Source organism: Pseudomonas sp. TH37, from assembly GCF_016650735.1.
Lineage (GTDB): Bacteria > Pseudomonadota > Gammaproteobacteria > Pseudomonadales > Pseudomonadaceae > Aquipseudomonas > Aquipseudomonas farris.
Genome location: NZ_JAEKFD010000009.1, coordinates 112,354 through 225,536 on the forward strand (window position 1 = coordinate 112,354; position 113,183 = coordinate 225,536).

The 113,183-nt window shown below is 59.5% G+C and carries 103 protein-coding genes and 1 pseudogene (2 of these 104 only partly in view); 51 read left to right on the forward strand and 53 right to left on the reverse strand.

The window, feature by feature from the left end:
* Positions 1-4,489 carry the 5' portion of a hypothetical protein gene (locus JFU11_RS21630; RefSeq protein ID WP_201062059.1) on the reverse strand. 3,029 nt of this gene lie to the left of the window's left edge, so only the first 4,489 of its 7,518 coding nucleotides appear in the window; the start codon lies at positions 4,487-4,489; its stop codon lies off the left edge, out of view.
* A gap of 395 nt (positions 4,490-4,884) precedes the next feature.
* Between JFU11_RS21630 and JFU11_RS28175 the strand changes: the two are divergent.
* A pseudogene (locus JFU11_RS28175) lies at positions 4,885-5,033 on the forward strand (addiction module antidote protein); the annotation flags it as partial.
* Positions 5,034-5,118: 85 nt separating this feature from the next.
* On the opposite strand, the gene JFU11_RS21635 reads toward JFU11_RS28175, so the two are convergent.
* The 10 genes from JFU11_RS21635 to JFU11_RS21680 all read right to left on the reverse strand — a co-directional run bounded on the left by JFU11_RS21635 (position 5,119) and on the right by JFU11_RS21680 (position 16,499).
* A complete protein-coding gene (locus JFU11_RS21635; protein WP_201062060.1) occupies positions 5,119-6,324 on the reverse strand; it encodes a site-specific integrase in 1,206 nt (401 codons plus the stop codon).
* Between the two features lie 557 nt (positions 6,325-6,881).
* The gene (locus JFU11_RS21640) at positions 6,882-7,628 is read right to left on the reverse strand and encodes a helix-turn-helix transcriptional regulator (RefSeq protein ID WP_201062061.1); all 747 of its coding nucleotides are present in this window, start codon (positions 7,626-7,628) and stop codon (positions 6,882-6,884) included.
* 237 nt (positions 7,629-7,865) lie between these two features.
* Entirely contained in the window at positions 7,866-8,393 is a 528-nt protein-coding gene (ppa, locus tag JFU11_RS21645; RefSeq protein ID WP_008052339.1) for an inorganic diphosphatase, read from the reverse strand.
* Between the two features lie 113 nt (positions 8,394-8,506).
* Positions 8,507-9,319, reverse strand: coding sequence for a zinc-dependent peptidase (locus JFU11_RS21650; protein WP_201062062.1), 813 nt, complete (start codon positions 9,317-9,319; stop codon positions 8,507-8,509).
* 4 nt (positions 9,320-9,323) lie between these two features.
* Positions 9,324-9,980, reverse strand: coding sequence for a DedA family protein (locus JFU11_RS21655; RefSeq protein ID WP_201062063.1), 657 nt, complete (start codon positions 9,978-9,980; stop codon positions 9,324-9,326).
* 368 nt (positions 9,981-10,348) lie between these two features.
* Positions 10,349-10,810: a GNAT family N-acetyltransferase gene (locus JFU11_RS21660; protein WP_052967090.1), complete on the reverse strand. Its 462-nt coding sequence runs from the start codon at positions 10,808-10,810 to the stop codon at positions 10,349-10,351.
* 112 nt (positions 10,811-10,922) lie between these two features.
* Entirely contained in the window at positions 10,923-11,747 is an 825-nt protein-coding gene (gene eutC, locus JFU11_RS21665; RefSeq protein ID WP_187326413.1) for an ethanolamine ammonia-lyase subunit EutC, read from the reverse strand.
* Between the two features lie 8 nt (positions 11,748-11,755).
* Positions 11,756-13,150: an ethanolamine ammonia-lyase subunit EutB gene (locus JFU11_RS21670; protein ID WP_201062064.1), complete on the reverse strand. Its 1,395-nt coding sequence runs from the start codon at positions 13,148-13,150 to the stop codon at positions 11,756-11,758.
* Positions 13,151-13,342: 192 nt separating this feature from the next.
* A complete protein-coding gene (eat, locus tag JFU11_RS21675) occupies positions 13,343-14,713 on the reverse strand; it encodes an ethanolamine permease (RefSeq protein ID WP_201062065.1) in 1,371 nt (456 codons plus the stop codon).
* A gap of 265 nt (positions 14,714-14,978) precedes the next feature.
* Positions 14,979-16,499 carry an aldehyde dehydrogenase family protein gene (locus JFU11_RS21680; protein WP_038981365.1) on the reverse strand — a complete coding sequence of 507 codons (1,521 nt, stop codon included), beginning with the start codon at positions 16,497-16,499 and terminating at the stop codon, positions 14,979-14,981.
* 463 nt (positions 16,500-16,962) lie between these two features.
* Between JFU11_RS21680 and JFU11_RS21685 the strand changes: the two genes are divergently transcribed.
* From JFU11_RS21685 to JFU11_RS21700, 4 genes are all read left to right on the forward strand, one after another.
* Positions 16,963-18,876, forward strand: a complete 1,914-nt coding sequence (locus tag JFU11_RS21685) for a sigma-54-dependent Fis family transcriptional regulator (RefSeq protein ID WP_123720539.1) — start codon at positions 16,963-16,965, stop codon at positions 18,874-18,876.
* Positions 18,877-19,034: 158 nt separating this feature from the next.
* Positions 19,035-20,384, forward strand: a complete 1,350-nt coding sequence (gene mpl / locus JFU11_RS21690; RefSeq protein WP_008009026.1) for a UDP-N-acetylmuramate:L-alanyl-gamma-D-glutamyl-meso-diaminopimelate ligase — start codon at positions 19,035-19,037, stop codon at positions 20,382-20,384.
* Positions 20,381-21,013, forward strand: coding sequence for a flavin prenyltransferase UbiX (ubiX, locus tag JFU11_RS21695; RefSeq protein ID WP_007894343.1), 633 nt, complete (start codon positions 20,381-20,383; stop codon positions 21,011-21,013). The genes mpl and ubiX overlap by 4 nt, the downstream gene beginning before the upstream one ends.
* Complete coding sequence (locus tag JFU11_RS21700; protein ID WP_008009029.1) at positions 21,006-21,290, forward strand: YceK/YidQ family lipoprotein; 285 nt, start codon at positions 21,006-21,008, stop codon at positions 21,288-21,290. The genes ubiX and JFU11_RS21700 overlap by 8 nt, the downstream gene beginning before the upstream one ends.
* A 151-nt stretch (positions 21,291-21,441) precedes the next feature.
* Here JFU11_RS21700 and JFU11_RS21705 read toward each other — a convergent pair whose 3' ends face one another.
* The 3 genes from JFU11_RS21705 to JFU11_RS21715 form a co-directional block, all read right to left on the reverse strand.
* Complete coding sequence (locus JFU11_RS21705; RefSeq protein WP_030129552.1) at positions 21,442-22,083, reverse strand: oxidoreductase; 642 nt, start codon at positions 22,081-22,083, stop codon at positions 21,442-21,444.
* 27 nt (positions 22,084-22,110) lie between these two features.
* On the reverse strand, positions 22,111-23,826 hold the full coding sequence (locus JFU11_RS21710) for a C13 family peptidase (RefSeq protein WP_123720537.1): 1,716 nt from the start codon (positions 23,824-23,826) through the stop codon (positions 22,111-22,113).
* A gap of 113 nt (positions 23,827-23,939) precedes the next feature.
* Positions 23,940-24,395, reverse strand: a complete 456-nt coding sequence (locus tag JFU11_RS21715) for a MaoC family dehydratase (RefSeq protein ID WP_052967098.1) — start codon at positions 24,393-24,395, stop codon at positions 23,940-23,942.
* Positions 24,396-24,590: 195 nt separating this feature from the next.
* On the opposite strand from JFU11_RS21715, the gene JFU11_RS21720 reads away from it, so the two are divergent.
* Genes JFU11_RS21720 through JFU11_RS21730 form a run of 3 tightly spaced genes read left to right on the forward strand, consistent with a single transcriptional unit; the run spans position 24,591 to position 26,267 of the window.
* Positions 24,591-24,953, forward strand: coding sequence for a CidA/LrgA family protein (locus JFU11_RS21720; RefSeq protein WP_038981371.1), 363 nt, complete (start codon positions 24,591-24,593; stop codon positions 24,951-24,953).
* Complete coding sequence (locus JFU11_RS21725; RefSeq protein WP_008009037.1) at positions 24,950-25,666, forward strand: LrgB family protein; 717 nt, start codon at positions 24,950-24,952, stop codon at positions 25,664-25,666. Before JFU11_RS21720 ends, JFU11_RS21725 begins: the two co-directional genes overlap by 4 nt.
* A 10-nt stretch (positions 25,667-25,676) precedes the next feature.
* Positions 25,677-26,267: an LON peptidase substrate-binding domain-containing protein gene (locus JFU11_RS21730; protein ID WP_201062066.1), complete on the forward strand. Its 591-nt coding sequence runs from the start codon at positions 25,677-25,679 to the stop codon at positions 26,265-26,267.
* A 179-nt stretch (positions 26,268-26,446) separates the two neighbouring features.
* Here JFU11_RS21730 and JFU11_RS21735 read toward each other — a convergent pair whose 3' ends face one another.
* Both JFU11_RS21735 and JFU11_RS21740 read right to left on the reverse strand, forming a co-directional pair.
* The gene (locus JFU11_RS21735) at positions 26,447-27,763 is read right to left on the reverse strand and encodes a bifunctional DedA family/phosphatase PAP2 family protein (protein ID WP_201062067.1); all 1,317 of its coding nucleotides are present in this window, start codon (positions 27,761-27,763) and stop codon (positions 26,447-26,449) included.
* 191 nt (positions 27,764-27,954) lie between these two features.
* Positions 27,955-28,653 carry a DNA-3-methyladenine glycosylase gene (locus JFU11_RS21740; protein WP_123359087.1) on the reverse strand — a complete coding sequence of 233 codons (699 nt, stop codon included), beginning with the start codon at positions 28,651-28,653 and terminating at the stop codon, positions 27,955-27,957.
* A gap of 189 nt (positions 28,654-28,842) precedes the next feature.
* Between JFU11_RS21740 and JFU11_RS21745 the strand changes: the two genes are divergently transcribed.
* The 13 genes from JFU11_RS21745 (at position 28,843) to JFU11_RS21805 (ending at position 41,423) form a co-directional block, all read left to right on the forward strand.
* A complete protein-coding gene (locus JFU11_RS21745; RefSeq protein ID WP_201087468.1) occupies positions 28,843-30,114 on the forward strand; it encodes a glutamate-5-semialdehyde dehydrogenase in 1,272 nt (423 codons plus the stop codon).
* Between the two features lies 1 nt (position 30,115).
* A complete protein-coding gene (nadD, locus tag JFU11_RS21750; protein ID WP_008009047.1) occupies positions 30,116-30,805 on the forward strand; it encodes a nicotinate-nucleotide adenylyltransferase in 690 nt (229 codons plus the stop codon).
* 72 nt (positions 30,806-30,877) lie between these two features.
* Positions 30,878-31,372, forward strand: coding sequence for a ribosome silencing factor (gene rsfS / locus JFU11_RS21755; RefSeq protein WP_038981377.1), 495 nt, complete (start codon positions 30,878-30,880; stop codon positions 31,370-31,372).
* A 9-nt stretch (positions 31,373-31,381) separates the two neighbouring features.
* Positions 31,382-31,849 (forward strand): 23S rRNA (pseudouridine(1915)-N(3))-methyltransferase RlmH, encoded by a 468-nt coding sequence (rlmH, locus tag JFU11_RS21760; protein ID WP_007937439.1) that lies wholly within the window; start codon positions 31,382-31,384, stop codon positions 31,847-31,849.
* Positions 31,850-31,859: 10 nt separating this feature from the next.
* Complete coding sequence (gene mrdA / locus JFU11_RS21765) at positions 31,860-33,755, forward strand: penicillin-binding protein 2 (RefSeq protein WP_052967105.1); 1,896 nt, start codon at positions 31,860-31,862, stop codon at positions 33,753-33,755.
* 31 nt (positions 33,756-33,786) lie between these two features.
* Positions 33,787-34,890: a rod shape-determining protein RodA gene (gene rodA / locus JFU11_RS21770; protein ID WP_201121367.1), complete on the forward strand. Its 1,104-nt coding sequence runs from the start codon at positions 33,787-33,789 to the stop codon at positions 34,888-34,890.
* 17 nt (positions 34,891-34,907) lie between these two features.
* Positions 34,908-35,918: a lytic murein transglycosylase B gene (gene mltB / locus JFU11_RS21775; RefSeq protein ID WP_201062069.1), complete on the forward strand. Its 1,011-nt coding sequence runs from the start codon at positions 34,908-34,910 to the stop codon at positions 35,916-35,918.
* Positions 35,918-36,928, forward strand: coding sequence for a septal ring lytic transglycosylase RlpA family protein (locus JFU11_RS21780; RefSeq protein WP_201121364.1), 1,011 nt, complete (start codon positions 35,918-35,920; stop codon positions 36,926-36,928). The genes mltB and JFU11_RS21780 overlap by 1 nt, the downstream gene beginning before the upstream one ends.
* Positions 36,929-37,111: 183 nt before the next feature.
* Complete coding sequence (locus JFU11_RS21785; RefSeq protein WP_123720530.1) at positions 37,112-38,269, forward strand: D-alanyl-D-alanine carboxypeptidase family protein; 1,158 nt, start codon at positions 37,112-37,114, stop codon at positions 38,267-38,269.
* A gap of 80 nt (positions 38,270-38,349) precedes the next feature.
* Positions 38,350-38,625 carry a DUF493 domain-containing protein gene (locus JFU11_RS21790; RefSeq protein ID WP_052967109.1) on the forward strand — a complete coding sequence of 92 codons (276 nt, stop codon included), beginning with the start codon at positions 38,350-38,352 and terminating at the stop codon, positions 38,623-38,625.
* Positions 38,625-39,272, forward strand: coding sequence for a lipoyl(octanoyl) transferase LipB (lipB, locus tag JFU11_RS21795; RefSeq protein WP_201062071.1), 648 nt, complete (start codon positions 38,625-38,627; stop codon positions 39,270-39,272). Before JFU11_RS21790 ends, lipB begins: the two co-directional genes overlap by 1 nt.
* A gap of 25 nt (positions 39,273-39,297) precedes the next feature.
* Complete coding sequence (gene lipA / locus JFU11_RS21800) at positions 39,298-40,296, forward strand: lipoyl synthase (protein WP_161794746.1); 999 nt, start codon at positions 39,298-39,300, stop codon at positions 40,294-40,296.
* 176 nt (positions 40,297-40,472) lie between these two features.
* Positions 40,473-41,423 carry an LD-carboxypeptidase gene (locus tag JFU11_RS21805; protein WP_201062072.1) on the forward strand — a complete coding sequence of 317 codons (951 nt, stop codon included), beginning with the start codon at positions 40,473-40,475 and terminating at the stop codon, positions 41,421-41,423.
* Positions 41,424-41,538: 115 nt separating this feature from the next.
* Here JFU11_RS21805 and JFU11_RS21810 read toward each other — a convergent pair whose 3' ends face one another.
* The 5 genes from JFU11_RS21810 to leuS form a co-directional block, all read right to left on the reverse strand.
* Positions 41,539-42,861: a lytic murein transglycosylase gene (locus JFU11_RS21810; protein WP_201062073.1), complete on the reverse strand. Its 1,323-nt coding sequence runs from the start codon at positions 42,859-42,861 to the stop codon at positions 41,539-41,541.
* Positions 42,862-42,923: 62 nt separating this feature from the next.
* Complete coding sequence (gene arfA, locus JFU11_RS21815; RefSeq protein ID WP_003176285.1) at positions 42,924-43,088, reverse strand: alternative ribosome rescue factor ArfA; 165 nt, start codon at positions 43,086-43,088, stop codon at positions 42,924-42,926.
* 189 nt (positions 43,089-43,277) lie between these two features.
* Complete coding sequence (gene holA, locus JFU11_RS21820) at positions 43,278-44,315, reverse strand: DNA polymerase III subunit delta (protein WP_201062074.1); 1,038 nt, start codon at positions 44,313-44,315, stop codon at positions 43,278-43,280.
* Between the two features lie 39 nt (positions 44,316-44,354).
* Complete coding sequence (gene lptE / locus JFU11_RS21825) at positions 44,355-44,960, reverse strand: LPS assembly lipoprotein LptE (protein ID WP_123720526.1); 606 nt, start codon at positions 44,958-44,960, stop codon at positions 44,355-44,357.
* A gap of 89 nt (positions 44,961-45,049) precedes the next feature.
* Entirely contained in the window at positions 45,050-47,656 is a 2,607-nt protein-coding gene (gene leuS / locus JFU11_RS21830) for a leucine--tRNA ligase (protein ID WP_201062075.1), read from the reverse strand.
* A gap of 280 nt (positions 47,657-47,936) precedes the next feature.
* Between leuS and JFU11_RS21835 the strand changes: the two genes are divergently transcribed.
* Together JFU11_RS21835 and JFU11_RS21840 are read left to right on the forward strand one after the other, a co-directional pair.
* On the forward strand, positions 47,937-48,257 hold the full coding sequence (locus tag JFU11_RS21835) for a hypothetical protein (RefSeq protein WP_123720524.1): 321 nt from the start codon (positions 47,937-47,939) through the stop codon (positions 48,255-48,257).
* A 106-nt stretch (positions 48,258-48,363) separates the two neighbouring features.
* Positions 48,364-49,125 (forward strand): YdcF family protein, encoded by a 762-nt coding sequence (locus tag JFU11_RS21840; protein ID WP_123720523.1) that lies wholly within the window; start codon positions 48,364-48,366, stop codon positions 49,123-49,125.
* Between the two features lie 37 nt (positions 49,126-49,162).
* On the opposite strand, the gene lnt is transcribed toward JFU11_RS21840, so the two are convergent.
* From lnt to miaB, 5 genes are all read right to left on the reverse strand, one after another.
* Positions 49,163-50,686 carry an apolipoprotein N-acyltransferase gene (lnt, locus tag JFU11_RS21845; RefSeq protein ID WP_201062076.1) on the reverse strand — a complete coding sequence of 508 codons (1,524 nt, stop codon included), beginning with the start codon at positions 50,684-50,686 and terminating at the stop codon, positions 49,163-49,165.
* A 14-nt stretch (positions 50,687-50,700) separates the two neighbouring features.
* A complete protein-coding gene (locus JFU11_RS21850) occupies positions 50,701-51,540 on the reverse strand; it encodes an HlyC/CorC family transporter (RefSeq protein ID WP_007894419.1) in 840 nt (279 codons plus the stop codon).
* 5 nt (positions 51,541-51,545) lie between these two features.
* The gene (gene ybeY, locus JFU11_RS21855; RefSeq protein WP_201062077.1) at positions 51,546-52,040 is read right to left on the reverse strand and encodes an rRNA maturation RNase YbeY; all 495 of its coding nucleotides are present in this window, start codon (positions 52,038-52,040) and stop codon (positions 51,546-51,548) included.
* Positions 52,033-53,049 (reverse strand): PhoH family protein, encoded by a 1,017-nt coding sequence (locus JFU11_RS21860; protein WP_201087469.1) that lies wholly within the window; start codon positions 53,047-53,049, stop codon positions 52,033-52,035. Before JFU11_RS21860 ends, ybeY begins: the two co-directional genes overlap by 8 nt.
* 225 nt (positions 53,050-53,274) lie before the next feature.
* Positions 53,275-54,603 (reverse strand): tRNA (N6-isopentenyl adenosine(37)-C2)-methylthiotransferase MiaB, encoded by a 1,329-nt coding sequence (miaB, locus tag JFU11_RS21865; protein WP_038983596.1) that lies wholly within the window; start codon positions 54,601-54,603, stop codon positions 53,275-53,277.
* Positions 54,604-54,737: 134 nt separating this feature from the next.
* Here miaB and JFU11_RS21870 point away from each other — a divergent pair, with 134 nt between their 5' ends.
* On the forward strand, positions 54,738-55,067 hold the full coding sequence (locus JFU11_RS21870) for a DUF1820 family protein (RefSeq protein ID WP_007894425.1): 330 nt from the start codon (positions 54,738-54,740) through the stop codon (positions 55,065-55,067).
* A gap of 193 nt (positions 55,068-55,260) precedes the next feature.
* Here the strand turns inward: JFU11_RS21870 and JFU11_RS21875 are convergent, their stop codons facing one another.
* From JFU11_RS21875 to JFU11_RS21890, 4 genes are all read right to left on the reverse strand, one after another.
* Entirely contained in the window at positions 55,261-55,815 is a 555-nt protein-coding gene (locus JFU11_RS21875; RefSeq protein WP_008070087.1) for a tetratricopeptide repeat protein, read from the reverse strand.
* Between the two features lie 224 nt (positions 55,816-56,039).
* Positions 56,040-57,323, reverse strand: coding sequence for a glutamate-1-semialdehyde 2,1-aminomutase (hemL, locus tag JFU11_RS21880; protein WP_052967419.1), 1,284 nt, complete (start codon positions 57,321-57,323; stop codon positions 56,040-56,042).
* A gap of 18 nt (positions 57,324-57,341) precedes the next feature.
* Entirely contained in the window at positions 57,342-57,965 is a 624-nt protein-coding gene (gene thiE / locus JFU11_RS21885; RefSeq protein ID WP_201062078.1) for a thiamine phosphate synthase, read from the reverse strand.
* 32 nt (positions 57,966-57,997) lie between these two features.
* A complete protein-coding gene (locus tag JFU11_RS21890) occupies positions 57,998-58,795 on the reverse strand; it encodes a hydroxymethylpyrimidine/phosphomethylpyrimidine kinase (protein ID WP_019581334.1) in 798 nt (265 codons plus the stop codon).
* 426 nt (positions 58,796-59,221) lie between these two features.
* Here JFU11_RS21890 and JFU11_RS21895 point away from each other — a divergent pair, with 426 nt between their 5' ends.
* The 4 genes from JFU11_RS21895 to JFU11_RS21910 all read left to right on the forward strand — a co-directional run bounded on the left by JFU11_RS21895 (position 59,222) and on the right by JFU11_RS21910 (position 65,657).
* Entirely contained in the window at positions 59,222-61,597 is a 2,376-nt protein-coding gene (locus tag JFU11_RS21895; RefSeq protein WP_201062079.1) for a hybrid sensor histidine kinase/response regulator, read from the forward strand.
* A 74-nt stretch (positions 61,598-61,671) separates the two neighbouring features.
* On the forward strand, positions 61,672-63,321 hold the full coding sequence (locus tag JFU11_RS21900; protein WP_123720517.1) for an acyl-CoA dehydrogenase family protein: 1,650 nt from the start codon (positions 61,672-61,674) through the stop codon (positions 63,319-63,321).
* A 129-nt stretch (positions 63,322-63,450) separates the two neighbouring features.
* Positions 63,451-64,950 carry an AMP nucleosidase gene (amn, locus tag JFU11_RS21905; protein WP_161794734.1) on the forward strand — a complete coding sequence of 500 codons (1,500 nt, stop codon included), beginning with the start codon at positions 63,451-63,453 and terminating at the stop codon, positions 64,948-64,950.
* Between the two features lie 71 nt (positions 64,951-65,021).
* Complete coding sequence (locus JFU11_RS21910; protein ID WP_123720516.1) at positions 65,022-65,657, forward strand: pseudouridine synthase; 636 nt, start codon at positions 65,022-65,024, stop codon at positions 65,655-65,657.
* Here the strand turns inward: JFU11_RS21910 and JFU11_RS21915 are convergent.
* On the reverse strand, positions 65,652-65,861 hold the full coding sequence (locus JFU11_RS21915) for a DUF2788 domain-containing protein (protein ID WP_052967423.1): 210 nt from the start codon (positions 65,859-65,861) through the stop codon (positions 65,652-65,654). The genes JFU11_RS21910 and JFU11_RS21915 overlap by 6 nt on opposite strands.
* Before the next feature lie 225 nt (positions 65,862-66,086).
* Complete coding sequence (locus JFU11_RS21920; protein WP_007894448.1) at positions 66,087-66,566, reverse strand: Lrp/AsnC family transcriptional regulator; 480 nt, start codon at positions 66,564-66,566, stop codon at positions 66,087-66,089.
* A 437-nt stretch (positions 66,567-67,003) separates the two neighbouring features.
* Between JFU11_RS21920 and JFU11_RS21925 the strand changes: the two genes are divergently transcribed.
* Positions 67,004-68,047 (forward strand): DUF6515 family protein, encoded by a 1,044-nt coding sequence (locus JFU11_RS21925; protein ID WP_201062080.1) that lies wholly within the window; start codon positions 67,004-67,006, stop codon positions 68,045-68,047.
* Here JFU11_RS21925 and JFU11_RS21930 read toward each other — a convergent pair.
* Both JFU11_RS21930 and JFU11_RS21935 read right to left on the reverse strand, forming a co-directional pair.
* Complete coding sequence (locus JFU11_RS21930; protein ID WP_123720514.1) at positions 68,041-68,937, reverse strand: cation diffusion facilitator family transporter; 897 nt, start codon at positions 68,935-68,937, stop codon at positions 68,041-68,043. The two genes, JFU11_RS21925 and JFU11_RS21930, sit on opposite strands and share 7 nt — an antisense overlap.
* A gap of 41 nt (positions 68,938-68,978) precedes the next feature.
* The gene (locus JFU11_RS21935; protein WP_123720513.1) at positions 68,979-69,398 is read right to left on the reverse strand and encodes a polyribonucleotide nucleotidyltransferase; all 420 of its coding nucleotides are present in this window, start codon (positions 69,396-69,398) and stop codon (positions 68,979-68,981) included.
* Between the two features lie 361 nt (positions 69,399-69,759).
* On the opposite strand from JFU11_RS21935, the gene hrpB reads away from it, so the two are divergent.
* On the forward strand, positions 69,760-72,279 hold the full coding sequence (hrpB, locus tag JFU11_RS21940) for an ATP-dependent helicase HrpB (protein WP_201062081.1): 2,520 nt from the start codon (positions 69,760-69,762) through the stop codon (positions 72,277-72,279).
* Positions 72,280-72,377: 98 nt separating this feature from the next.
* On the opposite strand, the gene JFU11_RS21945 is transcribed toward hrpB, so the two are convergent.
* On the reverse strand, positions 72,378-73,460 hold the full coding sequence (locus tag JFU11_RS21945; RefSeq protein ID WP_201062082.1) for an endonuclease/exonuclease/phosphatase family protein: 1,083 nt from the start codon (positions 73,458-73,460) through the stop codon (positions 72,378-72,380).
* Between the two features lie 74 nt (positions 73,461-73,534).
* Entirely contained in the window at positions 73,535-74,209 is a 675-nt protein-coding gene (locus JFU11_RS21950) for a YciC family protein (protein ID WP_201062083.1), read from the reverse strand.
* A gap of 177 nt (positions 74,210-74,386) precedes the next feature.
* Here JFU11_RS21950 and JFU11_RS21955 point away from each other — a divergent pair, with 177 nt between their 5' ends.
* The 3 genes from JFU11_RS21955 (at position 74,387) to JFU11_RS21965 (ending at position 76,520) form a co-directional block, all read left to right on the forward strand.
* Positions 74,387-75,139 carry a DUF2076 domain-containing protein gene (locus JFU11_RS21955; protein WP_201062084.1) on the forward strand — a complete coding sequence of 251 codons (753 nt, stop codon included), beginning with the start codon at positions 74,387-74,389 and terminating at the stop codon, positions 75,137-75,139.
* 267 nt (positions 75,140-75,406) lie between these two features.
* A complete protein-coding gene (locus JFU11_RS21960) occupies positions 75,407-75,886 on the forward strand; it encodes an NYN domain-containing protein (protein WP_030129509.1) in 480 nt (159 codons plus the stop codon).
* A gap of 22 nt (positions 75,887-75,908) precedes the next feature.
* On the forward strand, positions 75,909-76,520 hold the full coding sequence (locus tag JFU11_RS21965) for a 3'-5' exonuclease (protein ID WP_007895390.1): 612 nt from the start codon (positions 75,909-75,911) through the stop codon (positions 76,518-76,520).
* A gap of 211 nt (positions 76,521-76,731) precedes the next feature.
* On the opposite strand, the gene JFU11_RS21970 is transcribed toward JFU11_RS21965, so the two are convergent.
* Positions 76,732-77,187: an Lrp/AsnC family transcriptional regulator gene (locus JFU11_RS21970; protein WP_201062085.1), complete on the reverse strand. Its 456-nt coding sequence runs from the start codon at positions 77,185-77,187 to the stop codon at positions 76,732-76,734.
* Between the two features lie 163 nt (positions 77,188-77,350).
* Here JFU11_RS21970 and yedA point away from each other — a divergent pair, with 163 nt between their 5' ends.
* Positions 77,351-78,277 carry a drug/metabolite exporter YedA gene (gene yedA / locus JFU11_RS21975; RefSeq protein WP_201062086.1) on the forward strand — a complete coding sequence of 309 codons (927 nt, stop codon included), beginning with the start codon at positions 77,351-77,353 and terminating at the stop codon, positions 78,275-78,277.
* Between the two features lie 76 nt (positions 78,278-78,353).
* Positions 78,354-79,688, forward strand: coding sequence for a DEAD/DEAH box helicase (locus tag JFU11_RS21980; protein ID WP_038981420.1), 1,335 nt, complete (start codon positions 78,354-78,356; stop codon positions 79,686-79,688).
* A gap of 152 nt (positions 79,689-79,840) precedes the next feature.
* Here the strand turns inward: JFU11_RS21980 and JFU11_RS21985 are convergent, their stop codons facing one another.
* Together JFU11_RS21985 and JFU11_RS21990 are read right to left on the reverse strand one after the other, a co-directional pair.
* Positions 79,841-81,082: a TIGR03862 family flavoprotein gene (locus JFU11_RS21985; protein ID WP_201062087.1), complete on the reverse strand. Its 1,242-nt coding sequence runs from the start codon at positions 81,080-81,082 to the stop codon at positions 79,841-79,843.
* 279 nt (positions 81,083-81,361) lie between these two features.
* Positions 81,362-82,282, reverse strand: coding sequence for a histone deacetylase (locus JFU11_RS21990; RefSeq protein WP_123720505.1), 921 nt, complete (start codon positions 82,280-82,282; stop codon positions 81,362-81,364).
* Between the two features lie 229 nt (positions 82,283-82,511).
* Between JFU11_RS21990 and JFU11_RS21995 the strand changes: the two genes are divergently transcribed.
* The 3 genes from JFU11_RS21995 (at position 82,512) to JFU11_RS22005 (ending at position 84,647) form a co-directional block, all read left to right on the forward strand.
* Positions 82,512-83,081, forward strand: coding sequence for a GNAT family N-acetyltransferase (locus tag JFU11_RS21995; protein WP_123498613.1), 570 nt, complete (start codon positions 82,512-82,514; stop codon positions 83,079-83,081).
* 106 nt (positions 83,082-83,187) lie between these two features.
* On the forward strand, positions 83,188-84,057 hold the full coding sequence (gene tesB, locus JFU11_RS22000; RefSeq protein WP_007895344.1) for an acyl-CoA thioesterase II: 870 nt from the start codon (positions 83,188-83,190) through the stop codon (positions 84,055-84,057).
* Positions 84,054-84,647, forward strand: a complete 594-nt coding sequence (locus tag JFU11_RS22005; RefSeq protein WP_201062088.1) for an HAD family hydrolase — start codon at positions 84,054-84,056, stop codon at positions 84,645-84,647. Before tesB ends, JFU11_RS22005 begins: the two co-directional genes overlap by 4 nt.
* A 126-nt stretch (positions 84,648-84,773) precedes the next feature.
* Here JFU11_RS22005 and JFU11_RS22010 read toward each other — a convergent pair whose 3' ends face one another.
* The 3 genes from JFU11_RS22010 to JFU11_RS22020 form a co-directional block, all read right to left on the reverse strand.
* Positions 84,774-85,733, reverse strand: coding sequence for an alpha/beta hydrolase (locus JFU11_RS22010; protein WP_123720502.1), 960 nt, complete (start codon positions 85,731-85,733; stop codon positions 84,774-84,776).
* A complete protein-coding gene (locus JFU11_RS22015) occupies positions 85,733-86,626 on the reverse strand; it encodes a neutral zinc metallopeptidase (RefSeq protein WP_123720501.1) in 894 nt (297 codons plus the stop codon). The genes JFU11_RS22010 and JFU11_RS22015 overlap by 1 nt, the downstream gene beginning before the upstream one ends.
* A gap of 136 nt (positions 86,627-86,762) precedes the next feature.
* Positions 86,763-87,620, reverse strand: coding sequence for a neutral zinc metallopeptidase (locus tag JFU11_RS22020; RefSeq protein ID WP_201062089.1), 858 nt, complete (start codon positions 87,618-87,620; stop codon positions 86,763-86,765).
* Between the two features lie 205 nt (positions 87,621-87,825).
* On the opposite strand from JFU11_RS22020, the gene JFU11_RS22025 reads away from it, so the two are divergent.
* Both JFU11_RS22025 and JFU11_RS22030 read left to right on the forward strand, forming a co-directional pair.
* The gene (locus JFU11_RS22025; RefSeq protein WP_201062090.1) at positions 87,826-88,602 is read left to right on the forward strand and encodes an IclR family transcriptional regulator; all 777 of its coding nucleotides are present in this window, start codon (positions 87,826-87,828) and stop codon (positions 88,600-88,602) included.
* Between the two features lie 317 nt (positions 88,603-88,919).
* A complete protein-coding gene (locus JFU11_RS22030) occupies positions 88,920-89,855 on the forward strand; it encodes a DMT family transporter (protein ID WP_123721363.1) in 936 nt (311 codons plus the stop codon).
* Here JFU11_RS22030 and JFU11_RS22035 read toward each other — a convergent pair.
* Entirely contained in the window at positions 89,845-91,146 is a 1,302-nt protein-coding gene (locus tag JFU11_RS22035) for an MFS transporter (RefSeq protein WP_242483630.1), read from the reverse strand. The two genes, JFU11_RS22030 and JFU11_RS22035, sit on opposite strands and share 11 nt — an antisense overlap.
* A gap of 649 nt (positions 91,147-91,795) precedes the next feature.
* Between JFU11_RS22035 and quiC the strand changes: the two genes are divergently transcribed.
* Positions 91,796-93,697 (forward strand): 3-dehydroshikimate dehydratase QuiC, encoded by a 1,902-nt coding sequence (gene quiC, locus JFU11_RS22040; RefSeq protein WP_201062091.1) that lies wholly within the window; start codon positions 91,796-91,798, stop codon positions 93,695-93,697.
* 103 nt (positions 93,698-93,800) lie between these two features.
* The gene (locus JFU11_RS22045; protein WP_123721366.1) at positions 93,801-94,478 is read left to right on the forward strand and encodes a TetR family transcriptional regulator; all 678 of its coding nucleotides are present in this window, start codon (positions 93,801-93,803) and stop codon (positions 94,476-94,478) included.
* Positions 94,479-94,581: 103 nt separating this feature from the next.
* Here JFU11_RS22045 and JFU11_RS22050 read toward each other — a convergent pair whose 3' ends face one another.
* The 5 genes from JFU11_RS22050 to JFU11_RS22070 form a co-directional block, all read right to left on the reverse strand.
* Entirely contained in the window at positions 94,582-95,436 is an 855-nt protein-coding gene (locus tag JFU11_RS22050; protein ID WP_201062092.1) for a shikimate dehydrogenase, read from the reverse strand.
* A gap of 5 nt (positions 95,437-95,441) precedes the next feature.
* A complete protein-coding gene (gene aroQ, locus JFU11_RS22055) occupies positions 95,442-95,882 on the reverse strand; it encodes a type II 3-dehydroquinate dehydratase (protein ID WP_030129491.1) in 441 nt (146 codons plus the stop codon).
* Positions 95,883-96,058: 176 nt separating this feature from the next.
* Complete coding sequence (locus JFU11_RS22060; protein WP_201062093.1) at positions 96,059-96,970, reverse strand: LysR family transcriptional regulator; 912 nt, start codon at positions 96,968-96,970, stop codon at positions 96,059-96,061.
* 134 nt (positions 96,971-97,104) lie between these two features.
* Positions 97,105-98,184, reverse strand: coding sequence for a tRNA (uridine(54)-C5)-methyltransferase TrmA (gene trmA, locus JFU11_RS22065; RefSeq protein WP_201062094.1), 1,080 nt, complete (start codon positions 98,182-98,184; stop codon positions 97,105-97,107).
* Complete coding sequence (locus JFU11_RS22070) at positions 98,181-99,476, reverse strand: NCS2 family permease (RefSeq protein ID WP_038981444.1); 1,296 nt, start codon at positions 99,474-99,476, stop codon at positions 98,181-98,183. Before JFU11_RS22070 ends, trmA begins: the two co-directional genes overlap by 4 nt.
* 226 nt (positions 99,477-99,702) lie before the next feature.
* Here JFU11_RS22070 and JFU11_RS22075 point away from each other — a divergent pair, with 226 nt between their 5' ends.
* Together JFU11_RS22075 and JFU11_RS22080 are read left to right on the forward strand one after the other, a co-directional pair.
* Complete coding sequence (locus JFU11_RS22075; protein WP_123721370.1) at positions 99,703-100,158, forward strand: DUF4879 domain-containing protein; 456 nt, start codon at positions 99,703-99,705, stop codon at positions 100,156-100,158.
* 67 nt (positions 100,159-100,225) lie between these two features.
* The gene (locus JFU11_RS22080) at positions 100,226-100,777 is read left to right on the forward strand and encodes a DJ-1 family glyoxalase III (RefSeq protein WP_123721371.1); all 552 of its coding nucleotides are present in this window, start codon (positions 100,226-100,228) and stop codon (positions 100,775-100,777) included.
* 20 nt (positions 100,778-100,797) lie between these two features.
* Here the strand turns inward: JFU11_RS22080 and JFU11_RS22085 are convergent, their stop codons facing one another.
* The gene (locus JFU11_RS22085; RefSeq protein ID WP_201062095.1) at positions 100,798-102,036 is read right to left on the reverse strand and encodes an MFS transporter; all 1,239 of its coding nucleotides are present in this window, start codon (positions 102,034-102,036) and stop codon (positions 100,798-100,800) included.
* A 526-nt stretch (positions 102,037-102,562) separates the two neighbouring features.
* On the opposite strand from JFU11_RS22085, the gene JFU11_RS22090 reads away from it, so the two are divergent.
* Genes JFU11_RS22090 through JFU11_RS22100 form a run of 3 tightly spaced genes read left to right on the forward strand, consistent with a single transcriptional unit; the run spans position 102,563 to position 105,241 of the window.
* Complete coding sequence (locus tag JFU11_RS22090; RefSeq protein WP_123721373.1) at positions 102,563-104,005, forward strand: cytochrome ubiquinol oxidase subunit I; 1,443 nt, start codon at positions 102,563-102,565, stop codon at positions 104,003-104,005.
* A 3-nt stretch (positions 104,006-104,008) separates the two neighbouring features.
* Positions 104,009-105,016 carry a cytochrome d ubiquinol oxidase subunit II gene (gene cydB / locus JFU11_RS22095; protein WP_123359142.1) on the forward strand — a complete coding sequence of 336 codons (1,008 nt, stop codon included), beginning with the start codon at positions 104,009-104,011 and terminating at the stop codon, positions 105,014-105,016.
* Between the two features lie 57 nt (positions 105,017-105,073).
* On the forward strand, positions 105,074-105,241 hold the full coding sequence (locus JFU11_RS22100) for a DUF2474 domain-containing protein (RefSeq protein WP_082239562.1): 168 nt from the start codon (positions 105,074-105,076) through the stop codon (positions 105,239-105,241).
* A 66-nt stretch (positions 105,242-105,307) separates the two neighbouring features.
* Here JFU11_RS22100 and JFU11_RS22105 read toward each other — a convergent pair whose 3' ends face one another.
* Together JFU11_RS22105 and JFU11_RS22110 are read right to left on the reverse strand one after the other, a co-directional pair.
* Entirely contained in the window at positions 105,308-106,432 is a 1,125-nt protein-coding gene (locus JFU11_RS22105; protein WP_201062096.1) for a class I SAM-dependent methyltransferase, read from the reverse strand.
* 190 nt (positions 106,433-106,622) lie between these two features.
* Positions 106,623-107,330 carry an autoinducer binding domain-containing protein gene (locus tag JFU11_RS22110; protein ID WP_123721375.1) on the reverse strand — a complete coding sequence of 236 codons (708 nt, stop codon included), beginning with the start codon at positions 107,328-107,330 and terminating at the stop codon, positions 106,623-106,625.
* A gap of 272 nt (positions 107,331-107,602) precedes the next feature.
* Here JFU11_RS22110 and JFU11_RS22115 point away from each other — a divergent pair, with 272 nt between their 5' ends.
* Positions 107,603-108,379 carry a ferredoxin--NADP reductase gene (locus JFU11_RS22115; RefSeq protein ID WP_201062097.1) on the forward strand — a complete coding sequence of 259 codons (777 nt, stop codon included), beginning with the start codon at positions 107,603-107,605 and terminating at the stop codon, positions 108,377-108,379.
* 42 nt (positions 108,380-108,421) lie between these two features.
* On the opposite strand, the gene mscL is transcribed toward JFU11_RS22115, so the two are convergent.
* Positions 108,422-108,835 (reverse strand): large-conductance mechanosensitive channel protein MscL, encoded by a 414-nt coding sequence (mscL, locus tag JFU11_RS22120; protein WP_123721377.1) that lies wholly within the window; start codon positions 108,833-108,835, stop codon positions 108,422-108,424.
* Between the two features lie 285 nt (positions 108,836-109,120).
* On the opposite strand from mscL, the gene katB reads away from it, so the two are divergent.
* From katB to radA, 3 genes are read left to right on the forward strand one after another with little or no spacing between them, the layout of a single operon-like run.
* Complete coding sequence (gene katB / locus JFU11_RS22125) at positions 109,121-110,662, forward strand: catalase KatB (RefSeq protein WP_201062098.1); 1,542 nt, start codon at positions 109,121-109,123, stop codon at positions 110,660-110,662.
* Positions 110,663-110,719: 57 nt separating this feature from the next.
* Positions 110,720-111,274 carry an ankyrin repeat domain-containing protein gene (locus JFU11_RS22130; protein WP_201062099.1) on the forward strand — a complete coding sequence of 185 codons (555 nt, stop codon included), beginning with the start codon at positions 110,720-110,722 and terminating at the stop codon, positions 111,272-111,274.
* Positions 111,275-111,319: 45 nt separating this feature from the next.
* A complete protein-coding gene (radA, locus tag JFU11_RS22135; RefSeq protein WP_007937264.1) occupies positions 111,320-112,687 on the forward strand; it encodes a DNA repair protein RadA in 1,368 nt (455 codons plus the stop codon).
* Between the two features lie 129 nt (positions 112,688-112,816).
* Here radA and JFU11_RS22140 read toward each other — a convergent pair whose 3' ends face one another.
* Positions 112,817-113,183, reverse strand: partial view of a PilZ domain-containing protein gene (locus JFU11_RS22140; protein WP_201062100.1) — the 3' portion only. The gene runs 2 nt beyond the window's last position; 367 of the gene's 369 nt are visible here — the last part of the coding sequence; the start codon is cut by the window's right edge — 1 of its three bases falls inside, at position 113,183; it ends in the stop codon at positions 112,817-112,819.

Here is a 113,183-nt window from a genome sequence, read left to right on the forward strand (position 1 = left end):
TCAGCCTGTGTGCGGCACCAATTTCGAGTTGGTCGGTGCGATCCAACTCCTGCCATAGCGAACCAAGATTTGGTAGGCGTTGATTATATAGATCGGCATAGAGGCTCTCTATCGTTCCGCGAAGGAGGACCTCGAGCTCCTGAGGCGTATGGCGAGCTGGATTAATGCGTCGGAGGGGAATCTCGACGCGGAAGCCCCCGCGCCAATTCAGGGCGCCGGCCAGCAGATTGAGCGGCTGCGTGTTCAACGGTACGCGGCGAGGCTCACCCAGCAGGTTGGACACCTCGAGTTGAGTCTCTTCGACCACCCGAACCGCTACTTCAATGAGCTCCAGTGCCTCGGCAAATGATCGGCTCCCCATCCACTCCAGACGGCCCGTATCGTCGTACCCCGGATCCTGCCAGGGCAGTTGTTTCAGCAACCAACCGAAGCTATGGGGATGCAACCAAGACTCCGCCAATTCGCGTGTGCTCCGCCCAAATAGAGCCACCAACATGCCAATCATGAGTTCTGGTACAAGGCCACCGCCCCATAGGCGGAAATAGCTCTCCAACAAACCTGGAGTCGCTTTTCTCGCCAAGTTGAACTTGGCGCTGACGCCTCCGGGACAGTCGGACTCGGAGGTAGGACGGTTCGCAGAATGCACGATGGCGATGAGAATTTGTGCTTGTTGCATGTCCAACAGATATGCCGCGTCCACCCCGTGAGCTCCGGCACACAGTTCGCTCGTCGGGCGCCACTCCATACGCTGGTTAGCCAGATGCAACTCCCCAAGGCGGCTGCGGACTATGTCAGGGGTGGTGGTGTACTGACGCAGGTATTGGTCGTACGTGGCCTTGCGCGTGCCCCAATGATCGGTATGGGTTGTGAGCCAATCCAACACCATAAATAGCCGCTCAGAGGTCAAAGGACGGGCTATGCCACGCTGTAATTTCCGCCAAGCAATTTCCTCATTTAATGGTTGCTGGGCAGCCTGGTGCAACAACCTCCAGCCCGGGAGCAGCTCGCAACTGTCGAACAATGCGACCACGTCCTTTCGCAACTCCCCAGACCATGAGCCGATGTGATACTCAGGCAAATCATCAAGTAGTAGGGCCAGTTTCCCGAGTCCGTCTTCTTCATTGGCGATGTCGCGCTTCATCAATAGTTCGAAACCGGGGTGTTTGAGCAGCTCTGGCGGGAGATCGGCTTCTGCCGCGAAACACTGCCCATAAACAGCTCGATGCGCGGCCACTAGCCGCTGTACCTCTTCTTGGATATGGGGGATATCAATCACGTCCTCCGGCTTGACCGGAGCTCCCTGCCGGGTTGGTAACCAAGCCACACAGTAAAGATTGTCAGAAACAGAGCTACCTCCGACCTGCACTAGGGCATCCAAAATGGTTCGCCAGTGCCTGGAAGGCTCAGGGACCGCAAGGGCGATCTTGATCCTGGCGCGGTCGTTGAAAGGTTCGAGCCATTTCTTCTGCTGGGCTGCCACCAGAGGATGACCGCTTGGTGCAATGAGCGTCACCTCACAGCTCAATGCATCGTCGGGGTATCCGTTCTTAGGAGCACAATAGGTACGCTCCCCGTTGAGCGACACCAGTTTTCCGTCGCGTGTCCTGTGCAGCGGCAGGTGTTTCCAGAGGTTCTCATCCTCGATTCTGGAGAGGATTTCGTCCCGTTCGTCGCTACTAAAATCGCTAGGGTCGCCGATATTCATACCGGCTCGTTGGAGCTCTCCAATTAGGTTTCCCGCGTCGACTTCCTTGATGCCCGCCAGACTCCAGCGGCTGCGCGGCATGGTATCGGCCAGACTTCCATCGAGTAGGCCCCACTGCGGGTCCTCGCCCTGAACCTTTTTCCACAGTTTGGCCCACGCAGAATGCTGCTCGTGACCAGGAATCCACAGTGTCGCCTCGTCGTCGGCCCGATGGGCCGGCGAGCCATGCAACAGATAACGCAGCCCTCGCCTCGCATCAGTGTCGGCACCTGGGTTGTTCGCCTTCTCCAGGAGCGCTTGGCGGTCGGCAAGGAGTCCGAGTCGGTCAGTGGCATCCTTACCCACGGAGATAAGACAGGCGAGTCCATCGTCAGCCCGGGGCAGCTCCGGTTGGCCCGGAAACAGATCCCGGTAGGTCTCGGTGCGCACCAAGTAAACTTCTGCATCCGGCAGCGCCAGGGCCAGCAAAGGCGTAAGTCCGAGACGGTTCACTTCACTTGCGCCAGAGGCGAAACCGAACAGAGTTCCCGCGTTTCGCACCCGCTCGATATCCTCTCCTGAAACCGCCAGGTCGCTGCGGGTGCGAACATTACGCACTGCGAGTACTCGTAAATTGCGATGGGTCCGCAAAAATTTCCCACGCGCTTCATTGTCGAAGGATTTGAGCAGCCCTTGAGCAAAGTCGAGGATGGCGGGCATCTCGTTGGAGACAAGAGACGCGTCCAACGCTTGATCGACGATACCTAACCACCTGGCCAGGGTTTCCCCGTCAGGTACTGCATTGCCCGGAGAATCCTCGGAGTCCAACTCTTTGGGTACCAGGAGAATTGGTGACGCGATAGACCAAAGGCGGGTGACGAGATCAGCCGGGAGTTTTGCCGTGAAGGAACTACGAGAAAGGCAGGGTATGAACTCCACTAACCGTCGAATGTCAGCGCCGTGCCGCGTCAGGTTCTGTAGGCCAACGTCCCGGAAGCCCTCCCGTATGAGCGTAATAATTCGATTTCGCAGTTTTTCGGTGCCTTTGTATGGACCAGCGCAGGCGCTCAGAAATTTGGCGAGGTACTGGATCCGCGGCGCTTCGCTGAAGGCATTAGGAACAGCGGACAGCAAGTCGTGGATCTCTTCCTCCTGCCATCCGGGCTTCCCCGCTATCAACGGAGTGGCCTCCTGATCAAAAGGCAAGATCTGCATCCGTTCGAGGTGTGGGAAAACGTACCATGGGCGTTGGGTGTCAGACATAGGCGGAGTCGGTAGGGGGCGCAGTTGACTTACTCGATCAGTTTCGATGCGTCGCCACGCTGGCTTAGTCCTGCGCTCCAGCATTCGCACCCAGGCACCACTGCCGCAGATTAAGCTGCGGAAGCGGATGAACCAGTGCGTGTTGGCGAGAGCGTTCGTCAGGTCCTCGCACTGCTTATCGGCAAGCAGGGATGAGACAACGTAATGTTCCAAGGCCGGGAGAACCAGCGGCAGCAGCACACTCTGGGTGAGATATTGGTTCCATGTCGTGCGTAGGATGGCATCGTCCATGGTCTCTTCAGCGAGTAGCTTCGGCTTCTCGTGGAGATGCTCGAAACCATGAATGCCCTTGCGCCCAGCGTCGATGAAGAACTGTCCATGCAGCACCAGGCGATGATGTCGCGTCCCTGGCTTGTGGTGATGTGTTTCTCGATCATGCTCCAGCGGCAGAAACACTGCCCATTCGATGTCCAATCCTCCGCTGGAATCATTGTCATCGCAAAACATGGCCGCTGCCTCGGCGCGAGCTTTATCTAGGGTCACGCATTCGCGCCCTAGGTCGTTACGGTACCTTGCCCGCGGCCACTCGGAACGGCTCTTGAGCCTTGAGAAGATGTCGTCGCTGTCTTGACTCTCGCGTCGAACACCCGCGAACCCATGTACACCATCGCCCCCTCCTAGGTCCACGAATCCAGCGGCCTTGCTGTTGGTTTCGCAAATGGGGGGCAATGAGTTTTGGGGGGACAGCAATCGCCGATCGGCTTTGAGTTGCACGATAAAGGGGCAAGTATCGGTACGGTGCTCGATCCGCTCCAGATGATGCAGCAGAGGCAGGATCTGCGCCAATTCTACCTTTAGGTTGGACCCATCGAGAAAGGCGAGATCTCGGCTGGGATTATCCCCGGGAAAGTGAGCGATAATCGGGTCGGTTTCTCCTCCCTGGGAATTGAACAAGTGACGCGTCTGCCGCAGCGGGATCCACAATAGGAAACATCCCGAAGCACTGTCCGCGTCTATACTTGGCCGCATTTCCTGTACAACTGCCTCCAATCTCCTCCTGTCGGCGGCGTCCAACTTGTCCCACTCCGGATGAGGAGTACGCCCATCGCTCTTCCAAGGCGTTAATCCCTCCAAGTGGATGTGCTGGCCGTCCCAGGCTACGTAGAAAAGTGCCTCACAAAGATGAAAGACACTCTTCATGCCCAGACCGAACTTGCCTATGCTCGCGCTGTCGCCTGCCTTAGTGTTGATGCCGAATGAGCGCAATGCCTCTGAATCGCTCTCCTTGAAATTCCCGTCGTTGTAGAACCACAGCGCGGGCCCTTGCAAGAGAGGGTGTATTGCTTCCGGGAAACCAGGATGGCTCCCGAAGACGAATTCCCTCGCCTCGGCATCGTCGGCGTTTTGGATTAGCTCTTTCAGGATAGGGAAACCGCTGTCGTAGCGATCACGCAAGTTGTCTGCAATCAGGTTGACGAAGTTTGTAGTGAACCCCTTCATATCGTCCTTCCCTAGCTCTGCATAGCCGGAGCGAAGCGGCATGTACCTTCTATTTATTTTCACGCTAGCTTCCGCCGCCTTCGCTCCTCCGGCGGTGATACCCATAGCAACGGGGGGCACGAGAATATCTAAAGCCCCAGCAAATGATGGCCCCATGGATGCTTGGTTTGCTCTGCCAGTATCAGACGCCAATGTGCGGAGTGTAGTGTCGATTCCGAGAATAGGCGCCCAACCTTGGTCTAACACCGTTGACTGACGCACTTGAAGACGATGCTCTACCTGAGCGACTCATTGGCCCGGGGTTATCGGATTTGCTTCTAGCCGCGAGGAAATGAACTCGTCATTTTTTTGTGCGGTGGTGATAAAAGCAGCCAGAGTTGTGAATCGAACCCCTATTTGGTTATGGCCCCGTGTAGGCACTCAGCGACCCAGAGGTTATCGATGTCTTCCTAGAGGGGGCTTTTGAGACTGGGGAAGCGGCCTATATTGCCAAGGCAATGGGCGCTGTTGCCCGTGTCAAAGGCATGACTGAGCTGGCCCGTGAGTCGGGACTTTCTTGAGAACAGCATTATTCTCATTCAGCGAATAGGGAAACCCGACCTTGAAGACCATGTGGGCAGTGCTGCATGCCATAAGCGTGACCGATCAAGCGCATTTAGGGGCGCGACGGCCTAGGCAGGTACGGACGTAGCATACTGCGCCCACAGCGCCATCAGCTCTCGACGTTTATCGAAGAAATCGGAGCGGGAATACGCACTCTCTGTTTCACCTCGCTCATCATGAGCCAGCGCAAGCTCACAGATTTCTCGAGGAATATTGGTCTGCTCGCCCGCCCAGTCGCGGAAGGTTGAGCGAAACCCGTGGCGAGTGATGCTTTTATAGCCGAGACCGTGCAACAGGTTACGAATACCGTTGGCATGCATGACACCGCTTCGGCCGCGACCTGGAAACACGTATGGGCTCTCGCGGCCGAGCCTCGGGAGATTCTTTAACAGTGAGACGACCTCGGGGGCGAGTGGGATCGCGAAGGCCTGACGGGTTTTCATTCGTTCGTCGGGTAAAGACCAGCGGCCTGCCTCAAGGTCGAATTCATCCCAACGTGCGAATCGGACCATGTGTGAGCGGGCGCCGGTTAGGATCAATAACTGAGCCGCGACAGAAACGTGGCAGGTGTCCTTACGCAAGGTTTCCATGAGCTTTGGAAGGTCCTGCCATTTCAGTGCCGGGTGATGTTGGCGTTTACGAGCTTTCTTCTTCTCATGGCGGCTGAGGAGATTTTCCAGATGACCGCGCCAGCGAGCTGGATTTTCGCCTGTCCTGAGCCCCCGTGCTCTTGCGGCATCGAGTATCTGTTCGATTTGCCCTCGAACCTCGTCTGCGGTCCGAGTTTTGTTTGACCAGAGTGGCTGCAACGCCTTGATCAGATGTTTGGTCTCGATCTGGTCGGCTGACAGCTTCCCTATGGTGGGAAAAGCATAGAGCTCAAGTTTTCTCAGCCAGCCCTTACGCCATTTCGCCGACCAGCTTGATCCATGGGCGTCTCGGTACTCAGAGGCCAGCTTCTCGAAGGTAATCAGCTGCGCCAGTTCTCGGCGTGCGGCTTCCCGCTGAGCGGCTTGTTCAGCCTGTCGTTTCGCGAGTGGATCAGTGCCATTGAGGATCTGGACTTTGTTTTCATAGGCGGCGGCGCGAGCTTTTTTCAGGTCGAGCTGAGGATAGCTCCCCAGCCCCATCTCCCTACGTTTGCCGTTCATTTGAAAGCGGAGTACCCAGGTTTTTCGTCCGGAGGGTTTCACCAAAAGACGAAGCCCTTCACCGTCTTCGTACGTCCCAGACTCAACCAAATTTTTGACTTGATTGGCGGTTAGTTTGCCCATTTTTTCGCCCTCTGTTCCCCCACTTGTTCCCCCACTTACGCGTGGAACGCCTCGGATCAAAACGGAAGTCACAGGAACGAAAATAGGCTGAAACCATTGATCTAGCAAGGCTGTCGCGGTTTTCAGTAGATGAGGCTGGCTTTCAAAAAGACATTAAAAAGCCGGCTTGTGGCCGGCTTCTCGGGGACTGGCTTGGTTTATTTTTGGTAAACCGCGCCAGCCTTCAAAACGTACACCCGGATCTTGCGTCCGGCTGTGGGACTTGGCGAGAAAGTCATCTGCCTTGTCGGTGCGATCTGAGCCTGAAGAAGGGGCGATGCGCAAATGTGGGGCGCAGCATACTGATTTTTTTGAGAAATTCCCAGCTTGGTATGCGAGGTAGAAGGATTGCGCTGTGTAGCAGCTGCCGAAGGCTGCGTTCGGCTGCGAAGCAGTCGTAAACCCGGTAACCATGGACTGTCTGCCACAGTGAATGGTTTGCGACTGCTGCGCAGTCGAACGGGGCGATGCGGCGTTCCGACAAGCCCCCTCGCCACAGTGGATCACAGGGTGCGTGCTTACAGGAAGGGCACGGAAGGTCTGCGTTTATTGAGCGTCGACCACCAGAATACCCATCCCAATACCCTGATGTTTTGCTTGTCGATCTGCTCGGCACTGAAGATCTCGTCTGGATACTCGGCTTTGTTATAGCTGCGCAACCGCAGCGCATTCCCCGGCATTCGATGCAGGTATTTGATCCGTAACATCCCGTCATGCTCGATCGCATAAATCTCCCCATCAATAACCTGAGTCAGCCCGCGGTCGATCGCGAGTGTCGAACCGTCTTCAATCTTTTCGCCCATGCTGTTGCCGATCATGTGGGTACAAATGGCGTCGGCGTGGTTGATTTCCAGGGAGTCCAGATGGCTGCGGGGCAGGCGGATGGATTGGCTAGGGTCTTTGACGACGTGAGTTTTGTTGGAGCCCGGGGCGGTGGCTGTTTCTTTGTAGAAGGGCAGCTCGACGTCGATGGGCTCGATCACCGTGTAGATGCCGCGGATGGCCTGTGCGTCGAAGGTGTTGCCGGACTCGTCGAGTACGCGCAGGCGTGAGGATTCTTTCGGGCCTTCGCCGGTTTTCAGCCAGTCGCTGTTTACAGACAGTAGTCTGGCGACCTCTTCCATGCGGTAGGCGGGCACACCGCGGGTGTACCAGTTATGGATATTTTGCGCTTCCGTGTCGAAGAAAGCGGCAAATCCTGTGGTTGTGATTTTCGCTGCTTCAAGGAGCGCTTTAAACCGTGGGCCGCTAGTGTTCTTTTTCATAAACACGAGTTTACTGGCGCGGGATGGGGGTTTGAATAAACGACCTGTTCAAATTTCGAGGGAAATTTAAGACTGGATGTAAGGCGCTTTTAGTGGAATTTAAACAGGCAAAAACCAGAGCCAATAAGCGTTCCACGTACCGTTAAAGGTGAGTGTCTGAGCGGAGCGCCCACAAAAAACCCCGGATCAACCGGGGTTCTTCTTCAAACGTCGCAGCTAGAAGCTTACCGCGGCTTCTCAGCCTTTATAGGCAGCAACCGACTTGGTGATCGCGTCGCGGGCGGCATCTGCGCCGGCCCAGCCTTCGATCTTCACCCATTTGCCTTTTTCGAGATCTTTGTAGTTCGCGAAGAAGTGCTCGATCTGCTGAATCAGCAGCGGAGGCAGATCGGTGTATTCCTTCACATCGACGTACAGCTGGGACAGCTTGTCGTGTGGAACCGCGATCACTTTGGCATCGCCGCCGCCGTCGTCGGTCATGTTCAGGATGCCGACTGGACGCGCGCGGATTACCGAACCTGGAGCAACCGGGTAAGGGGTCACGACCAGCACGTCGAGGGGATCACCGTCGTCGGCCAGGGTGTTCGGGATGTAACCGTAGTTGGCCGGGTAGAACATCGGGGTGGCCATGAAACGATCAACGAACAGGCAATCGCTGTCTTTGTCGATTTCGTATTTGATCGGAGCGTGGTTGGCCGGGATCTCGATCGCGACGTAGATGTCGTTCGGCAGGTCTTTGCCAGCCGGAATCTTGCTGTAGCTCATTGGGCGGTGCCCCCGTTAGTTGACCAAAAACACTTGGCCGGATTGACCAAAAAGTGGCGGCGATTATAGGCATATTCCGCCACCGTTGCTATGTGCCAGAGGTCGTGTAGACCTTAGTCGTGTGCCTGATAGACAGGGTTCTCTGCCAGAAGTTGCCGCAGTCGGGCCAATGGATCCTGCCGATAAAACAGCTTCAGCTGCTCATAGACCTGTGGATAAGCCTCGTGCAGCAAATCCGGGGCGCTGAAGAAGTATTCGCTGGTGACCGCGAAGAACTCGGCGGGGTTTTCCGCTGCGTACGGGTCGATGGCGGTTTGCGCGTCAGGGTTGCGGTCCAGTTGCCGATCGAGGTCGTCATAGGCTTCTTGCATGACTTTGGCCCAGTCGCTGACGCGCATATCGGCATGCAGCGGAGGCAGGCCATTGGCGTCGCCGTTGAGCATGTCGAGTTTGTGCGCGAGTTCGTGGATGACCAGGTTGTAGCCTTCCCAGCCACCGCTGGCCATCACGCCGGGCCAGGCGAGGATGATCGGGCCTTGCTGCCAGGCTTCGCCGCTGTGTTCGCCGTCCCATTCGTGTTCAACGCCGCTGGCATCGCGATGGCGCTGGGGGCTGAGGAAATCGTCGGGGTAGAGGATGATTTCGTGAAAGCCCTGATACCAGTTCAGATCGCCCAGATGCAGCAGCGGCAATTGGGCCTGGGCGGCGAGTAGCAGGCGTTGCTCCTGGTGAAGCTCGACGCCGGGCAGGGCGGTCAGGTGCTTGGCTTGCAGGAACAGCACGCAGGCTTCTCGCAGCCACTGGTCTTCGGCTGCGCTGAGGCCATCGAGAAAGCTCAGGTGATGGCGCACCCGTTGCCACATGTCGTCGGCAATCGGATGCCTGGTCAGGGTGCGCTGGCGTCGCCAGGCGCTAAGGGACCACATCGTGTCAGCGGGGTTCGGCTTTGGATGCGGCATTAGCGAGGCGGCTGCGGATCACGCCGATGATCATCGGTAGCAGCGAAACCAGGATGATACCCACCACCAGCAGCGACAGGTTTTTCTTGATGAACGGTACGTTGCCGAAGAAGTAACCGAGGGTTACCAGCCCGCCCACCCAGAGGATGGTGCCGAGGACGCTGAAGGCAAAGAACCGTGGGTAAGGCATTTTGCCAACGCCGGCGACGAACGGGGCAAAGGTACGGATGATTGGCATGAAGCGCGCCAGGGTCACGGTTTTGCCGCCGTGTTTGTCGTAGAAGTCATGGGTTTGTTGCAGGTAGTCGCGGCGGAAAATTTTCGAGTTCGGGTTGCTGAACAGCCGTTCGCCGGCGGTGCGGCCGATCACGTAGTTGGTGCTGTCACCGAGAATCGCCGCCAGCATCAGCAAGCCGCCCAGCAGCACCGGGTCCATGCCGCCACCGGCCGCCACGGCGCCCGCGATGAACAGCAGAGAATCGCCCGGCAGGAATGGCATCACCACCAGACCGGTTTCGCAGAAGATCACCAGAAACAGAATGGCGTAAATCCATGCCCCGTAGTTGGTCACCAGCAGGTCGAGGTAAACATCGAGATGCAGGATAAGGTCGATCGGGTTGAAATCCATGGAAAGCACCTGTGGTGATGGCCCGACTCTGCAGGCCTGTGCGGATGGCTGGGCGTAAGACTACAGCTAAGTGTGATTTTTCTTACGAGCCGGAAGAATGGGCATTATACGGGGTGACAAGTGAAAAACGCGTCGAGTTTGTAGCGGGGGATGTCGATGGGTCGATCAGAGGTATTTTGCCCTTGCGCATTACCTCGTGGCGAGGGGGCTCGCCCCCGTTGGGTTGTGAAGCAACCCCAAAACCAGTCACCTCGATTTCCCGGATATACCGCGTACACAGGATTTACGACTGCTGCGCAGCCGAACGGGGCGATGCGGCGTTCCGACAAGCCCCCTCGCCACAGGAGTCTACCTCGCTGCCAAGGTGCTTATAGCTCCTCACTGATCGGCAACACGTAGTTCTTGAACTCAGTATCTTCCTTGAACCCAATGGATTCGTAGGTTTTCTGCGCGACATCGTTATTGCTGCTGGTGGAAACGCGCATGCGCACGGCATTGGTCTCCTTGGCCATTTTTTTCGCGGTGCGGATCAGGTTATCGGCCACCAACTGGCGGCGGGCGTCTTCGGCGACGTAGATGTCGTTGAGGATCCACACGCGTTTAAGCGAAAGAGACGAAAAGCTGGGGTACAACTGACAAAAACCCATCAGCTTTTTGTCGTCGTCATCGGCCAGGGCCAGGTAGATCACCGACTCCTTGCGCCGCAGGCGTTTCTCGAGGAACGCCCGGGACGAGTCCGGATACGGCAGGGAACCGTAAAACTCACGATATTTGACGAACAACGGGGTCAGCAGGTCGAGGTGTTCGAGGGTCGCTTGAATAATCCGCATGGTAGGTCTCGTCTTCAAGTGGCTGTCTTACGTGGTGACGGCGACGGGAAACCCTGGCGGCCGTGCATCGATCCTGCCTGAAACCTGAATAGAAACGCAATGCGGAAACGGTTCAGGTATCCGACGGGCTCAGTAGGAAATTACCTTTCATATCTGCACCAATGTCCGACTCCAGCGTCTGAACCTGGGCTTCGTCCTTCAGACTGACCCCTGATAACTGCCGCCGACAGGCTTCGCGCATCAAATACAGCAAGCGGTGTGCCGCCATGCCGTAACTCAAGCCTTCGAGCCGAACATTCGAGATGCAGTTGCGATAGGCATCTGTCAGTCCGACTTTGGGATTATAGGTGAAATACAACCCCAGGCTGTCTGGCGAGCTCAAGCCGGGGCGTTCGCCGATCAATATGACCACCATCTTCGCGCCCAGCAGCTCGCCGATCTCGTCGGCCACCGCGACTCGGCCCTGTTCCACCAGAATCACCGGCGACAGGGACCAACCCTCAGCGGCTGTCTGTTCTTCCATGCGCGCTAGAAACGGTAAGGTGTGGCGATGAACGGCCAATGCCGAGAGGCCGTCGGCCACCACAACGGCCAGATCCACCCCGCCAGGATGGCTCAGCGCGTAGTCGCGCAGGGTCTGCGCCGACTGATCACTCAGCTTGCGCCCCAAATCGGGGCGCTGCAGATAGCTGTTCCGGTCCGTGGCGGCGCTGTGCAGCAGCAAACTCTCACGTCCACGCTCGGCCAGTTGTGAGCTAAGCCCCAGGTGGTCGAACGGCAGGTGCACCGCATCCCGGGCCTGTGCATGGGCGTACTGAAAATCCAGCTGCGCGCTGGTCGGCATGCTGGTGCCTGTACGACCGAGGGCGATACGTGCCGGGGTCAGGCGACGCAGTTCCAGCAATGGGTTTTGCGGATCGACAGGTGGTTTATCCATCTCAATACTCATCCCAGTTGCGCCATGGCCTGACGGAAGGCCGGCGGCAGGTTGTCGCCGAAGTGAATTTTGCCGTCTGCCTGGGTGAAGATGCCCATGTTCGCCAGCCACTGTTCAAACTCCGGCGCCGGTTTCAGGCCCAAGGTTTTCCGGGTGTAGAGGGCATCGTGAAATGATGTGGTCTGGTAATTGAGCATGATGTCGTCGGAACCGGGAATGCCCATGATGAAGTTGATCCCGGCCACGCCCAGCAGGGTCAGCAGGGTGTCCATGTCGTCCTGATCGGCCTCGGCGTGATTGGTGTAACAGATGTCGCAACCCATGGGCACGCCCAGCAGCTTGCCGCAGAAGTGGTCTTCGAGACCGGCGCGGATGATCTGTTTGCCGTTGTAGAGGTATTCCGGGCCGATGAAGCCTACGACGGTGTTCACCAGAAACGGTTTGAAATGGCGTGCCACGGCGTAGGCGCGGGTTTCGCAGGTCTGTTGATCGATGCCGTGGTGGGCGTTGGCAGACAGGGCGCTGCCCTGGCCTGTCTCGAAATACATCAGATTCTGGCCCAACGTGCCGCGATTCAGGCTCAAACCCGCGTCATAGCCTTCCTGCAAGACGTTCAGGTTGATACCGAAACTGGCGTTGGCCGCTTCAGTGCCGGCGATCGACTGGAACACCAGGTCCAGCGGAACACCGCGATTCACCGCCTCGATGGAGGTGGTGACGTGGGTCAGCACGCAGGCCTGTGTAGGAATTTCGTAGCGCTGGATGATCGCATCAAGCATTTCCAGCATGGCGCAGATCGAAGCGATGCTGTCGGTGGCCGGGTTGATGCCGATCATTGCGTCCCCGTTGCCGTACAGCAGACCGTCGAGAATGCTCGCGGCGATCCCGGCCGGTTCGTCGGTGGGGTGATTGGGTTGCAGGCGCGTAGAGAGCCGGCCGCGCAGGCCCAGAGTGCCGCGGAATTTCGTGACCACGCGGATTTTCTGCGCCACCAGCACCAGGTCCTGCACGCGCATGATCTTTGACACGGCGGCGGCCATTTCCGGGATCAGGCCCGGAGCGAGAGCGCGCAGGCTCTGTTCGTCGGCGGCGTCGCTTAGCAGCCAATCGCGAAAGCCACCGACAGTGAGGTGGCTGACCGCTTTAAAAGCCTGTTTATCGTGAGTGTCGATGATTAGTCGGGTGACTTCATCGGTCTCGTAAGGAATCAGTACTTCCTGCAGGAAGTGAGTCAGCGGGATGTCAGCCAGGGCCATCTGCGCAGCCACTCGCTCGCCATCGTTGAGGGCGGCAACGCCGGCCAGAAAGTCCCCGGAGCGCGCCGGGCTGGCTTTGGCCATGACGTCTTTCAGACTGTCGAAGCGGTAAGTCTGGGCGCCGACGGTATGGGCAAATACGGCCATGGGACGGTGTCCTCCTGATGAATACAAGTCTTGATAACACTGAGCATCCAATGTGGGAGCGGGCTTGCCCGCGATGCAAACAACTCGGTTCAACAGTTGCACCGCGGTGATGCAATCGCGGGCAAGCCCGCTCCCACAGGGTTTGCGCTGTATCAGGGCAGGCGCCGGGAATCAGCCCGGCGCCGGTGCAACTCAGACGCCTTCGAGCATCGCATCCGCCGGCGCGTCGGAACGCTGCTTGGCGGTCATTTGGAAGTACAGGTAACCGGCCGCCATGAACCCGAGGAACACACACCCGATCAACGTGTTGAACCACGCCATCGCCACCAGGCACACCACGGCCAGAAACAGCGCGATCCCCGGTACGATCGGGTAGCCCGGTGCACGGAAGGTGCGTTCCAGGTTCGGCTCGGTTTTACGCAACTTGAACAGGCTCAGCATACTGATGATGTACATCACGATGGCGCCGAATACCGACATGGTGATCATCGCAGCCGTCAGCGTCATGCCCTGCAGATTGACCAGACCGTCGCTGTAGATCGCCGCGATGCCGATCACGCCGCCCGCCAGAATTGCCCGGTGCGGAGTCTGGAAGCGCGACAGTTTGGCCAGCCCTTTGGGCAGGTAGCCGGCGCGAGCCAGGGCGAAGAACTGTCGCGAATAGCCAAGAATGATCCCGTGGAAACTCGCCACCAGGCCGAACAGGCCGATCCACACCAGCATGTGCATCCAGGTCGAATTATTGCCGACCACGGCTTTCATCGCCTGAGGCAGCGGATCGTTGATATTCGACAATTGGCGCCAGTCGCCAACACCGCCAGCCATCACCATGACGCCGATGGCCAGGAACACCAGGGTCAGAATGCCACTGACGTAAGCCCTGGGAATCGTGCGTTTCGGGTCCTTGGCTTCCTCGGCGGCCATGGCGGCGCCTTCAATGGCGAGGAAGAACCAGATCGCGAAAGGGATTGCCGCAAAGATGCCGGGGATCGAGGCCATGGTGAATTCGTTGGAACCCGACCAGCCGTTGAGTACGAAATTGCTGAAGCTGAAGCCCGGTGCGACCACGCCCATGAACACCAGCAATTCGGCGACCGCCAGCACGGTGACCACCAATTCGAACGTGGCAGCGATGCTCACGCCGAGGATATTCAAGCCCATAAACACGAAATAGGCGCCAACAGCGGCGATCTTCGGGTTCAGTTCCGGGTATTGCACGTTGAGGTAGGCGCCGATGGCCATGGCAATTGCCGGTGGCGCAAAGACGAATTCGATCAGGGTCGCAATGCCGGCGATCAGTCCGCCTTTTTCACCGAAGGCCCGACGGCTGTAGGCAAACGGCCCGCCAGCGTGGGGAATAGCGGTGGTTAATTCGGTGAAACTGAAGATGAAACAGGTGTACATCGTCGCCACCATCAGGGCGGTGACGAGAAAACCCAGGGTGCCTGCGGTGCCCCAGCCGTAACTCCAGCCGAAATACTCGCCGGAAATCACCAGGCCGACGGCAATGCCCCATAGATGCAGGGTGCCGAGTGTGGGTTTGAGCTGTGTAATAGAAGTCATAAGTCCTCTCTGTCTTTTTTATTGTTTGATCTGTTGGACTTTCGGGTATGGCGTTTTCGAGTAATGCGGGCACGCAAAGCCCGTGCCAGACAAGCAGGGCGATGATTTACGGTGCGTTTAAGGACGCCATCGCGGGCAAGCCCGCTCCCACAGGGTTATGGGATAAATTCACCTATTGGGGTTGACCCAAAACACTGTGGGAGCGGGTTTGCCCGCGATGACCATCTGAAGGGCGATACAGAACTACCTGCATCGCCCCCGGTTTTTAGAAGAAGCCCAACGGATTGATGTCGTAGCTCACCAGCAGGTTTTTGGTCTGCTGATAGTGATCGAGCATCATTTTGTGGGTTTCACGACCGACGCCGGACTTTTTGTAGCCACCGAACGCGGCGTGCGCCGGGTACAGGTGGTAGCAGTTGGTCCACACGCGACCGGCCTTGATGGCGCGGCCCATGCGGTAGGCGCGGTTGATGTCGCGGGTCCAGAGGCCGGCACCCAGGCCGAACTCCGTGTCGTTGGCGATGGCCAGGGCTTCGGCTTCGTCCTTGAAGGTGGTGATGCTTACCACCGGGCCAAAGATTTCTTCCTGGAACACGCGCATTTTGTTGGTGCCCTTGAGCAGGGTCGGCTGGATGTAATACCCGGTCGCCAGGCTGCCCTCGAGTTTTTCCACCTTGCCGCCGGTCAGCAGCTCGGCGCCTTCGCCCTTGGCGATTTCCAGGTACGAGAGGATTTTGTCGAATTGCTGCTCGGACGCCTGGGCGCCGACCATGGTGTCAGTGTCCAGAGGGTCGCCACGTTTGATCGACAGCACTTTCTTCATCACGACTTTCATGAAGTCGTCGTAGATCGACTCTTGCACCAATGCACGGGATGGGCAGGTGCAGACTTCGCCCTGGTTGAAGAACGCCAGCACCAGGCCTTCGGCGGCTTTTTCGATGAAGGTTTCTTCGGCTTGCATGATGTCGGCGAAGAAGATGTTTGGCGACTTGCCACCCAGCTCCACGGTGGACGGGATGATGTTTTCAGCGGCGCATTTCATGATGTGCGAGCCGACCGGCGTCGAGCCGGTGAAGGCGATCTTGGCGATGCGCTTGCTGGTGGCCAGGGCTTCCCCGGCTTCTTTGCCGAAACCTTGCACCACGTTGAGCACGCCGGGTGGCAACAGGTCGCCGATCAGCTCCATCAGCACGGTGATGCCCAGCGGGGTCTGCTCGGCCGGTTTAAGGACCACGCAGTTACCGGCGGCGAGGGCCGGGGCGAGTTTCCAGGCGGCCATCAGAATCGGGAAGTTCCACGGAATGATCTGCCCGACCACGCCCAGCGGTTCATGGATGTGATAGGCCACGGTGTTGCCGTCGATCTCGGCGGCGCTGCCTTCCTGGGCGCGGATGCAACCGGCGAAGTAACGGAAATGGTCGGCGGCCAGCGGGATGTCGGCGTTGAGGGTTTCGCGAACGGCCTTGCCGTTGTCCCAGGATTCGGTGATCGCCAGCACTTCGAGGTTCTGTTCGATGCGATCGGCGATTTTCAGCAGGACCAGCGAGCGTGCCTGGGCGGACGTGGCGCCCCAGGCATCGGCGGCGGCATGGGCAGCGTCCAGGGCCTTTTCGATGTCTTCGGCTGTGGAACGCGGGAATTCGGCAATAGGTTGGCCGTTGACCGGCGATGTATTGGTGAAGTACTGACCTTTGACAGGCGCGACGAACTCGCCGCCGATGTAGTTACCGTATTTGCTCTTGAACGAAACGATAGCGCCTTCAGTACCGGGGTGAGCGTAACGCATGATGGGTTTCTCCTTGGCTTTTGTGCTTATAAGGGAGGACGCGCTAAAGCGCTGCATTAAGCGTAGAGCAAAGGTCGGGCCAGCGCCTTGCAGGTCAGGTAAATCAAGGCCTTGCGTGTTTTTTGTCGGACGGATGGGCGGCGTTTGTGACGCTTGCGGTACAGCCCCTGTGACACTTTGTACCGTTTGTGGCGCAGCCTGTGACGGGCAGGTCTTGCCAGCATTGCAATGCGTCGATGGCTGGAGGATGCTGGGCCTCAAATTGCCACGCAGGTAATCCTCTGTGGTGAGGGAGCTTGCCCCCGTTGGGCAGCGAAGCAGCCCCTAAACCATTCACCTCGATTACCTGGATACACCGCATACACAGGATTTACGACTGCTGCGCAGCCGAACGGGGGCAAGCCCCCTCGCCACAGGAAGTGGCTATAGGTAAGCACTCACCTATCGGGGAGAATAATAAGAAATGCACGACAACCATTTGAGTCGCCATGCCCAGCAAGTGCTGACCGTAACCCAAGGCAAATCCCACCTGCACGGTCCTGGCAGCGATCCATCCATTGCCCGTTCCTGGCTGCGTTGTCTTGAGGACTATCACCTCGACCCGGCCCTGACCATGGCGCCGACGGTGCTGGAACATGGTCGCGTGCTGGAAAGCCGTGAACGCTTGCAGCAAGTGCTGCAGATCGCCGGCAACGAAATGACCAGCCTCCACCAGCAACTTTCCGGCGCCGGTCACGCGGTGCTGCTGACCGACGCCCGCGGGGTGATCCTCAACTGCGTCACCGCGCCCGCAGAACGGAAAATTTTCGAGCGCGCCGGCCTTTGGCTCGGCGCCGACTGGAGCGAAGCCTGCGAAGGCACCAATGGCATCGGCACCTGCCTGGTGGAGCGCCAGTCCCTGACCATCCATCAAGACGAACATTTTCGTGGCCGTCACACCGGCCTGACTTGCTCGGCGAGCCCGGTGTTTGATCCTCACGGCGAGCTGCTGGCGGTGCTCGACGTGTCTTCGGCGCGTCATGAGGTTTCGCGTCAGAGCCAGTTCCACACCATGGCCCTGGTCAATCTGTCGGCGAAGATGATCGAGAGCTGCTATTTCCTGCGTTACTTCGACAATCAATGGTTGCTGCGTTTTCACTTGCAGGCCGAATCCGTCGGGCTGTTCAGCGAAGGGTTGCTGGCGTTCGACGGGGAAGGGCGGATTAGTGCGGTGAACCAGAGTGCGCTGAATTTGCTGGGGCATATTCGTGGTGGGCTGTTGGGTAAACCGGTGGAGGCGTTTTTCGACTGCTCGCTGGATGAATTGCTCGGCCGCGCGAGCCCTAGTGCCAGCGCCAGTTGGCCATTGCGCACCCGTGACGGGCGGCGGCTGTTTGCCGTGTTGCGCGGGCAGCCGCGCAGTATTCCGGTGCCGGTGGTGCAAAGCCCGATGGTTGCCGAGCGTCCGCGCTTGTCAGGCATTTGCCTGGGCGATGCCGCGTTGCAGGCCGATTTTCGCAAGGCCCTGCGGGTATTCGAGCGTGATGTGCCGTTGCTGATCAATGGCGAAACCGGCTCAGGCAAGGAGGCCTTCGCCAAAGCTGTGCATCAGGCCAGTCAACGGGCAGCAAAATCTTTCGTTGCACTCAATTGCGCGGCGATTCCCGAAAGCCTGATCGAAAGCGAACTGTTCGGCTATCGCGGCGGCAGCTTCACCGGTGCCCGCAAGGAAGGCATGCGCGGCAAGTTGCAGCAGGCCGATGGCGGGACGTTGTTCCTCGATGAAATCGGTGACATGCCGCTGAGCATGCAGACCCGGCTATTAAGGGTGCTGGAAGACCGTCAGGTGGTGCCGATTGGTGGCGAGCCGGAATCGGTCAATGTGCGGATCATCAGTGCCACTCACCGCAATCTGCTTGAAAGGGTGCAGGACGGCAGTTTCCGCGAGGATTTGTATTACCGGCTCAATGGGCTGGAGGTCGCATTGCCGGCGCTGCGTGAGCGCGCTGACAAATCACAGTTGCTCGACTTTTTGCTGGCCGAAGAGGCGGGTGGGGAGACGGTATTGATCGACGGGCCGGCGCGGCAGGCCTTGCTGGATTTTGCCTGGCCGGGGAATGTGCGGCAGTTGCGCAATGTGCTGCGAACCCTGGCGGCGCTGTGTGACGGCGGGCGGATCGGGCTGGGGGATTTGCCGGCGATGATTCGCCAGGCCCGGCAGGTACCGGCGTCGGCAGTTGAAGAACCGTCCGAGTATCCGCTGGACGATGCCGAGCGGCTGGCGTTGCTGACGGTGCTGGAGCAGCAGCGCTGGCACATGACGCACACGGCTGAGCAGCTGGGCGTCAGCCGCAATACCCTTTACAGAAAGCTGCGCAAACACGGTATCGCCCGGTAAACCGCGTCGCGGCCAATCGCGGGCAAGCCCGCTCCCACAGGGTCTGCGCTGCCCTTGTGGGAGCGGGCTTGCCAGCGATGGCGTCAGTGTGGGCGAAACACAAGGTGCGATTTTCCCCTCCCTACGCTAACCTGCGGCCATGTTTTACGAGGTCGACTATGCACATTCATATTCTTGGTATTTGCGGCACTTTCATGGGTTCGATGGCGGTTCTGGCCAAAGAGCTGGGCCATCACGTGACGGGCTCCGATGCCAACGTCTATCCGCCAATGAGCACGCAGCTGCAAGCCCAGGGCATTGAGTTGACCCAAGGTTACGACCCGGCGCAGCTCGATCCGGCCCCGGACCTGGTGGTGATAGGCAATGCCATGTCCCGTGGCAACCCGGCCGTCGAGTACGTGCTGAACAAAGGCCTGCCGTACGTCTCCGGTCCGCAATGGCTGGCGGATCACGTATTGCAAGGTCGCTGGGTGCTGGCGGTTGCCGGCACTCACGGCAAAACCACCACCAGCAGCATGCTCGCCTGGGTTCTGGAACACGCCGGGATGAGCCCGGGTTTCCTGATCGGCGGCGTGCCGCAGAATTTCTCGGTGTCGGCGCGTCTGGGTGATACGCCGTTCTTCGTGATCGAAGCCGACGAATACGACAGTGCATTCTTCGACAAGCGCTCGAAATTCGTTCACTACCGCCCGCGCACGGCGATCCTGAACAATCTTGAGTTCGATCATGCCGACATCTTCCCTGATCTTCCGGCGATCGAGCGTCAGTTCCACCACTTGGTGCGGACCATCCCGAGCGAAGGCCTGGTGATCCATCCGACCACCGAGCCGGCATTGCTGCGCGTGATCGAAATGGGCTGCTGGACCCCGGTGCAAACCACCGGTGCCGGCGGTCAGTGGCAAGTCAAACTGCTCAGTGAAGACGGCTCGAAATTCGAAGTGATGTTCGAAGGCGCCGTTCAAGGCGTGGTCGAGTGGGACATGACCGGTCAGCACAACGTCGCCAACGCCTTGGCCACCTTGGCTGCTGCGCGTCACGTCGGCGTAGTACCGTCGATGGGCATCGCTGCACTGAGCGCGTTCAAAAGCGTGAAGCGCCGGATGGAAAAAGTCGCGGAAGTCCGTGGTATCACCATTTACGACGACTTCGCTCACCACCCGACCGCCATCGCCACCACCCTCGACGGTCTGCGCAAACGCATTGGCGACGCGCCGTTGATCGCGATCATCGAGCCGCGCTCCAACTCCATGAAGCTCGGCGCTCACCGCGATGGCTTGCCGGAAAGTGTGGTCGATGCCGATCAGGTGATCTGGTATTCGCCAGCCAACCTCGGTTGGGATCTGGGTGCCACTGCAGCGTTGTGCACCGTGCCGTCGATTGTCAGCGACTCGCTGGAAGGCATCATCGAGCGTGTGAAGAGCCAGGCGCAGCCCGGCACTCACGTGGTGATCATGAGCAACGGCGGCTTCGGCGGCCTGCACGGCAAACTGGCCGAGGCGCTGCAATGAACAACGGCCCGGAACGCATCACGCTGGCGATGACCGGCGCTTCGGGCGCCCAATACGGCTTGCGCCTGCTCGACTGCCTGGTGCGTGAAGACCGCGAGGTGCACTTCCTGATCTCCAAGGCCGCGCAACTGGTGATGGCCACCGAGACCGATGTCTCGCTGCCGTCCAAACCGCAAATGATGCAGGCCTTCCTCACTGAATACACTGGCGCTGCCGCTGGGCAGATTCGGGTGTACGGCAAGGAAGACTGGATGTCGCCGGTGGCTTCGGGGTCTGGCTCGCCAGCGGCGATGGTGGTGGTGCCGTGTTCCACCGGAACCTTGTCGGCTATCGCGACCGGGGCCTGCAACAACTTGATCGAACGGGCTGCCGACGTGACGTTGAAGGAGCGCCGCCAGCTGATTCTGGTGCCGCGCGAGGCGCCATATTCGAGCATTCATCTGGAGAACATGCTCAAGCTGTCGAACATGGGCGTGACCATTCTGCCGGCGTCACCGGGCTTCTATCACCAGCCGCAGACCATCGATGACTTGATCGACTTCGTCGTGGCGCGAATTCTCAACTGTTTAAACATCCCGCAAGACATGCTGCCGCGCTGGGGCGAACACCATTTGAGCAGCGATGAATAAGCTGCTGATTATCCTGCTGGCTTTGCAATTGGCGGGCTGCGCCACGGCGCGCACGCTCGATGCCGCCAAGCCTGGAGCGCCGGTGGTGTATTCGGGGACTCGTCTGGATTTGTATGCGATGAATGGCGGGTGCTGCGCCATGGACCGATTCGGTGCAGAAGCGCCGAGTTATCCGGGTGTTGACCTGCCGGCCAGTGCGTTGCTCGACACGTTGCTGTTGCCGCTGTCGTTGTTGACGGTGATTGGCGTGAGTTTTCAAGCGACGGGTGGTTTGTAACCTGCGACCCCTGTGGCGAGGGGGGCTTGCCCCCGTTCGGCTGCGAAGCAGTCGTAAATCCAGGCGACGCGGTGACGCTGAAGAAACGGAGGGCCGCTACGCGATCCAACGGGGCAAGCCCCCTCGCCACAGGTCCGCGGTAGGCCTGAAATTATTTGCCTAACTTGCGCAACTCATCCGACTCGACAATCCGCACGCCATCCTGCTCTTCCAGCGCCAGGCGCCACATGGCGCGGGCCAGTTGGCAGGCTTCGATGCCGTGGTACTTGCCCGGAATCAATCGCGACAACGGACCGGCGACTTTCTCGCCCAGTCGTGGCTCGACGCGATCGCCCAGCAACAGCGAAGGCCGGCAAATGGTCAGCTGCGGCCAATTCTGCGCGCGCAATGCGTGCTCCATCTCGCCTTTAACCCGGTTGTAGAAAATCGAGGAGCGTCGATCGGCACCCAGAGCGCTGATCACGATCAAGTGCCGCGCACCCATTTCCCGTGCACGTTTGGCGAAAGCCACCACCATGTCCAGGTCCACCGCGCGAAACGCTTGCTCGGAGCCGGCCTGTTTGATCGTGGTGCCGAGGCAGCAGTAGGCAATGTCGACGCGACCGTTCAATTGCGGCAAAAACACCGCCGGGTCGCCGACCGGGTTTTCCAGGTGCGGATGCTCTGCCAGTGGCCGGCGTGAGGGGGCCAATACTCGTGTAATCGTTGGCTCGTTGAGCAGACGGTCAAGCAAATGTTCACCGGTTAACCCGGTAGCTCCGGCAAGCAATACATGCTGAGGCGTCAAGTACATAGTAATTCCCCCTTGATACTATTCAGCTTAGTTGCTCTTTTCATCCTTGCTGATAGAGACACTTTGCAGTGCTTTTCGTGCCTGTTGTTTACGCAACAGTTGCCAGTGGCTGAGAACGGTTTTCGGCGCCCAGATCTGTGGCTCGGAAGCTTCGAAGCTGTCGGCCAGTTCACGCTCGGCCACGGTGGCGCTGGCCAGTTTGAAGGCTTGCTCCAGATCGTCGGTCTGGTTCAGCGCCTGGGCGAACAACGCGTCGCCGAAATAAGTGAAGTTGGCTTCTTCCGAACACCCAAAGGACACTCGATCGGCGCGTGAGGCGGTCATGATCAGGGTGCGTTCGTCCTTGAGGGCGGGGATGAAGCCGCCGGAATAGCAAGACGAAATCACAATGATCTTGTCGCGCTTCTTCAGGGGCGCGAGGACGGCGGCGAGTTCGTCGGCCGGCAAGTCGGCCAGTTCCATGCGCGGCTGGTCGAGCACCAGTTCGTGTTCACTGGAGCCATGGCTGGTCAGATAAATGAACAGCAAGTCTTCCGGGCCGCTGCGCTCAGCCAGGGTCTGGGCGGCGCGGCGCAGGTTTTCCCGGGTGGCCATCGGCCTGTCGCCGAGGTGATCGCGATGGTTGACCAGGCGGATCTGGCCGAAGGCGCCGAAACGGCTGGCGAGCATGTTGGCGACGTAGTCGGACTCGCGCAGGAACACGCTCTGCTTGCCGTCGCCGCCCAGGGTCAAGGTGTACAGTTCGACCGCCGGGGTCGAGGCCGGCACGTTGGCCAGCGCATCGTCGAGTAAGCGACCTTGAGCCAGCAAGCCGAGTTCGAGAGGGTCGGGCAGCAGCTTGCCGTCGGCGTCGCGCACGCGCTGACTATTGACCCAGGTGCCGCTCTGTACCGTGCCATCGGTCAGCACCAAAGTACCTTTGCCCTGATAGTTGTCGCCGTCGAACTGGCCGATATAGAAGCTGCCATCGGCCAGGTTCAAGCGCCCCTGGCCGGTGAAACGCCAGTCGCTGAACTGACCGATGTAATGACTGCCGTCAGCGCCGATCAACTCGCCCTTGCCGCTTAGCACGCCTTCCTTGAAGTGACCCAGCCAGACATCGCCATCGGCGTTTTCGTAGCGGCCCTTGCCGTGCAGTTGATTGTTCTTGAAGCCGCCGACATAGATATCGCCATCGGCGCTGTTGAAGGTGCCATTGCCTTCCAGCTGGCCGTCGGCGAAATGCCCGGTGAACTGATTACCGCTGGCATCGCTGCGCTGGCCTTCGCCGTTGGGTTTGCCGTGGGCGAATTGACCTTGGTACTGGCTGCCGTCTTCGAGTTCCAGACGACCGAGCCCTGAATATTGATCGGCCTTGAATTCGCCGCGGTAGGTCATGGCATTTTCTTTGAGGGTGCCTTCACCCTCGCGTCGACCTGCCTTGAAACCGCCGGTATAGCTGCTGCCAGTGGTGGTCAGCGTGCCTTGGCCGTCGAATAGCCCTTGCTGGAATTGCCCGCGATAGACCTCGCCGTTGCTGCCATGCCATTCGCCTTGGCCATGCCATTGGCCTTTGTCGAACTGGCCGGCGTACCAGCTGCCGTTCGGGTAATCGATGCGGCCTTCACCCTGCAGCAAACCATTGACCAGATCACCGCGATAGCGTCCGCCGTCCGGCAGGCGGGCATCGGGAGGCAACACCGATTCGCCGTCGCCGCAAGCGGTGAGCAACAGGGTCAGAGCAAGGAGTGCAAGTGGGCGCATAGCGGGATCCGGGCAATTAGACGACCGAGTATGCCGCAGCTATGTGTCGCATTTATAGAGACACGGCAGAGACACGGCGCGAAACAGCGTGGCTGCTTCGCATCCGGGATGCTTTACACGAAGCAGAGGGACAGTGGCTCGGCGATATACGCCGGTTTGTCCGACCCTTCGATTTCAAGCGTGGCGGTGGCCTTGAGTAACCATTGGCCGGGTTTCTTCTCGATGACCTCGTTCATGTCGACCTTGAGTCGCACCCTGGAATTGACCTTCACAGGCTGGATGAAACGCACGCTGTCCAGACCGTAGTTGACCACCATCTTCGCGCCTTCGGGCAGGATGAGGATGTCTTCCATCAGTTTGGGGATCAGTGACAACGACAGGAAACCATGGGCAATGGTGCTGCCAAAAGGTGTTTGCGCAGCTTTGACCGGGTCGACATGGATGAACTGATAATCGCCTGTGGCTTCTGCGAACAGGTTGATGCGTTCCTGATCGATGGTGAGCCACTGGGAACGTCCGAGTTCCTTGCCGACATAATCTTTGAGCTCCGCAACTGGAACATAGGGCATTGAGACTCTCCTTGGGTTCATCGGTTTTTTAGTTTTTCGAGCGGGGGGATGACCTCCCTTGCGAACCACTTTAGATCAACATGACAAATTGTTCCGGTCAACTATCCATGCTTTTGGCGAATGCCGATTCATAGCGTTGGCGTGCTTATAATGTCGGGCCCCTTCTTTGTGGGGAGAGCGCGTGGGAGATGATGGATGTTGTTACGTGGCCTGACCTGGCTGGTGCTTTTTCAATTGCTCGGCACCGCCCTCAATCATCTGTTTTTGCCGGTACTGCCGGGGCCGATCATTGGCCTATTGTTGCTGCTGGGATATCTGATTATCCGCGGTCAAGTCGGTGAGCCCCTGAACCTCGCCGCCAGCAGCCTGCTGCGTTATCTGCCGTTGCTGCTGGTGCCGCCGGCCGTGGGCGTGATGGTTTACGCCGCCGACATTGCTGCGGATTTCTGGGCGATCACCGGAGCGCTGGTGCTGTCGCTGCTGTTGTCGATGGCCTTCGCCGGCGTGCTGATGCAGCGCATGGTCAAGCCTCACGCTCATCGCGAGGACGGCCAATGATTTTCGATTGGCACGGCGCCTGGGCGTCGGTGATTCATCATCCATTGTTCGGTATTGGTATTACGCTGGGGGCGTATCAGTTGGTGCTGGCAGCGTTCGAGAAAACCCGCTGGGTTTTTCTGCAGCCGGTACTGGTTTCCATGTTGCTGGTCATCGCTGTGCTGGTCGGTTGCGGCCTGAGTTACGCCGAGTACCGCAAGAGCACCGAGATCCTCAGCATCTTGCTCGGCCCGGCCACTGTTGCGCTGGCGGTACCGCTGTACCTCAACCTGCGGCGGATCCGGCAGTTATTCTGGCCGATATTTACTACGCTGGTGATAGGTGGTGTGGTCGCCACGGGCATGGGTGTGCTGCTGGGCTGGTGGTTCGGCGCCGAACACATGATCCTGATGACCATGGCACCCAAATCGGTGACCTCGCCGATTGCCATGCTGGTGGCGGAGCAGATTGGTGGCGTCGCGGCGCTGGCGGCGGTATTCGTATTGATTACCGGGGTGATCGGGGCGATCTTCGGACCGAGTCTTTTGACCCGTCTCGGTGTCCACAGCCCAGAGGCCCGCGGCATGGCCCTGGGCATGACCGCCCACGCGGTTGGCACTTCGGTGGCTTTGCAGGAAAGTGAAGAGTGCGGTGCCTTCGCGGCACTGGCGATGAGTCTGATGGGCGTGGCCACGGCGGTATTCCTGCCGTTGGCGGTGTCGATGGTGGTGTAAGGAAATGTCTATGAGTCTGCCGCTTTTTCCGCTGAACACGGTGCTGTTTCCGGGCTGCATCCTCGACTTGCAGATCTTCGAGGCGCGCTACCTGGACATGATCGGTCGCTGCATGAAACAGGGTGGCGGCTTCGGCGTGGTGTGCATCCTCGACGGTGAAGAAGTCGGCATCGCCCCTGAAGGCTACGCGCGGGTGGGGTGCGAGGCGCTGATCACCGACTTCCACCAGCAGGACAATGGCCTGCTGGGTATTCGGGTGAAGGGCGGGCGGCGTTTCCACGTTGTGCGCACCGAGGTGCAGCGCAACCAGTTGATCGTCGCCGAAGTCGAGTGGTTGGAAGACGAGCCCGAGCAACCGCTACAGGATGAGGACGCCGACCTGGTCGCGCTGCTCAAGGCTTTGGCGGAACACCCGATGGTCGAAGCACTGAGCATGGGTACCGAAGCGACAGGGCAACAGTCGCTGGCCAACCAGTTGGCGTATCTATTGCCGTTTGCCGAGGTGGACAAGATAGACCTGCTGCAACTTGATGATCCGCAGCAGCGGCTGGATGCGATTCAGGCGTTGCTGGATGAGTTGCAGGGTGAGTTGTTTGCCTGACGTCCGCTAGAAGATCGCAGCCCGTAGCAGCTGTCGAGCCTGCGAGGCGGCGTTCGGCGGCGAAGCCGCCGCAAAACCGACAATGCCGTCTTTCAGGCAAACCGCATAAGCAGGATTTGCGAGGACTTCGTCCTCGAACGCCGCCTCGCAGGCTCGGCAGCTGCTACAGGGTTACGGCATCAATACGCATACCTCAACATCGCATGCGGCATGTGCCTCAACACAAAGAAACCGAACAACGCTACCAATGAAGGCAGCACCAGCCACCAGATTTTCGGCGGCATGGCGTTGAGCGAGGTCTGGCGTTGAGTCAGCCAAAGGCTGGCCGCACACACGCATGCCGCCAGCATCGCGCCGGCCAGTACATCGGTCGGCCAGTGCGCGCCCAGGTACACCCGTGAAAAGGAAATCGTCAGCGCCGGCAAGCAGCCCACCAATAACCAGGTCAGGCGCATGCGCGGCGGTTGTCCGCGACCCGCCAGCACCGCGAGCGTCAAGAACAGCGCGAAAGAGCCCGAGGCATGACCGCTGGGCATGCTGTAGCTGGTCAGTGGATCACTCAGCACTTCCGGGCGCACGCGGGCGAAAAAGTGCTTGGTCGCGGTGTTGCCCAGCGCGGTGAACAGCAGGGTGCCGCCGGCGAAGATCGCGTGTCGCCATTGTCGTGTCAGTAACAGCAAGACTGTCAGCAGCGCGCTGAGCATAAACATGTTGCGGAATTCGCCAATCAACGTGAACACCACAGCCACTTCATCGAGCACCGGGCTGCGGTGTTCCTGTATCAGGGTCATCAATCCTTGGTCGAGGGCGGTCAGGTGCGGGTAGCCGATGAACAGGCCGATCAGGATCAACAGGCTCATGCTGCTGATCCAGATGGTCGCCCGGCGATGGCGGCGCAGGCTGCTGTTTGCGCTCAGACCGACCATCACCGCAATGCTGCCGGCGACAATCCCGGCTTCAAGCCAGAAACCTTCCGGCAATGGCAAGCGGATCGCCGCCCCGGTGGCCCAGCCCGGCAGGAGATAGGCGAGGCTCCAGCCCGCGGCAGCCAACAGGCTGACGACGGCGAAGCGCGGGAAGGGCATGTCGAACATCCCGGCGACCATTGGCAGCATTGGCCGCAGCGGGCCGATAAAGCGTCCGACCAACAGGCTGGCGATGCCATAACGCTGGAAATAAGCCTCGGCCCCGGCCATCCATTCCGGATGATGGCGCAACCCCGGCAAGCGACGGATGTTCTGGTGGAAATGTCGCCCTAAAAAGTACGAAACGATGTCGCCCAGCACGCCGCCGAGGAAACCCAGCAGCAGCGTTTCACCCAATGACAACGCGCCACTGCCGGCCAGCACCGTCACGGCAAACAGCAACACCGTGCCAGGCACGATCAGTCCGACAATCGCCAGGCATTCCATACAAGCCACTACGAACACTGCCGCGGCCAGCCATTGCGGATTGACTGTCAACCAACCGGTCACGCTATCGAGCCATGGGCCCATAAAAACAACTCCATCTGATTCAATTGGCCCTTGGTGGGCGAGCACAATTTAAACAACACCATAAAACCCTGTGGGAGCGGGCTTGCCCGCGATGGCGCCGTGACAGTCAGCCTTAATGTCGACCGGTATGGCCCTATCGCGGGCAAGCCCGCTCCCACAGGGATCTCCTTTGCATCAAGATTCAGCAGGTATCAGGACAACAAAAAATAATCGCGACCTTCGACTTGCCCCCGGCGCAGCGGGTTGCGCGTGCAGTAAAGTGCGTAAGCCGCATCAACAAAACGGTACATCAAATGTTCGTCGCGCCCGTGGGGAATGCCCAGGCGTGTGGTCTGGATGATGTGCCCGGGCGCCGGCCCGACATCTTCCACCAGCAGCACTTCATGGTCGAAGCGCTTGGCATCCCAGACCGGCACCTTCAGCCCCAGCGCCTTGCAGAGCAGCGTCTGCCCGGCACACAGTTTTTGCGAGGGGCGAGGGCGGCCTTGGGCATCGGGATTGTTCAATAGCATCTGCGCCAGGCTCGCCGGCCCGCTCAGTTCGTCGACCCATGGATAGGCGGATTTGATCAGCACTGCATTGCCTGGCCCCTGAGCGCTGAAGTTCAGGGAATCGCCGCCGCGGGCGTAATACATATAGATGTGGCCGCCATCCAGAAACAAAGCCTTACGCTTTTCTGTGTAGCCAAGGGAGGCGTGGCTGCCTTTTTCTTCGCAGTAATAGGCTTCGGTCTCGATAATCCGGGCACTGAGCCACAGGTCGCCGACCCGATGACGGATGATTTTGCCCAGTAAATCCCGGGCCAGCGTTTGGGCATCGCGATCGAAAAATGCATCCGGCAGCCCCTTGGGCTGGCGCGTAGTGGATGCAGAAACAGGCAGGTTGGTCATGATGAACAGCGTTTATCAGGGCTGATTGAGTCGTGATGATAACAATATGCAGCTTAATCCCGGCTGAACATCGGCAAATTGCGCTCCATTTCGACCATCCGCCTGTCACCGCTGTTAGTCCCGGGACGCGACAGCTATAATCTGCCGCTTTACTCTTTACCAAGACCTTAGCAAAGACCATTGCAGACCATGACTGAGTCCGTTCTTGACTACATGACCCGTTTGGGTCGCGCCGCCCGCGAAGCTTCCCGCGTGATCGGCCGTGCCAGCACCGCGCAGAAAAACCGCGCCTTGCAGGCGGCTGCCAATGCGCTGGACGCGGCACGCGCCGAGCTGACGGCAGCCAATGAGCTGGATTTGGCCGCCGGCCGCGCCAACGGTCTCGAGCCTGCTCTGCTTGAACGCCTGGCACTGACCCCTGCGCGCATCGACGGCATGATCGTCGGTTTACGCCAGGTCGCGGCATTGCCGGACCCGGTTGGGGCAATCCGCGACATGAGTTATCGCCCGTCTGGCATCCAGGTCGGCAAGATGCGCGTGCCATTGGGCGTGATCGGGATCATCTACGAATCACGGCCGAACGTGACCATCGATGCCGCCAGCCTGTGCCTGAAGTCCGGCAACGCGACCATCCTGCGTGGCGGCTCCGAGGCGATTCATTCCAACCGTGCGATTGCCGCCTGCATCCAGCGGGGCCTGGCCGAGGCCGGTCTGCCGGCCGCGGTGGTGCAAGTAGTCGAAACCACCGACCGTGCCGCCGTCGGCGCACTGATCACCATGCCGGAATACGTCGACGTTATCGTGCCCCGTGGTGGCCGTGGCTTGATCGAACGGGTCAGTCGCGATGCCCGCGTGCCCGTCATCAAGCACCTGGACGGCATCTGTCACGTCTACGTCAGTGCCCATGCCGATCTGCCGAAAGCCCAGCGCATTGCGTTCAACGCCAAGACTTATCGTTATGGCATCTGTGGCGCCATGGAAACCTTGCTGGTGGATGAATCGGTTGCCAAGGAGTTCCTGCCATCGATGGCTGCCCAGTTCCGCGAAAAAGGCGTCGAACTGCGCGGTTGCGAGCGCACTCGGGCGATCATTGAGGCCGTAGCGGCCACTGAAGAAGACTGGCACACCGAATACCTGGCGCCGATCCTCTCGATCCGTGTGGTCGACGGTCTGGATCAGGCCATCGAGCACATTAATAAGTACGGCTCCCATCACACCGATTCGATCGTCAGCGAAAACCTGGCCGACACCCGGCGTTTCGTGGCCGAAGTCGATTCGTCTTCGGTCATGATCAACACCCCGACGTGCTTCGCCGATGGCTTCGAATACGGATTGGGTGCCGAGATTGGCATTTCTACTGATAAGCTGCACGCCCGCGGCCCGGTGGGCCTCGAAGGGCTGACCTGCGAGAAGTACATCGTGGTCGGTGACGGTCAGTTGCGCGGCCAGGAGTCGGTCTGACTTGGGCGACTTCGACCCGTCAGCCCAAGTGACCGCCAGCGAGCCCCAGCCTCGACGCATTGGCGTACTGGGCGGGACCTTCGATCCGGTGCACATCGGCCATTTGCGTGGTGCGCTGGAAGTCGCCGAATCGCTGGCGCTTGATGAGTTGCGTCTGACACCCAGTGCCAGGCCGCCTCATCGCGGTACGCCGCAAGTGTCGGCGAAGGACCGTCTGGCGATGGTCAAGTGCGCGGTGGCCGGTGTGCCACCGTTGGTGGTGGACGCTCGCGAATTGCAGCGGGACAAACCGTCCTACACTATCGATACCCTGGAACTGATGCGTGCCGAATTGGCCGCCCCAGACCAGGTTTTTCTACTTTTGGGCTGGGACGCATTTTGCGGCCTGCCCACTTGGCACCGCTGGGAAGAGTTGCTCCAGCATTGCCACATCCTGGTGCTGCAACGCCCGGATGCCGACAGCGAACCGCCGGATGCCTTGCGCAACCTGCTGGCAGCGCGCTCGGTGAGCGACCCGCTGGCCCTCAAAGGGCCGAGCGGACAGATTGCATTCGTCTGGCAGACGCCGCTCGCGGTATCCGCCACCCAGATCCGTCAACTGCTGGCCAGCGGTAAGTCGGTACGTTTCCTGGTGCCCGACGCGGTCCTGGCCTACATCGATGCGCACGGGCTTTACCGTGCGTCGAACTGAAAAAGGGCGCGCTTCAAGGCACGTGAATGCGTGTATCGAAGCGCCCGAACATACGAGCAAAACGAGTTTTATATGACTGACAAAGACGTAAACAAAGTAAAGCGCAAGGGCACATTCAAGAGCGCTCCGCTGCCAGTAGTGGCTAATACCGGGCCGGAGCTGCGCGGCGAAGAGCTGGTCAAGGTCGCCGTAGCGGCCCTGGAAGACGTCAAAGCCCAGGATGTTCTGGTGATCGACGTTCGTGAAAAGCAGAGCATCACTGATTTCATGATCATCGCTACCGGTACTTCCAACCGTCAGATCGGCGCGATGCTGGATAAGGTCCGCGAGGCGGTCAAGGCCCAGGGCGTCAAGCCGTTGGGTGAAGAAGGCAAGGGCGACAGCGACTGGGTGTTGCTGGATATGGACGATGTCATCGTGCACATGATGACTGCCAGCGCTCGCCAGTTCTATGACCTGGAGCGTTTGTGGCAGGGTGCCGAGCAGAGCCGTGCCGGCAGCGCCGCGCACCACAGCCCGGAAAACACCCATGAGCATTTCATCAAGCTCAACAAAGACCAGCAATAAGGGACCGCTGTGCGACTGCGACTGATCGCCGTCGGTTCACGCATGCCCAAATGGGTGGAAGAAGGCTGGCATGAATATGCCAAGCGTCTTCCGTCCGAGTTGGCGCTGGAACTGGTGGAAATTCCGCTCAACACCCGCGGCAAGAACGCCGACGTGGCGCGCTTTATCCGTCAGGAAGGCGAAGCCATGCTGGCCAAGGTCGGGCCGAACGAGCGCGTTGTCACCCTCGAAGTCCACGGCAAGCCCTGGAGCACCGAGCAACTGGCGGTCGAACTCGATCGCTGGCGGCTGGACTCGCGCACGGTGAATTTCATGGTCGGCGGCCCCGAGGGGCTGGCGCCGGAAGTCTGTGCCCGGGCGGATCAACGCTGGTCGTTGTCGCCGTTGACGTTGCCGCACCCATTGGTGCGGATTCTGATCGGCGAACAGCTGTATCGTGCCTGGACAGTCCTGTCCGGCCACCCTTATCACAAGTAGTTCTGCCCTCATGCCCCAGCCGATCCGCATCAAGGACCACGAAAAAGACGCCCGTCTAGTGCGTGGCCGCGTCGTGTTCGGGGCCATTGCAGTGGTGGCGCTGATTGGCGTGCTGATCGCGCGGCTGTATTTCCTTCAGGTGATCCAGTACGAGTACCACTCGACCCTGTCGGAAAACAACCGCGTCCATGTGCAGCCGATTCCGCCGACTCGCGGGTTGATTTTCGACCGCAATGGCGTCGTAGTGGCCGACAACCGGCCGAGCTTCAGCCTGAGCATGACCCGCGAACGCTCCGGCAACTGGCAGCAAGTGCTCGACGTGATCGTCGAGGTGCTGGAGCTGACGCCCGAGGACCGGGTGATCTTCGAGAAGCGCATGCGTCAGGGGCGCCGGCCGTTTGAGCCGGTGCCTATCCTGTTCGAACTGACCGAAGAGCAGATCGCCCGCATCGCGGTGAACCAGTTCCGCCTGCCTGGTGTGGAAGTGGTCGCGCAGCTGGTGCGGCATTACCCGCAGGGCGCGCACTTTGCGCACTCGGTGGGTTACATGGGGCGGATCAACGAGAAAGAGCTGAAGTCGCTCGATCCGGTCAACTACAGCGGCACCCACCACATTGGCAAGACCGGCATCGAGCGTTTTTATGAGCCCGAATTGCACGGCCAGGTGGGTTACGAGGAAGTCGAAACCAACGCACGAGGCCGTGTATTGCGCGTGCTCAAGCGTACTGATCCGATTCCCGGCAAGGACATAGTCCTGAGCCTGGACATCAAATTGCAGGAAGCCGCCGAAGCCGCACTGGGCGGTCGCCGTGGCGCGGTGGTGGCGCTGGACCCGAAAACCGGCGAAGTGCTGGCGATGGTCAGTCAGCCGAGTTTCGACCCGAACCTGTTCGTCACCGGCATCAGCTTCAAAGCCTATTCCGAGTTGCGCGATTCCATCGACCGGCCACTGTTCAACCGCGTGTTGCGCGGTCTGTACCCGCCGGGCTCGACGATTAAACCGGCGGTGGCGATTGCCGGTCTGGATGCGGGCGTGGTTACGGCGTCGAGCCGGGTCTACGATCCCGGTTACTACCAATTGCCCAACTACGATCACAAATACCGTAACTGGAACCGTACCGGCGACGGGTACGTGGATCTGGACACGGCGATCATGCGTTCCAACGACACCTACTTCTATGACCTGGCCCACAAGCTGGGGATCGATCGGTTGTCGGCGTACATGAGCAAATTCGGCATTGGCCAGAAGGTCTCCCTGGACATGTTCGAAGAGTCGCCGGGGTTGATGCCGACCCGGGAATGGAAGCGCGCGACCCGTCGTCAGGCCTGGTTCCCGGGCGAGACGCTGATTCTGGGGATCGGTCAAGGCTATATGCAATCGACTCCGTTGCAACTGGCGCAGGCCACAGCGCTGGTGGCCAACAAAGGCGTCTGGAACCGTCCGCACCTGGCGAAGACTGTCGAAGGCGAGCGGCCGAAGGACGAAAACCCCATGCCGGACATCGTCCTGCGTGACCCGTCGGACTGGACCAAGGTCAACCACGGCATGCAGCAGGTGATGCACGGTGCCCGCGGTACGGCGCGCAAGGCCTCCATCGGTGCTCAATACCGGATTGCCGGCAAGAGTGGTACGGCTCAGGTGGTCGCGATCAAGCAGGGTGAAAAGTACGACCGCTCCAAGGTTCAGGAGCGTCACCGCGACCACGCCTTGTTCGTCGGCTTCGCGCCGGCCGACAACCCGCAAATCGTAGTGTCGGTGATGGTCGAGAACGGCGAGTCCGGTTCCGGCGTCGCCGCACCAGTGGTGCGTCAAATCATGGACGCCTGGCTCCTGGACCAGGACGGCCGACTGAAAGCCGAATACGCCAGCCCTATCAGTGCGGAGGCTACGGCCCGTGAAGAGTAATTTCGATCGCATCCTCTCCAGCGAGGATGTGATGCGTCGCCGTGCGACGCTGCTGCAACGCATGCACATCGACGGCCCGTTGCTGATTCTGCTGCTGACCCTGGCTGCCGGCAGCCTGTTCGTGCTGTATTCGGCCAGTGGCAAAAGCTGGGATCTGCTGGCCAAGCAAGCCACTTCCTTCGGCATCGGTCTGGTATCGATGATCGTCATCGCCCAGTTCGAGCCGCGCTTCATGGCCCGTTGGGTGCCGGTCGGTTATGTGATTGGCGTGCTGTTGCTGGTGGTGGTGGATGTCATGGGCCACAACGCCATGGGCGCCACGCGCTGGATCAACATTCCGGGGGTGATCCGCTTCCAGCCCTCGGAATTCATGAAGATCCTGATGCCGGCAACCATCGCCTGGTACCTGGCCAAGCGCTCCTTGCCGCCACAACTCAAGCATGTGGGCATCAGCCTGTTTCTGATCGGATTGCCGTTCATTCTGATCGTGCGTCAGCCCGACCTTGGCACTTCGTTGTTGATCCTGGCGGGTGGCGCGTTCGTATTGTTTATGGGCGGCCTGCGCTGGCGCTGGATTCTCAGCGTGATTGCTGCCGCCGTGCCGGTGTCTGTAGCCATGTGGTACTTCGTGATGCACGACTACCAGAAGCAACGCGTCCTGACGTTCCTCGACCCGGAGAGCGATCCGCTGGGTACCGGCTGGAACATCATTCAGTCGAAAGCCGCCATCGGTTCCGGCGGAGTGTTTGGTAAAGGCTGGTTGCTCGGCACCCAGTCGCACCTGGACTTCCTGCCGGAAAGCCACACCGACTTTATTATTGCGGTGATGGGCGAAGAGTTCGGCCTGGTGGGCATCTGCGCATTGTTGCTGATTTACCTGCTGTTGATCGGTCGCGGGTTGGTGATTACCGCCCAGGCTCAGACATTGTTCGGCAAATTGCTCGCGGGCAGCCTGACCATGACGTTTTTTGTTTACGTTTTCGTCAACATCGGTATGGTCAGTGGCCTGTTGCCGGTTGTGGGGGTGCCGTTGCCGTTCATTAGCTACGGAGGAACTTCGCTGGTGACGCTACTGTCAGCGTTTGGGGTTTTGATGTCGATCCATACCCATCGTAAGTGGATCGCACAGGTTTGAATAAGGTGAAGATTTCAATGCAAGTAATGCGTGGCTGGGCGGCTCGGTACGCGCCATGGGTCGGCCTGGTAAGCATCCTTGGCACAGCGCAGCAAGCGTTGGCCGGCGATTACGAAGGCTCACCCCAGGTGGCCGAGTTCGTCGGTGAAATGACCCGCGACTATGGCTTTGCCGGTGAACAGCTGATGGGCGTGTTCCGCGAAGCCGAGCGCAAACAGTCGATTCTGGACGCGATCTCCAAACCCGCCGAACGGGTTAAACAGTGGAAAGAATATCGCCCGATGTTCATCACCGATGCGCGCATCGCCCGTGGTGTGGACTTCTGGCGTCAGCACGAAGCGGTCCTGGCTCGTGCCGAGCAGGAATACGGCGTGCCGGCGCAGGTGATCGTCTCGATTATCGGCGTCGAGACCTTTTTTGGTCGAAATACCGGTAATTTCCGGGTAATCGATGCCTTGTCGACCCTGGGTTTCGACTATCCTCCCCGTGCCGAATTCTTCCGCAAGGAATTGCGTGAGTTCCTGCTGCTGGCCCGCGAAGAGCAGGTGGACCCGTTGACCCTCAAAGGCTCCTACGCCGGGGCCATGGGCTTGCCGCAGTTCATGCCGAGCAGTTTTCGCGCCTATGCTGTGGATTTCGACGGTGACGGCCACATTAATATCTGGAACAACCCGGACGATGCCATCGGCAGCGTCGCCAGTTATTTCAAGCGTCACGGCTGGGTCGCCGGCGAACCTGTGGTCAGCCGCGCCGATGTGCGTGGCGATCAGGTAGACGAGGGTTTGACCGCAGGCATTGAACCGACGAAAACCGTCGGGGAGTTGCGGGCGCTGGGCTGGTCGAGTCATGATGCGCTGCGCGATGATATGCCGGTCACGGCTTTCCGCCTGGAAGGTGACAATGGCCCCGAATACTGGATGGGCCTGACGAATTTTTACGCGATCACGCGTTATAACCGCAGCGTGATGTACGCCATGGCCGTACATCAACTGTCTGAACAGCTGGTCCAAGCACGGGGCGTCAAGTAATGCGGGCATTGCCTATGAGTAAACCCCTGAAGCTCATGGCATTCGCCGCGTTGACGGTTCTGGTCGCCAGTTGTTCGACCAGCCGTGCGCCGGCTCAGAAGTCTCCGACCGCCGCTCGTTCGGCACCTGGCCTGGATATCAACCGGGCTCACAAGGATGGCGCACCCTGGTGGGACGTCGACGTATCGCGCATCCCGGATGCCACGCCGACCCTGCACAGCGGCCCTTATAAAGCCAACCCGTACACCGTGCTGGGCAAGACTTATTTCCCGTTGCAAGAATCCAAGACCTACGTGGCCTCGGGTACTGCGTCCTGGTACGGCACCAAGTTCCATGGTCAGAACACCGCCAACGGCGAGGTGTATGACTTGTATGGCATGAGCGCCGCGCACAAGACCTTGCCACTGCCAAGTTACGTTCGGGTGACCAACCTGGACAACAACAAGAGCGTGATTCTGCGGGTCAACGATCGTGGGCCGTTCTACTCGGACCGGATCATCGACTTGTCCTATGCAGCGGCCAAGAAGCTCGGCTATGCCGAAACCGGTACCGCGCGGGTCAAGGTCGAAGGCATCGACCCGCAGCAATGGTGGGCACAGAAGGGCCGTCCGGCGCCGTTGATGCTTAATGAGCCGCAAGTGGCGCAAAGTGCCGCGCCGACTGTGACGGCCTCCACCGGCACCGTCGAGCAGTGGACGCCACCGCCGCAGCAGCACGCCGCGGCCGTTGTGCCTGTGCAGATCGATGCAAAAAAAAACGCTTCTGTACCAGCCTCTGGCCAGTATCTGCAGGTGGGCGCGTTCGCCAACCCGGACGCTGCAGAACTCCTGAGATCGAAGCTCAGCGGGATGGTGAGCGCTCCGGTGTTCATCAGTTCGATCGTGCGTAACCAGCAGACCCTGCATCGGGTGCGCCTGGGGCCGATCGGCTCGCCGGGTGAAATCCAGCAGGTGCAGAACAGCGTGCGGCTGGCCAACCTCGGTTCGCCGAGCCTGGTCAGCGCCGAGTAGTACCTGGTACTTGATTGACGGTTCGCCTGCGGTTTGGGGGGGCGAACCGGGTTGTTGGCTCGTTGAAGAATAAAAGCCCGGCAAGGGTTGCAGAGTGAGCAACTGAACACGCGACAACTTTTTAGAGAGTTGTCTGATTAGTTTTGCCCTAGGGCAGTTTCCATTAGCGATTTCGAGAGACGGATGAATATCACCACCTTTGCCAAACGCCTGTGCCTGCTAGTCCCGCTGCTCCTCTCGCCTGCCGCTTTTGCGGTCGAGATGATGCCGTCGCCACCGCAACTGGCCGCCAAAGCCTACGTACTCATGGACGCCAGCAGCGGCAACGTGCTGGTAGAGAACAACGGTGACCAGCGTCTGCCGCCGGCCAGCCTGACCAAGCTGATGACCGCTTACATCGCGACCCTGGAAATCCGTCGCGGCCAGATCGGCGAGAACGACCCGGTGACCGTCAGCGAGAACGCCTGGCGTACCGGCGGTTCGCGGATGTTCATCAAGGTGGGTTCGCAAGTCACCGTCAGTGATCTGCTGCACGGCATCATCATTCAGTCGGGTAACGACGCCAGTGTTGCGCTCGCCGAGCATATCGCCGGCAGCGAGGATGCCTTCGCCGATCTGATGAACAAAACCGGCGCCGAACTGGGCCTGACCAACACCCACTTCATGAACCCGACCGGCTTGCCAAACCCTGAGCACTACTCGTCGGCTCACGACATGGCAGTGCTGGCTCGCGCGATCATCCACGAAGACCCGGCTCACTACGCGATCTACTCGCAGAAAGAGTTCTTCTGGAACGGCATCAAGCAGCCTAACCGCAACCTGCTGCTGTGGCGCGACAAGACCGTCGACGGTCTGAAAACCGGTCACACCGACGAAGCCGGCTACTGCATGGTGTCTTCGGCCGTACGTGATGGCATGCGCCTGATCGCCGTGGTGTTCGGCACCAACAGCGATGTAGCCCGCGCTGCTGAAACCCAGAAGCTGCTGACTTACGGTTTCCGCTTCTTCGAAACCCAGACCTTCTATCAGAAAGGCGCCGAGCTGGCTCAGGCACCTGTCTGGAAAGGCACTACCAATCAAGTCAAGGCCGGCCTGGCTCAAGACCTGACCATGACCCTGCCAAAAGGCCAGCTGAAAAAGCTCGCCGCCAGCATGACCATGACCCCGCAACTGGTCGCGCCAATCGCCAAGGGCGATGTGATCGGTAAAGTTGAAGTGAAACTGGATGACAAGGTGGTGCACAGCGCCGACCTGATCGCTCTGGACGCAGTCGACGAGGGTGGTATCTTCCGCCGCATGTGGGATAGCATCCGTCTATTCTTCTACGGCTTGTTCAACTGAATTAGTGTGGACCTGCATGGCCCCGTTCCAATCCGGAGCGGGGCCATGTCCGTTGCCACGGCTTACGAGGCCGTTACGCCATGACAGACACTGAAGTAAAGGCGCCAAAAATCGAATTCCCCTGCGCGGATTACCCGATCAAGGTAATCGGCGACACCGGCGTGGGTTTCAGGGACAAGATCATCGCGATCCTTGAGAAACACGCCACCGTTGACCACAACACCTTTGCCGAACGGCAGAGTACCAACGGCAAATACACGACCATCCAGTTGCACATCATCGCCACCGGCCAGGAACAGCTGTACGACATCAACAGCGAGTTGCGGGCTACCGGTTTCGTGCACATGGTGCTGTGATGTCTGGCACGCTGGGCTTTCGCGAACTTGGTCAGATGGCTTACGAGCCGGTCTGGCATGCCATGCAGCGCTTCACCAACGAACGCGGCAGCGATGCCGCCGACGAAATCTGGCTGGTGGAACATCCGCCGGTATTCACCCAGGGCCAGGCCGGCAAGGCTGAGCATCTGTTGCTGCCGGGGGATATTCCGGTGGTGAAGGTCGATCGTGGTGGTCAGGTGACTTACCACGGTCCCGGCCAATTGGTGGCCTACCTGTTGCTGGACGTGCGCAAGCTGGGGTTCGGCGTGCGTGACCTGGTCAGCCGCATGGAGCGATGCCTGATCGAGCTGCTGGCCAGCTACGGCGTCACCGCAGTGGCCAAGCCGGATGCGCCGGGTGTCTATGTCGATGGCGCGAAAATCGCTTCTCTGGGTCTGCGGATCCGCCACGGTTGCTCCTTTCATGGCCTGGCCTTGAATGTGGATATGAACCTGGAACCGTTTCGACGGATTAATCCCTGCGGCTATGCCGGGCTGGCAATGACCCAGCTGCGCGATCACGCAGGATCGATTGAATTTGCCGAGGTAAGTGCCCGGCTGCGCGCGCAGCTCGTCAGACACCTCGACTATGCTGAGCAGACGACCCTAACGGGCGGAATCGACTGATATGACTACTGATGCAGTGCAAACCATGATCCCGACGCTCGATGTCACCGAGCGTCCGGCCCCGCGTGCCAAGGTTGAAGCCGGCGTCAAGCTGCGCGGCGCCGAGAAGGTTGCACGCATCCCGGTGAAGATCATCCCGACCACCGAACTGCCGAAGAAACCCGACTGGATTCGCGTGCGCATCCCGGTTTCCCCGGAAGTCGACCGCATCAAGGCCCTGCTGCGTAAACACAAGCTGCACAGCGTTTGCGAAGAGGCGTCCTGCCCGAACCTGGGCGAGTGCTTCTCCGGCGGCACCGCGACCTTCATGATCATGGGTGACATCTGCACCCGTCGCTGCCCATTCTGCGACGTCGGCCACGGTCGTCCGAAACCACTGGACGTCAACGAGCCGGAAAGCCTGGCCATTGCCATCGCCGACCTGAAACTCAAGTACGTCGTAATCACTTCGGTAGACCGCGACGACCTGCGTGACGGCGGTGCCCAGCACTTTGCCGACTGCATCCGCGAAATCCGCAAGCTGTCGCCGAACGTGCAGCTCGAGACCCTGGTCCCGGACTACCGTGGCCGCATGGACGTCGCACTGGAAATCACCGCCGCCGAGCCACCGGATGTGTTCAACCACAACCTGGAAACCGTGCCGCGCCTGTACAAGGCTGCGCGTCCGGGTTCGGATTACCAGTGGTCGCTGACCCTGCTGCAACGCTTCAAGCAGATGATGCCGCACATTCCGACCAAGTCCGGCCTGATGCTGGGTCTGGGCGAGACCGACGAAGAAGTCATCGAAGTCATGAAGCGCATGCGCGAACACGACATCGACATGCTGACCCTGGGCCAATACCTGCAACCGTCCCGCAGCCACTTGCCGGTCCAGCGCTTCGTGCACCCGGATACCTTCGCCTGGTTTGCCGAGGAAGGTTACAAGATGGGCTTCAAGAACGTCGCTTCCGGCCCGTTGGTACGTTCCTCGTACCACGCTGACGAGCAGGCGAAACTGGTCAAGGCCGAGCTGATGTCGTCCTGATCCCGTTTTGAGAGCAAAAAAAGGCCCGCAAGGCTTCTCAGGCCTTGCGGGCCTTTTTTTAGCAGTGCCCACGGCGATTACAGTCTTTTCCTGCAAACCGTGGTGCGATTGACCCTCTTCTGTTTATTCCCGTTCCTGACTACTGTGTGCTGAAGCGTTCACAGGGAGAATCATGGATGACTGCTCGACCGACCCACACCCTTTGTCCTCATGCTCCCGTTTCGGCCTTGCCACCTGCAGGGCTGATCGGCGTGATTGCGCCCGCCGGCCCCGCGGCGCTGGACACCGATAAAGCCATTGCCTGGATGCGCACTCGCGGCTATTCGCTGCGCGTGTTTCCCGGCGTTTATGAGCAAGAGGGTTATCTGGCCGGCAGCGATGATGTGCGGCTCAATGACTTGCATGGCGCATTCGCCGACAGCGAGGTCGATGCCATCATCTGTCTGCGTGGTGGTTACGGTACGCCGCGTTTGCTCGATCGCATCGATTTCGAATTACTACGCAACAACGCCAAGCCGTTTATCGGCTACAGCGACGTCACTGCACTGCACTCGGCCATCAGTCGCTATGCAGGGTTCGTGACCTTCCATGGCCCCATGCTCAACGCTGACCTGCTGGGTGACAAGCAGCAACCCACCGAGTTTTCGTTTTTCAACATGCTGCGCGGGCAGGTGAAGGCGGGCAGTGTGCTTTCTCACCCGGTGGCCTGGCCGTTGACCACCATCGAGCCCGGTATCGCTCACGGGCGTTTGCTGGGGGGCAATCTGTCGATGATTGCCGCGACCATGGGCACGCCTTACGAGATTGATGCCGAGGGTGTCATTCTGTTCATCGAGGACATTAACGAGCGGCTGTATCGCATCGACCGGCTGCTGACTCATTTGCGTCTGGCTGGCACGCTGCACAAGCTGCGTGGGGTTCTGGTGGGGGATGTGGCGGGGGTTGATGCGATTGCGCTGGAGAGATTGCTCAAACAGACCTTTGCTCCTTTGCGGATACCGGTGCTATCCGGATGGCGCAGCGGGCACTGTGATCCGAATTTGACGCTGCCGATGGGCGCGCTGGTCAGGCTGGATGCGGGGGACAAGACGTTGGTGTTGGAGCAGGATGTAGTCATCAGGCGGTAGAGTTCGTCGCCTGTTAGTCAGTCATCGCGGGCAAGCCCGCTCCCACAGGGTTTAAGGTGTACGCAATGTTGTGATCACCTATGAACCTGTGGGAGCGGGCTTACCCGCGATGCTTTTAGCGGCTACGCAACCCTTCCAGCAACTTGTGCGTCGGATAGCCATCCGCCGGCCAGCCGAAGAACTGCTGGGCGGCGCGGATCGCTTTGCGGGTATTGGCGCCGATAATCCCGTCGGCGGTCCCTGCGTCGTAGTTCTGGGCGCTCAGCAGGTTTTGCAGTTCGATTCGCTCGGTACGGCTCAGCGGCAAGTCATCTTTTGGCCATAGACCGCTGATCAAGCCGCCGCCATTGAAACGCTCGGACAACAGACTCACGGCCAAGGCGTAGGACGAAGAGTTGTTGTACTTGAGAATCGCGCGGAAGTTATCGAGGACCAGGAACGCCGGGCCGCGATAGCCTGCAGGCAGCAACAGGGCGGCCGACAGGTGTTCGGAACCTGCTGGAACCTGGCCGCCATTGGGCAGGGTCACCCCCAGTTGTCGCCATTCGGCAACGCTCTTGCGAAGCGTGCCATCGGCCAGGGCGTAATTGAAGCCGCTCGGCAATTGCGCTTCGAAACCCCAGGGCTGGCCTTTCTGCCAGCCGGAGCTTTGCAGGTAGTGCGCGGTCGAGGCCAATGCATCTGCGGAGCTGTTCCAGATATCGCGGCGGCCATCGCCGTCGAAGTCCACAGCGTGGGTATTGTAGGTGGTCGGAATGAACTGGGTCTGGCCCATGGCGCCGGCCCAGGAGCCGAGCATTTTCTCAGGTTCGATATCGCCCTGTTGCAGGATTTGCAGGGCAGCGATCAATTGCGCATGGGCAAAGCCTGGACGTCGACCTTCATAAGCCAGGGTCGCCAGGGAATTGATCACCGACTTGGTGCCCTGGAACTGACCGAAGTTACTTTCCATGCCCCACACCGCGACCAATGCCTGACGGTCGACGCCGTAGCGCTGCTCAATGCTTTGCAGGATGTCGGCGTACTGGCTGACCAGTGCCTGACCTTTGCGCACCCGCAGCGGCGACAGCGCGCCATCGAGGTATTCCCACACCGGGCGAGTAAATTCCGGTTGGCTGCGATCGGCACGGATCACGCTGTCGTCCATGCTGACATTGGCAAAAGCACGATCGAACAGGTCGGCGCGAATACCGGCGGCGAGGGCGTCTTTTCGGAAACCCGCCTGCCATTCGGCAAAGGTCTGGGTAGGCTGGATGTCGAGATTTTCACCGGTTGGAACCACCGGCGGAATGATCGCAGGGGCCGTCGCAACGGTGCGGGTCTGAAGCGGTTGGGCGTCGGCGGCGGTGGGTTTTTCCGCGCAGGCGACAAGCAGAACGAGGCTGGAGGCAGCTATCAGTTGGCGAAGGTGCCAACGACGGGAAAGACAAAGGGGCATGCACAGGTCCAGAGGATACGAATCAGGTGCAGACCTTAACATGTTGAGCGATGGCTTGCCTTTCAGGCCGCCAGAAAGTAAGAAGCCTCCCAGCTATTAGACTGGAAGGCTTCGCGGCGGTAGCTGCCTTTGCCTTTGCCGGCTCGTTCCTGACGGCTGCGGAACAGTGGCTGGGCGATGATGGATTTGGCCTTGTTGGGGCCATGCTTCGATGGCTTTTTGCTCATGATGATTTCTCGCAACTGAGTGGGTTTTGCGGGGGGAATAATCTGCCGAAGTAGGGGTTCTGTCTATAGGGCAAATGCAGGTGTGATTTGTAGGAAACGAGATCAAAAGATCGCAGCCTTCGGCAGCTCCTACATGGGTCGCGTTCATCTGTAGGAGCTGCCGAAGGCTGCGATCTTTTGATTTTGCTTTTACTCGGCAGGCAACGACAATCTCTGACCGGCCATCAACAGCGTCAACCGACTAAGGCTCATCCACGGCGAACCCGCCGCCTGACCTTTGATTTGCGCATCGATGCGCTGTGCTTCGAGCAGCAACTGCGCCCAGCGTTGCGCAGAGTAACGTTGCAGCGCCTTGCTCATCAGCGGTTTGCGTTTGTCCCAGATCGGCGGTCGGGCCTGGCTGAAAGCTTTGTCCAGCGGCACGCCCTGGCTGTATTGCAGCGACAGGTTGGCCAGCAGACGCAGCTCTCGGGCCAGCGCCCAGAGAATCACCGGCGGTTCGACGCCTTCGCCGCGCAACCCTTCGAGCATGCGCAGGGCGTGAGCAGCCTCGCCATTAAGAATCGCATCGGTCAGGCCGAAGACATCGAAACGCGCGCTGTCGGCCACCGCCGCTTGCACGGTTTCGACGGTGATCTGGCCACCCTCGGCCATCAGTTTGAGCTTTTCGATTTCCTGGGCGGCAGCCAGCAGGTTGCCTTCGACTCGAGCGGCGATCAGTTCGACGGCGTCCTGGCTGGCGGAAAGCCCAGCCTGGGACAGGCGTTGACGGATCCAGCTCGGCAACTGGTTGGTGTCCACGGGCCAGATCTGCACGAACTGAGTCTGCGGACCTTCGATCAGTGCCTTGCCCCACTTGGTCTTTTGCGCGCTGCCGTCAAGCTTGGGCAGGCTGATCAATAGCACCGTGTCTTCAGCCGGGCGCGAGCAATACTCGATGAATGCCGCAGCGCCTTTGTCTCCGGGTTTGCCGGAGGGCAGACGCAGTTCCAGAAGACGTTTTTCGGCGAACAGCGACATGCTGGCACCGGCCTGCAGCAGCGTACCCCAGTCGAAACTGGCGTCGGCGGCGAAGACCTGGCGTTCATCGAAACCTTGTTGGCGGGCAGCCGCGCGAATGGCGTCGGCGGCTTCCTGACACAGCAGCGGGTCATCGCCACTGATGACGTAGACCGGCGCGAGGGCGCCTTGCAGGTGTTTACCGAGTTGGGCGGGGACGAGTTTCATAAGAAGAGGCGTACGGGGCGCCTGAGCGCCCCGTAAGGCTTATTGCTGCGGCAGTTCGACAGGCGACTGACGCGGCGTCTGCGCTTCAGCCTTCTGCGCCGCTTCCAGTGCGTCGGCTTCAGCCTTGGCCCTGGCGTCAGCGGTCTGTTGCATCTGTTCCAACTGAGTCGGGGTCAGCTGTTGCAGGCGCAGCATCATGCGTTGAACCAGTTCACGACGCATTTCCTTGCGGGCATCGTTGGCTTCCTGGTCAGAACCCACCAGGTTGTTGCCGTCATGGATGAAGACTTTCTGTACTTCGAGCTTGTCGCTCAGCAGTGGCAGGTTGCCCTGACCCCGGATGTCGTAGCTCAGCACCGTGCTCATCTGGTACTCGCCAGTACGGCCGGCGCCCGCGTAACTGAGGATGCGCTGGCTTTCCTGCTCATCGGCCAGAAACAGCTTGTAAGGCGCGCCGCTGTAGACCTTGACGCCACTGCTTTCCAGCACCTGACGCAGTTGCGTCACGGTTTCGCCGTAGGCATTGCGGGCACTCAGATCGAGTTCCTTGATTGCCAGTTCAGTGGTGCCGGTGCCGCGCAGCTGGAAACCGCAGGCGCTCAGCAGGACTGCAAGGCCCATCACCAGCAAATTGCGTTTGATCATCTTGTTGCTCCCCTTGAAACCATGTGGGCCGGTCAAGCGGCCCGAAAGGTTTTACTCGGCGCCAGGCATGACCTGGCGCCCGATCCAATTTAGCTGGCGACGATATTGACCAGTTTCCCGGGCACTACGATCACTTTGCGAATAGTCAGGCCATCGACGAAGCGCAGGACATTTTCGTTGGCCCGTGCGGCAGCTTCGACTTCTTCACGGCTGGCGCTGGCCGGCATTTCGATGTGGCCGCGTAATTTGCCATTCACTTGAATGACAAGCTGCAGGCTGTCTTGCACCAGGGCGTTTTCGTCCAGTACCGGCCAACCGGCGTCGATTACCGGGTCAGCATGGCCCAGTCGATGCCACAGTTCGTGGCTGATGTGCGGGGTGATCGGTGCCAGCAGCAGGACTACGGTTTCCAGACCTTCGTGAATCAGTGCGCGATCCTGTTCGGTGCCTTGCGCGGCTTTCTCCAGCACGTTCATCAGCGTCATCACCTGGGCGATGGCGGTGTTGAATTTGTGGTTCTGGCCGACGTCGTGGCTGGCCTGCTTGATGGCCTGGTGGATCGAACGGCGAATGGCTTTCTGCTCGTCGTTCAGGCTGGCGATGTCCAGTTTGCCCGGCAGGCCCTGAATGACGTGCGCTTGAGCCAGGCGCCAGACGCGTTTGAGGAAGCGGTGCGAGCCCTCTACGCCGGAGTCGGACCATTCCGCGCTCATGTCGGGCGGGGAGGCAAACATCATGAACAGGCGGCAGGTGTCTGCGCCGAACTGGTCAATCATCGACTGTGGGTCAACGCCGTTGTTCTTTGACTTGGCCATCTTCTCGGTGCCACCGATTTCCACCGGCAGGCCGTCTGCGATCAGCTTGGCGCTAATAACCTTAGCCTTGCTGTCGCGCTCGAGTTCCACGTCCGCCGGGTTGAACCAGGTGTAAGCACCATTGGCTTCGCGACGATAGTAAGTCTCGGCGATTACCATGCCTTGGGTCAGCAGGTTCTTGAACGGCTCGTTGGAGCTCACCAGGCCTTCGTCGCGCATCAACTTGTGGAAGAAGCGCGCGTAGAGCAGGTGAAGAATCGCGTGTTCGATGCCGCCGATGTACTGATCCACCGGCAACCAATGGTCGGCCGCCGCTTTTTCCACCAGACCACCTTCATAGTGTGGCGAGGCGTAGCGGGCGTAGTACCACGAGGACTCGACAAAGGTGTCCATGGTGTCGGTTTCACGCTTGGCCGGTGCCCCGCATTTCGGGCAGCTGCACTCGTAAAACTCAGGCATGCGTGCCAGTGGCGAGCCGGCGCCATCGGGCACGACGTCTTCTGGCAGCACAACCGGCAGTTGATCTTCCGGGACCGGCACATCACCGCAGGTGTCGCAGTGGATGATCGGGATCGGGCAGCCCCAGTAGCGCTGACGGCTGATGCCCCAGTCGCGCAGGCGGAACTGGGTGCGCGAGGCACCGAGGTTTTTCTTGATCAGCGCCACTTCAATGGCGTCGAAGGCGCCGGCGAAGTCGAGGCCGTCGAATTCGCCGGAGTTGATCAGCGTGCCGTGCTCGCCGTACGCATCCTGCCAAGGGGCCGGGTTGGTCTCACCGGAACTTGTGCGCACCACGGATTTGATCGGCAGGTTGTACTTGGTGGCGAACTCGAAATCACGTTCATCGTGAGCCGGAACAGCCATCACCGCGCCATCGCCGTAATGCATCAGCACGTAGTTGGCGACCCATACCGGGAGCTTCTCACCGGTCAGTGGGTGTTCGACGAACAGCGAGGTCGGCAGACCTTTCTTCTCTTGAGTGGCGACATCGGCTTCGGCGACGCTGCCGCCCTTGCATTCAGCGATGAACGCTTGCAGCTCAGGGTTGTTCTGCGCGGCCAGGGTAGCCAAATGGTGTTCGGCGGCCACGGCAACGTAGGTCGCGCCCATCAGGGTGTCTGGACGGGTGGTGAATACTTTCAATGCGCCGGTTTCGCCGATGGAGGCGACGTCGAACGGGAACTGCACTTCCATGCCGCGGGATTTGCCAATCCAGTTGCGCTGCATGGTCTTGACCTGCTCAGGCCAGCCCGTCAGTTCGTCGAGGCTTTCCAGCAGCTCATCCGCGTAGGCGGTGATCTTGAAGTAGTACATCGGGATTTCGCGCTTTTCGATCAGCGCGCCGGAACGCCAGCCGCGACCGTCGATCACCTGTTCGTTGGCCAGAACGGTCTGGTCGACCGGGTCCCAGTTCACGGTGCCGCTTTTTTTGTAAATCACGCCTTTTTCGAACAGGCGAGTGAACAGCCATTGTTCCCAGCGGTAGTAATCGGGCTTGCAGGTGGTCACTTCGCGCGACCAGTCCACCGCCAGACCCAGGCTGCGCAGCTGGCTTTTCATGTAGGCGATGTTTTCGTAGGTCCACTTGGCGGGCGCTACGTTGTTCTTCATCGCGGCGTTTTCTGCCGGCATGCCGAAGGCGTCCCAACCCATGGGTTGCAGGACGTTCTTGCCTTGCATGCGCTGATAGCGGGAGATCACGTCGCCGATGGTGTAGTTGCGCACGTGCCCCATGTGTAGCTTGCCGCTGGGGTAAGGGAACATCGACAGGCAGTAGAACGTCTCCTTGCCTGGCTGTTCACTGACTTCAAAGGACTTTTGCTCGTCCCAGAACGACTGGGCGGCGGCTTCGATTTCACGGGGCTGATATTGTTCGTGCATGGCTACTTTTGAACTGAATAGGGGTGGCCTAATCCTCTTCAATGCAACGCTGGACGGTGAGAACGTCAAATCGACGTTTCGGTGCCCAGGCGAGCTGGAAGTGGAGTTACAGGAAGCGCCGTAGCATACATGACCGCACTCTACCGAGGGAAACCCTGATTACACGCAAGGACGCGGCCAATGACCGCTCCGAGGGCCGTTGGTCGCGGCACTCAGCCGGTTTTTTCAGCGAGGCTAAGCTCTAAAAGGGGAGTGAGTCTTATCTTCAATGAGGTGATGGATGGTTGAGTCACAGCAAAAAGCTACAAAACCGGAGCTGTACGAAAGACTGATAGACCGTCTCGCAATGGCCCTGGATGTGGCCAAAACCGCCGGTCGGCTTCGCGATGAGCGTCCCCTGGAGCTGGAGCTGCGTGGTTTGAGCCCCGCAGAGTTTGAACTGGTCAAGGCCTATCTGGACCGTAGTGAGCGTGAGTCGCACGGATGCTTGTCAGCAGCAATGAAGCAACTCGAGGCACCACGTTCGGCCAAGATCATCTGGCTCAAGGATAAGGCACCCGGCAAAGGCGCGGTAAAGGTCCGGTCTTTGCAATTCAAGTAAGGGCACTTGAATCCGTGGGATATGCTTTTTTGAAGCAAAGTCCTTACACATTTGTTGTCGCGTTGCGTCAATCCACTTAGGCTTCGGGCATCTATGGAGATGCCCGATGCCTTTTCGTTATTTCATTAAACAACTTCTACTGCCGCCCGGCATTTTATTGCTGCTGCTGATACTTGCCTGGTGGTGGCGCCGCTCAAGGCCGAGGCTGGCGGGGTTGTGTTTCATCTTGGGCGTGGGCGGCTTCTGGTTGATGAGCCTGCCGGTGGTGGTGGAGTGGAGTGCCAAGGCCCTGGAGCGCGAGCCGCCGCTGGCGCGCGAAGAATGGGCAACCCTGGGCCAGCGCGCTGATGCGATCGTGTTGCTGGGTTCAGGGCGTGAGCGTGGCGACCCGGCCTGGGGTGTTGACCAACCGACGGGTGTAGGCCTGGAGCGCGAACGCTATGCCGCGCGCCTGGCCAAGGCGTCCGGCTTGCCGATTCTGACCAGTGGCGGCCTGCACTACGGCACACCACCGACCGAAGCGAAGCTGATGGCGGACTCATTGCTCGATGATTTTGGCGTGACAGTGCGCTGGCAGGAAGGGGACAGCCGCACGACCTGGGAAAATGCGCAATTCAGTGCCCAGGTGTTGTTGCCGGAGGGGATCAAACGGGTGGTGGTCGTGACTCAAGCCTGGCACATGCCGCGAGCGGTCTGGAGTTTCCAGCAGTCCGGATTTGAGGTGGTTCCCGCGCCAGTGGGGTTTTTAGGCGTGGACAATGCCCGGCCGCTGGGCGGCTGGATGCCGGAATTCAAATCGATCTGGCAGAGTGGGCAGTTGATGAATGAGGCGGTGGGGCAGATAGGGTATTCGTTGTTTTATCGCTGATCTGTGGCGAGGGGGTAAGCCCCCTCGCCACAGAAGGTCAGACGGTCTTCGCCATCCGGTTGGCCACCAGCGCCCAACCAAATAACAACACGCAAACGATGATCAACGGCCACGAACGCCATTGCAGGTACGGCGTCAGGTTGTGCATCGGCACCACTTCGCCATACAGAATGCCTTGTTCGAACTGCGGGATCTGCGCAGTGATCTGGCCAAACGGGTTGATCAGGCCGGTCACGCCGTTGTTGGTAGCGCGGATCATCCAGCGGCCGGCTTCAAGTGCGCGCATCTGCGCCATCTGCAAATGCTGCAGAGGGCCGATCGAGGTGCCGAACCAGGTGTCATTGCTGATAGTCAGCAGCAAATCGCTGCGGGCGGCGAGGCCTGCGGCGAATTCCGGGTAGACCACTTCGTAGCAGATGAACGGCGCAATCTGATAACCCTTGGCTTGCAGCAGTGCTTGATCGGCCGGCCCACGGGCAAAGTCGGACATCGGTAGGTCGAAGAAGGCGATCAGGCCGCGCAAGACTTCCTGCAATGGAACGTATTCGCCGAATGGCACCAGTTTCTGCTTCAGGTAAGTGCCATCGCCTTCACCGACAACGGTAATGCCGTTGAAGAAGCGCTTCTCGTGATGGACTTCCTGGCGAATCGGCACGCCGGTAATCAGCGCCGATTTACGCTCGGCGGCGAAACTTCCCATCATGTTCAGGTAGCCCTCGGCGGACTCCTTGAGCACAGGGACCGCCGTTTCCGGCCAGATCAGCAGGTCGACGCGTTTGGAGCTGAAGCTCATGTCGCGGTACAGCGCCAGCTGCGCATTGAGCTGCGACGGGTCCCACTTCATGCTTTGTTCAATGTTGCCCTGAAGCGCCGCGACGCTCAGTGGTGCGCCCGCCGGGCTGGTCCAGGCATGTTCCTTGAGCGCCATGCCGGCCACCCATGGGCCAGCCAGCAGCAACACGCCGACAGCGATGAAGCCTTTGCGGCCAGTGCGCACCAGCCGCATAGCGTTGTAGATCAGTGCAGCCGTCAGGGCCAGGGTGAAGGAAATCAGCCACATTCCGCCGACCGGCGCGAGCCCGGCCAGTGGGCCATCGAGCTGGCTATAGCCGGAATAGAGCCACGGGAAGCCGGTAAGGAACCAGCCGCGAAAGGCTTCCTGTCCCACCCATAGCGCTGCAAACGCCAAGGCATCGGCCAGCGGCGCTTCGTTACGGCGCAACCAGCGCGCCCAAATCCAGGCGGGCAGGGCGAAGAACCAGGCAATTGCGGCGGTGAAGAGCAGCATCAAGAACCCGGCCAGCAGCACCGAAGCGCCGCCGAAGTTGTGAATGCTGTAGTAGATCCAGCTGGTGCCTGCGGCAAACAGGCCGAAACCGAAACACCAGCCACGGCCCAGAGCCTGGCGGGGGCTCAGTTCACGCAAACCGGCGTAAAAGAAACCGACCGCCAGCAATGCCAGCGGCCAGATATCGAACGGCGCCAGGGCCAGAGTGGTGAGTGCACCGGCCGCCACGGCCAGCAGGTTACCGGGCCAGCCGGGGCGGGTCATACGACGCATTTCAATCCTTAGAATTACCGGGCGATAGGTGTCAGACGCAGCAAGTGAATCCGACGGCTGTCGGCGTTCAGGATGCGGAAGCGATAGGCGCCGATTTCAGTGATTTCGTTGCGTTTTGGCAAGTGCCCGAATGCGCTCATCACCAAGCCACCGACGGTGTCGAATTCATCGTCGGAGAATTCGCTGTCGAAGAACTCGTTGAAGTTATCGATTGGCGTCAGGGCCTTGATCAGGAAGTCACCGCTGGGCAGTGGCTTGATGTAGCTGTCTTCTTCGACGTCGTGCTCGTCTTCGATGTCGCCGACGATCTGTTCCAGCACGTCTTCGATGGTCACCAGACCGGCCACGCCGCCGTATTCGTCAATGACGATGGCCATGTGGTTATGGTTGGCGCGAAACTCGCGCAGCAGCACATTCAGGCGCTTGGACTCGGGTACGAACGTGGCCGGGCGCAGCAGATCCTTGATGTTGAAGCTGTCGCCGTTTTCCTTGAGGATCAACGGCAGCAAGTCCTTGGCCAGCAACACGCCCATCACGTCATCGTGGCTTTCGCCGATCACCGGGTAGCGGGAGTGGGCCGAGTCGACCACGGCCGGCAGGAACTCGCGAGGTGTCTGGGTCGCCTTGATGCTGATCATCTGCGAGCGCGGGACCATGATGTCCCGCACCTGCAGGTCCGCAACCTGGATGGCGCCTTCGACGATGGCCAGCGCTTCGCTGTCCAGCAACTTGTTTTGATGTGCGTCGCGCAGCAGCTCCAGCAGCTCCTGGCGGTTCTTCGGCTCGTGGGCAAAAGCCTGGGTGAGCTTACCCAGCCATGACTTCTGCCCGTTGCTCGATCGATCTTCGCTCATAGCGATTACTCTGAATCCTTTGTTGTTACGATTGGGGATATGTCTGTTTCGTCGTCCGCATAAGGGTCCGGATGACCCAACTCTGCAAGCAACGTTCGTTCCAGTGCTTCCATTTCTTCGGCTTCGTCATCATCTATATGGTCGTAACCAAGCAGATGCAAGCAGCCGTGAATGACCAGATGCGCCCAGTGGGCCGTTAATTCCTTGCCTTGTTCCGCCGCTTCGCGCTCGACCACTGCTACGCAGATCACCAGATCGCCAAGCAAGGGAATGTCGAGAAACTCATCGGGGACATCGGCCGGAAACGACAAAACGTTGGTGGCGTAGTCTTTCTGACGCCAGGTGAAGTTCAGTTCACGGGCTTCCTCCTCGTCGACCAAACGGATGGTCATTTCGGAGTCGGCAGTACGCTGGCGCAGGGCCAGTTCGCACCATTGACGGAATTCGGCTTCGCTTGGGGCAGACGCTTCGGTAGCCAGTTGCAGATCAAGCTCAAGCATCGGGGCGAGTGTCCTTGGGAGAGAACTTCGCCGGTTCGTCGGCTGTGCGATTTTCGAAGCGCTCGTAGGCTTCGACAATTCGCTGCACCAGCGGATGGCGCACCACGTCCTTGGGCATGAAGTGGGTGAAGCTGATGCCCGGTACGTCTTTCAACACCTCGATCACATGATGCAGCCCGGACTTGGTGCCTTTCGGCAGGTCGACCTGGGTGATGTCACCAGTGATGACGGCGGTGGAGCCGAAGCCGATCCGGGTCAGGAACATTTTCATCTGCTCGACGGTGGTGTTCTGGCTTTCGTCGAGGATGATGAAGCTGTTGTTCAGCGTACGACCGCGCATGTAGGCCAGCGGCGCGACTTCGATCACTTGACGCTCGATCAGCTTGGCGACGTATTCGAAACCGAGCATTTCGTAGAGTGCGTCATAGAGCGGGCGCAGGTACGGGTCGATTTTCTGGGACAGGTCGCCGGGCAGGAAGCCGAGCTTTTCGCCCGCTTCAACCGCCGGACGGACCAGCAGAATGCGGCGAATTTGCTCGCGCTCCAGCGCGTCTACCGCGCAGGCAACGGCCAGATAAGTCTTGCCGGTACCGGCCGGGCCGATGCCGAAGTTGATGTCGTTACCGAGGATTTCCTTCACATAGCGCACCTGATTCAAGCCGCGAGGGCGAATCATGCCTTTCTTGGTGCGCAAGGCGACGGACGGTTCGGCGGGGGAGTGGTTGTCCAGTTCCTCGACAGCCGATTCCTGCAGGAACAGGTGAACCATGTCCGGCGACAGCTCGGTACCTTTGGTTTCCCGGTACAGGCGGCGCAGCAGGTTTTCCGCGGAGGTGGTGTGCTTGGGCTCGCCGATCAGTTCGAACTGGTTTCCGCGGTTGCGGATCTCGATAGCGAGGCGCTGTTCGATCAAGCGCAGATGCTCGTCGAATTGCCCGCACAGATTGGCGAAGCGGCGAGCCTCAAAAGGCTCGAGGATAAAACGATGTGGTTCTATGGGTGCGTTCAAGGTCGTATTTAGCCGCCCAGGGGCAATTATGATGAATCAAGGATAGCGCCAGTCGCCTGGGTGCGAAAGCTCTTAAATAAGATGCCGGTTGGCGCTTGATCTGTGGCGAGGGGGCTTGCCCCCGTTCGGCTGCGAAGCAGTCGCAAGATATTCGGGACCGCTTCGCGATCCAACGGGGGCAAGCCCCCTCGCCACAAAAGCCCGGCTCCCAAAGGTGACGAGGTGTTATTGGATCAGCGAGCCCCGCAGCGAGTGCGGTTGCGCGGCATCGATGTGCACGTCGGCGAACTGGCCGATCAGGGTCGGATTGTCGCAGCGGAAGTTGACGATACGGTTATTCTCGGTCCGGCCTTGCAATTCACCGGGGTCTTTTTTCGAATAATCGGTTACCAGAATCCGCTGAATGGAGCCCACCATTTGTCGGCTGATCTCGAAACCTTGCTGGTTCAGGCGATGTTGCAGGGCATTCAGGCGTTCTTTTTTCAGTTCTTCCGGTGTTTCGTCAGCCAGATCGGCGGCCGGCGTGCCTGGGCGCTGGCTATAAACGAACGAGTAGGAGAAGTCGAAACCGACGTCTTCGATCAGCTTCATGGTCTGTTCGAAGTCTTTCTCGGTCTCGCCCGGGAAGCCCACGATAAAGTCAGAGCTGATGCAGATCCCCGGCACGGCGGCCCGCAACTTGCGCAGTTTGGATTTGTACTCCAGCGCGGTGTGGTTGCGCTTCATCGCCGCGAGGATCCGGTCGGAACCCGATTGCACCGGCAAATGCAGGTGTTTCACCAGTTCCGGTACGTCGGCGTGGGCCTGGATCAGACTGTCGGAGAATTCCAGCGGGTGCGAAGTGGTGTAGCGAATCCGGTCGATGCCATCGACGGCTGCCACTACGCGGATCAGTTCCGCCAGATCAGCCAGGCGACCATCATGAGTGGTGCCGCGATAACCGTTGACGTTCTGCCCCAGCAAGGTCACTTCGCGCACGCCGTTTTCTGCCAGGTGAATGATCTCGGCAATCACGTCGTCGAATGGTCGGCTGACTTCTTCACCGCGCGTATAAGGCACTACGCAGAATGTGCAGTACTTGCTGCAGCCTTCCATGACCGACACGTAAGCGCTCGGCCCGTCGATGCGTGGCTCGGGCAAGTGGTCGAATTTTTCGATTTCCGGGAACGAGACGTCGACTTGCGGCAGTTTGGTCAGGCGCGCGGCGTCGATCATTTCCGGCAGGCGGTGCAGGGTCTGCGGGCCGAATACCACGTCCACGTACGGAGCGCGATCACGGATGGCCGCGCCTTCCTGGCTGGCCACGCAACCGCCGACGGCGATGACCATGTCCGGGTTAGCCAGCTTCAATTCGCGCCAGCGGCCCAGCTGGGAATACACCCGGTCCTGGGCGCGTTCGCGGATCGAGCAGGTGTTGAGCAGGATCACGTCGGCGTCTTCAGCACGAGCGGTGACTTCCAGGGCCTGATGTTCACCCAGCAGATCGACCATGCGCGAGCTGTCGTACTCGTTCATCTGGCAACCGTGGGTTTCGATGTAAAGCTTCTTGGCCATGGACAGAGTCATCACGTGATTCAAAGAACCGCGCATTATAGGGAACATGCACCAAGGTTCCTACCGTTGCGCGTCCGGCGGCTATGCTATAGTTCGCGCCCTCATTTTTATCCCCGATGTGTTACCCGCCCACCATGACCAAACGTGAAGCTCCAATCTACAAGGTGATTTTCCTCAATCAGGGCCAGGTGTACGAAATGTATGCCAAGCAGATCTATCAAAGTGATCTGTGGGGCTTCCTGGAAGTGGAAGAGTTCGTCTTTGGCGAGCGCACGCAAGTGGTCGTCGATCCGAGCGAAGAGAAGCTCAAGGCTCAGTTCGAAGGCGTTGTGCGCAGTTTTGTGCCGATGCATTCGATCGTGCGCATCGACGAGGTCGAGCGCCTAGGCACCCCGAAAATCAGCGAAGCCCGCGGTGCGGTCGGCAATGTCATGCCGTTTCCGATGCCGATGCCTGAGAAGTAAGCCACGGATTGAGTGGCCGGGCTTGTTGTGGCTAGTGGTGCTTGTTGTGGCGAGGGAGCTTGCTCCCGTTGGGCTGCGAAGCGGCCCTGAAATCAGCCTCCGCTACCTCCCAGACAGACCGCGTGTGCTGATTTTACGACTGCTACGCAGCCGAGCGGGAGCAAGCTCCCTCGCCACAGGGGCCAGCGTCAATTCAAGGCAGTGGCGAAAACGGCGTACGCCCATCGGCGCTCTGCAATTCCATCAGGTATTTACGGAAAATTTGCCCCAGCACCTGGGTAGCGACTTCCAGATCTTCGCGGGGCATTTTCTCGGCGACTTCGTCGGCGGTGTCCAGCGCCTCTTCGGCACCGTTGACCGCGGCCATTTTCAGCACGATATACGCCTGAACGTTATTGGCCGGTACGCCTTCGCCGTGGAAGAACATGGTGCCGAGTTTGAATTGCGCCTGGGCGTGGCCTTGCAGCGAGGCTTTTTCGAAGTAGCTCAGGGCTTGATTGAGGTCGCGCGGCGCGTTTTTGCCGTCGTAGTAGAACTCACCCAACTCGTATTGCGCTTGCGCATCCCCTTCATCCGACGCTTTCTGACAGGCGGCGAGCGCTTGCGTCAGGTCTTGTGGCTGAGTATTGAGGGTGCAACGACCCATCGCCGGGATCAACAACGAGTTGCCGCCTGCTTGTGCGAGCGCGAGCAGGGGCTGAAGGAGCAACAGGCAGCCCAGTGCAAGGGTGCGGCCGGTGCGGTTCATGGGAATCGACTTACCTCTGAGGGGCGCGCGGACCCGTCGAGGGATCCAATAAGCGCGCATTATGAAATAAGCGGGGCCAACCTTACAAAGTCTTTACTCGTTTTTCTGCTGCGCGGGGAATATATCGCCCACTTTGCGGAGAATTATTGGCAGATGAGTAGGAAAAAGGACGCGAATGTAGGTGAAAGCTGACGCTGGCAATCGCCAACGTCAGCGTCGCAGCTTTATTTCAGTGCGGCGAATGCACGCTCGGCGGCGTCCAGTGTCAGCTTTAACTCGGTTTCGCCGTGGGCGATCGAGGTGAAACCGGCTTCGAAGGCGCTTGGCGCCAGGTACACGCCGCCTTCGAGCATCAGGTGGAAGAAACGCCCGAACAGACCGGCATCGCTGGCCATCACATCTTCAAAGGTCACGATGTCGTCGGCACCGCTGAAGTACAGGCCGAACATGCCGCCGGCCTGAGTGGTCACGAACGGAATACCGGCGGCGTCGGCGCGCTGCTGCAGGCCATCGAGCAGACGGCTGGTGTAGTCGCTCAGCTCGGCGTGGAACCCAGGACGACTGATCAGGCGCAGAGTGGTCAGGCCAGCCGCCATCGCCAGAGGGTTACCCGACAATGTGCCAGCCTGGTAGACCGGCCCCAGTGGGGCGATTTGCTCCATGATCTTGCGTTTGCCGCCGAAGCAGCCAACCGGCATGCCGCCACCGATGATCTTGCCGAAGGTGCTCAGGTCCGGCGTGACGCCGTAATGAGCTTGGGCACCGCCGAGGGCAACGCGGAAACCGGTCATCACTTCGTCGAAAATCAGCACCACGCCGTGCTTGTCGCACAGGGTCCGCAGGCCTTCGAGGAAGCCCGGTGCCGGCGGTACGCAGTTCATATTGCCCGCCACTGGCTCGACAATGATGCAGGCCACGTCCTGGCCGACTTCGGCGAGCATGGTTTCTACCGCGTCGATGTCGTTGAACGGCAGGGTCAGGGTGTGTTTGGCGAACGCCGCCGGTACACCGGCCGAACTCGGCACGCCTTGGGTCAGGGCGCCGGAACCGGCCTTGACCAGCAGGCTGTCGGAGTGACCGTGGTAGCAACCTTCGAATTTGATGATGCTGTCACGGCCGGTGAAACCACGGGCCAGGCGGATGGCACTCATCGTCGCTTCGGTGCCGGAGCTGACCATGCGCACCATTTCCATCGACGGCACGATCGAGCAGACCAGATCGGCCATTTCGGTTTCCATCGCGGTCGGGGCGCCGTAGGACAGGCCGTGTTCCAACTGTTTGCGCACCGCGTCCAGCACGTCCGGGTGGCTGTGGCCGAGAATCATCGGCCCCCAGGAACCGACGTAGTCCACATAACGCTTGTCGTCTTCGTCGGTGACGTAGGCGCCTTCGGCGTGTTTGAAGAACAGCGGCGTGCCGCCAACACTCTTGAACGCACGAACAGGCGAGTTCACGCCTCCGGGAATGTGTTTCTGGGCATTGGCAAACAGGGTTTCGGAACGAGACATGATCGGGCTCTCAGAAAATCAGGATTTGAACAATTCATTAAAGGCGCGGGCGCGGCGCGTTACTTCAGCCGTGCTCTCGGCGCCAAACAGACCATGCACCACCGCCAGCAAGTCGACCCCGTGGGCAACCAGTGGCGCAGCGTTGTCCAGAGTGATGCCGCCAATCGCACAGATCGGCAGGTGCAGTTTGCTGCGGGCCTGATCAAGCAGTTCGAGGCTGCAGGCCGGTGCGCCGGGCTTGGTGTTGGAGTTGAAGAAGCGGCCGAAGGCGACATAACTGGCGCCTTCTTTGGCGGCTTGTTCGGCGAGTTCGAGTTGCGCGTGGCAGGTCGAACCGATGATCGCCTGACGACCGAGCAATGCCCGAACCGGCATCAACGGGCCATCGGTCTGGCCCAGGTGCACGCCGACGTTCAGGCGCGCAGCCAGTTCGGCGTCGTCGTTGATGATCAGATGGGTCTTGTAGCGTTCGCACAGATCGCGCAGGGCTTCGGCCTCACGCAGGCGGCGGGCCTCGTCGTTGCTCTTGTCGCGGTATTGCAGCAGGGTGACGCCGCCTTCAAGCGCCGCCTCCACGTACGAAAGAAATTTCCCGGCCAGTAACTGGCTGTCGGTAATGGCGTACAGGCCACGTAGTTTCATCGGACAAGCCTCACCGCAATACTAATAAAAAGTTACGAACAGAAGTCCAGTGGCAAGCGGCGCGGCACGAACTGGCCTTTGCCCAGCTGCTCCGCATCACGCAAGGTGCGCCAAGTGTAGTCAAGCGCGCTCTGTACGGCACTGGCGAGGTGTTCACCCTGGGCCAGGCGACCGGCGAGGGCGCTGGCCAGCGTGCAACCGGAACCGTGATAGCTGCCGGGCAAGCGCTGGCAGGTAAAGGTTTCGCGGCGACCGTCGCGGCTGTACAGGCGATTGTGTATCTCGTGTTCGTCGCCATGACCGCCGGTGATCAGCAGGTGTTTGACGAACGGCAGGAGTTTTTCAGCGCACTCGTCTGCGGTGCCTTCGGGCAGTTCGGCGAGGATGCGGGCTTCGGGAAGGTTGGGGGTGGCAATGATCGACAGCGGCAACAGGCGTTCGCGCATGGCGTAGCCGACTTCGTCCTTGCCCAGTCGTCCGCCGCCGCCAGCACGCAGCACCGGGTCGCAGACCACCGGCAAATGCGGGTGCGCTGAAAGCAGTTCGACCACGGTGTCGACCATTTCCAGGGAACCGAGCATGCCCAGTTTGACGGCGGCGACTTCTGAGTCGTTGAGCACGGCGTTGGCCTGGGCCAACACCCACTCGCGATCGAGAACGCGGAAGTCAGTGACGTTGACGGTGTCTTGCACGGTCAGGGCGGTGACGGCCGGAGCCGCATGACAACCCTGAGCGAGCAGGGCTTCGATATCTGCCTGCAAGCCGGCGCCACCACTAGGGTCGTGGCCGGAGAGACAGAGGACAACGGGGCGAGAGCTGTAGATATTCATGGTGCGCGAGCTTACCACCAAACATGTTTTTTCGGGTGTTGTGGCAGCCATCGCGGCCGATACATTGTGGTTGGGGGCTTGCCCCCGTTTGGCTGCGAAGCGGTCGTAAACCGGCCGATGCGGTGTTCCAGGCAGAAGGCAAAGGGGGCGCTTCGCACCCCAACGGGGGCAAGCCCCCTCGCCACAAGGAATCGCTATGCACTGAGGCATTGTCACAACCTGACCAAGCCAACAGCTCTAACTCAATGTATAGAGCTGGAACGCTTGTTCTAGAGCCTTTGTAGGAAAAATTTCAATGGTGTTCAATGGCCATCAACGGCTATGCTAGAGTGGATCCAAACCAATAACAGGTATACCGGTTTTACGTCTACTCAAAAGGAATGGGGGGCTTCCTGACAGAACCGGACAGGCCACGCTGGGGCTTAAATGCGCTATTTGCTGATGTTGCTGTTGTGCTTGCCCCTCCTGGCGAGCGCCGTCGAATTCGACGAGTTCACCCAGAGCCTTCCCCTGGGCCGAACGATGCAGGTTTATGAAGACGCGGGCGGTCAGGCGACCATCGCCGATGTCCGTGCGCAAGCGGCGGCCGGGCAGTTCAAACCCCACGATAAAGCTACGCTCAACGCCGGTTATTCGCGTTCGGTGTTCTGGCTGAAAATCGACCTGCAGTACCGCCCGACCAACCCGTCGGCACAACAGACCTGGTTGCTGGAGTTGGCCTATCCGCCCCTCGATCACCTTGATCTCTACTTGCCCGATGCTGTCGGTGACTATCAATTGGTCCGACAGACTGGCGATGCATTGCCGTTTGCCACTCGCGAGATCCGTCAGAACAACTATCTGTTCGATCTGAACTTCGCGCCTGGGCAGGCGCAAACCGTGTACCTGCGCCTGCAAAGCGAAGGGTCGGTTCAGGCGCCCGTCACCTTGTGGTCGAGCACCGCTTACCTCGAACAGCAGCCGGTCCGGCTCTATGTGCTAGGGCTGATTTACGGTGTGTTGCTGGGGATGCTGGTCTACAACCTGTTCATCTATCTCAGCGTGCGCGACACCAGCTACCTCTATTACATCGTTTATATCGCCTCGTTCGGCTTGTATCAGCTGTCGGTGAATGGCGCGGCCGTGGAGTATTTCTGGCCGAACAATCCGTGGTGGGCCAACGCCGCGACGCCGTTCTTCATTGGCTGTTCAGGATTGTTCGGCAGCCAGTTCGCCCGCAGCTTCTTGCAGACGGCCACCCACAGTCGCTGGCTCGACCGCTTGCTGCTGGCGTTGATTGCGTTCAGTGCGCTGGTGGTCGGGTTGTCATTGATGACCAGTTACGCCCTGGCCCTGCGTCTGGCGACGCTGCTGGCGTTGGTCTTCACCGTGGTGATTTTCGCCGCCGGGATTTTCGCCTGGTGGCGTGGCCTGCGGGTCGCACGGTATTTCATCATTGCCTGGTCGGCGTTCCTGCTCGGTGGCATCGTCAACACCCTGATGGTGTTGGGTTACTTGCCCAACGTATTCCTGACCATGTACGCCAGCCAGATCGGCTCGGCGATCGAAGTGGCGCTGCTGTCCCTGGCCTTGGCCGATCGCATCAACGCCATGCGCGAGCAACAGGCGCAGACGCTGTTCGATGCCGGCCAGAAGCTCGAAGTGCTGAACCAGCAACTAGCCCACAGTAACAAGCTCAAGGACGAATTCCTCGCCACCCTGACCCACGAACTGCGCACACCCATGAACGGTGTGATTGGTTCATTGGAGCTGATGCAGACCGTCGAGATGAACCCTGAGCTGGAGCAATATCAGCAAACGGCTGCCGGTTCGGCGCGGGACATGATGCGCATGGTCAATGGCATCCTCACACTGACCGAATTACAGGCCGGCAAGCTCAAGGTCTACCCGGACACATTCAGTTTGCGCGGTGTGGTCGAGGCCTTGCGCCTGCAGTTCGATGGCAATGCATCGAGCAAGTCGCTGGACTTCAAGGTCGAGGTTGCACCGGGGCTGCCGGATCGCTTGCACGGCGACAGCGGCAAGCTGACGCAATGTCTGGAATGCCTGCTGGATAACGCGATCAAATTCACCCGGATCGGAGGATTGGCGCTGCGGGTGACGGGCAAACCGGTGGCGCCCGATCGGCTGGCACTGTCCTTTGCAGTGATCGACACCGGCATTGGTTTTACCGATTTGGACGAGGCAACGCTGTATCAACGCTTCTTCCAGCTCGACGGCTCGATGACCCGTGAATACGGTGGTTTGGGCGTTGGCCTGGCCATTTGTCGGCAACTGGTCGAATTGCTCGGCGGGCGCCTGAGCCACCGCTCGGAACCGGGACGCGGCAGTCGCTTCCAGCTGGACGTCGAATTCGAGCTGCCGATGGAATCTGCGCCTTCGATTATCCGGCAAACCTCCCACCTGCGTTTGCCCCAGGACTGCACGGTGTTGCTGGTCGACGACAACAGCATCAATCAATTGGTGATGCGTGGCATGTTGCTCAAGCTTGGGTTCCGCGTGCGCACCGCCGACAGTGGCATCGCTGCGCTTGATCACTTGCAGCGTGAAACCGTTGATGCGGTGCTGCTCGATTGTCAGCTGCCGCCACTGGATGGCGCCTCGATCTGCAGCCGGATCCGCGCCTTGCCGGGTTGCGCCGAATTACCCGTGTTCATGATTGCCCTGAGTGCGGACCGGGCCTATTGCCCGAGCGACACCTTGGTCGACTATCTGAGCAAACCGGTGAAATTCGCGGATCTGCAGGCGGCGCTTTATCGGCGGGTGCTCTGTCCGGGGCAAGGCGAAAGCGCCGACAGTTAGGCAGATATGCCACTTTGTTCAACCTCGGGGCGGTGCTTAACTGAAGTCCCTTGGCTGACCAAAGGAGCCCCGTCATGAACCTGCATCAGTTCGCCGAAACCCACGAAGTCACCAACCAGCCTCCATCGCTGGACGGCACCAACCTCTATCGCATCGACCTGCCTTTGCAGGAGTGGTCGCGGCGTTTCGATGCCGGTTGGGCCGAGTCGCGGATCGACGCTTACGGCGCATTGGCCGGCGGGCCGCTGATGGACGCGGGGTTTGCGGCCAATCAGAACAAACCGGTGTTCGTCAGCCATGACCGCTACGGCCATCGCGTCGACCTGGTGGAATTTCACCCGGCCTACCACGAGTTGATGCGTACGGCGGTGGAGCATGGCCTGACTGGCTTGCCCTGGACCGACCCACAACCGGGCGCCCACGTTGCCCGCGCGTCCATGACCTATTTGCACAGTCAGGCTGAAGCCGGCAGCGGTTGCCCGCTGACCATGACCTTCGCCAGCGTCCCGGCGATGCGCCTGCAACCGGATCTGGCCGAACAATGGTTGCCGAAAATCCTCGCCACCGAATACGACCCACGCAATGTCGGCATGGCCCACAAGGTCGGGGTCACCATCGGCATGGCCATGACCGAGAAACAGGGCGGCACCGATGTGCGGGCCAACACCACCAAGGCGTATCCGGTCGGCGCCAGTGGTCCCGGTCAGGCGTATGAACTGGTGGGTCACAAGTGGTTCTGCTCGGCGCCGATGTGCGACGCCTTTCTGACCTTGGCCCAGACCGACAAAGGCTTGACCTGTTTCCTGCTGCCGCGTCATCGCCCGGACGACACACGCAATCAGTTCTACATCCAGCGGCTGAAGAACAAACTCGGCAACTGGTCCAATGCCTCCAGCGAGGTGGAATTCCGTGGGGCCCTGGCCTGGATGGTCGGCGAAGAGGGGCGGGGTGTTCCGACCATCATCGAAATGGTCGCTATGACCCGCTTCGATTGCATGGTCGGCTCCAGCGCGCTGATGCGCCAGGCGTTGACCCAGGCCAGCCATCACTGCGCCCACCGCAAGGTTGGTGGCAAGTTGCTGAGCGAGCAACCCTTGATGCAAAACGTACTGGCCGACCTGGCCCTGGAAAGCGAAGCGGCGTTGGCCTTGAGTTTGCGCATGGGGCGGGCGCTGGATCATCTGGATGACGAGCACGAAGCGAAATTCGCCCGACTGGTGACAGCGGTGGGCAAGTACTGGATCTGCAAGCGCGCGCCCGCGATGATCAATGAGGCTGCCGAATGCATGGGCGGCGCCGGTTATGTCGAAGAAAGCATCCTGCCGCGTTTGTATCGTGAGGCACCGGTCAATTCGACGTGGGAAGGTTCCGGCAACGTGCAATGCCTCGACGTATTGCGCGCATTGTCGAAAGAGCCGGGCGTGCTTGATGTGCTGTTCAGCGAGTTGGGCGACGGTCATGGCGACAAACGCCTGGCCGCGCACATCAGCCAATTGCAGGCCGCGTTCAAGGACACCGCTGATATTCAATACCGCGCCCGCCAGCTTACCGAAGACATCGCCTTGGGGCTTCAGGCCAAGCTGTTGCTGGAGGCGGGGAATGCGGCGGTCAGTGATGCCTTCATTGCCAGTCGCCTCGGTTCGGCCGGTCGGGTGTATGGAACGTTGCCGCGCGGGCTGGATGTGGAAGCGATTGTGGCCCGGTCGACCCCGCAAGGTTTCTGACAACAATTTGATCAACATCACTGAAACCTGTGGGAGCGGGCTTGCCCGCTCCCACAGGGTTTATCTGTGTCTCAGAATTGATGTGCAGCCAACACGCCACTGTTCCCGTGAAGCGACGATGCAGGCAAGATGAAGGTCTGCAAGTCAGAACACAGGAAGCTGATCGTGACCGAAGCGTTTATTGTCGTTCAAACCGCCGAGCAAGCCGTGGATCGGCTTGCTGCCTTGCACGAGCGTGCAACCACCGCGCTGAATCAGGCGCTCAAGCGTTATCTCAAGGATCGTGTCGAGCCGGACGCAGAGCAGCGTGCTCTGTTTCGTTATCCCGAGTTGCGTCTGACCTACCTTTGCCAGGGCGAAGTCCCACAGACCACTCGCGCCTATGCCAAGGTTCAACTGCCGGGAACCTACAGCGTTACCGTCACCCATCCCCGCGCTTTCCGCAAATACCTGCTGGAACAACTTGTCCCGTTGATGCACGACTTCACCGTGACCGTGGAAGTCGGCGTCAGTCAGCAGAACATTCCGTATCCGTATGTGGTTGAGCAGGGCGATGAACTGGCCGGCTCCGGTGTCACGGCGGCGGTGCTGGCGCGAGTGTTCCCGAGTACGGATTTGTCGGCCGCGACCGATGGCATTGCCGATGGCTTGTACGATTGGGAAAACACCGACCCGCTGCCGCTGGCCCTGTTCGACGCCGCGCGGGTGGATTTCTCCCTGCGCCGACTGGTGCATTACACCGGCAGCGACTGGCGCCATGTGCAGCCGTGGATTCTGCTGACCAACTACCACCGCTACGTCGACCAGTTCATTGTTCATGGCCTGGAGCAACTGCGCAACGATCCGCGTTTTGTGCGCATGGTGCTGCCGGGCAACGTGATCATCGAAAAGGGCATGGACCATGGCGAAGCGTCGGCGATTGCCGCGGGCGTGGTCTGGCATCGTTACCAGATGCCGGCCTATCACCTGATCGCCAGCGACGGCCATGGCGTGACTCTTGTGAACATCGGCGTCGGCCCGTCCAACGCCAAGAACATCACCGACCACCTGGCGGTACTGCGTCCGCATTGCTGGCTGATGATTGGTCACTGTGGCGGCTTGCGCCAGTCGCAGACCATTGGCGACTACGTGCTGGCCCACGCCTACATGCGCCGCGACGGGATTCTTGACCGGGTTGTGCCGCCGAACATTCCGATTCCGGCCTTGGCCGAAGTGCAGATGGCGTTGCAGCAAGCGGCGGCCAACATCACCGGTGAGAAGGGCGACGAGCTGAAGAAGCGCCTGCGTACCGGCACCGTGTTGACCTACGACGACCGTAACTGGGAACTGCGCTGGGCACAGGAGCGTCCGCTGATCAACCTGTCCCGCGCCGTGGCGGTGGACATGGAAAGCGGCACCATCGCCGCGCAGGGTTACCGCTTGCGGGTGCCATACGGCACGTTGCTCTGCGTATCGGATAAACCGTTGCATAGCGAAATCAAACTGCCGGGTTCGGCCAACGCCTTCTATGAACGCGCGGTCAGCCAGCACTTGAAGATCGGCATTGAAGCGGTGGATCTGTTGCGCACCGAGCTCAACTCGCTGCACTCGCGCAAACTGCGCAGCTTCGACGAGCCGCCGTTCCGCTGATTGTTCTCATGGTCATTTGATGGTTGGGGCACTAGCATTAGCAGCCCTGACCGTTAGATGTTCCTTTTCCCATGTCTCGTCCACAACGTCCCGTCTCTCGCCGCCCTGGCGCGAACAACCCGCAATCAGCCCCGCGCCGTGTCGCCAAAGCGCCGCCGGCCGAGCCGAAGCTGATTCTGTTCAACAAACCTTTCGATGTGCTGACGCAATTCAGCGACGGCGAAGGGCGGGCGACGCTCAAGGATTTCATCGAGATTCCGGGGATTTACCCGGCAGGGCGGCTGGACCGCGATAGCGAAGGCTTGCTGTTGCTGACCAATGACGGTCAGCTTCAGGCGCGAATTGCCGACCCGAAACACAAATTGGCCAAGACTTACTGGGTACAAGTGGAAGGTGAGCCAACCGCTGAGCAGTTGCAGCGCTTGCGCGATGGCGTCGAGCTGAACGACGGCATGACGTTGCCGGCCGAAGCGCGACAGCTGGATGAGCCTGAGCTGTGGCCACGTAACCCGCCAGTGCGCTTTCGTAAAAGCGTGCCGACCAGTTGGCTGGAACTGGTGATTCGCGAAGGCCGCAACCGTCAGGTACGGCGCATGACCGCGGCGGTCGGCTTGCCGACGTTGCGCCTGGTGCGGGTCAGGATCGGTGACTGGTCGATCGAAGGGCTCGATCAGGGCCAGTGGAAGGAAGTGCCAGCGCGCTTATAGAGTGCCGGATTCGATCATGCCGATCACCACGCCTTTGATCACGAATGCGGCCACACCCAGCCCCAGTACGAAGAACAGAATGAACGAGCCGAAGCGCCCGGCCTTGGATTTTTTCGCCAGATCCCAGACGATGAAACCCATGAAAATGATCAGAATGCTGACCAGTCCAGTCATCATCCACTCTTCGAGTACTGCAGGATCCATTGAACATCTCCAGCGTGGGTGGGGCTAAAAGGCGCTGGAGTATACGCCATGGGGGATTGGCGGAGCATTGACCTGCGGCAGTGTGCCGCAGCTATTCGTCGCCCAGAGCACTCTTGTAGGAGCTGTCGAGTGAAACGAGGCTGCGATCTTTTGATCTTGTTTTTAAAAAGCAAAATCAAAAGATCGCAGCCTCGTTTCACTCGACAGCTCCTACAGAAACGGGTCTCAGCTGCGCAAATGAGTCAGCGGCAACTCGGTGCTGTTGAGCACCTGATTCAACACAAAACTCGATCGCACACTCGTCACCCCTTCAATCCGGGTCAGATGCCCTAGCAGCAGTTTCTGATAGTGATCCATGTCCGGCACCACTACCTTGAGCTGATAATCCGCATCCATCCCCGTCACCAGGCTGCATTCCAGCACCTGCGGCAAGGTGCGAATGGCGGCTTCGAAGTTCTCGAAACGCTCGGGAGTATGGCGGTCCATGCCGATCAGCACATAGGCTGTCAGGCTCAGGCCAAGCATCTTGCGGTCCAGCAAGGCGACCTGGCGGGTGATGTAACCGTCGTCTTCCAGTTGCTTGACCCGCCGCGAGCAAGGCGAAGGCGACAGGCCGATGCGTTCGGCCAACTCCTGATTGGAGATGCGTGCGTCGCGCTGTAATTCCGCCAAAATGCTCAAGTCGTATCGGTCGAGTTTGCTCATCAATCTGGCCTTTGTCATAACTATTGCGGAGGATTATCTATCCTGAGTTAAAAATTGCGCAAGTGATGTTTATTTGAGCAATCTTCGCAATCCTCTGTCGTCGCTCCGGGCCTATTCTTATCACCAGAATCACTGCTCGGACAAACAGTCCAGTGCGGCTCGCCCAATCAGGCCAGCTGCGGTCGCCACCCCCACCGGGGATGTGTCGGCCCCCGAGCTACACACTGTCCAGAAGACGGCGTGAGGTGAGCCGACGTCATAAGCGTCGAGCACGGACGAAGTTCTCAAAGGGAGGCCGACGGGTCTCCCTTTTTTATTGCCCGGAATTTGGCAGCGAACCCTCAATAAATAAATTGTGTGACTGATAACCTGTTGCAGAACCGGCCTGTGCTTTTCCCAGTCTTATGTACAGGCCCTAACCCGCAGTGAGGAAAAGCATGAAGTCGCGCATCTGGCGTTTGACCGGTGTTGGTTTGCTGTGTGTGAGTGTCACTGCGCAATCGCTGGCCGATGAGCCGCAATATCGTGGTCCCGATAGCGGGGAGCGTGGGGCGGATCATCAGGGCAAAGGTCAGGGTCATGACGGTAACAATCAGCCTCGCCAGCAGAGCAACGAAATCATTCGTGGCGATAACAGCCGCAAGTTCGAGCTCCACGACCAGAATCAGGGCGGCGAGCGTCAGAACCGTCCCTCGCACGATCCCAATACTCAGGGTGGCCAGTGGCAGAACCGTGTACAGCACGACTCCAGTGTTCAGGAGCGAGCGCCGCAACAACCCGGTAACAATCTGCCGATCCAGGGCCGGCCCGACACCGTGCGCCAGACCCAGGAGCCCCGGCGTGGCTACTATCAGGACGAACCGCGGCGCAACAATGACAACCGGAATTGGCAGACTGGCGGTCAGGGCTCGCGTCATGATGACCGTCGCTGGCCCGGTCGCCCGGATGGGCACGGCAATGGCTGGGGCCCCGGCCCGCAGTATCGTCCGGGGTACGTGATCGATCGCTTCCCGGAGCGCAACTACCGCGTGCCGTATCGTGGCCAGGATTATTTCTATTCCGGCGGTTACTGGTATCGCCCGCAAGGCCCGCGTTATGTGGTGGTTCAACCGCCTCGCGGGATTCGTGTCCGCTACTTGCCCGATTACGCCCGTGAAGTGTGGATCGGCGGGGCACTGTTGTTCCTGGCGGCCGGCGCGTATTACGCCTACCAGGCGAGCACGCAGGAGTACGTCGTGGTCGAACCACCCGTGCAGCCGCAACCGGTGAGCAGTGGTTATGACGTGGTGGCGTATCCGGCCAACGGCCAGTCGCCAGAGGAGGTCAGTCGGGACGGTTACGAGTGTTATCGCTGGGCTGTGGAGCAGAGCGGTTTCGATCCGCGCGCCGTCACCTATCAACCGGATCCGTCGGTGGTGCAAGCCTACCGACAGGCACAGGGCAACTGCCTGAGCAGTCGCGGTTATCAGGTGAGTTACTGAGCCCTGGCGGCGTTCACCACTTCCTGCGGGTCGGCGTGCACCAGCACTTCGGCTCGCGGGTAGGCGGCGTGAATCGCATCGGCGGCTTGATCGCTGATGCCGTGGGCGACTGACAGGGTCAATTCCCCCGGCAATTCCAGATGCAACTGTACGAACCAATGGTTGCCGGAGATCCGTGTGCGCAGATCGTGGGCGCCCAGAACCCCCGGCACGCTGCAGGCCAGTTCAAGCATATGGCGGCTGACATCCGGTGGCAGTTCTTCATCCATCAGCACTGCAAAACTTTCCCGGGCGATGTGAATGGCGCTCCAGAGGATGTAAGCGGCGATCCCCAGGCCGAACCAAGGGTCGACTTGAGGCCAGCCAAAGCCGGCCAGCACCAGGGCCACCAGGATGCTTCCGTTGAGCAGCAGGTCCGAGCGGTAATGCAAAGAGTCGGCGCGCACGGCGTTGGAGCCGGTTGCCTTGATCACCCGATGCTGCAATATCAGCAGGGCGATGGTCAGCACGAGGGAAAACACAATGACCCCGATGCTGAGCCACGGCGCACCCACCGGCTCTGGATGTTTCAACCGTTCGATCGCCTGCAAGGTAATCAACACCGCGCTGCCGCCGATGAACAGTGCCTGAGCCATGCCGGCTAATGATTCAGCTTTGCCATGCCCATAACGATGATCGTCGTCGGCCGGGCGCAAGGCATAGTGCACGGCCAACAGGTTGAGCAGCGAAGTGATGCCGTCGAGGGCCGAGTCGGTCAGCCCGGCGAGCATGCTCACCGAACCACTCAGCCACCAGGCGATGGCTTTGGCGACGATCAATATGCACGCCACCGCCACCGAGGCGCGCGTCGCCAACCGCAGCAGGCGGGCGTGTTCGGTACTGGTGGTCATAGGTGCGGCGTTTCCTTTAAGTGTCCCTTCGAACGCATGAATTATGCGGCCGGTTGCAGGCCGAACATGGCCAGTTGCTGGGTGCTGCCCTTGTGCTGGATCAGGCGTGGATCGTCCAGCGGGAAGCTGCGGCCCAACTCAGCTTCGAGAATAGTCTGCAACTTATGGTTATCGACCTTGCCGTCGGCACCGATGGCTTCCTTGAGTTTTTCCGGAGCCACCTGGGCGGTCCGGCCAGGCTCGAAGTAAATGGCGCCCGTAGCGAAGTCCACCGCAAAGGCGATCAGGCCGGGGATGATGTAAAACAGCAGACCCACGGCATCCAGCGCGGCGATGGCCGGGTCGATCTTGCCGTCGATCTGGCCGCGACGATCCGGGTAGAAAATCGAGCCGCAGGCCGTTACCTGGGTCAGCAAGGTCGCGACCAATACACCGCCGATCAAGCGAAAGGGAGCACGCATGTGAAATCTCCTGAGTCATCTGGAAACGAAGGGGCGTCTGTATGAATTAGGACCGCGACAAACACCGAGCAGTTCGCCGTTATACTCGCCGCGGCAGGACGTGCCCACAGTAAATTGCGGCCGCGTCTCACCCCCACCGGGATAGTTGAGTATTGAAGTTGTTTTTTCCAGATCGACCACGCGTGACGGCTAATAAATTTTATAGGGGTTCGGCCCTCCGGGCTGAAGCTGTGGACGCGCCATGCTGCGTTGCGGGACTTGGTAAGGAAACGACCCTTACCGGCGTCCCGCGCCTTGCCTGGCACGCCCACAGCTTCAACGCGACTCGCAATTTACTGTGGGCACGCCCTGGGGAGCCAGCATGATTTCTTTGCCGATTGATGAAGTTTTACCTGCCCTGCGTGAAGCCCTCGCTACACGCCACGAAGCCGTGCTCGAAGCACCGCCCGGCGCCGGTAAAACTACCCGCGTGCCCTTGGCCTTGCTCAATGAGCCGTGGCTGGCCGGGCAGACCATTCTGATGCTCGAACCGCGCCGGTTGGCCGCGCGGGCGGCGGCGGAGCGGTTGGCCAGTGAACTGGGCGAGAAGGTTGGTGAAACCGTTGGCTACCGGATTCGTCTCGACAGCAAAGTCGGCCCCAACACCCGCATCGAAGTGGTCACCGAAGGCATCCTCACCCGGCGCTTGCAGGATGACCCGGCGCTGGAAGGCGTGGGCTTGCTGATTTTCGATGAGTTCCACGAACGCAGTCTCGACGCCGACCTGGCGTTGGCCCTGAGCCTCAATGGTCGGGAGCTGTTTCGTGACGATCAGCCACTGAAAATTCTGTTGATGTCGGCAACCCTGGAAGGCGAACGCCTGGCCGGATTGCTGGACGATGCGCCGATTCTGCGCAGCGAAGGTCGCATGTACCCGGTGGCGATGCGCTGGGGTCGACCGTTTCAACCCGGTGAATTCATCGAGCCAAGGGTGGTGCAGACCATCCTCGACGCGCTGAACGATGAGACCGGTAGCCTGCTGGTGTTCCTGCCGGGGCAGGCGGAAATCCGTCGGGTGCATCAGCAACTCGCCGATGCACTGGGCGAGAGCACACAGGTTTTGCTCTGCCCGTTGCATGGTGAATTGGACCTCGCCGCCCAACGCGCCGCGATCGATCCGGCGCCCGCCGGCAAACGCAAAGTGGTGCTGGCCACCAACATCGCCGAGACCAGCCTGACCATCAACGGTGTGCGCGTGGTGATCGATGCCGGGCTGGCGCGAGTGCCGCGTTTCGACCCCGGCAGCGGTATGACTCGCCTGGATACTCAGCGCATTTCCAAAGCGAGTGCCACGCAGCGCGCGGGCCGGGCAGGGCGGTTGGAGCCCGGGGTGTGTTATCGGTTGTGGTCGCAGGATCAGCACGAGCAACTGGCGGCTTACGCCAGTGCGGAAATTCTCTCGGCGGATCTGGCCGGGCTGGCCTTGCAACTGGGGCGTTGGGGCGTGACGCCGAGTCAATTGGTGTGGCTCGATGTTCCTCCGGCAGCGGCTTATGCACAGGCTCAGGATCTGCTTGAACGTTTGGGCGCGCTGGAGGGGGACGCCCTGACTCGGCACGGTCAGGCTATGGCCGAACTGCCGGCGCATCCACGGATCGCTCATTTGCTGTTACGTGGTCAGGCGCTCGGCCTGTCGAACATGGCCTGCGATGTCGCGGCACTGCTCGGTGAACGGGATATTTTGCGTGGCGCTGGCGCGGATCTGCACAGCCGATTGGTGCTGTTGTCCGGCGAAGAACGGGTCGCACGCGGCGCTCAGGGTGGTGTTCAACGGGCCCGGCAACTGGCGCGGCAGTATCGCGGTTACCTGCGGGGCAAAGCGTCGGAACCGGTCGGCGATCCGGATCATCCGCGCTGGCTCGGCGCGTTGCTGGCGTTGGCTTATCCCGACCGAGTCGCCCAACAACGGCGGGCCGGTGGCGCTGAATATCGATTGGCCAACGGTCGTGCGGCGCTGTTTGCTGAAGCGGACAGCTTGATGAAGCAACCGTGGCTGGTGATTGCCGATCTCGGCAGTCGTCAGGGCCAGCGTGAAGAACGGATTTATCTGGCGACGGATTTCGATCCGGTGCTGTTTGATTCGGTGCTGGCCGAGCAGGTGCGTTGCGTCGATCAACTGGATTGGGATGAGCGCGAAGGCGTGCTGCGGGCCGAGCGTCAGCGCAAGGTTGGCGAGTTGATCATCAGTCGCGAACCGCTGACCGGGCTCGACGAAAGCGCCCGCAGTCAGGCGCTGGTGAACCTGGTGCGACGCAAAGGTCTGGAGCTGTTGCCGTGGACTCCGGAACTGCGTCAGTGGCAGGCACGAGTTGCGTTATTGCGGCAGTTGGACCTTGGCAGCAAGGGTGAGAGTGAGTGGCCGGATGTCAGCGACACCGCTCTGCTCAAAAGTCTCGAACACTGGTTGATGCCCTATCTGGGCAAAGTCTCGCGGCTCAGTCATTTCGCCAATCTGGACCTGTCGAGCATCGTTCACAACCTGCTGCCCTGGCCGCTGCCGCAACGGCTCGAGGAGCTGGCGCCACATCATTTGAGCGTGCCGTCGGGCTCATCGATTCGTCTGGATTACAGCGAACAGCCGCCGATTCTGGCGGTGCGTTTGCAGGAGCTGTTCGGCCTGGCCGAGACGCCGCGCATTGCCGGTGGCCGGCAAGTGGTGAAACTGCATCTGCTGTCTCCGGCGCGTCGGCCGGTGCAGGTGACTCAGGACCTGGCGAACTTCTGGCGCAGTACGTATGCCGAGGTGAAGAAGGATTTGAAGGGGCGTTATCCGAAGCACTACTGGCCGGATGATCCGCTGGTGGCCGAGGCGACGGCGCGGATCAAGCCTCGTAAAAGCTGAAGATCAAAAGATCGCAGCCTTCGGCAGCTCCTACATTGGAATGCGATCCCTTGTAGGAGCTGCCGAAGGCTGCGATCTTTTTCACTAACGCCGCAAATCTAAGGCGCTGCCGGCAACAGAAACCGTGCAATCACTGGTAAGTGATCGGAAATCCGTAACGTATCGTCCTGTCTCACCCGCGCTTCGACCCGTTTGATGTGCGGGCTGTAAAACAGGTAATCGACGGTCCGGTCCGGGCCGTTCAAGCCCGGGTCATTCGGGTAATGGGTCAGCCATTGCGCCCGGTCGATACCGCTGGCTTCGTTGTTGGTGGGGATCATCGGGTATTTGTCCCACAGCACATGCAGCGCGCTGTCGGCGGAGTAGGGCGTGCGTTGTTCAGCGGACAGGCGTCGATACTGGCCCAGCGGCAACAGGTTGAAGTCACCACCGATCAGCCACGGCGTGCCGCGGCTTTCATATTTGTCGAGGACCTTGGCCACGGCTGTCACCTGGCTTTGCAAGGTTTCGTCGAGCGCGGTGGTGGCACGGTCCAGATGGGTGTTGAACACGGCCATTTGGCCGCCGTTGCTTAATGGCAGGTGAGTGACCAGCAAGGCGTTTTTCGGCTTGAACAGACGGCTGATGAAATGGGTCGGTGCGACCGGTAATTGCAGGCGTTCGGCGTGTTCGATCTGGTAGCGGCTCAGGGTTGCCAATTGCCGGCCAACACTGCCGTAGATGTGCGGTTCAGGTACGAAGTCGGCTTTCCAGTCGAAGGCCTGCGTGCTGCACGGATACAGGTCGGTGACTCGATCCTGAAGCAATTTGAACTGGTTCTGGTAGTCACTGGCCTTGGCACCGTCATCGAGCTCCTGCAACAGCACGATGTCCGGTTGCTCGTCGCGAATCACCCGCGCCACTTCGTCGAGGCTGAAGGCCATGTCTTCAGGTGTAGGGCTCTCGTCGTTCCCGGCGGCCAGGTCGTTCCAGAACACGTAGCGCTTGCCTGCCAGATACTGGACGTTCCAGGTCATCACCTTCAGCGCCTGGCCGGGCACCAGCGTCGGCGCCTGGGCGTTGCAACTGACCGGCAGCACTTCCTTGGCCTGGGGGCGCCAGGTCAGGCTGTAGATCAGCAATGCAATCAGGCCAATGGCAATCAGCAGGCCCAGCAGGGTGTAGCGCAGTAGACGGGTCATGGCTCGGCTTATAGCGTTACAAAATTGACCCCGAGCATAACCGAGAGCAGCGCCCAAGCCCAAGGGTAGAGCGCTTAGAGCGCTCCGTCAGCTTTCTCGGGTGCATCGGCGATCAGCATGAACAAACGGAACACCACCACGCTGGTGAACAGTTGCAGAAAGCTGTGGGCGCTGTCGATCAGCAGTGAGATCACCGGGTTCTGCGGATCAGGGTAAACCGCCAGCGTCGCCCCCTTGAGTACCCACAGCGGGCCCATCACGCACAGAATGCACACCAGAATGCGCAGGAAGTTTCCGCGGGTCAGGCGCAGGCTTTCCTTCATCGCCGCCAGCGGTGCCAAGCCGCGCAGCACCAGCAGGTACTCGCCGAACGCCAGCGTCACCATCAACCAGATGCCCGGCAGGAAATACAGCGACAGGCCGATCAGGATCAGCAGCGTATTGAGGGCGGTCAGCAGGGCGAAGCGCGGCCACAGGGTCGCGGAGGTCGCCAGCAAGTCGCGGGTGCGCGGCGATTCGCCCCGGCTGCGGGCATCGAGAAACAGGATCAGTGCGGCGGTGTACAGCGGATACACCAGCAGGCCGACCAATACACTGATGCCGGGGAAACTGTCCGGCTCGGTGGAGTGGTCGACCACTTGTTGCAGCAGCGCCTCGACAATCACCAGCGGCAGGCACAGCTGCACGATCTGGCGCAGATTGCGCTTGAAGAAATACAGAGAGTCACGCAGTACGTCGAACGGATTCATCAGTCGGTATCGCAGGTTGAAAGCAGTGCCTCACTTTAACCGATGAAACCCTTTGGGGCGCAAACGTAAACGTTCGGTAAAGGTCATTGAAACATCCTGTATCAGCCCCATTACTGGTGAGCACCTTATCCACCGTGGATGAGGGCGACGATTTTCCCGGCAATCTATGAGGTCGCCATGAACAGCGAAGAACAAACCCTGATCGATGGACTGTTTTCCCGGCTGCAACAGGCCGAAACGGATTCAGCCCCGCGCGACGCCCAGGCCGAAGCGCGGATCAAGGAACACCTGACTCGCCAGCCAGCGGCGGGCTATTTCATGACCCAGGCGATTCTGGTGCAAGAGGCAGCCATCAAGAGCCTCGACGAACAGAACAAGCAACTCACCCGACAAGTCCAGCAATTGCAAGCTGAACTGCAATCGGCCAAGGCGCAGACGGCCGCTCCAGCGGCGACCGGCGGTGGCTTTTTGTCGAGCATCTTCGGTGGTGGCTCCCGTGATCCGCAGCCTGCACCGACTCAAAGCGCAGCCCCGTCGAATACTGGCGGCTGGCGTGAACCGGCGCGGCCATCGTTCAATGCCCAGCCGCCACAGCAGAATTTCGGTGCCGCACCGCAGCCAAATTACGCACCACAACAGGCGGCCGGCAGCGGTTTCCTCAGCGGTGCATTGAAAACGGCAGCGGGCGTGGCCGGTGGCGTGATGCTCGCGCAGGGCATCAGCAGCCTGTTCCAGCACAATCAGCAGCCGGAAGTGGTTGAAGTCATCAAGGAAGAACCGGCTCAGGTCAACGATCAGAGCGGTGACAATGGCTCGGGCGAAGATCAGCGCGTGGCTGACAACTCCTATGATCAGGGCGGTTTTACCGACGCCGACTACAGCGATGACAGCTCATCGTTCTTCGGTGGCGACGACGACTCCTTCGTCTGATGATATCTGTGGCGAGGGGGCTTGCCCCCGTTCGGCTGCGAAGCAGTCGTAAAACCGGCACGCTCGGTTTGTCTGATACACCGAGGTGGCGTCTGTTTTTAGGGGCCGCTTCGCAGCCCAACGGGGGCAAGCCCCCTCGCCACAGCAAGCACCCTCGCCACATGGCCGATTATTCGCGGAACAATCCTTCGGGCTGGCATACTGGGCAACTTTTCGGGCCTGGTGCCTGATCCTGCCCGCGCTTCGGCACGCTAATGAGGATGTACGGTGAAAAAAATCGCAGTGTTCGCCGATGTCCAGAACCTCTATTACACCGTGCGTCAGGCTTATGGTTGCCACTTCAACTACGCCGCGCTGTGGGCTGACGTCAGTAAAGAAGGGCAGATCGTCGAGGCCTATGCCTATGCGATCGATCGTGGCGACAGCAAGCAGCAGCAGTTTCAGCAGATCCTGCGCAATCTCGGTTTCATCGTGAAGCTCAAGCCCTACATCCAGCGCAGCGACGGTTCTGCCAAAGGTGACTGGGACGTGGGCATCACCCTCGACATCATGGACGCCGCCGACCATGTCGACGAAGTGGTGCTGGCCTCCGGCGACGGTGATTTCGACATGCTGCTGGAGCGCATCATCAGTAAGCACGGTGTGCAAGCGGTGGCCTATGGCGTACCCGGTCTCACCGCCAATTCGCTGATCCGCGCCGCCAGTCGTTATGTGCCGATCGAAGGCGCGTTGCTGCTCAAGAATTGATTTTTACGGAGTTGAAACAGGTTTGGAACGCATAGCAGTCATCGACTTTGAAACCACCGGACTCTCCCCGAGCAGCAGCTGCCGGGCCACGGAAATTGCCGTGGTGATTCTTGAACAGGGGCGCATTGTCGAGCGTTACCAAAGCCTGATGAACGCTGGCGTGCGGGTGCCGGCCTTTATTGAGCAACTCACCGGCATCAGCAACGCCATGCTGCGCACCGCGCCCTCGGCCGAGCAGGTGATGAACGAGGTCAATGAATTCGTCGGCATCACACCGCTGCTGGCGCACAACGCTGCGTTCGACCAGAAGTTCTGGGACTACGAGCTCGGGCGAATCAAACGCACACGCTTGCAGAACTTTGCCTGCTCGCTGTTACTCGCCCGCCGCCTGATGCCCGCCGCGCCGGACCACAAACTCGGCACCCTCACCACTTTCGCCAGCCTGCCCAATACCGGCAAGGCTCACCGGGCCATGGCCGATGCCGAAATGGCGGCCAACCTGACGGCGCATTTGGCCGAAGAGTTGCGGCGCAAGCATGGGCTGCGGGAGTTGTCCCATGACCTGCTCGTCAGTTTGCAGAAAGTGCCGGCGGCGAAGATCAATGAGCATTTGAAGCGGTATCGTGGGTTCTGAGTACGCCGCAGATTGAGTGTGGGAGCGGGCTTGCTCGCGAAAGCGGTGTGTCAGTCGACATTAATGTTGAATGATAAATCGTGGGTTTTAAGACCAACCACAAATCCTGTGGGAGCGGGCTTGCCCGCGATGAGGCCATCACATTCAACATCTTTGTTGACTGACAGTCCGCTATCGCGGGCAAGCCCGCTCCCACAGGGGCCGTGCAACATCACGATTTGCCATTCCCTTCCAACTGCCCCAGCGGCACACGCTTCTCGATGGCGCTGGACAGCACGATCGAGGTCTTGCTGAATCCGAACGTGGCAATCCGGTTGATCAACTCCTCCAGCTCCGGCATCGAGCCCACCGCCGCTTGCATGATCACGCACGGGTCGCCGGTGACGCGATGGCATTCGGTGAGTTGTGGGATTTTGATCAGTTCGTCGTAGGTTTTCTGGTTGCCGTGCTGATTCAGGCGCAGTTCGATGACGCACTGGATCGGCAGACCGAGTTTGGCCATGTCGACTTTCGCCTGGTAGCCGGTGATCACCCCGCAGCCCTCAAGTTTGGCCACGCGCTCGGCCACCGCCGGAGCGGACAGGTTCACCTTGCGCGCCAACTCGGCGTAGGACGCACGACCGTTTTCCAACAGGGCGCTGAGGAGCATGCGGTCGTATTTGTCCATCATGGCATTCCTGAAAAAAGGCTGACTTTCGAAAGCATGGTTTATAGCGCTGAACTCCGTGTTTTGAAAAGTGTACCGGTGCGATAAACAGGTTTTGTAACTTATTTTCTGCCGTTGGCCTTTCTAGAATAGCTGCTCTCTTTGTCTTGTTCTCGAGCTGCCCATGCCTGGCATACGCCGTTTTTCCTTACCGCTGATCGCTGCTTTTTTCGCGCTGTACGTGATTTGGGGATCGACCTACCTGGTGATTCGAATCGGCGTGCAGTACTGGCCGCCGTTGTTGCTCGCCGGTATCCGCTTCGTGATCGCCGGTACATTGATGTACGCGTTCCTGCGCTGGCGCGGGGCGCCGGCACCGACGTGGGCGCAGTGGAAAGCGGCGGGGATTATCGGGATTTTGCTGCTCACGTGCGGTAACGGTGCAGTGAGCGTGGCTGAACACACCGGTGTCGCCTCCGGCGTTGCCGCGTTGGCGGTGGCGACGGTGCCACTGTTCACTTTGTTGTGTGGATATTTCTGGGGCGCGCGTAATACCCGTCTCGAATGGGCCGGGATTGTGCTCGGGCTGATCGGTATCGCCATGCTCAACCTCGGTTCCAATTTGCAATCGAGCCCGTTGGGCGCGGCATTGCTGGTGTTCGCGGCAGCGTCATGGGCTTTCGGTTCGGTGTGGAGCAAACACTTGCCGTTACCGCAGGGTGCGATGGCCAGCGCGGTGGAAATGCTGGTGGGCGGCGTGGTGTTGTTGATCGGCAGCGCGGTGAGCGGTGAGCATCTTGAGGCCATGCCGCCGATCGAAGGCTGGGCGGCGCTGGCGTACCTGACCATCTTCGGTTCGATCATCGCCTTCAACGCCTACATGTACCTGTTGAAACATGTGCGTCCGGCGGCGGCCACCAGTTATGCCTACGTCAACCCGGCGGTGGCGGTGTTGCTGGGTATCGTATTTGTTGGCGAGACCATTGGTATTGAAGAAGCGCTGGCCATGACAGTGATCATCAGTGCCGTGGTGTTGATCGGGTTGCCGCAGTGGCGCCGAGGTGCCGATCGGCCTGCGGTAGTTGTGCCGACAGAATCCCGAGCGAATTAGGGTAAACTGCGCGCCATTGCACACTCGTTTTGCACACTCTTTGCACAATCGCGCTGAATTTTCCTACGGTACTCCCATGACTTTCGCCACCCTTGGCCTGATCGAACCTTTGCTGCGCGCTCTCGAGACGCTCGGCTACCAGACCCCTACGCCGGTGCAGACACAAGCGATTCCGGCGGTGCTGGCCGGTCGTGACCTGATGGCCGCAGCCCAGACCGGCACCGGCAAGACCGCCGGTTTCGCCTTGCCGCTGCTGCAATTGCTGGCCATGGAAGGGCCGAAAGTCAGCGCCAACTCGGTGCGCGCACTGATCCTGGTGCCAACCCGCGAGTTGGCTGAGCAGGTTCACGAAAGCGTGCGTCAGTACGCCGAGAATCTGCCGTTGAGCACGTACGCGGTGTACGGCGGCGTCAGCATCAACCCGCAAATGATGAAGCTACGCAAAGGCGTCGACCTGTTGGTGGCGACCCCGGGCCGCTTGCTCGACCTGTTCCGCCAGAACGCGCTCAAGTTCAACCAGTTGCAAACCCTGGTGCTGGACGAAGCCGATCGCATGCTCGATCTGGGTTTTTCCGAAGAGCTGGGGAATATCTATAAAGCGCTGCCGAAGAAACGTCAGACGCTGTTGTTCTCTGCGACCTTCTCCGACGCTATCCGCACGCTGGCCGGGCAAATGCTCAACGACCCGCTGAGCATCGAAGTCAGTCCGCGCAACGTCGCTGCCAACACCGTCAAGCAATGGGTGGTGACGGTGGACAAGAAGCGCAAGTCGGAGCTGTTTGTTCACTTGATGCGCAAGGGCAAATGGAAGCAGGTGCTGGTATTCGCCAAGACCCGTAACGGCGTAGACGCGCTGGTGGAAAAACTCCAGGGCCTGGGTATCAACGCCGACGGCATCCACGGCGACAAACCTCAAGCGACCCGTCAGCGGGCACTGGATCGTTTCAAGGCCAGCGAAGTGCAGATCCTTGTAGCCACCGACGTTGCCGCCCGTGGTCTGGATATCGAAGATTTGCCATTGGTGGTCAATTTCGACCTGCCGATCGTGGCGGAGGACTACATCCACCGCATCGGTCGTACTGGTCGTGCGGGCGCAACCGGGCAGGCTATTTCGCTGGTGTGCGCCGATGAGGTGAATCAGCTGTCAGCCATCGAGATGTTGACCCGTCAGACGTTGACTCGCCAGATGGAACAGGACTTCGAGCCTGAGCACCGCGTGCCGGATACTGATGCCAGCGGTCAGGTTGTAAAGAAGCCGAAAAAACCGAAGAAGCCCAAGACCTCCAGTGGCGGCAAGCGCAATTTGGGCAAGTGGGTTGAGAGCGGGGATGCTTCGGCGCCGGAGCCTTCGATCAAGCCTGTGCGAAAAGTGCCGGTGTTTAATACCGGGCCGCGTAAGCGTAAGCCTTGATTAGCTGCGGCGCCTGTTAAGCCGTCATCGCGAGCAGGCTCGCTCCCACTTTGATCTGCGCTACATGAAGATCCAGTGTGGGAGCGAGTTCTTTCAGAAAGAATGCGATCAGTGTGGGAGCGAGCCTGCTCGCGATGGACGCGCCTCGGTCTTCAATCCTTGCGCCGCAACCACTCCACCATCCCCAACCCAGCCGCTCGCCCACTGGCGAAACACGCGGTCAGCAGATAGCCGCCGGTCGGCGCTTCCCAATCGAGCATTTCACCCGCGCAGAACACGCCGGGCAGTTGCTTGAGCATCAAACGTTCATCCATCGACTCGAACATCACGCCCCCCGCACTGCTGATGGCCTCGTCCAATGGCCGGGTTTTCACCAGCGTCAGTGGCAATGCCTTGATCGCCTTGGCCAGCAATGCCGGATCGGTAAAGTAGTCGGCCGGTGTCAGCTCTCGCAGCAACGCCGCTTTCACGCCATCAAGCCCAAGCTGACTGTGCAGGTGTTTGGCCATGGAGCGGGAGCCGCGAGGCTTGCTCAGTGCAGTTTGAATTTTATCCACAGGCTTGCCCGGCAACAGGTCTAGGTGAATGGTTGCCGAACCATCTTGATTGATCGCTTCGCGGATCGGTGCCGACAGGGCGTAGATCAAACTGCCTTCAATCCCGGTGGCGGTGATCACGCATTCTCCGAGTCGCGGCACATCGTCATTGAGGCCAATGGCGATGTTTTTCAGCGGACTGCCTGCGAATTTGCTGACCATCAATTCGCTCCACGCCTGCACCTCGAAGCCGCAATTGCTCGGTTGCAACGGCGCCAGTCCGACACCACGCTGTTCCATTGGCAGCATCCAGGCACCGTCCGAACCGAGGCGCGACCAACTGCCGCCGCCGAGCGCCAACAGGGTCGCGTCGGGTTGAACAGTTTTTTCGCCTTCGGGACTGTCGATGCGCAAGTCACTGTTGTCATCCCAGCCGAGCCAGCGATGGCGGGTGTGGATAACTACGCCGGCATCGCGCAGGCGTTTGAGCCAGGCACGCAACAGGGGTGCGGCTTTCATGTCTGTGGGAAACACCCGGCCGGAGCTGCCGACAAAGGTTTCGATGCCCAGGTCATGAATCCATTGGCACAACGCTTCGGCGCCGAAGGACCGTAACAGCGGCGCAATCTGCGGTGCCCGTTCGGCATAGCGTGAGAGGAACGCCGGGTAGGCCTCGGAGTGGGTGATGTTCATGCCGCCGACCCCGGCGAGGAGGAATTTTCGCCCCACTGAAGGCATGCCGTCGTACAGGTCGACTTTGATCCCGGCCTGGCTCAGCACTTCAGCCGCCATCAAACCGGCGGGGCCACCGCCGATGATGGCGACGTGAGGGGGGAGGGAAGTGGAGGGCTGGGTCATGGCGAGAGCTGCGGTATGGCGGAGTAGCCGCGCATTCTAGCAGTACACAATAACTGTGGGAGCGGGCTTGCCCGCGATAGCGGACTGTCAGGCAACAATGATGTTGAATGTACCGGCCTCATCGCGGGCAAGCCCGCTCCCACAGGGATCATTGGTGTGTTCAAGAGCTGATCAAAAAACAACCACTCCGTTGCACGCTATAGGCAGCATGGCCTGCAGACCCTTTCACTCAGGTTATCCACAGGCGGTTCCACAGGCATTGTGGGTAAAGCCCACAAATCAATGACAACCTGATGACTGCCAGACCCGTTGGGCGCTGTGATGGAGGATTCCATGGCGGCGCGCCAGGGCTTTGCGGTCCTTGCTGTAGCCGCCGCCGATCACGCCGACAACCGGAATATCCCGGCCCAGGCAATGGCGCATCACGCTTTCATCGCGAGCGGCGACGCCTTCGTCTGTCAGCTTCAGATAACCCAGTGCGTCATCCTTATGCACGTCGACACCAGCGTCGTACAGCACCAGGTCCGGTTGGTAGAGCGGCAGCAAATAGTTGAGTGCGTCGTCCACCACCTTCAGGTAATCGGCATCGCCCATGCCCATCGGCAACGGAATGTCCCAATCACTTTCGGCTTTGCGTGCAGGAAAATTCTTTTCGCAGTGCAGGGAAACGGTCACTGCCTCCGGAGTGTTGTGCAGAATCCGTGCAGTCCCGTCACCCTGATGCACATCGCAGTCGAAGATCAGCACGCGATTTACTCGGCCACTTTCCAGAAGGTAATGGCTGATCACCGCCAGGTCATTGAAGATGCAGAACCCGGCGGGATGATCGTAATGTGCGTGATGAGTGCCGCCGGCCAAGTGACAGGCCAAACCATGCTCCAGTGCCTGTTCGGCTGCCAGCAATGAGCCGCCGACCGCTCGCACCGTGCGCCGGGCCAGCGCTTCGCTCCAGGGCAAGCCGAGGCGTCGCTGATCTTCGCGGGACAATTCGCCGTCCATGTAGCGTTCGATATACGCAGGGTCATGAGCGAGGGCGAGAATCTCCGCTGGGCAGAGGTCCGGGCGCAGTAAGTCGGTGTCGCGGGTCAGGCCACTGTCCACCAGGTGATCGCGCAGCAGGCGAAACTTGTCCATGGGGAAGCGGTGATCCGCCGGGAACTCGGGGCTGTAGTCTTCGTGGTAGATCAATGGCAGGGGCATGGCTGATTTATACAGGAAGGCATGTAGGAATGAGTGAAGGATCCTAGGGTCTGTATGAAAACTCGCCGAGCGGCGATCAGGCAAGGCAAAAACAGGCGAGGACGCGGAGTTTAGGGGACCTAAATGAGCATTCCGAGCCTGTTTTTAACGCAGCATGATCGTCGCGCAGGCAGTTTTCGTGCAGTGCCTACCAGCGATGTAGACTTGCGGGATAGGAAAGGGGGACGAGATGGAGCCGATACTGGAGCTCGAAAGCGCACGACTGTTGTTACGGCAGTGGCGTGACGAGGATTTACCGGCGTTTGCGGCGATGTGCGCCGATCCACAAGTGATGCGTTATTTTCCGGCACCCTTGAGTCGACTGGAAAGTGCCTCGTTGATCGGGCGGATTCGCGGGCATTTTGCCGAGCACGGTTTCGGCCTCTGGGCACTGGAGCGCAAGGACACCGGGGCGTTCATCGGGTTTACCGGGCTGGGTGTGGTCGGCTTCGATGCGCCATTCACGCCGGCCATCGAAATCGGCTGGCGCCTGGCGCGTGAGCACTGGGGGCTGGGTTATGCCGGCGAAGCGGCGTGGACCGCTCTGCGCTGCGGGTTTGACCGGTTGGCGCTACAAGAGGTCGTCGCATTCACCACCAAGACCAATCTGCCATCCGAGAAAGTCATGCAAGCAATCGGCATGCACCATGCCCCTGCCGATGACTTCGAGCACCCGCGGCTTGCAGCCGATCATCCGCTGCGCCCGCACGTGTTGTACCGCATCACCCGTGAGCAATGGCTGCAAACCTTGCATGGATAAGCAGGCGCGGACGTTTACAATGGCCCTCATGTTGAACCGGGCCATAAACTGAATCGACCGCCGCAGCCAAGACTGCGCGGCATTGCGTTGTGTGAGGAGAGTCTGAATGAGCCAAGTGTTGGAAGATCTGGTAGACCTGCTGACCCTGGAACCGATTGAAGAAAACCTGTTCCGTGGCCGCAGCCAGGACCTGGGTTTTCGTCAGTTGTTCGGCGGCCAGGTACTCGGCCAGTCCCTGTCGGCGGCCAGTCAGACCGTCGAGCCGGCGCGCCATGTGCATTCGATGCACGGTTATTTCCTGCGCCCGGGCGACGCCAAATTGCCGGTGGTGTATCAGGTCGATCGGGTGCGTGATGGCGGCAGTTTCAGCACGCGTCGGGTGACGGCGATCCAGAAGGGCAATCCGATTTTCACCTGCAGCGCCTCGTTCCAGTACGACGAAGAAGGCTTTCAGCACCAGACTGAGATGCCGCAAGTGGTCGGCCCGGAAAACCTGCCGTCGGAGCTGGAGCTCACCCAGCAGCGCGCGCACCTGATCCCTGAGCACATGCGCGAAAAACTGCTGTGCCCGAAACCGATCGAAGTCCGACCGGTGACCGAAAAAGACCCTTACAACCCGCAGCCTGCCGATCCCATCAAATACGTCTGGTTCCGTGCCGACGGTGCCTTGGCTGACACCCCTGCGCTACACAAATACCTGCTGGCCTACGCTTCGGACTTCGGTCTGCTGACCACCTCGATGCTGCCCCACGGCAAATCGGTCTGGCAGAAAGACATGCAGGTCGCCAGCCTTGATCACGCATTGTGGTTCCACGCCGACCTGCGCGCCGATGACTGGTTGCTGTATGCCATGGACAGTCCGTGGGCCGGCAATTCGCGCGGATTCTCCCGTGGTAGCGTGTTCAACCGTGCCGGGCAACTGGTGGCTTCGGTCACTCAGGAAGGCCTGATTCGTCATCGCAAGGATTGGGCATGAGCCTGGCTGAGGTGCGGCACTGGGTGTTCGACATGGACGGCACCCTGACGGTGGCCGTGCATGACTTCGCGGCGATTCGCGTGGCGTTGGCGATTCCCGCCGAAGACGACATCCTTACCCATCTCGCGGCACTGCCGGCTGATGAAGCGGCGGCCAAACACGCGTGGCTGCTGGAGCACGAGCGGGATCTGGCATTGGGTTCGAAGCCGGCACCGGGCGCGGTGGAACTGGTGCGTGAGTTGGCCGGGCGCGGTTATCGTCTGGGCATTCTCACGCGCAATGCCCGCGAGCTGGCGCATGTCACGCTGGAGGCCATCGGCCTGGCCGACTGCTTTGCGGTGGAGGATGTACTGGGCCGCGATGAAGCACCGCCCAAGCCGCATCCTGGTGGATTGCTGAAACTGGCCGAAGCCTGGCAAGTGCCGGCGAGCGAAATGGTGATGGTTGGTGATTACCGCTTCGATCTGGATTGCGGGCGTGCGGCGGGGACGCGGACGGTGCTGGTGAATCTGCCGGATAATCCGTGGCCGGAATTGACTGATTGGCATGCAGCCGATTGCGTGGCGTTGCGAGAAATGTTGCTGGCTTGAAGGCCCCATCGCGAGCAGGCTCGCTCCCACATTTTAATCTCCATGAAATGCAAATTTGCATCCGGCGCAGATCTACTGTGGGAGCGAGCCTGCTCGCGAAGGTGTCAGATCAGACACCACAAACACTCACTGACCGAACAACGCCTTCTGCCCCTCAGGCGACGTAAACATCCCGTCCCCATTGTGCCCGACCCCAGGCACTTCGATCAGCTGCTGACTCAACCCTTGAGAATGGCGTCGCTTCAGATAATTGAAATAGTTGCGCCCACGAATCAATCGAGAAGCACCCTGGGCTTTAGCCTCACAACTTTTATCCAGCGCCGGATGATTCGGGTCGATGTCCTGCTGCCCGAGTAAATAAACGATGTCACGTTTGACGTAGCTTTCTTCAAGTTGCGCAGGTGTTTGCCCATTGGCATAAGCGGGCAGATCCGCCAGCCCGTACTTCCAGCGATTGAAATTCGGACACCCCGCGTGACTGAACGCCACTGGCCGTTGCTCATTGAAGTAGGCGTATGACGAAGGGTTGGCGATCACATAGCGCACTTTCACGCCCTCGGTATCGAGGGCTGGCTGAGGGTGACCCAGCAAGGCATAACGCTGAACCACCTGAGCGCCACCGGAGTGACCGGCGATGACGATTTGCTTCACGTCCGGAAACTGTCGCCGATCACCCAGCCGAGCGATGATTTCGTCGAGCGCCGCATAGGAGCTCAGCGTAAACGGCGCAGTGGATAAGCCGCCGGCCATCCAGTCATTGCCTTGCCAGCGTAAAACGCTGTCAGACACCGGTTGGCTCGCAATGTCGGTTTCGTTGAGAAACTGCGGGGCGAGTACCAAGGTGTTCGCGCTTTGCCCGGCCTGCTCGGCTGCGTGTTCGGCGCTTTTGCGGTAGGTTTCCGCATTGCGTAATCGACCATGGACGATGATCAGTACGCGTTCGATTTTCGCCGGCGTCGGGCCAATGCTCACCGCAATTTCCCCGGCGCTCAGCAGCAAGCGCCCGGAACTGATCGCCTTGACCCCTTGCTCGGCAGCCTGAGTGCTTGCGCAGGTGATTAACAGAGCCAGCAGCCACTTACGCATCACAGATTCTTCGCTGCAAAGGTGTCGCACTGGCCAACCTGGCCTTGTGCGAATCCGGCCTTGAACCAGCGTACTCGCTGGGCCGAAGTGCCGTGGGTGAAGGAGTCCGGCACCACGCGGCCCTGACCTTGCTGTTGCAAGCGGTCGTCGCCGATGGCGTTGGCGGCGTTCAAGGCTTCTTCGATGTCACCGGGTTCCAGCCAGTTCAGACGTTTTTGCGCATTGTTGGCCCAGACGCCGGCCAGGCAATCGGCCTGCAACTCCTGGCGCACCAGCAAACCATTGTCGCCTTCCATCTGCCGGCCCTGTTGGCGAGCGGTCTCAATCTTCGCTGAAACACCGAGCAAGGTCTGCACATGGTGTCCGATTTCGTGAGCGATCACGTAGGCCTGGGCGAAGTCTCCCGCGGCGGAAAAACGTTGGGACATCTCTTGGAAAAAACTCATGTCGAGGTAGACCTTCTGGTCAGCGGGGCAATAGAAGGGGCCTGTCGCCGAAGTCGCCAGGCCGCAGGCCGAGTTGACGCGATTGCTGAACAGCACCAGGGTCGGATCTTTGTATTGCCGATCCGCCTGCTGGAAAATCTGGCGCCAGGTGTCTTCGGTATCGCCAAGGATCGAGCGCACGAATTCGGCCCCTTCATCATTGGCCGGTGGCGCCTTGCGGGTTTGGGTGGGGGCCGGAGCTGATTGCTCGCTCATCTGCCCGGTCAGTTGGCCGAGGATCTGCATCGGGTCCTGGCCGGTGATCCAGCCGATCCCGACGATCAACAGGATCGCCGTCAGGCTCAGGCCCTTGCCTCCGCCGAAGCGCATCCCACCGCCACCCCCACCGACATCATCGCCACGAGCATCAACCACGTTGTCGCTGCGTCGGCCTTTTTTCCAAAGCATGGGGGAATCCTCGTTGAACATGGTGATGAGTGTTGCTGGTGAGTGAGAGCGGCGCCAGTCCGGTCGTCTGACAGCCCTAAGCGACGCCGGTTCTATACCGCTGGGGAGATTAGCGATTTACATTGCAAGGCGTGCACTACAGTTGCGTGGCCGCGAAGGTATCGCAGGCGTCGATCCGGCCTGCGGCGAAGCCGGCCGAGAACCAGGTCACCCGTTGTGCGGAGGTGCCGTGACTGAACGTCTCTGGCCGTATCACGTTGGTTTTGGCGTGTTGCAGTTGGTCGTCACCGAAGACCGTAGCGGCCTGCAGCGCCGCGTCGATATCACCGGCCTCAAGCCACAGCAGGCGTCTTTGCGCATGGTGCGCCCACACACCGGCCAGGCAATCGGCTTGCAGTTCGGCGCGAACTTCCAGACCCCCATCGCCGGTGACTGGTTGACGGTGTGTCTGGGCTTTCTCGAGCGGGGCGGAGAGTCCCAGTTCCAGCTGCACGTGATGTCCGATTTCGTGAGCGATGATGTAGGACTGTGCGAAGTCGCCGATCACCGAAAACTGCTGGGCCATGACGCGAAAGAATTCCAGGTCCAGATACACCTGGCGATTGGTCGGGCAATAGAACGGGCCGCTGGCTGTGTTTGCGAAGCCACATGCAGAGGTCACTCTTTCACTGAACAGGGTCAGTGTGGGTTCCGGGTAATGCCGGCCGGTTTGCGCAAAAAGTTGTTTCCAGGTGTCTTCGGTATCGCCCAGCACGGACTGAATGAACATCAGCTGGGAATCTTCAGCAACCCTGGCAGCGGATTGATGAGGCGGTGTATCTGGCAGGGTGGGAACGTCATCCGGCGTCGTACTCACCGTTGAGTAAAGTCCTGCGCCTGTCAGGGTGGCGACGGCCACTGTGGCGCCAATCATTTTCCCTGTGGTTTTGCGGGCATCCTTGCCCTCCCGAGTGTCATTTACGTTGTCGCTGCGTCTTGCTCTGTTCCATAACATGTTTGTGGTCTCTCATAGATTGGGGCGTGTATCGCCGCGTCTATGAATAACCGCACTGGCAAAGAGGCGTGGATGAAATGTGTAAGGGGTCGTGAAACCCACATGCTTTTGGCGTGCAAAGGGGGCGGTCATCGGACATGGGTTCCAGATTTCGCATTCAGCGAGTTGTCTTCTAGAATCGGGCAAATTTCATGTGGAACCTCCCATGGCCGGCAGTCAGATCGAACGTGTTTTCAGCGTATTGGAAAGCCTCACCAGTGAACCTCGTGGCCTGCCGATGCAGACGCTGGCAGAGCAACTGGATATCCCCAAAAGCGCGACCCATCGCTTGCTCGCCGAGCTGATTCGGCTGGGCTACGTGCGGCAGAACCCAGAGAATTTGCGGTATCACCTGTCGACCAAGTTGGTGGCCCTGGGTTTCCGCTACCTGTCGAGTAGCGGCGCGGATATCGTTCAACCGGTGCTTGATCGCCTCGCCCATGAAACCGGTGAGCTGGTGCGCCTTGGAGTGATCGAAGGGGAGCGGCAGATCTGGATCGCCAAGTCCCAGGGCGCCCGATCCGGCTTGCGTTATGACCCGGACATGGGCCGCGATGCACCGTTGTTTTACACTGCGTCGGGGCATGCGTGGCTGGCGTGCATGAGCGATGCCGAGGCCTTGTCGCTGGTGGAACACCAGGGCATTGAGCGGCCCAAGGACCTCGGGCCGAATGCACCGCGCTCCAACATCGAATTGCTCGAGCGCCTGCGTCTGGCCAGGGAGCAGGGCTATGCCTGGGTCGAGGAAAGTTCGGCGGTAGGCACGTCGGCGATTGCAGCAGTGGTGCGGCATCCGGGTGATGGCCGGGTGATCGGTGTACTCAGCATCGCCGGGCCGAGTGCGCGGATGCCGGGGGCGCGGTTGCATGAACTGGCGCCGCTGTTGTTGAAGTTTGCAGAGGAGTTGTCGGCGGCGAGTCTGGCGTCGGAGTTGTTCGTTTAATTCAGCCCCAGTCCATTGTGGGAGTGGGCTTGCTCGCGAAAGCGGTGCGTCCGGTACGTTGATGTCGACTGACACACCGTCTTCGCGAGCAAGCCCGCTCCCACATTTGATTTGTGTTTGGCGATACGAATCTGTGCGCTGTTCGAACACTATTTGCGTTTACTAATGTGAGAATCTGGAACCAGGTTCTAAATTGTTGGAATCTATCCAGCCAACAACCGCACCTTGGGCCAACAGCATTACCAGCATCTGCAATCCATGGCTGACGGTGCTGGAGTTATCGCCGCTTTTGATCTCAAGACACCAAGGGATACCCCATGACCCTCAGCACTCCGCTTTCCGGTGTCAATCAGCCCTTCAAAGGGATTCTGCTGATCGTCGTTGCCACCTTTCTGTTTTCCAGTCACGACGCTTTGTCGAAATATCTCTCGGGGTTCTATCCGGTGATCATGGTGGTCTGGGCCCGCTATGTGGTTCACACGTTACTGATGGCGGGGATTTTTCTGCCGCAGTCCGGGTTGCGTGTCCTACGGACCAAACGGCCATTGCTGCAACTGTTGCGGGCGTTGTGCCTGCTGGGGACCAGTTTGCTGTTCACGACCGGTTTGCTGTTCATCCCGTTGGCCGAAGCCACGGCGGTCAATTTTCTCGCACCGGTATTGGTGACGGCGCTGTCGGTGCCACTGCTCGGTGAACAGGTGACGCGCGGCCAATGGCTGGCGGTGATTTGCGGGTTCATCGGGGTGTTGATCATCGTCCATCCCGGCGGCGAGCTGTTCACGCCTGCGGTGTTGCTGCCGTTCTGCTCGGCCTTGTTTTTCTGCTTCTATCAGCTGCTCACCCGTAAGCTCAGCGAAATCGACAGCCCGACCACCAGCAATTTTTTCGCCGGGCTCTGCAACACGTTAGTGATGAGCGCGCTGGTGCCGTTCTTCTGGCAAGTCCCAAGCTTGGGTCATGGGTTTTTGATGGTGGCGCTGGGGGCGTGCGGAATGACGGCGCATCTGTTTCTGACCCAGGCCTTCCGTCACGCCGCGCCCGCGTTGTTGGCGCCGTTCGGCTATTGCCAGATTGTCTTTGCCGGTTTGCTGGGCTGGTTGCTGTTTTCACACACACCGACCCTGACCACGGTGGTCGGGATCGCGGTGATTTGTTGCAGCGGGTTGGCGGCGGCGTGGCAACAACGGCGTCGACAAGAGGAGGGAGGCAGGCCTGGAATCAGGCCTGCCGGAGGAAGGGAGTTTACTCGGTGACGGTAGGAATCTTGCGCGGTGCCATGAAGTACATCCAGGTCAGCGCGATGAAGTACATCGCCGGAATCATAGTGAACAGCACGGTGTAGTTGTTGTTGGTGACCGTCAGAATGTGGCCGACCAACTGGGTCATGAACATCCCGCCGATTGCCGCGCACATCCCGCCGAAGCCGAACACCGTACTCATCATGTGCTTGGGCGTGTAGTCCATCACCAGGCTCCAGATGTTCGCGGTCCAGGCCTGGTGAGCACCGATGGCCAGGGAGATGGCAAACACCGCGAGCCACAGGCTGCTTGAGCCGGCGGCCATGACCACGCCGATGATGCAGCAGGCGAACAGGAACATGGACATCAGTCGTGCCTTGATCGGGTTGACCCCGCGGCCGATCAGGAACGAGGACAGAATCCCGCCACCGACACTGCCGAAGTCAGCGGTGAGGTAGATGATGATCAGCGGGATACCCATCTGGGTCACGTTGATCCCCAGGTTGTATTGCTGATTGAGAAATGGCGGCAGCCAGTACAGGTAGAACCAGAACACCGGCGCGGTGATCGAGTAGGCCAGGGCGAAGGCCCAGGTGCCACGCATGCGCAGGATTCGCGAGAACGGTACGCGGGATTGTTCCGGCTCGACTTCCTTCTGGATGTAGTCCAGTTCCGATTGTTTAACGCTTGGGTGATCTTCCGGGTTGAAGTACTTCAGGCCCCAGAACAGCAACCAGATGCCGCCCAGAGCCGCCATGCACAGGAACGCGGCTTGCCAGCCCCAGGCGTGGAGGATCAGCGGCAACAGCATCGGCGTGAACATCGCGCCGACGTTGGTCCCGGCGTTGAAGATGCCGGTGGCCACGGCACGCTCGCCGGCGGGGAACCACAACCGGGTGGTTTTCACGCAGGCCGGGTAATTTGCCGCTTCGGTCAGACCGAGAATGAACCGACAGACCATGAAGCCTACCGCCGAAGTGGCCAGGCCGTGAGCACCGGTGGCCAGGCTCCAGAGCAGCACCGCGCAGAAGAACACGCGCTTGACGCCGACCCGGTCGATCAACCGGCCCTGCAGCACAAAGCCGATGGCGTAGCCGACCTGAAACCAGAAGTTGATGTTGGCGTAGTCCATCGCCGTCCAGCTCATTTCCTTGGCCAGGATCGGCTGCATGACGCCCAGGGCGGCGCGGTCGATGTAGTTCAGAGTGGTGGCGAAAAACACCAGCGCCAGCATCCCCCAACGGGTTTTGCCGACTGCCATGGCGCCGCGGATTTTGTCGCCGATACCGCCAGTGGCGACGCCCATGGCCGGAGCCACGCGAGAGCTTTGAGAAGGAAACATGTATGTGCCATCCGTTCAATGACTGACAAGCGAGGCTTGTCGGGACTTCAAGGGCGCGTGATCAATCGACGGCGACAGGCGCGGGTGTGATTGATCGGCTGAGGTGTTTTCGTCGAACTGACGACAACGGTTATTCAGCGAGCGGCACGGTTCGGCCGAGGGGGCGCAAGGTTCGGATGGATGCCAGGTACGGCGGGAGGGCGATGGAGCAAGCAAACAAGGCGTTGAATGAGCGCATGAGCGTGTACCCGTTTTTTGAAATTTTTATGTGGTGTTCAGGGTCTTTGGTAACCGAGTCCATGGGGTTTGGCCGGACTCAATGTGGTGTCGATGTTGCGCAGTGGACGAAAAATCGTCAATTCGCCAACCGCCATTGTGTTCGATAATCGCCCGCAAAACTAACCGGGTAGTACACTTTGAATTGCTGTGTGGATTCGTCAAGCCAATAATTTGCCCAAGACAAACGCTACCCCTGTAGGAGCTGCCGAAGGCTGCGATCTTTTGATCTTGATTCCGGCGCCTGACCTATCGCTGAAGGCAAAGTCAAAAGATCGCAGCCTTCGGCAGCTCCTACGCCCTGACAAGAAATTTCCCTACCACCGGGAGTCCATACATGCAGCGTTCCATTGCCACCGTTTCCTTGAGCGGCACCCTGCCGGAAAAACTCGAAGCCATCGCCGCCGCCGGTTTTGACGGGGTGGAGATTTTCGAGAATGACCTTCTCTACTACGACGGCAGCCCGCGGGAAATCAGACAGATGTGTGCAGATCTCGGGATCGCGATTACGCTGTTTCAACCCTTTCGGGATTTCGAAGGTTGCCGCCGCGATCGTCTGCCCCGCAATCTGGAGCGGGCCGAGCGCAAGTTCGATTTGATGCAGGAACTGGGCACCGACCTGGTGCTGGTATGCAGTAACGCCTCGGCCGATTCGATCGGTGATGAACAGATTCTGATTGATGATTTGCTCCAGCTCGCAGAGCGGGCCCGCATTCGTGGCCTACGGATCGGCTATGAAGCGCTGGCCTGGGGCCGGCATGTGAACACGTATCAGCAGGTGTGGAACATCGTTCGCCAGGCCGATCATCCAAGCCTCGGCGTATTGCTGGACAGTTTTCATACGCTGTCGCTCAAGGGCGACCCGAGCTCCATCGCCGAGATTCCCGGCGACAAGATCTTCTTCGTGCAAATGGCCGACGCGCCGATCCTGGCCATGGATGTGCTGGAGTGGAGCCGGCACTTCCGCTGTTTCCCGGGCCAGGGCGAATTCGATCTGCCGGGGTTCCTTGCACCGATCATCAAGAGTGGCTACACCGGGCCGCTGTCGCTGGAGATCTTCAACGACGGCTTTCGCGCCGCACCGCCACGGGCCAACGCCGCCGATGGTTTGCGTTCGTTGCTGTATCTGGAAGAGAAAACCCGCCAACGTCTGGAGCAGGAAGCCACGCCCGCGACCAATCGCGACATTCTGTTCGACACCCCTAGCGCCAGCGAATACAACGGCATCGAGTTTCTTGAATTCGCAGTGGACGAAAGCCTCGGTGCCAAACTGTCCCATTGGCTGGAGCGGCTGGGTTTCGTCAAGGCCGGTCAGCACCGTTCCAAGAGTGTCAGCCTGTTGCGTCAGGGCGATATCAACCTGATCCTCAACTCTGAGCCTTATTCCTTCGCCCACAGTTTTTTCGAGGCTCACGGCCCATCACTGTGCGCCACCGCCGTGCGGGTCAAGGACAGCGCCAGTGCGCTGGCCCGTGCGGTAGCTTATAAAGGCCAGCCGTATCGCGGACTCGTAGGCCCCAATGAGCTTGAACTGGCAGCGGTGCGTGCACCGGATGGCAGTCTGATTTACCTGGTAGACCAGAACGCCGATGTCTACGGCACCGACTTCAATCTGCAACCGACGGCCGTTGCCAGCGGTGGCCTCAAGCGTATCGACCACATGGCGATGGCGCTGCCGGCCGACAGCCTCGACAGTTGGGTGCTGTTCTATAAAAGCCTGCTGGATTTCGAAGCCGACGATGAAGTGGTGCTGCCCGACCCGTATGGTTTGGTGAAGAGCCGCGCATTGCGCAGCCGTTGCAGTTCGATCCGCCTGCCGCTGAACATTTCCGAGAACCGCAACACCGCCATCTCACACGCACTGTCGAGTTATCGCGGTTCCGGCGTGCATCACATCGCTTTCGATTGCGACGACATTTTCGCCGAAGTCAGCCGCGCCAAGGAGGCGGGCGTACCGCTGCTGGATATCCCGCTCAACTACTACGATGACCTCGCCGCGCGGTTCGATTTCGACGATGAGTTCCTCAGCGAGCTGGCCTATTTCAACGTGCTCTATGACCGCGATGCTCAGGGCGGCGAGCTGTTTCATGTGTACACCGAGCCGTTCGAAGGGCGGTTCTTCTTTGAAATCATCCAGCGCAAAAACGGCTACGCGGGTTACGGCGCGGCCAACGTGGCGGTGCGACTGGCGGCCATGGCTAAATCGCGAAGTGGTGGCGTACGTCAGGCAAAGTTGTAGGAAAATCGTAAACACGGGTACAAAACCGCTGCCTCGCGGCTTCCTTCACCGCGCGCGGCAGCCCATAATCGCCTGCTTGTGCAGTGATGGCCGTGAGCCCGCAATGACAATAATTACAGAACTCTCCGTAGCGCCCGAAAAGCCAATTGCCGAGCCTCGCAAGAGTCGCAAGAACAATCCGGAAAAGACCCGCGAGAACATCCTTCAAGAGGCCATTGTCGAGTTCGTTCAGCAAGGGCTTTCCGGTGCGCGCGTCGATGCAATCGCCGAACGCATCCACACCTCCAAACGCATGATCTATTACTACTTCGGCAGTAAGGAACAGCTCTACGTCGAGGTGCTGGAGAAACTCTACGGGGATATCCGCAGCACCGAAAACCGTCTGCACCTGGCCGAACTGGCGCCGGTGGAAGCGATTCGGCGGTTGGTGGAATTCACTTTCGATCACCATGACCGCAACGTCGATTTCGTGCGTATCGTCAGCATCGAGAACATTCACAACGCCGAGTATGTGAAGCGCTCCGATGCGATCAAGGCGATGAACAACACCATCCTCGATTCACTGGGCGAGATTTTGCGTCGCGGCTCCGAAGAAGGTGTATTCCGCACCGACCTCGATCCATTGGATGTGCATCTGCTGATCAGCTCGTTTTGCTTCTATCGGGTGTCGAACCGTCATACCTTCGGTGAGATCTTTCAGATCGACTTGCCGGACGAAAGCATCAAGCAGCGTCATCGGGAGATGATCTGCGAGTCGGTTTTGCGATACCTGCAGGCCTGATTTGTAGGTCCCTTAAAAGATCGCAGCCTGCGGCAGCTCCTATAAGGTAATCGGCGTTTAACCAATCCTGTAGGAGCTGCCGAAGGCTGCGATCTTTTAATCATCAACCATTCATGCTCTGAAAATGCGCCAGCATCCGCTGAGCATCCGGCACCACGCCGCTGAACAGTTCAAACGCCTTCACCGCCTGAAACACTGCCATGTTGCCGCCATCCAGCGTTCGGCAACCCAACGCACGAGCGTTGCGCAGTAGTTCGGTTTCCAGCGGGAAGTAAACGATCTCCGCGACCCACAACTGCGCCCGAAGCAACTCCACCGGCACTGGCATGCCCGGCAGCTTTTTCATGCCCATCGGCGTGGTATTCACCAAGCCATCAGCCTGACCCAGCGTGCCTGGCAAATCCTGCCCGGCCACGGCGCGACCGAAACCGAAATGCTGATTGAGGTTGTTCGCCAGCGACTGAGCGCGACGTTGATCCACATCGAAAATGCTCAGCAGCTGTACGCCTTCGCTCAATAGCGCGTGGGCCACTGCCGCGCCTGCGCCACCGGCGCCCATTTGCACCACACGCTCACGGGCAACGTCCTTCAAGCCACGGCGAAAGCCTTCGGCAAAACCCAGGCAATCGGTGTTGTGGCCGATGCGTTTACCGTCCTTCAGCACCACCGTATTCACCGCGCCAATACCGCGGGCTTCCGGCGACAATTCGTCAAGCAACGGGATGATCGTCTGCTTGCACGGGAAGGTGATGTTCAGCCCGGTGAAATTCATCCGTTCGGCGGCCATCAGCAGGTCGGGCAGGGCGCTGCTGTCGAGTTTCAATTGATCCAGATCGATCAACCGATACAGATAACGCAAACCCTGCGCATCGCCTTCATGCTCGTGCAGCGCCGGAGTGCGGGAAGCCTGAATGCCGGCACCGATCAGCCCGGCCAATACCACGGTGTTCTGTGTCATGACGCTTAACCTTCCAAACGTTGGCTGAAATGCTCCAGCGCCAAACGATAGCCGTGGCTGCCGAAACCGCACATGACCGCGGTGGCGATGGACGAAACAAAGGAGTGATGCCGGAAGGGTTCGCGGGCATGGACGTTGGACAGGTGTACTTCGATCACCGGCAGTTCGCTGGCGACCAAGGCATCGCGAATGGCAACCGAGGTGTGAGTCCACGCGGCCGGGTTGATGACGATCCCGGCGCAGCGGCCACGGGCGGCGTGAATCCAGTCAAGCAGTTCGCCTTCATGGTTGGTCTGGCGAAATTCCACTGTCAGGCCGAACTCTTCGGCAGCGCGACCGCACAGCGCTGAAATGTCCGCCAGGGTTTCGTGGCCATAAGTCGCCGGTTCACGGGTGCCCAGCAGGTTCAGGTTCGGGCCGTTGAGCACCAGAACGATAGGGGACATGGGTCTCTCCACATATTATTTTTGGCATTGGCCGAGGTTTTCAGCCTGTGGGGAGAAATTGTACTAACTGGTTAATAAGGTCAATTGAAGAGGGCGTCAGGTCTGGATTATTTGTGCGGTGATCGGACAGATACAAAAAGATCGCAGCCTTCGGCAGCTCCCGCAGATGCGATTTTTCAGCGCGGCAGATGCTCGACCAGAAAATCGATAAACGCTCTTAGCCGCAACGGCACATGGCGGCTTTGCGGATACAGCAGAGTGAAGGGGCGGGAGCGTCCGCCATAGGGCTTGAGCACTTCCATCAGCGAACCGTCCGCCAGTTCGTTTTCGACGATGAAGCGGTAGGTTTGAAAGATCCCGGCGCCGCTTTTTGCCAGCGTCACGCCACCCAATACGTCATCGGAACAGCAGTAGTTGCCCTCGGCCAGAATCTCCAGCGGCACACCGTTGTCGTTGAACAGCCAGGCAATCCGTCTGCCGCTGCTGGGCAGTTCGTACTGGATGCATTCGTGCTGAGCCAAGTCATCCAGGGTCTGCGGAGTGCCGGCACGCTTCAGGTAATCAGGGCTGGCAATCATCACCAGCGCGGCGTCTTCCAAGGGCCGGGCAATCAACCCGGAGTCGGGAATGGCCCGCACACGGATTGCCATGTCATAGCCTTCGCCGACGAAATCGATGTTGCGATTGCTGATATGCGCCTCGACCTTCACGGCAGGGAAGCGAGCCCGAAACGCAGGCAGCAAGGGCAGGATTCGATGATGGGCATAGGTCGTGGGAATGCTGATGCGCAAGGTGCCGGAAGGTTCTTGCTGTTGCCCCATCACCTCGCGCTGGGCCTCGACCAATTGTGCGAGAGCCTCACGACACTCCTCGAAATAACGCCGGCCACTATCAGTCAGCTTGACGCTGCGGGTGGTACGCGCAAACAACCGCACACCCAAACGTTCTTCCATGCGCGACACCGAGCGGCTGACGGCGGCCGGGGTCACGCCCGCTACAAGTGCTGCTGCGGTAAAGCTGCCGGCCTCTGCGGCCAGGCAAAACAGTTCGATGCTGCCCAATTGAAGATCGTCGAAATGTCGCTGCATGATTGATTACACCGGGAATCAAATGAAGTGCCAGTGGCTGTATTTATCAAATCAGGACGCACAAATACAGGGCGTTTCAATCGCCCACAAAAAAGCCGTCCTGTGGACGGCTGATTTGTATATGGAGGCTGCAATCAACGACGGGTCAACAACACCCCGGATTCCATGTGATGGGTCCACGGAAACTGGTCGAACATCGCGCATTGGGTAATGCGGTGAGTGTCGTGCAGTTGGGCGATGTTGGCCGCGAGGGTTTCCGGGTTGCAGGAAATGTAGAGGATGTTGTCGAAGCGCCGGGTCAGTTCGCAAGTGTCCGGGTCCATGCCGGCGCGGGGCGGGTCGACGAACACGCTACCGAACTCGTAGCTCTTGAGGTCGATGCCGTGCAGGCGGCGGAACGGGCGAACTTCGTTCAGGGCTTCGGTCAGTTCTTCGGCAGACAAACGCACCAGCGTGACGTTATCCACCGCGTTTTCACTCAGGTTGCTGAGTGCTGCGTTGACCGAGGTCTTGCTGATTTCGGTGGCCAGCACTTTGCGCACGCGGGTCGCGAGCGGCAGGGTGAAGTTGCCGTTGCCGCAATACAGCTCCAGCAAATCATCGGAACGATCGCCGAGGGCGTCGTACGCCCAGTTGAGCATTTTCTGGTTCACCGTGCCGTTGGGTTGGGTGAACGCGCCTTCCGGCTGGCGATAGCTGAAAGTGCGGCCGCCAACTTCGAGTTTCTCGACCACGTAATCGTGACCGATCACTTCGCGTTTGCCCTTCGAGCGACCGATGATGCTGACGTTCAGGTCGGCCGCCAGTTTCGACGCCGCTGCGTGCCAGTGCTCGTCCAGCGGGCGGTGATAGCACAGGGTAATCATCGCATCGCCAGCCAGTGTGGTGAGGAACTCCACCTGAAACAGCTTGTGGCTCAGGGCCGCGCTCGCTTGCCACGCCGCCTTGAGCTGCGGCATCAATTGGTTGATGCGCAGGCTTGCGATCGGGAACTCTTCGATCAGGATTGGCGTGCGTTTGTCTTCCTGGGAAAACATCGCGTAATGGCGCTCGCCGGCTTCGCGCCACAGGCGGAATTCGGCACGCAGGCGGAAGTTTTTCAGCGGCGAATCGAACACCGCAGGTTCGGGCGCACCGAACGGGGCCAGCAGGTCACGCAGGCGCGTGACCTTTTCTTCGAGCTGAACGGCGTAAGCCTGGGAATCAAAAGTCATGCGTTGAACCAACCCAACTTGATCACGAACAGGATCGACAGAATCACCAGCGCCGAATTCAACTCACGGCCGCGACCGGACAACAACTTGATGGCAGTCCAGGAGATGAAACCGAAGGCGATGCCGTTGGCGATGGAATAAGTGAATGGCATGGCCAGGGCAGTGACCACGACCGGTGCGGCGACGGTGATGTCGTCCCAGTCTATTTCCGCCAGGCCGGATGTCATCAGTACGGCGACGAACAGCAAGGCAGGCGCGGTGGCGAAGGCTGGAACGCTGGCCGCCAATGGCGAGAAGAACAGCGCCAGCAGGAACAGAATCGCGACCACGATGGCAGTCAAGCCGGTGCGGCCACCGGCACTCACGCCGGCTGCGGATTCGATGTAGCTGGTGGTGGTCGAGGTACCCAGCAAAGAACCGGCCATGGCCGCGGTGCTGTCGGCGATCAGGGCGCGGCCCATTTTCGGCATGTGGCCGTCCTTGCCCATCAGGCCGGCACGCTTGGCGACGCCGATCAGGGTGCCGGAGTTGTCGAACAGATCGACAAACAGGAAGGCGAAGATCACGCTGACCAGACCGATGTCCAGTGCGCCTTTGATGTCCAGTTGCAGGAAGGTCGGTGCCAGCGACGGCGGCATCGACATCACGCCACCGAACGGGGTGAAGCCCATCACGATCGAAGCGATGGTCACCGCGAGAATACCGATCAGCACCGCACCGCGTACTTTCAGGGCCTCTAGGGCGACGATCAGGGCAAAACCGAGGGTCGCGAGAATCGGCGCCGGTTGCTTCAGGTCGCCGAGGCCGACCATGGTCGCCGGGTTGCTGACCACGATGCCGGCGTTGTGCAGGGCGATCAGTGCCAGGAACAGGCCGATACCGGCAGCAATCGCCGAGCGTAGCGCCAGCGGGATGCTGTTGATGATCCATTCGCGGATGCGGAAGATCGACAGCAGGAAAAACATCACCGCCGAGATGAACACCGCGCCCAGCGCCACTTGCCAGGTGTGGCCCATGTGCAGGACCACGGTGTAAGTAAAGAAGGCGTTCAAGCCCATGCCCGGAGCGAGGGCGATCGGGTAGTTGGCGATCAGGCCCATGGTCGCCGAGCCGATGGCGGCTGCCAGACAGGTGGCGACAAACACCGCACCCTTGTCCATGCCGGTCTCGCCGAGAATGCTCGGGTTGACGAACAGAATGTAGGCCATGGCCAAAAAGGTCGTGACGCCCGCCAGAATCTCGGTCCGCACGTTGGTGTTGTGTGCCTTGAGTTGAAACAGCCTTTCCAGCATGTCTGCTCCCCGTGGCGCGCCCGGCGCCGTGAATGTATCGACCTCAACAGCAAAGCACAGACCACTGCAGGCGCCTGGGTATTTTCTGTGGGTCGGAAAAAGCCGCGCATCATACCAGCCGCGTGGGGCTATGGCTGCTTATGGCTGCGATCGTCGTCGATGTTTTGCACAAAAGGGAACTGCGCCATACTGCGCGCTGTTTTTTTGGGGGAGGGAGGGGGTAGATATGTATTGCATTAATAAGCGTGTGATTGCGGCATTTGGATTGCTGTTCACCTGTTTCATCGGAGCGCAAACAGCCATTGCGGCCACGGCGCAACCGTTGAGCCAGGTGAAGGTGCTCAAAGTCGAATCGCCAGGCTGTGGCTTTGAAAATATCGCGGACGGCCAGGCACAAACCCGTTGCGACCACAAAGGGCCAAACATCAAGGTGTACGTGCTGGAAGTCGGCTACGGCCGTGCAGCCCATGTCGCACTGGACGGTTTCGAGGTGAACGGCACCCGCACCCCTGTCTGTGCTTTTGATACCGGCAACCTGACCGAGTGCTCCGCCGGGAAAAAAACCGTCGGCTATCTGTACATCTTCGACTTGGCGGGCAAGCAGGACGGCACCTTCACGTTCAGCAACACCTCGATCAACGCACCCGGCAATACGATGTCGACGCAGCTTTACATCAAGTAACGGCTGGGCTCGAACAAGGGTCAGGAAAGCTGACTACGCTTTAAAGATTATCCTGTGGACCGCGCCCATGACCTTTAGAGCCCTGATTACCCTCGCCGAGGGCATCGACGATCTGCAAACCGTGACCCTGATCGATGTGCTGCGCCGCGCCAAGGTTGAAGTGGTGGTGGCCAGCATCGAGGCACGGCGCATGCTTACCTGCGCTCGCGGCACCCGTTTGACCGCCGATGCGATGTTGGTGGATTTGCTCGCCCAACCCTTCGACCTGATCGTGCTGCCTGGCGGTGCCGTAGGGGCGCAGCATTTGGCGGCCCACCAACCCCTGCAACAATTGATCAAGGACCAGTCCGCCGCCGGGCGTCTGTTCGCCGGTATTGCCGAATCTCCGGCACTCGCGCTGCAAACCTTTGGCGTTTTGCGTCAGCGGCGCATGACTTGCCTGCCCACGGTCAGCAATCAACTGTCGGGCTGTAACTTCATCGATCAACCGGTGGTGGTCGATGGCAACTGCATCACTGCTCAGGGTTCAGGCGCCGCGTTGGAGTTTGCGCTGACGCTGGTGGAGCAACTCTGCGGCAAAGCCACGCGGTCGACGGTGGCGGGGGAGTTGGTGGTCTAAGAGTGCCCTGGACAACTACGTCAGACCCTGACCTCTTCCACCGGCACATGCATACGGTCGCGGTTGGCCAGGGTCGGGAACAGTTTGATCCAGGTCCCGGTCACCATCAGCGTGCCAATGCCGCCCATCACCACTGCCGGCACCGTGCCGAACCAGTGGGCCGTCAGGCCGGATTCGAACTCGCCGAGCTGGTTCGAAGCGCCGATGAACAAGCCATTCACAGCGCTGACCCGACCGCGCATTTCGTCGGGGGTTTCCAGTTGCACGAATGAGGCGCGGATCACCATGCTGATCATGTCCGCTGCGCCCAACACCACCAGTACGGCGAGAGAGAACCAGAACGAAGTCGACAGGCCGAAAGCGATGGTCGCCACGCCGAATACACCCACGGCCGTGAACATGACCCGCCCGACGTTGCGCTCCACGGCAAATCGCGCCAGAAACAGCGACATCAGCAGCGCACCGACCGCCGGGGCCGAACGTAGCAGGCCCAGACCCCACGGGCCGGTCAGCAGAATATCTTTGGCGAACACCGGCAGCAGCGCGGTTGCGCCACCCAGCAGGACCGCAAACAGATCCAGGGAAATCGCCCCGAGAATGTCCGGGCGACTGCGAATGAAGCGGATGCCCGCCAGCAGCGAATCCAGGGTGGCCTTGCCCTTGTTCAGCGGTGTCTGCCGGGCCGGAAGGTTGAGCATCAGCGCACAAGCGATGAGGTAAAGGATCACCGTCGGGCCATACACCCAGACGCTGCCGAAGGCATAGAGCAAACCGCCCAGCGCCGGGGCGACGATGGTTGCTGATTGTTGCGCAGATTGCGCGGCGGCAACGGCACGGGGGAATAACGCGCTGGGCACGATGCTCGGCAGCAATGCCTGAGTCGTCGGCATTTCGAAGGAGCGGGCGGCGCCGAGCAGGAACGCGAGGATGAAGATCATCTCTCGGGTGACATGGTCAGTCGCACTACCGATGGCTAGCGACAGGGCGATCAGCGCTTGCAGGAGCTGACAGATCGCCGCGACCTTGCGCCGGTCATAGCGGTCTGCGACATGCCCGGTGTGCAGCATGAACAACACTCGAGGGGCAAATTCCACCAGCCCCACCAGGCCCAGATCGAGCACATTGCCGGTCAGTTGATACAGATTCCAGCCAATGGCCACGGTCAACATCTGAAAACCGCTGGCGGTAAACACCCGAGCCAGCCAGAACGCGATAAACGGGCGGTGATGACGTAACAGCAGGGGCGCTTGGTTGGGCATCTGAAGGCAGGTCTGGGCGAGGGGAAGGGCGAGATTATCACCAACCTGTAACCAGAAGATGCAAGGCTAGGACATTTAGTTAGCTAGACACCGATATCCCTGTGGCGAGAGGGCTTGCCCCCGTTGGGCTGCGAAGCGGCCCCAGACCTAGGCAACTCATTTCTGCCAAGTACACCGCAGTAACCGGATTTACGACTGCTGCGCAGCCGAACGGGGGCAAGCCCCCTCGCCACAGTTAGTCCACCCATAAAAATGTATTGCAGCCCATGACCAAACCCATGAGGCAACCTGTCACGCGGCAAAAGACCACACCGTCCATCGGCAAAAATGCGACTACTCTTTCAACGTTGCTTGATCCAGATCAAGACCCTTCGTGGAGTTGATCCGGCGGCCAGATGGCCAGATTCCCTACGTTGTGATGATGGTAAAAAAAGAACGAATTCGAATTCGCCACACTCCATATCCGTGGGGGCAGTGGGTGTAGGCCGCAAGCCTTCAGCCGGTATTACCTGACAGAGGAAGACTTATGTTCGGTTTGGAGGCACTTGATCTCGCCCGGATTCAGTTCGCATTCACCATTTCGTTTCACATCCTGTTCCCGGCCATCACCATTGGCCTGGCGAGTTACCTGGCGGTGCTCGAAGGCCTGTGGCTGAAGACGCACAACGACACTTACCGCGATCTGTACCATTTCTGGTCGAAGATCTTTGCCGTCAACTTCGGCATGGGCGTGGTTTCTGGCTTGGTCATGGCCTACCAGTTCGGCACCAATTGGAGCCGTTTCTCGGACTTCGCCGGTTCGGTGACCGGGCCATTGCTGACCTATGAAGTGCTCACCGCGTTCTTCCTCGAAGCCGGTTTCCTCGGCGTCATGCTGTTCGGCTGGAACAAGGTCGGGCGCAAGCTGCACTTCTTCGCTACCGTCATGGTGGCCATCGGCACCCTTATTTCGACCTTCTGGATTCTGGCCTCCAACAGCTGGATGCAGACCCCGCAAGGTTACGAAATCGTCAATGGCCAGGTCATCCCGGTGGACTGGCTGGCGATTATCTTCAACCCGTCGTTCCCCTACCGTCTGATGCACATGGCCACGGCGGCGTTCGTTGCGACGGCCTTCTTCGTCGGTTCGTCGGCGGCCTGGCATTTGTTGCGCGGCAAGGACAACCCGGCGATCCGCACCATGCTCTCGATGGCGATGTGGATGGCACTGATCGTTGCCCCGATTCAGGCGGTTATCGGTGACTTCCATGGCCTCAATACCCTCAAGCATCAGCCGGCGAAAATCGCTGCGATCGAAGGCCACTGGGAAAACCACGGTGATGAACCGACCCCGCTGATCCTGTTCGGCTGGCCGGACATGAAAGCCGAAAAAACCAAATTCGCCGTCGAGATTCCATACTTGGGCAGCCTGATCCTGACCCACTCCCTGGACAAACAGGTGCCGGCGCTCAAGGAGTTCCCGCCTGAAGACCGGCCGAATTCGACCATCGTGTTCTGGTCGTTCCGGATCATGGTCGGTCTGGGCATGCTGATGATATTCACCGGTTTGTGGAGCCTGTGGCTGCGCAAGCGCGACAAGCTGTATACCTCGCGTCCATTCCTGTACCTGGCGCTGTGGATGGGCCCGTCCGGCCTGATCGCAATCCTCGCCGGCTGGTTCACCACTGAAATCGGCCGTCAGCCATGGGTGGTTTATGGGCTGATGCGCACGGCGGATGCGTCCTCCGGGCACAGCTTCGTGCAGATGAGCATCACCTTGATCATGTTCGTTGTGGTGTATTTCGCGCTGTTCGGTGCCGGTCTTGGCTACATGATGCGCCTGGTGCGCAAAGGGCCGAAGATCGACGAAGGCAAGGAAACCAACGAAGGTGGTCCTGGCCAACAACGCACACCGGCCCGTCCGCTGTCCGCAGCTGACGACGACAATGGTGAAGGCGAGCACAGTCGCAGCCTGAACAAGGAGATTTGAATCATGGGTATTGATCTTCCGCTGATCTGGGCCGTGATCATCATCTTCGGCATCATGATGTACGTGGTCATGGACGGCTTCGACCTGGGGATCGGGATTCTCTTCCCGTTCATCAAGGGCAAGAGTGATCGTGACGTCATGATGAACACCGTCGCCCCGGTCTGGGACGGCAACGAAACCTGGCTGGTATTGGGCGGCGCGGCATTGTTCGGCGCCTTCCCGCTGGCTTATTCGGTGGTGCTATCGGCGCTGTACCTGCCGCTGATTTTTATGCTGATCGGGTTGATTTTCCGCGGTGTGGCCTTCGAGTTCCGCTTCAAGGCCAAGGACGACAAGCGTCACCTCTGGGACAAGGCATTCATCGGTGGCTCGATCGCCGCTACCTTCTTCCAGGGCGTGGCATTGGGTGCGTTCATCGATGGGCTACCGGTAGTCAATCGTCAGTTTGCCGGCGGTTCACTTGACTGGCTGACACCGTTCACGATGTTCTGCGGCGCGGCGCTGGTGGTGGCTTACGCGCTGCTCGGTTGCACCTGGTTGATCATGAAGACCGAAGGCAAGCTGCAGGAACAGATGCATGATTTGGCGCGGCCATTGGCCTTCGTGGTGCTGGCGGTGATTGGCATCGTCAGCATCTGGACACCCTTGGCCCACGCCGAGATCGCCGCACGCTGGTTTACCCTGCCGAACCTGTTCTGGTTCTTGCCAGTGCCGATTCTGGTGCTGGTGACCATGTACGGTCTGATTCGCGCGGTGGCCCGCAATGCGCATTACACGCCATTCCTGCTGACCCTGGTGCTGATCTTCCTCGGCTACAGCGGTCTGGGTATCAGCTTGTGGCCGAACATCGTGCCGCCGTCGATTTCGATCTGGGACGCCGCCGCACCGCCGCAAAGCCAAGGCTTCATGCTGGTGGGCACGCTGTTCATCATCCCGTTCATCCTGGGTTACACCTTCTGGAGCTACTACGTGTTCCGCGGCAAGGTCACCCACGAAGATGGTTACCACTAGCCCACACGACTACGGCGCTGGATTGATACCGGCGCCATTCCAGAGGAGAAAGCGATGATGGCTGGCAAACCTACGTTGCAGGAAATCGAAGCTGCCGAGAAAAAGCCGCTCTGGCAGCGACTCGGCTGGCTGGCGATGATCTGGACCGGCAGCGTCGTGGCACTGTTCATCGTGGCCACGCTGATGCGCATGTTCATGAATGCCGCCGGTTTGAGCACCCACTGAAATTCCCATCCCGTTGCCTTGCGGCACGGATTTATAACCCTCCCGATGGAGGGTTTTTTTTCGCTTTTATTTACGTGCTTTGAGAATGACGAACTTGGGGGTGGCTGCTACTTGCTCGACGCCGCGGAACAACCGCGCCAGCTTGCTGTGATAACCCAAGTGACGGTTGCCGACGATGTACAGCGCGCCCCCCACCACCAACGATTCACGCGCCTGCTGGAACATCCGCCAAGCCAGGAAATCGCCGACCACTTGCTGTTGGTGAAATGGCGGATTGCACAGCACTACGTCCAGGGATTGAGGTTCCTGCTCTGCCAAGCCATCGCCGGCCCGCACGATCACGTCACGATCACCCAGCGCAGCGCGCCAGTTTTCAGCGGCCGATTGCACGGCCATGAACGATTCGTCCACCAGCGTGTAGTGGGCCTCAGGGTTTTGCAGGGCACTGGCAATCGCCAACACGCCGTTGCCACATCCGAGGTCGGCAACTCGCGCTGCGCCGAGGTTCTTCGGCAAGTGCGGCAAAAAGGCCCGCGTACCGATATCCAGCCCTTCGCGGCAGAACACGTTGGCGTGATTGAGCAGTTCGATTGCAGGGGCGTCGAGTCGATAGCGGGTCGGGTAGGGGGAGACAGCAGGGGCTTTGGCTTCGGCTGTGGCGATCAGCAGTCGAGCCTTCTTCACCGCCAGCGAGGCTTGCACCGGGCCGATGTAACGCTCCAGCAGATCGCCCGCAGCGCGTGGCAAATGCTTCACCATCGCAGCCGCAATCACTTGAGCGCCTGGAGCCAGTTGCCCTTGTAGCCGGATCAGTTGCTCTTCCAGCAGGGCCAGGGTTTTCGGTACCCGGATCAATACCCGGTCGAACGGCCCGATGAACGCTTCGCTGGCAGGCACCTTCGGCACTGCATCAAAGGCCTGACCGTTGCGTATCAGGTTTTTTTCCAGCCCCTGAAAAGCCAGAAACGAATCGCCGCTGCTGATCACCCGAACCTTGCCCACCAGGCTGGCAGCCAAAGCACCGAAGCTGTCGTTGAGCACCAGCACTCGGGTATCGGCTGCCGGTTGTTGCCCGGCCAGATGAGTCAGCAGGTATTCGTCTGCGGCATCAAACGCTTGTAATGGTTCGTTCTGCTGTTCTGGCTGGCGGATCAGATCGAGTTGAGCGAAGGGGGATTCGAGCAGAGGCATGAGGCGGGGGCTCTGGGTAGTCAACGGAAGATGAACAACGAGTGGCCCGGCGCTCAGGGGCGTTGTAGCGGGCGGAACCATCCGAGCGAACTGCGTCGTGGAACTTCACACGGCATCACTCAGGATGGATCGCAGATGGTACGTTTTTTTGGTCTGGATTACTCGCAGGGATTACCTGATTCGAGCAGTTTCAGATAATGCCCGCTCTCGCTGCTTTGATTACTGCGGACATTTTGTTGTTGGCGCCGAATTTGTGGATGGCGCCCCGTATATGGAACTGTACCGTGCTTTCACTCAGGCTGAGGATGATCGCGATCTCGCCTGCGGTCTTGCCGTCGGCTGAGTATTTCAATACCTCGACTTCTCGGGTTGATAAATGCACTGCGCCCGGTTTCGGGGGGGGAGGCAGATCTTTCGCGATAAGCCCGTGCAGGTGGCGGCTAATGAACAACGCGTAGCCCAGATTTTTGTACAGATCATGCGTAGTAACCGGGCAATGGCTTCTGGCCAGGCTCAGCATACTGCAAAGCCCATTCTGATCATGAACAGATTGGGACCAGCCATAGCGCAAACCTTGCTGTTTTTGTGCTTGCCACAATATCGGTGTCTTGGAGAAGAGCTCTTCCTGCCAAAGAATCGGCAGTTCGCAATGATTGCAATGGGCTAGTATCGGGTCGACTTCACTGAAATGCTCTTGTTCATATTTCGTGTTCCATTCGATGGGATAATTATTCAGGCTGATCGTATGGCGATGTATCCCTCTTGTTTGGGATGTTATTGAAAATGCACAGAAATTAAAGCCAAGATTCTTAACGAGATTTAGAGAAATCTCGTACGCGGTCTCTATTTTCTGAGCGTAAGAAAGCTGCGTTAACTGTGATTCCTTCCACACTTTCATTGGGTAACTCCATGCGGACTTACTTGCGTTGGTGCTGATTGGATCCAAGATCCGGCACGCCACGAGTGTAGGAGAATTCCTACTTGTATGCTGGATTTTTTTGCTCTTGAAAAAGCTTACAACTGCATAACCGGTTCTTAGGTTTGTTACTAGCGAAGAAACAGTATTGTATGGGTACTGTTAATGATAATGGCAAAAGCCATTACAAATCACCGGTGTTTATGTCATCTGCTTTGCGGGACACTGGGGTTATCTGTTGAATGGAGCGACCCATGACCGCCAGTGCAGAAAAATTCACGCGCCAGACGCTGCTTGACGTCCAGACGTTGACTCCAAACCTGTTCACCCTGCGTACCACCAGGGATCCGGGCTTTCGTTTTCGCGCAGGGCAATTCGCCCGGCTGGGCGTTACCAAGGCGGACGGCAGTACGGTGTGGCGGGCTTATTCGATGGTCTCGTCACCCTATGACGAGTTTCTGGAGTTCTTCTCCATTGTCGTGCCGGGAGGGGAATTCACCAGTGAACTGAGTCGGCTGGAAGTCGGCGATACGCTGCTGGTCGACCGGCAGGCCTTTGGCTATCTGACGCTGGATCGCTTCGTCGATGGCCGTGACCTCTGGTTGTTATCCACAGGCACCGGGCTGGCGCCGTTTCTGTCGATCTTGCAGGACTTCGAGGTTTGGGAAAAATTCGAACGAATTATCCTGGTCTACAGCGTGCGTGAAGCGCGGGAGCTGGCGTATCAGGAGCTGATTGCAGGGCTGGCCCAGCGCGACTATCTGGCGGAGTACGCGCACAAGCTGCAGTTCATCGCCACCGTCACCCGCGAGCAGCATCCGGGTGCCCTGAATGGGCGGATCACGACACTCATGGAGAGTGGCGAGCTAGAGCGGACGGCCGGTGTAGCGCTGACAGCCGAGCATTCGCGGGTGATGCTCTGTGGTAATCCACAGATGATCGATGACACGCGCAAGTTGCTCAAACAACGGGACATGCACCTGAGCCTCAGTCGACGACCCGGCCAGGTGGCAGTGGAAAACTACTGGTAAACAAACGGCGCCAAAGGCGCCGTTTCTTGGGGCAATCAGTTATCAGGGCTGATTGTTCTGAGCCTTGAGCAGATCGCGAATCTCTTCCAGCAGCTCTTCTTCCTTGGTCGGAACCGGCGGCAGGGTTGGCGCAACGGCCTCTTCGCGTTTCAGACGGTTGATGGCCTTGACGCCCATGAAAATCGCGAAAGCGACGATGATGAAATCGATCAAGCTCTGGATGAACTTACCGTACGCCAGCGCCACCGCCGGGACGTCACCGTTGGCGTCCTTGAGCGTAATGGCCAGGTCACTGAAGTCCACCCCACCGATCAGTAAGCCGATTGGCGGCATCACCACGTCGCCGACAAACGACGAAACGATTTTGCCGAAGGCCGCGCCGATGATGATACCCACGGCCATGTCGACCACATTACCTTTGACCGCGAAGGCCTTGAACTCACTTATCACGCCCATAGGTTATTTCCTTGTTACAGATGAGGTTGGTGAACGCAGTGTAAATCAGCAAAACGGCTCATGCTCGAAACACCGTCTTACAATGCTCGCTCTTATCGACACATCTTCCGGCAATTAGTTTACAAAGTGCCACCAGTCGCGCGCGATTACCCGCTCTAGACCGGGCTTTCCAGAACCTTTTCGCTATCGGCTCGGTACGGGATTTCTATTTATGTTTTGGCCTTTGGGTCACTAGCCTCTGAGGGGCGCACCTGGATGCGCCTTATAAAATCAGAGGAAACTTCCATGACAACTCCCCTCGGCCTCGGGGCTTTGCCCCTCCGTCGTACGTTTGGCGTTCTGACCGCCAGCCTGCTGTCCTTCTCCGTCAGCGCGGCGACGTTGACCCGCGATAACGGCGCCGCCGTCGGCGACAACCAGAACTCGCAAACCGCTGGTGCGACCGGGCCGGTGCTGTTGCAAGACATACAACTGATCCAGAAACTCCAGCGTTTTGACCGTGAACGCATTCCCGAACGCGTGGTACATGCCCGTGGCACTGGCGCTCATGGCACGTTCACCGTGACCGACGACCTCAGTGACCTGACCAAAGCCAAGGTATTTGCCAGCGGGCAGAGCACGCCGGTATTTGTGCGTTTCTCCGCTGTGGTCCATGGCAACCATTCGCCGGAAACCTTGCGTGATCCGCGGGGGTTCGCCACCAAGTTCTACACCGCAGACGGCAACTGGGACCTGGTCGGCAACAATTTTCCGACCTTCTTCATCCGTGACGCGATCAAGTTTCCAGACATGGTCCACGCCTTCAAGCCAGACCCGCGCACCAATCTTGACGACGATTCCCGTCGTTTCGACTTTTTCTCCCATGTTCCGGAAGCCACTCGTACCTTGACCGAGTTGTATTCCAACTCCGGCACGCCAGCCAGTTATCGGGAAATGGACGGTAATGGTGTACATGCCTACAAGTTAGTTAATGCCAAAGGCGATGTGCACTATGTAAAGTTTCACTGGAAAAGTTTGCAGGGAATAAAAAATCTCGACCCCAAAGAAGTGACGGGTGTTCAAGGTCAAGACTACAGTCATATGACTAACGACTTGGTTTCACATATTAACAAGGGTGACTTTCCGAAATGGGACTTGTACATCCAGGTTCTAAATCCTCAAGACTTGTCCAAGTTTGATTTCGATCCATTGGACGCGACCAAAATCTGGCCAGGTGTGCCAGAGCGGAAAGTTGGACAAATGGTGTTGAACCGTAATCCAGCGAATGTTTTCCAGGAAACCGAACAAGTGGCCATGGCTCCGGCCAATTTAGTTCCGGGTATCGAACCTTCGGAAGATCGCTTATTGCAAGGACGAGTGTTCTCGTATGCCGATACCCAACTGTATCGTCTGGGGGCCAACGCTCTGCAGTTGCCGATCAACGCACCTAAAGTCGCGGTGAATAACGGTAATCAGGATGGCGCAATGAACATCGGCGCCAGCAGCACAGGCGTGAATTACCAGCCAAGTCGCCTGCTGGCCCGTGAAGAGCCGCAAACCGCGCGTTACAGCCAGTCGACCCTGTCGGGCAGCACGGAGCAGGCGAAGATTCAGCGTGAGCAGAACTTCAAGCAGGCCGGTGATCTTTATCGCTCGTTCAACCAAAAGGAACGTCAGGACCTGATCGACAGTTTTGGTGGCTCACTGGCCACCACCGATGACGAGAGCAAGCACATCATCCTGTCCTTCCTTTACAAGGCCGATCCGGAATACGGGACCGGGGTGGCCAAAGTAGCCAAGGGTGATCTGGCTCGGGTCAAGGCGTTGGCGGCCAAACTGGTCGACTGATCCATATGCCTGAAGCGGGGCCTCATGCGAGGTCCCGTCTGATCAAGGAGTTGCGCCATGCGTTTTTATCTGTCTGTGTTTCTGGCGTGCTGGTCACTCAGTGTGTTCGCCGGGCCCGACGTGCAAACCTCGAAGAACCCCCAAGCGCTGAAAGCCCAATTACAGGATTTCTACTTCGATGCCGCTCGACGCGGTGACGTGCCCATGCTCGATACCTTCATCGAGGCCGGCTATTCCCTCGATACCCGCGACAGCAAGGGTTACACCGCACTGATTCTGGCCGCCTATCACGGCCAGAGCGCCGCTGTGCAGCGTTTACTCGCTGCCGGGGCGGACGCCTGTGCTCAGGATCAACGCGGCAATACTGCGTTGATGGGCGCGATTTTCAAAGGCGAAGTACAAATCGCCAGGACCTTACTGGCCGCCCAGTGCAGCCCCGACCAACGCAACGGCGCGGGGCAGACTGCTGCGATGTACGCCGGCTTGTTCAAGCGCGTCGAGTTGCTGGACGCACTCAAGGCCAACGGGGCGGACATGAACGCCGAAGATCCGCTGGGCAATAGTGCCGCGCGTCTGGCCAGCGGTGAAATCCGTACGGCGCCGCCGCGCTGATCCGCGCGAGCTGAGCTATCATCGCGTTTTTTGCCGGGAGTTCAGATGGCCAAGGCCAAGCGCATGTACGGCTGCACCGAGTGTGGCTCAACCTTCCCCAAGTGGGCCGGCCAGTGCGGCGAATGCGGGGCCTGGAACACGCTGACCGAAACCATGGTCGAGAGCGGCGGCGCCGCAGCCCCCAGCGGGCGCACCGGTTGGACCGGCCAGCAGGCGCAGATCAAGACCCTGGCCGAAGTCAGCGTTGAAGAGATTCCGCGTTTCTCCACGGCGTCCAGCGAGCTGGATCGCGTTCTGGGCGGCGGCTTGGTGGATGGCTCGGTGGTGTTGATCGGTGGCGATCCCGGCATCGGCAAGTCGACCATTCTGTTGCAAACTTTGTGCAACCTCGCCAAGAGCATGCCAGCGCTGTATGTCACCGGCGAAGAGTCCCAGCAACAAGTGGCCATGCGTGCCCGGCGCTTGGGCTTGCCTCAGGACCAGCTGCGGGTGATGACCGAAACCTGCATCGAAACCATCATCGCCACGGCCCGGCAGGAAAAGCCCAAGGTAATGGTGATCGACTCGATCCAGACGATTTTCACCGAGCAACTGCAATCGGCACCGGGGGGCGTTTCCCAGGTTCGCGAAAGTGCGGCGTTGCTGGTGCGTTATGCCAAACAAAGCGGCACGGCGATTTTCCTCGTGGGCCATGTCACCAAAGAAGGCGCGCTGGCCGGCCCCCGAGTACTGGAACATATGGTCGACACCGTTCTGTATTTCGAAGGCGAATCCGATGGGCGCCTGCGTTTGTTGCGGGCGGTAAAAAACCGTTTCGGCGCGGTGAATGAATTGGGCGTGTTCGGCATGACCGACAAGGGCCTGAAAGAAGTCTCTAACCCATCGGCGATTTTTCTGACCCGCGCCCAGGAAGAAGTCCCGGGCAGTGTGGTCATGGCCACGTGGGAAGGCACCCGGCCGATGCTGGTGGAAGTCCAGGCGTTGGTGGACGACAGCCATCTGGCCAACCCACGCCGGGTGACGCTCGGTCTGGATCAGAATCGCTTGGCTATGTTGTTGGCGGTTTTGCACCGCCATGGCGGCATTCCGACTCACGATCAGGACGTGTTCCTCAACGTGGTCGGCGGAGTTAAGGTGCTGGAAACCGCTTCCGACCTAGCCTTGATGGCGGCGGTCATGTCCAGTTTGCGCAACCGACCGCTGCCCCATGATCTGCTGGTGTTCGGCGAAGTCGGCTTGTCGGGTGAAGTGCGCCCGGTGCCGAGTGGCCAGGAACGCTTGAAAGAGGCGGCCAAGCACGGCTTCAAGCGCGCCATCGTGCCCAAGGGCAACGCGCCGAAAGAGGCGCCGCCGGGGTTGCAGATTATTGCTGTGACGCGTCTCGAACAGGCGCTCGATGCGTTGTTCGAATAGCTGTAGGCAACACACAATCCTGTGGGAGCCGGGCTTGCCCGCGATAGCGGTAAGTCAGTCGACATTTGTGGTGGGATTAAAATCGCCATCGCGGGCAAGCCCGGCTCCCACAGGTATTGCGTCGTGTCTTCAGATTTCGATGAGTGCGCCCAGTTCACGCTCCAGCTCTTGCGGATCGCCCAGGTTGAACTCGATCAACCGCCGCAGGCGTTCAATCGATTCCAGACTGATGTGTTTGCAGACAAACCCGAGTTGACCATGGTCATCGTGGGTCAACATCACATCCATCTTGATCTCGACGTCTTCGTTAAGATGAATATCAACCAGGAAATGCCAGTCTGGATTACCCAGCCACGGCTCGGGCTTCTCGATAAGCAGCCCCTTGAGCGACAGGTCGATCAACTTCACCGGCCAGATGAATTCCCCTTGGCTCAGCTCGGTTCGGGCATCGAACGCAATACGTTTGAAGCGGCGGCGATCAGCAGGGCGGTCACTC

What these genes read in the sequence shown, in the direction of transcription:
- JFU11_RS21910 (WP_123720516.1), top strand. Translation starts at nt 65,022, where the DNA reads ATGTCTCGTCCACAACGTCCCGTCTCTCGCCGCCCTGGCGCGAACAAC.
- JFU11_RS21805 (WP_201062072.1), top strand. Translation starts at nt 40,473, where the DNA reads ATGACTGCTCGACCGACCCACACCCTTTGTCCTCATGCTCCCGTTTCG.
- mpl (WP_008009026.1), top strand. Translation starts at nt 19,035, where the DNA reads ATGCACATTCATATTCTTGGTATTTGCGGCACTTTCATGGGTTCGATG.
- JFU11_RS22100 (WP_082239562.1), top strand. Translation starts at nt 105,074, where the DNA reads ATGGCTGGCAAACCTACGTTGCAGGAAATCGAAGCTGCCGAGAAAAAG.
- JFU11_RS21840 (WP_123720523.1), top strand. Translation starts at nt 48,364, where the DNA reads ATGCCTTTTCGTTATTTCATTAAACAACTTCTACTGCCGCCCGGCATT.
- JFU11_RS21735 (WP_201062067.1), bottom strand. Translation starts at nt 27,763, where the DNA reads ATGGGCCCATGGCTCGATAGCGTGACCGGTTGGTTGACAGTCAATCCG.
- JFU11_RS21785 (WP_123720530.1), top strand. Translation starts at nt 37,112, where the DNA reads ATGAATATCACCACCTTTGCCAAACGCCTGTGCCTGCTAGTCCCGCTG.
- JFU11_RS21890 (WP_019581334.1), bottom strand. Translation starts at nt 58,795, where the DNA reads ATGAATATCTACAGCTCTCGCCCCGTTGTCCTCTGTCTCTCCGGCCAC.
- JFU11_RS22010 (WP_123720502.1), bottom strand. Translation starts at nt 85,733, where the DNA reads ATGCGTAAGTGGCTGCTGGCTCTGTTAATCACCTGCGCAAGCACTCAG.
- leuS (WP_201062075.1), bottom strand. Translation starts at nt 47,656, where the DNA reads ATGCACGAACAATATCAGCCCCGTGAAATCGAAGCCGCCGCCCAGTCG.
- JFU11_RS21780 (WP_201121364.1), top strand. Translation starts at nt 35,918, where the DNA reads ATGCGGGCATTGCCTATGAGTAAACCCCTGAAGCTCATGGCATTCGCC.
- tesB (WP_007895344.1), top strand. Translation starts at nt 83,188, where the DNA reads ATGAGCCAAGTGTTGGAAGATCTGGTAGACCTGCTGACCCTGGAACCG.
- JFU11_RS21895 (WP_201062079.1), top strand. Translation starts at nt 59,222, where the DNA reads ATGCGCTATTTGCTGATGTTGCTGTTGTGCTTGCCCCTCCTGGCGAGC.
- JFU11_RS21670 (WP_201062064.1), bottom strand. Translation starts at nt 13,150, where the DNA reads ATGGCCGTATTTGCCCATACCGTCGGCGCCCAGACTTACCGCTTCGAC.
- JFU11_RS21710 (WP_123720537.1), bottom strand. Translation starts at nt 23,826, where the DNA reads ATGCGCCCACTTGCACTCCTTGCTCTGACCCTGTTGCTCACCGCTTGC.
- JFU11_RS22115 (WP_201062097.1), top strand. Translation starts at nt 107,603, where the DNA reads ATGACCGCCAGTGCAGAAAAATTCACGCGCCAGACGCTGCTTGACGTC.
- JFU11_RS21970 (WP_201062085.1), bottom strand. Translation starts at nt 77,187, where the DNA reads ATGGACAAATACGACCGCATGCTCCTCAGCGCCCTGTTGGAAAACGGT.
- JFU11_RS21715 (WP_052967098.1), bottom strand. Translation starts at nt 24,395, where the DNA reads ATGCCCTATGTTCCAGTTGCGGAGCTCAAAGATTATGTCGGCAAGGAA.
- lptE (WP_123720526.1), bottom strand. Translation starts at nt 44,960, where the DNA reads ATGATCAAACGCAATTTGCTGGTGATGGGCCTTGCAGTCCTGCTGAGC.
- JFU11_RS21720 (WP_038981371.1), top strand. Translation starts at nt 24,591, where the DNA reads ATGTTGTTACGTGGCCTGACCTGGCTGGTGCTTTTTCAATTGCTCGGC.
- JFU11_RS21985 (WP_201062087.1), bottom strand. Translation starts at nt 81,082, where the DNA reads ATGACCCAGCCCTCCACTTCCCTCCCCCCTCACGTCGCCATCATCGGC.
- JFU11_RS21810 (WP_201062073.1), bottom strand. Translation starts at nt 42,861, where the DNA reads ATGCCCCTTTGTCTTTCCCGTCGTTGGCACCTTCGCCAACTGATAGCT.
- JFU11_RS22075 (WP_123721370.1), top strand. Translation starts at nt 99,703, where the DNA reads ATGTATTGCATTAATAAGCGTGTGATTGCGGCATTTGGATTGCTGTTC.
- rsfS (WP_038981377.1), top strand. Translation starts at nt 30,878, where the DNA reads ATGACTGACAAAGACGTAAACAAAGTAAAGCGCAAGGGCACATTCAAG.
- JFU11_RS21900 (WP_123720517.1), top strand. Translation starts at nt 61,672, where the DNA reads ATGAACCTGCATCAGTTCGCCGAAACCCACGAAGTCACCAACCAGCCT.
- holA (WP_201062074.1), bottom strand. Translation starts at nt 44,315, where the DNA reads ATGAAACTCGTCCCCGCCCAACTCGGTAAACACCTGCAAGGCGCCCTC.
- JFU11_RS22050 (WP_201062092.1), bottom strand. Translation starts at nt 95,436, where the DNA reads ATGACACAGAACACCGTGGTATTGGCCGGGCTGATCGGTGCCGGCATT.
- JFU11_RS21790 (WP_052967109.1), top strand. Translation starts at nt 38,350, where the DNA reads ATGACAGACACTGAAGTAAAGGCGCCAAAAATCGAATTCCCCTGCGCG.
- amn (WP_161794734.1), top strand. Translation starts at nt 63,451, where the DNA reads ATGAAGGTCTGCAAGTCAGAACACAGGAAGCTGATCGTGACCGAAGCG.
- JFU11_RS22015 (WP_123720501.1), bottom strand. Translation starts at nt 86,626, where the DNA reads ATGCTTTGGAAAAAAGGCCGACGCAGCGACAACGTGGTTGATGCTCGT.
- JFU11_RS21730 (WP_201062066.1), top strand. Translation starts at nt 25,677, where the DNA reads ATGAGTCTGCCGCTTTTTCCGCTGAACACGGTGCTGTTTCCGGGCTGC.
- hemL (WP_052967419.1), bottom strand. Translation starts at nt 57,323, where the DNA reads ATGTCTCGTTCCGAAACCCTGTTTGCCAATGCCCAGAAACACATTCCC.
- cydB (WP_123359142.1), top strand. Translation starts at nt 104,009, where the DNA reads ATGGGTATTGATCTTCCGCTGATCTGGGCCGTGATCATCATCTTCGGC.
- ppa (WP_008052339.1), bottom strand. Translation starts at nt 8,393, where the DNA reads ATGAGCTACAGCAAGATTCCGGCTGGCAAAGACCTGCCGAACGACATC.
- JFU11_RS22070 (WP_038981444.1), bottom strand. Translation starts at nt 99,476, where the DNA reads ATGCTGGAAAGGCTGTTTCAACTCAAGGCACACAACACCAACGTGCGG.
- JFU11_RS21990 (WP_123720505.1), bottom strand. Translation starts at nt 82,282, where the DNA reads ATGCCCCTGCCATTGATCTACCACGAAGACTACAGCCCCGAGTTCCCG.
- JFU11_RS21835 (WP_123720524.1), top strand. Translation starts at nt 47,937, where the DNA reads ATGGTTGAGTCACAGCAAAAAGCTACAAAACCGGAGCTGTACGAAAGA.
- JFU11_RS21660 (WP_052967090.1), bottom strand. Translation starts at nt 10,810, where the DNA reads ATGCGGATTATTCAAGCGACCCTCGAACACCTCGACCTGCTGACCCCG.
- ubiX (WP_007894343.1), top strand. Translation starts at nt 20,381, where the DNA reads ATGAACAACGGCCCGGAACGCATCACGCTGGCGATGACCGGCGCTTCG.
- eat (WP_201062065.1), bottom strand. Translation starts at nt 14,713, where the DNA reads ATGACTTCTATTACACAGCTCAAACCCACACTCGGCACCCTGCATCTA.
- JFU11_RS21925 (WP_201062080.1), top strand. Translation starts at nt 67,004, where the DNA reads ATGAAGTCGCGCATCTGGCGTTTGACCGGTGTTGGTTTGCTGTGTGTG.
- JFU11_RS21745 (WP_201087468.1), top strand. Translation starts at nt 28,843, where the DNA reads ATGACTGAGTCCGTTCTTGACTACATGACCCGTTTGGGTCGCGCCGCC.
- katB (WP_201062098.1), top strand. Translation starts at nt 109,121, where the DNA reads ATGACAACTCCCCTCGGCCTCGGGGCTTTGCCCCTCCGTCGTACGTTT.
- JFU11_RS22060 (WP_201062093.1), bottom strand. Translation starts at nt 96,970, where the DNA reads ATGCAGCGACATTTCGACGATCTTCAATTGGGCAGCATCGAACTGTTT.
- JFU11_RS22045 (WP_123721366.1), top strand. Translation starts at nt 93,801, where the DNA reads ATGACAATAATTACAGAACTCTCCGTAGCGCCCGAAAAGCCAATTGCC.
- JFU11_RS21955 (WP_201062084.1), top strand. Translation starts at nt 74,387, where the DNA reads ATGAACAGCGAAGAACAAACCCTGATCGATGGACTGTTTTCCCGGCTG.
- quiC (WP_201062091.1), top strand. Translation starts at nt 91,796, where the DNA reads ATGCAGCGTTCCATTGCCACCGTTTCCTTGAGCGGCACCCTGCCGGAA.
- JFU11_RS21635 (WP_201062060.1), bottom strand. Translation starts at nt 6,324, where the DNA reads ATGGGCAAACTAACCGCCAATCAAGTCAAAAATTTGGTTGAGTCTGGG.
- JFU11_RS21850 (WP_007894419.1), bottom strand. Translation starts at nt 51,540, where the DNA reads ATGAGCGAAGATCGATCGAGCAACGGGCAGAAGTCATGGCTGGGTAAG.
- JFU11_RS21935 (WP_123720513.1), bottom strand. Translation starts at nt 69,398, where the DNA reads ATGCGTGCTCCCTTTCGCTTGATCGGCGGTGTATTGGTCGCGACCTTG.
- eutC (WP_187326413.1), bottom strand. Translation starts at nt 11,747, where the DNA reads ATGGATAAACCACCTGTCGATCCGCAAAACCCATTGCTGGAACTGCGT.
- JFU11_RS21950 (WP_201062083.1), bottom strand. Translation starts at nt 74,209, where the DNA reads ATGAATCCGTTCGACGTACTGCGTGACTCTCTGTATTTCTTCAAGCGC.
- JFU11_RS21655 (WP_201062063.1), bottom strand. Translation starts at nt 9,980, where the DNA reads ATGGATTTCAACCCGATCGACCTTATCCTGCATCTCGATGTTTACCTC.
- JFU11_RS21930 (WP_123720514.1), bottom strand. Translation starts at nt 68,937, where the DNA reads ATGACCACCAGTACCGAACACGCCCGCCTGCTGCGGTTGGCGACGCGC.
- JFU11_RS21915 (WP_052967423.1), bottom strand. Translation starts at nt 65,861, where the DNA reads ATGGATCCTGCAGTACTCGAAGAGTGGATGATGACTGGACTGGTCAGC.
- miaB (WP_038983596.1), bottom strand. Translation starts at nt 54,603, where the DNA reads ATGGCCAAGAAGCTTTACATCGAAACCCACGGTTGCCAGATGAACGAG.
- JFU11_RS22035 (WP_242483630.1), bottom strand. Translation starts at nt 91,146, where the DNA reads ATGGGCGTCGCCACTGGCGGTATCGGCGACAAAATCCGCGGCGCCATG.
- JFU11_RS21680 (WP_038981365.1), bottom strand. Translation starts at nt 16,499, where the DNA reads ATGCGTTACGCTCACCCCGGTACTGAAGGCGCTATCGTTTCGTTCAAG.
- JFU11_RS22080 (WP_123721371.1), top strand. Translation starts at nt 100,226, where the DNA reads ATGACCTTTAGAGCCCTGATTACCCTCGCCGAGGGCATCGACGATCTG.
- ybeY (WP_201062077.1), bottom strand. Translation starts at nt 52,040, where the DNA reads ATGCTTGAGCTTGATCTGCAACTGGCTACCGAAGCGTCTGCCCCAAGC.
- arfA (WP_003176285.1), bottom strand. Translation starts at nt 43,088, where the DNA reads ATGAGCAAAAAGCCATCGAAGCATGGCCCCAACAAGGCCAAATCCATC.
- JFU11_RS22105 (WP_201062096.1), bottom strand. Translation starts at nt 106,432, where the DNA reads ATGCCTCTGCTCGAATCCCCCTTCGCTCAACTCGATCTGATCCGCCAG.
- JFU11_RS21740 (WP_123359087.1), bottom strand. Translation starts at nt 28,653, where the DNA reads ATGACCAACCTGCCTGTTTCTGCATCCACTACGCGCCAGCCCAAGGGG.
- JFU11_RS22005 (WP_201062088.1), top strand. Translation starts at nt 84,054, where the DNA reads ATGAGCCTGGCTGAGGTGCGGCACTGGGTGTTCGACATGGACGGCACC.
- JFU11_RS21640 (WP_201062061.1), bottom strand. Translation starts at nt 7,628, where the DNA reads ATGAAAAAGAACACTAGCGGCCCACGGTTTAAAGCGCTCCTTGAAGCA.
- lipA (WP_161794746.1), top strand. Translation starts at nt 39,298, where the DNA reads ATGATCCCGACGCTCGATGTCACCGAGCGTCCGGCCCCGCGTGCCAAG.
- JFU11_RS21685 (WP_123720539.1), top strand. Translation starts at nt 16,963, where the DNA reads ATGCACGACAACCATTTGAGTCGCCATGCCCAGCAAGTGCTGACCGTA.
- JFU11_RS21870 (WP_007894425.1), top strand. Translation starts at nt 54,738, where the DNA reads ATGACCAAACGTGAAGCTCCAATCTACAAGGTGATTTTCCTCAATCAG.
- thiE (WP_201062078.1), bottom strand. Translation starts at nt 57,965, where the DNA reads ATGAAACTACGTGGCCTGTACGCCATTACCGACAGCCAGTTACTGGCC.
- JFU11_RS22085 (WP_201062095.1), bottom strand. Translation starts at nt 102,036, where the DNA reads ATGCCCAACCAAGCGCCCCTGCTGTTACGTCATCACCGCCCGTTTATC.
- JFU11_RS22030 (WP_123721363.1), top strand. Translation starts at nt 88,920, where the DNA reads ATGACCCTCAGCACTCCGCTTTCCGGTGTCAATCAGCCCTTCAAAGGG.
- JFU11_RS22025 (WP_201062090.1), top strand. Translation starts at nt 87,826, where the DNA reads ATGGCCGGCAGTCAGATCGAACGTGTTTTCAGCGTATTGGAAAGCCTC.
- JFU11_RS22020 (WP_201062089.1), bottom strand. Translation starts at nt 87,620, where the DNA reads ATGTTATGGAACAGAGCAAGACGCAGCGACAACGTAAATGACACTCGG.
- hrpB (WP_201062081.1), top strand. Translation starts at nt 69,760, where the DNA reads ATGATTTCTTTGCCGATTGATGAAGTTTTACCTGCCCTGCGTGAAGCC.
- lnt (WP_201062076.1), bottom strand. Translation starts at nt 50,686, where the DNA reads ATGCGTCGTATGACCCGCCCCGGCTGGCCCGGTAACCTGCTGGCCGTG.
- yedA (WP_201062086.1), top strand. Translation starts at nt 77,351, where the DNA reads ATGCCTGGCATACGCCGTTTTTCCTTACCGCTGATCGCTGCTTTTTTC.
- mscL (WP_123721377.1), bottom strand. Translation starts at nt 108,835, where the DNA reads ATGGGCGTGATAAGTGAGTTCAAGGCCTTCGCGGTCAAAGGTAATGTG.
- aroQ (WP_030129491.1), bottom strand. Translation starts at nt 95,882, where the DNA reads ATGTCCCCTATCGTTCTGGTGCTCAACGGCCCGAACCTGAACCTGCTG.
- JFU11_RS21725 (WP_008009037.1), top strand. Translation starts at nt 24,950, where the DNA reads ATGATTTTCGATTGGCACGGCGCCTGGGCGTCGGTGATTCATCATCCA.
- JFU11_RS21705 (WP_030129552.1), bottom strand. Translation starts at nt 22,083, where the DNA reads ATGTACTTGACGCCTCAGCATGTATTGCTTGCCGGAGCTACCGGGTTA.
- lipB (WP_201062071.1), top strand. Translation starts at nt 38,625, where the DNA reads ATGTCTGGCACGCTGGGCTTTCGCGAACTTGGTCAGATGGCTTACGAG.
- mrdA (WP_052967105.1), top strand. Translation starts at nt 31,860, where the DNA reads ATGCCCCAGCCGATCCGCATCAAGGACCACGAAAAAGACGCCCGTCTA.
- JFU11_RS21920 (WP_007894448.1), bottom strand. Translation starts at nt 66,566, where the DNA reads ATGAGCAAACTCGACCGATACGACTTGAGCATTTTGGCGGAATTACAG.
- JFU11_RS21945 (WP_201062082.1), bottom strand. Translation starts at nt 73,460, where the DNA reads ATGACCCGTCTACTGCGCTACACCCTGCTGGGCCTGCTGATTGCCATT.
- JFU11_RS21875 (WP_008070087.1), bottom strand. Translation starts at nt 55,815, where the DNA reads ATGAACCGCACCGGCCGCACCCTTGCACTGGGCTGCCTGTTGCTCCTT.
- radA (WP_007937264.1), top strand. Translation starts at nt 111,320, where the DNA reads ATGGCCAAGGCCAAGCGCATGTACGGCTGCACCGAGTGTGGCTCAACC.
- JFU11_RS21650 (WP_201062062.1), bottom strand. Translation starts at nt 9,319, where the DNA reads ATGTGGTCCCTTAGCGCCTGGCGACGCCAGCGCACCCTGACCAGGCAT.
- JFU11_RS22110 (WP_123721375.1), bottom strand. Translation starts at nt 107,330, where the DNA reads ATGAAAGTGTGGAAGGAATCACAGTTAACGCAGCTTTCTTACGCTCAG.
- trmA (WP_201062094.1), bottom strand. Translation starts at nt 98,184, where the DNA reads ATGACTTTTGATTCCCAGGCTTACGCCGTTCAGCTCGAAGAAAAGGTC.
- JFU11_RS22130 (WP_201062099.1), top strand. Translation starts at nt 110,720, where the DNA reads ATGCGTTTTTATCTGTCTGTGTTTCTGGCGTGCTGGTCACTCAGTGTG.
- JFU11_RS22090 (WP_123721373.1), top strand. Translation starts at nt 102,563, where the DNA reads ATGTTCGGTTTGGAGGCACTTGATCTCGCCCGGATTCAGTTCGCATTC.
- JFU11_RS21980 (WP_038981420.1), top strand. Translation starts at nt 78,354, where the DNA reads ATGACTTTCGCCACCCTTGGCCTGATCGAACCTTTGCTGCGCGCTCTC.
- mltB (WP_201062069.1), top strand. Translation starts at nt 34,908, where the DNA reads ATGCAAGTAATGCGTGGCTGGGCGGCTCGGTACGCGCCATGGGTCGGC.
- JFU11_RS21700 (WP_008009029.1), top strand. Translation starts at nt 21,006, where the DNA reads ATGAATAAGCTGCTGATTATCCTGCTGGCTTTGCAATTGGCGGGCTGC.
- rodA (WP_201121367.1), top strand. Translation starts at nt 33,787, where the DNA reads ATGCGTCGCCGTGCGACGCTGCTGCAACGCATGCACATCGACGGCCCG.
- JFU11_RS21995 (WP_123498613.1), top strand. Translation starts at nt 82,512, where the DNA reads ATGGAGCCGATACTGGAGCTCGAAAGCGCACGACTGTTGTTACGGCAG.